Below are 115,343 nucleotides of genomic sequence, written 5' to 3' on the forward strand. Positions count from 1 at the left end.
CAATCCCTCAGCGCGCCCGCCTAAAACTCAACCTCAGATGCCCCCAGTCTATCCTGAGCGTCCCCGCCGCTTCCGCAGCGCCCCAGCGCCTCAGCAGCGCCGGTGAAGGGGGTTCTAAGGTTTAGCGCAGAAGGCCGCAAGCGGAAAAAGCAAAAAAGTGGAGAAAAATTCAGACGCCGCATTTTATCACAAAAAAACATAAACTTAATGAAGTCGAATACCGCGCAGACACCGCCAATTACCGCCCCGACCATCCGGAATCACTGCTACCAAATCATTGTCCACACAGTTACCCACAGACTCGGTCAAAACTTACGCGGAATCGGCTTGCCTCAGCCGAGTCAGCAGGCCTGGTATCGGCAGACGCGCTGGCAGCAGCCCTATGATCGCGGCGAGATAGAGAAGCGGTTCTAGCTGGAAACCCTTCGCCAACATCACATAGTGGATCCCCCCAAGCAGAACGGCCGGATAGACCAGTTTGTGCAGCTTGCGCCAGCGCGGGCCAAGTTTTCGCACCGACCAATTGTTCGATGTCACCGCCAAAGGCAGCAAGAGAATGAACCCCGCCATGCCGACAGTGATATAGGGCCGCTTGAGGATATCAGCCCAAATCTGGCCAAGAAGCTGAACGTCCAGCACCAGCCAGACCAGAAGGTGCAGCGCAACATAGGCAAAAGCCAGCACGCCGATCGCTCGACGGAACTTCATGAGGTTCAAGCCAAGATGCTGGCGCAGAGGGGTCACCGCCAGGCCAAGAATGAGCAACTGAAGGGCCAACTCCCCCAGCTTGTGTTCGAGCGCTGTAATCGGCTCGACCCCGAGACCCCCTGTGAGCGCAAGATACAGGAACCAAGGGGCCGGAAGGGCCCCAGCCAAATAGACTGCCCAGACGGGGATCGTTCGTATGGCCTGGTTCACTGCTTGCATGGCTCAATAATATTCCTTGAGGTCCATACCATCATACAGGCTGGCGACCTCTTGTTCATAGCCGTTGAACATTAGCGTCGGGATACGCTTGGCGAACAGACCGCCGCCGATCTGACGCTCGGACGCCTGAGACCAGCGCGGATGGTCCACATTCGGGTTCACATTACTATAGAAGCCATACTCACGGGGCGCAGACATGTTCCAACTGGTGGGCGGCTCATCCTCGGTCAGAGTGATCTTCACGATCGACTTGATCGACTTGAACCCGTATTTCCAGGGTACCACCAACCGTAGCGGAGCACCATTCTGGTTTGGGATCGGGCGGTCATAGATGCCTGTCGCCATAATGGTCAGCGGGTGCATCGCCTCATCCAGACGCAGACCCTCGCGGTAGGGCCATTCCAGAATCGGGAAGCGCGTGCCGGGCATCTCATCGGGACGGTAGGCGGTTTCAAAGGCCACGTATTTAGCGCCGTCCTGCACACCCGCCATATTCAACAGGTCCGCCAGTTCGAACCCGTTCCACGGAATCACCATCGACCAGGCCTCGACACAGCGGAAGCGGTAAATACGTTCTTCGACTGTCATCTCGGACATGATGTCCTTGAAGTCATAAGTGCCGGGGCGATCCACCAGACCGTCGATCTCAATGCTCCAGGGTTCGGTCACAAGTGTATGGGCATATTTGGCCGGGTCGTCCTTGCCGGTGCCGAACTCGTAGAAGTTATTGTAGCTGGTGATCTCTTCCCAGGTGTTCGGCTCCAGCGCTTCTTGCGCTGTAGCGGGGCGGGCCATCGCGGTCAGCCCGACACCTGCCAGCCCGGCCATAACCTGCCGCCGGTTCAGAAACGCCGCCCTTGGGGTGACGTCGGCATGTGTCAAAGTGTTGGTCCAGCGATGCGCCATTTGGGTCTCCGTAGTGAATCCGCCTCAGAGTGAGGTAGTCCGCTGATAGCACAGAGCCAAGGAAACAAGCGTCACGATTGAGCGAACAGACTGTAACGCAACTGCGTCAGCCCGCGACTAAGGCATTTTTGGCGGCTGGCCCTTGCAGTCTCAATTCGGTATGCGGGAATCATCCAATAGTTGATCAGAGTAGGTCCCGTGCTCGTATTTCAGGCCTTTCCTTTTTCGCTGTCCGTTTTGTGGCGCTATATTATTGTCTTTCCCGTTCTGCTGGTCGCGCTTATCGTCTACGGGTTGATAGGCGGGATACTGAGCGCGCTGATCGGGCTGCTTATTCCGGGCCTTTCCGTTCTAATCTCGTTCTTTGTAGGCGCATCCTCAGGTGTAATCCCAATGCTGGTCGGCAGCCGTTTGGGCCTGCAGGCCTGCGAGGTTTCTCCGAGTAACAGTTACCGCAAGTTTGTCTTTCCAGCGGTCATCTACGGTGCCGTCGAAGCCATTGGGATCAGTGTGGCCGCTGCGCTGATCGCTGCGCTCGCCATCGGTGCCGTCAGCGTAGGGGGCGGCGTTCCCGAGGACCCGGCCGCGTTCTTCGCGACCCTGACGCCCGTGCATATCATGATGTTCTCGGGTGTTGTGATCCTGCTCTTTGCGGCGATCTGCGCGCTAAGGGCTGGGTTTCTGGTGCCCATTGCTGCGGCCTCGATCGGGCGGGACCCCAATGGCCGCCCTTATACCCCGTTCAACCATTTCGGTGCCTTCTTCCTGCAGCTGTTTGCCGTGGTGGCGATCAGCTTTGTCGGCGCGGTCTTTTTCTTTGCGCTGTTTATTGTCGGACTTACCGCAATCTACGGTCCGAGCACCCTGGTCGACGATGTTCAATTAATCGGCGAGATGACGACCGGAGCGGCCCCGTTTTCCGTAACTGCGCCGATGATCGCAACCGTCGTGGCCTATACCCTTCTGGCCAGCTGGGCCTTCAGCTATCAATGCGCTGGCGGGGTTCTGGCTTATCTGCGCCTTAGCGGTGGTGCCGCGCACAAGACCCCAAGCACCGAGACATTGATTCAACCAACGCCGCAGCCCACGACCAGCTCAGGCCCCAAAATGAGTTCGGAAGAGCTGCGCGCCCTGCGTAAAAGCCGTGAGTTCCGCTAGGACGCCCCGTACGCCACAACGGACAGCACCCTTTACACAGAAGGGGTCAGCGCGGCACTCTGCCTGATAGGTGGTACGGTCCGCGACACCGGTCGCCCGACGCTGCCACCCATCAGGGAGGATACCGTATGTGTGATATCTGCGTAATGAATGCCGTCAAAGACAAGATGCTGTCCCGGCGGAGCTTCTTCAAAGCCGCCGCAGCCACTGGCGTGGCCGCTGCCGCAACGAGCGCGAGCGCTCCGGCGGCATTGGCCGCAGGACATGGTGGGGTCGAGGATATGACCCACACCCTCAGCCCCGAGTTTCCGACATGGGGAGGTGAGCCGGGCGTCTCCGCCGAACAGGCGTTCAACTTTGCGGATCACGGGTTCAACCTGTTCAACTTGTCGATCAACGAACATACCGGCACCCATATCGATGCGCCCCTGCATTTCTCGGCCGACGGGACCTCGGTCGATGAGATTCCGGTGACGGATCTGGTTGCGCCGCTCTGCGTCGTGGATATCGCCGCTCGTGCCGCCGAAGACGCCGATACCCGCGTGACGCCCGATGACCTCAAGGCGTGGATCGCGGCAAACGGAGACATCCCCGACGGCGCCTGCGTCGCCATGCACTCCGGCTGGGGTGGAAAAACTGCGACCGACGCGTTTCGCAATTTCGACGGAGAAGCGCAGCACTATCCCGGCTTCCACGTCGAGGCCGCCCAGATGCTGATGGAGGAAACCGGCGCGCGATCCTTGGCGGTCGACACGCTGTCGCTGGATCACGGCATGTCCGCCGATTTCGCCACCCACTACGCCTGGCTGCCCACCGGCCGGTTCGGGATTGAGTGTCTGGCCAATCTCGACCGCGTCCCAGCCGCCGGGGCCACCCTGGTGATAGGAGCGCCCAAGCACAAAGGCGGCACTGGAGGCCCGGCGCGGATTTTCGCGTTGATATAATGAACGACCCGCCAAGTTGGCGGGTCTTAATTTTTGTCGAGCACGATTTTGACGAAAGCAACCGCGACGAGGCTGAAGTGTTTTACGTTCCGCAAAGCGCAATTCCCTGTTTAAGTCGAACCGCCCTTGGCGTTTGTGCTTTTTGCGCTCTTGTGAATCGCAACCCTACATACCGACGCGTATTTTATGATCCTTTTGCCGAACAGCTATTTCGTGACGGAGCTGTCGAAGGCGCCGAAGTCCTGGAACAGGCGACCGATTGGAATGCCGTGCTCAAGTTCGCAGATGATCGCGGCGTCGCTCGGCGGCTGGTCGCGTCGGTTCTTTGGCGCAAGACTTTCATGGAAAGCCGGACACTTTCAGCAATCGCGCATGGCGCACGACAGATCGTCATTCTTGGCGCGGGGCTCGATACGCTGGGCCTGAGACTGTCCAACAGCCATCGCCACATACCAGTGTTTGAAGTCGACCGCCCCGAGACCATCGAAGCCAAGCGATCTTTGGTTTGTTCAAATTTCGGTACACCGCCCAGCATCCACTACACAGCGGTGGATTTTGCACGTGAGACAACGCTCGATAAGTTGCGATCCCTTGGCTATGACCACGAACAAGGCACGATCTTTATCGCCGAGGTATCGCTGGAATACGTCCCGCCGCCAGAAGTTGCTGATGTTTATGCGTTGATCCGCTCTAGCAGCGCGCAAGAAACACGTTTTTTGACGACATACGCATCAACCGCAGCAGCCTCGCAGGCCCAACAGCAGGTGGACAGCATCGGTAATGCCGTAGCCGGGGTTGGCGAACCCTTTCGCTTCAACATTGCTCCTGATGAGGTTGAAGCCTACGCGGCCGAGCAAGGGTTTTCAGTACTGGAGCACATTTTGGGCGCGCAGGGATCGAAGTTTATTTGGCTGAATTGGGGTTGGGTCCAGAGACAATGGATTTCCATTGGACTCTCTAGACGGCTCCTCGTTTTCCCTCGTTCAATTGCAGCCCATCTAAAGGATTGTGACCTCACAAGAAAAAAGGCCCGCAGCAAAGCGGGCCTTTGTTTTCGCATCAATGCACCACGGCATCATCCGGGCGAGGGCGTTCTGACGTACCCAGACGGTCACCGATTATCAGACCATCGGTCCCGGCGGTGACGGGGACGGTTTCGCCATCCTTGATCTCACCGGCCAGCAGCGCCTCAGCCAGCGGGTTCTGCAAAGCACGCTGGATCACACGCTTCAGCGGACGGGCCCCAAAAACAGGGTCATAGCCTTCGTTGGCCAGCCATTCCTTGGCACCTTCGTCCAAGGCCAGCTCGATCTTGCGGGCGGTCAGACGTTTTTGCAGACGTGCCATCTGGATATCGACAATACCATCCATATCGGCCCGCTTGAGCCGATCAAAGATGATGGTCTCGTCCAGACGGTTCAGGAACTCCGGCCGGAAATGGGCCCGGACCGCGTCCATTACATCGCGACGCGCCTGCGCACTGTCCGCACCTTCTGGCAATTGGCTGAGCGCCTGAGACCCAAGGTTCGACGTTAGGATGATCAGCGTCTGCTTGAAGTCCACGGTGCGGCCCTGACCATCGGTCAGCACGCCGTCATCCAGAACCTGAAGCAGCACGTTGAACACATCCGGATGCGCCTTTTCGACCTCGTCAAACAGTACGACCTGATAGGGCCTGCGCCGTACGGCTTCGGTCAGCACGCCGCCCTCGTCATAACCGACATAGCCCGGAGGGGCACCGATCAGACGCGCGACCGCGTGTTTCTCCATGAACTCGGACATGTCGATGCGCACCATCGCGTTGTCGTCATCGAACAGGAAGCTCGCCACGGCCTTGGTCAGTTCCGTCTTGCCCACACCGGTCGGACCGAGGAACAGGAACGAGCCTAGCGGGCGGTTCTCGTCATTCAGACCCGCGCGCGCACGGCGCACGGCGTTGGCGACAGCAGTCACCGCCGCGTCCTGACCAATCACGCGGGAATGCAGATCGTCTTCCATCCGCAACAGCTTCTCGCGCTCGCCTTCCAGCATTTTCGAGGTCGGGATACCCGTCCAACGTTCGACCACCGACGCGATCTGTTCAGGGCGCACCGTTTCCTCGGCCATCATGGCGTTGCTTTCGGCATTTTCGGCCTCGGTCAGCTTTTTCTCAAGCTCCGGGATGACGCCATAGGACAGCTCACCCGCTTTCGCCAGATTGCCTTCCCGCTTGGCGATCTCCAGATCAGCGCGCGCCTTGTCGAGCTGTTCTTTCAGATCACGCGCACCGGCAAGCTTGTCGCGTTCGGCCTGCCACTGGGCAGTCATTTCCGCGGATTTCTCCTGCAGATCGGCCAGATCCTTTTGCAGGGTCTCCAGGCGATCCTTCGAGGCCGCGTCGTCTTCGAGCTTCAGCGCCTCTTCCTCGATCTGCATTTGCAGGATCTGGCGATCCAGCTGATCGAGTTCTTCCGGCTTTGAGTCCACCTCCATCCGCAGACGCGACGCCGCCTCATCGACCAGGTCGATGGCTTTGTCGGGCAGGAAACGGTCGGTGATATAGCGGTGCGACAGGGTCGCCGCCGACACCAGCGCCGAATCCGAAATACGCACGCCATGGTGCAGCTCATACTTCTCCTTTATGCCGCGCAGGATGCTGATCGTGTCCTCGACCGTCGGCTCCTGCACCATCACGGGCTGGAACCGGCGCGCAAGGGCCGCGTCTTTTTCCACGTACTTGCGATACTCATCCAGCGTGGTCGCACCGATACAATGCAGCTCACCCCGAGCAAGCGCAGGCTTGATCAGATTGGCGGCATCCATCGCGCCGTCAGATTTGCCGGCACCGACCAGCGTGTGCATCTCGTCGATGAAAAGGATGATCTCACCAGCGGCCTCGGTCACTTCGGTCAGCACCGCCTTGAGGCGCTCTTCGAACTCACCGCGATACTTCGCACCAGCAATCAGCGCGCCCATGTCAAGCGCCAGCAGCTTCTTATCTTTCAGCGATTCCGGCACGTCACCGTTGATAATGCGCAGGGCCATGCCCTCGGCAATCGCGGTTTTACCAACGCCGGGTTCCCCGATCAGAACAGGGTTGTTCTTAGTACGGCGCGACAGAACCTGCATCGAGCGGCGAATTTCCTCATCCCGCCCGATGATCGGATCGATCTTACCCTCGGCCGCGGCCTCGGTCAGATCGCGCGCGTATTTCTTCAGTGCGTCATAGCCCTCTTCCGCCGAAGCGGTGTCCGCAGTGCGGCCCTTACGGATATCATTGATAGCTTCGTTCAGTTTCTGAGCAGAAACGGCCCCGGCCTCCAAAGCGTCCTTGGCTTTGGATTTGACCATGCAGAGCGCCATCAGCACCCGTTCCACGGGCACAAAGCTATCGCCCGCTTTGGTGGCAATCTTCTCGGCCTCGTCCAAAACCTTGGCGGTCTGGCCATCCATGTAAATCTGGCTAGCATCACCGCTGACCTTCGGGATTTTCCCCATCGCAGCATCCAACGCCTCAACCACGCGGTTCGGCGCTCCGCCCGCGCGGGTGATCAGGTTGCTCGCCAGCCCCTGATCATCGTCCATCAACGCCTTAAGTATGTGTGTAGGCTCCAGCCTCTGGTGCCCCTCGCGCAGCGCAATCGTCTGCGCTGCCTGCACGAAACCCCGTGCCCGCTCGGTGAACTTGTTCAAGTCCATAGCATTCTCCTTTTCTCAAGCGCCCCGTTTTGATGCGCCCGCTTGGCGGCACGCGTCGATTGAGGCCTCACATTCAATTTGGGTAATGTCGGCGTGTATTCAAGATTGTCTTGGCAGAATAACATGATGCATGCTGGGAAGCTGAATGATCTCGGTCAATTGCGAAAAAACCGTATTAGGAGCGCGCTTCCATGATCTCAGCCACTGCGCTACGCAGCTGCATTGCAGAACAATGGTCGCCCACCATTGGCGACCCAAGCGTGATCGGTTGGCTCACGGTTACTGCATACGGTTTCGCCGCACTGCTATGCCTGCGCGCAAGGCGCAATTCCCACGTCCGGTGGTTCTGGCTGATCCTCGCGCTGCTGTTGTTTGCTTTGATGATCAACAAACAACTGGATCTGCAATCCGCGCTTACGGCCAGCGCCCGCTGTCTGTCGCAGATGCAAGGCTGGTACGAGGATCGCAAGTCTGTCCAGATCGGCTTTATCATTGTTGTCGTGTTCAGCGGCTTCTGGATCTCGCTTGTCAGCCTCTGGTTCCTTCGTAAACACTTGCGAGAGGTCGGCATCGCCCTGATCGGCTTTGTCACTCTGATCTGCTTTGTGATGATCCGCGCCGCCGGGTTTCACAACTTCGATGCGTTTTTGGGTGCCGAGATCATGTCGATCCGAATGAACTGGCTTCTGGAACTGTCCGGAATCGCCCTGATTGCGGCGAATGCAGCATGGGTGGGCAGACGCCGTCAGCCGCGCGAAATGGAGTATACCGAATAGCCGCCGGTTTGCGCCACCGGCTCTAACGTATATGTCTCGACCAAGGATTGTTCGGCGCTGCTGCCGGTCGGGCACGAGACAAGATCGGCGGTGTGATCCAGAAATTCGACGGTAAAGGCGCTCTCACCTGTAAGCTGGCACCAATCATCCTCAGATCGGTAGCCCAGGACCAGAGGCAGGTTTTCATTGGTCGGCGCTGGCGCCGCGCCTGTGTCAGATGTGCCTGAGGCGGGTTCGTCGCAGGCGCCCATCATCAGCGCCACTCCCAGCAAGGCAAGCTTTCTCATGTTCTGTCCCTTCATGTGACCTATTGATCGATTTGAGCCACTGTAACACAGATCATCCTCTTTCGATTGGACGGACCTGCATGGACAGTTGCGCCCGAACCCGCTAGGAGGCAGACGTTTGCCAGCAAGGAGACCCAACATGTCCGATGACCGCCTGATCGTAGCCCTTGACGTCCCGAACGCTCTGCAAGGTTTGGCGATGGCCGAACGGTTGGGTGATGCGGTCTCGTTCTACAAGATCGGGCTGGGAATGCTGACGGGCGGCGGTCTAGCTTTGGCCAATGAGCTGAAACAGGACCATGGCAAGCGCATCTTTCTGGACATGAAGCTCTTCGACATCGGCAATACGGTAGAAAACGCTGTCCGTGGTCTGGCGCAGTTCGATCTGGATTTCCTGACCGTTCATGGCGACCCGCATGTGGTACGCGCGGCGAAAGAAGGTGCATCCGGCAAAGACCTGAAGATCCTTGCAGTAACTATCCTCACCTCGCTCAACCGCGATGATTTGGATGCCAGCCTGTTGAAGGCAGGCGATGTGCAGGATCTGGTGGTGGAACGTGCGGCCAAAGCGCTGGATGCCGGGGCCGATGGCGTGATCGCCAGCCCGCAAGAGGCCGCGCTGATCCGCGCCCTGCCCCCGGCCGAGGGCCGCTTGATCGTGACACCGGGCGTGCGCCCTGCCGGGGCTGCTTTGGGGGACCAGAAACGCGTCGCAACGCCTGCCAGTGCGATCGGAGATGGGGCGGATCATATTGTTGTCGGGCGTCCTATCTATCAGGCGGAGGACCCGAAAGCCGCAGCCGAGGCCGTTCTGGCCGAGTTAAAATCATTGACACGCCACTGATCGCGGACGGGGATTCAGCGTCTCAGACGTCCGAAACAGCAGTGATTTCTTTACCTTAGGTCAACAGCGGGAATTTTCCCCTGATTTCCCCCTGTGCCCGAAAACACACAAACCCGGCACAAGTTTTAGGGAATAACGCGGCCACCTATCTAAATATAGCGTTTTGAGCGATTCTGGGGCGGAGTTACTCCCCAACGAACTACCTCTTCCTGTGGTTCGTTACCTTCCCCCCGCCCCAAGCGGGGGGTTTTCTTGACAGTCCAACTCTCTGCTCAAACCGCCAGATTCCTGAAGACTGTCGAAGCCTCTGTTGCGTTCTCACGAAAGCCGATAGACACTATAGCTTCGAACCCCCGGAGCCACCCTTTTCGGGTCGGGAAAAGTAGCCATGCCCACGATCTGCCGCGAATGCCTGACCAGTTTCCCGGACGCGCCGCGCTGCCCGTCCTGTGGTAGCCCGCGACTGAAATCGCACCCCGAGCTGTTTGACCTGTCGATTGCGCATATGGATTGTGATGCGTTCTATGCCTCGGTTGAAAAGCGCGACAATCCTGAATTGGCAGACAAGGCAGTGATTGTGGGCGGTGGGAGACGCGGGGTCGTCTCAACCGCTTGTTACGTGGCGCGTATCCGAGGGGTGCGCTCGGCCATGCCGATGTTCAAAGCGCTGCAACTGTGTCCGGACGCCGTGGTGATCAAACCGCGCATGTCAGTCTACGCCGAGGTATCCCGTCAGATCCGTGCGATGATGGATGAACTGACACCCAAGGTCGAACCCTTGTCGCTGGACGAGGCTTTCCTTGATCTTTCCGGCACCGAACGTCTGCATGGCGCGCCGCCAGCGGTGATGCTGGCGCGTCTGGTCAAGCGCATGAAGGATGAGCTGGGGCTGACCGGCTCCATCGGGTTAAGCCACAACAAGTTTCTGGCCAAGGTCGCCTCGGACCTCGACAAGCCACGGGGGTTTTCCGTGATCGGGAAAGCAGAGACGGCTGACTTCCTGCACGACAAACCCGTCAGGCTGATCTGGGGCATCGGCCCGGCAGCGCAGGAATCGCTGGAGCGCGCAGGGATCCGAACCTTCTCAGACTTGCTGCGCTGGGATCAGGAGGCGCTGACGGCCCGGTTCGGGTCGATGGGGTATCGTCTGTGGCATCTGGCACGCGGCCAGGACAAGCGCCGGGTCTCGACCCATGAACCGATGAAGTCGATCAGCAACGAAACCACGTTTTTCGAAGACACCTCAAACCTAGAGATTCTGGATGGGCATCTGTGGCGCATGGCACTGAAGGTCTCGGACCGGGCCAAGGCCAAGGATCTGGCAGGCCGGGTGGTGACGCTGAAGCTGAAAAAGGCCAATCACAAGATCATCACGCGCCGCGTGTCGCTGCGCGATGCGACTCAGATCGCGGACCGCATCTACAGAACAGCGCGCGGGCTATTCGATCAGGTGGGAGATCAGGGTCCCTATCGCCTGTTGGGATGCGGGTTGTCCGATCTGTGCCCGGCGGATCAGGCTGATATCTCGGGCGACTTGCTGGACCCTAGCGCGACACGCAGGTCTCAGGCCGAGCGCGCCACGGACGAGATTCGCAAACGGTTCGGAAGTGATGCAATCGTGAAAGGCCGCGCGCTACGGTAACGCCTATTCCGCCGCAAGCCGCTGCGGTTCGGAACCGATCTCGGAAATCTCGGCGATCACTTGCCGCAGTATCTTGGAGAACGCCATGAAATTGGCATTGGGCGAGATCGTATCTTCGTTCATGTAGATCGAGCGGTCGATCTCAACCTGAATCGCATGCTGCTGCCGACCGGGGCGGCCGTAGGTTTGGGTCACGTAAGCCCCGGCAAAGGGTGCGTTCCGCGCAACGACCAATCCGGCCGAGGTAAAGGCAGCCTCAATTCGGTCCACGATCTCGGTTGATGCCGATGCACCGAAACGATCGCCCAGAACAATCTCGGGGCGTGTGTTGCGCGCGGTGCTGGCCATGGCCACCGCCTCATGCGGCATCGAATGGCAGTCAACCAGAATCGCCTGCCCGAATTTCGCATGTGACTCCGCCAGCAAAGCCTTGAGGCGGCTGTGATAGGGGCGCCAATAGGTGTCGATGCGCAGGCGCGCCTCATCCATGGTCAGTTTGCCGCGATAAATCGCCCGCCCATTTGCCACCACGCGGGGAATCACCCCCAGCCCCGAGGCCACACGCGGATTGTGCCCTTGCCTCTTTGCACCCTGAATTAAGGCCGGGTCCAGCTCATCCGCGCTGCGGTTAAGGTCCAGATAAGCCCGTGGCATCGCCGCCTTGATCAACGGCGCCCCGAAATCCGAGGCCGAGGCAAAGAGCTGATCCACAAAGGCATCTTCCGAGGATCGAATCACATCAGACCCCAAAACCGAGCGCTTCAGAAACGCCTCTGGATAGTCACGGCCACTATGCGGCGATGAAAAAACAACGCATGAACTGCGGTTTCCGGGCATATCCAGAAAATAGGAAGGGTTCTTCATGGTCTCTCCGTGTTCGGGATTAACATAGACTGGAAAATAGTTCTTCCAAACCCCTTGAACCCCTTTGCGACTCCTTTTATAGACCCCGCTACCGGCGCGGGTATCCGCGCCCCATTTCGTTATGGGGCAGGACACGCAAAGGGACGTGGGCGGTTAGCTCAGCGGTAGAGCACTTCGTTGACATCGAAGGGGTCACAAGTTCGATCCTTGTACCGCCCACCATCTATTCACTGCTTCGGCTTGCCGGGGCACCCGACAAACCCAGGCGCTGGCCACGTCTTTGATGAAGGCGCCGCAGATTGGAGACAGACCCATGAAGGTCAAGAACTCGCTCCGCTCGCTCAAGAACCGGCACCGTGATTGCCGTATTGTGCGTCGCAAAGGCCGCGTCTACGTGATCAACAAGACGCAGCGCAAGTTCAAAGCTCGCCAGGGCTAAGAACTGCACATATCTCTTCGAAAGAACCGCGCCTTTGGGTGCGGTTTTTTTGTGCTTGCTGGCTTGGTTCAGCGTCGCCGTCCAAAGCGCCCGAGATTTCGCACAATTTTTGTCGGGTTTTGCTTGCAAACCAAACCCAATGCGTTAATTGAGTGTTTAACTCGGGTTTACCCCGATGGAATACTCAATGTTGGGAGCAATCATGTTTAAATCCACGACCTGTATCGCGGCTGGCCTTGCAGCCATGGTCGCCACGTCCGCAGCAGCAGAAGGCGAGCTGAATATCTATTCGTCGCGCCACTATGACACCGACGAACGCCTCTATTCGGATTTCGAGGATGCAACCGGCATCACCATCAACCGAATCGAAGGCAAGGCAGATGAGCTAATCGCGCGCATGGAAGCCGAGGGCGTGAACTCCCCCGCTGATATTCTGCTGACCGTCGACACCTCGCGACTTGAGCGCGCGAAGAACGCGGGCGTGCTGCAGACAATCGACAGCGCCGTGTTGGAAGAGCGTATTCCGTCGAACCTTCAGGACAGCGACAACCAGTGGTTCGGTTTCTCGCAGCGGGCGCGCATCATTTTCTACAACAAGAACGCAGTCTCCGAGCCGCCGCAGACCTATGCTGATCTGGCAGACCCCAAATACAAAGGTCAGTTGTGCATCCGCTCCAGCACCAATGTCTACAACCAGACCCTGCTTGCCTCGATCATCGAAAACGCCGGATCCGAAGCCGCCAAAACCTGGGCCGAAGGCGTCGTGGCCAACATGGCGCGTGACCCGCAAGGCGGTGACACCGACCAACTGCGCGGTGTCGTCTCGGGTGAGTGTGATCTTGCCGTGTCCAACACCTACTACTTTTCCCGCGCGATTCGGAAAGACGTCGATGGCGTCTCGGCCGAGCGTGACGTGATCGGCTGGGTTTTCCCGGATCAGGACGGCAATGGCGCGCATGTGAACCTGTCGGGTGGGGGTGTTGCCGCAAACGCGCCGCATAAGGATAACGCCATCAAGTTCCTGGAGTATCTGGCAAGCGATCAGGCGCAGCAGTATTTCTCGGCCGGCAACGATGAATATCCAACCGTTGAGGGCGTCGCCGTTTCCGAGTCCGTGGCCGAGCTGGGCGATTTCAAAGCAGACGATGTTGATCTGTCTGCCGTCGCCAAGAACCTGCCCGAAGCGCAGAAAACCTTTAACGAGGTTGGCTGGAAGTAAGACACCTCCATACTTAGGAAGTATAAAGGGCGCGGTAAATTCTGCGCCCTTTTTCTTTTGCAATACTATATTTTGAATCTATTATTCCCACATACGGAAACCATTCTCATAATTGATCAATGCCGGATTCCCTCACGAACCGCCTTGCCATCCGCCTGAAGGAGCTGCGTCAAAGTCGCGGTTGGTCATTGGATCAACTGGCGGACAACAGCGGTGTCAGCCGGGCAACCCTATCGCGTATGGAAAAGGCTGGGGTCAGCCCGACGGCAGAGACCCTAGGCCGTCTTTGCGCCGCGTATGGTCTGCCCATGTCGCGCCTGTTGATGATGGTCGAGGACAGTTTCGACCCCAAGGTCCCGTTTGAACGGCAACCCGAATGGAGCGATCCGGAAACAGGCTTCACGCGCCGATCCGTCTCGCCCCCTTCCACCGGGTTGAGCGGTGAGGTGCTGGAATGCCACCTGCCGCCGGATACGGTGGTTCGGTACGAAACGCCTCCGAAACCGGGGCAGGAACACCACCTGATCGTTCTGGATGGAAGCCTGACGCTCACCGTGGACGGCACGGCACACGCGCTCGGTGGAGGAGACTGCCTGCGATACCACCTATCCGGCCCGACACAATTTGAAACCGGCGCCACCCGAGGCGCGCGCTACATGCTGGTGCTGATATGATCACAAGACTGACCGATTCCACCTTCGACGCGGCACTGAATGACCTGACCGACATCCTGCATGGTTGCGTGCATGCGGGCGCGAGTATCGGGTTCATCTTGCCGTTCCACCACGCAGATGCCCAGCGCTATTGGGAGACTCGCGTTCGCCCTGAATTGCAAGCAGGGGCGTTGGACCTGTTTGTTGCAGAAAGCGGAGGACGTATCCTTGGGACGGTGCAATTGGTTCCGGCCTCCATGCCCAATCAACCGCACCGCGCCGATGTCGCCAAGCTTTTGGTCCATCCCGACGCCCGACGCCAGGGTCTGGGGCGCAGTTTGATGAACGCACTCTTTGCCCGCTCATCTGAGCTGGGCAGAACAATATTGGTGCTCGACACACGCAGCACCGACCCATCGCGGATTCTCTACCAAGGCCTTGGCTTTCAAACCGCAGGAGAGATTCCGAACTACTGCCGCAATCCATTCGAACCCGCGCTGGAGCCGACAACCTTCATGTTCAAAGACCTCAACCAAGCGCCGAAGCCACAGACCGGAGTCGCATTTTAAGGTGATCTGTCCGGGTCGTCAGGTTTTCGGACGGAAAGCAGGCGACCCTCGCGACGGATCAAACGGGACTATTTGAAAAGAGGCCATGGGTGCCTCGTATCAAGAAATGAGCGAACCGTGCTTGTGTGACGCAATCACCCCGCAGTTCACTTTTCGATCTTGGTGATCTTAGTGCCCTGAAGACCAGCGCCTGCCATAAGCCCTTCTTGCCCAAAGATGATCGGCACGATGTCGCCCTGCAGATCGTTAGTTCCCATCGATGCCGACCAGCCTTCATCACCGCCAACGAGCGTGGGACCACTGCCGACCTCCCACCCATCATTGTTCTGCATATAGGCAAGGGCGTCGGAGTTGAGGAAAAACAGCGCGTAGGAGAAATGCTGAATACCAGCCTGAAAACCATAGGACGCACCGGCAATATTGTAGTACCCGGTCGTGACGCCGTTTTCACGCATCGCACCTTCTCCAAACTGACCTCCAACCATCAGGCCGCCTTTGGTGATCCTGGGGAAAACCAAAACAGCGACTGCCGTGTTGGACAGATCCGCCGCCTCAGGGGAACTCGCGAGAAGTTGCGCCAGTGCTGCATCTACACTGGCGTCGATCTCGGACGCAGTCGCCCCGTCCGTCGCATGCAGTACGGTCTCGCCTGCCGATTCAGCGACATCCCCAACCTTTTTGGCCGCATCAGAAACCCCTTCTGTCACTTTGTCCAAAAAGTTCTGTGCGTTGGCAGCTGAGCTGTTTGAAAGGTGGAAAAAAACCACCATCGCGATGAAAGCCAAAGGCATAGAGCGCAGCATTTCTTCCTCCTCTCGGTTTTGTTTTTTGCAGAAACGTACCTGAGACCCTTCGCAGTGAAAACCCGTTGGCTAGCATGTGGTACGAACGCTTGCTTCGCATGGCTTTAGTGTCCGAAATCGCCAGCCTTCGACCGTTTGTTTTTACAAGTGAATTTTCCCGGCCAGCCTAGTTCAGATACCGGTTGCGGAGGGTTTCAAAATCCGCGTCCGTCAGCCCCAGCCCCTGGCGAAGGTAGTCGTCCACCGAGCCATAGCTTGCCTCAACGCTCTTGTAGAACTCATCAAGATAGGCCTCTCGCACCCCCAACGACGGCCAGACTGCTTCCGGCGTCATATTTGTCCCTTCGGCCGCATTGACCTCGGCCGCAATCTGTTGAGCCTTGTTGTCCGCGTCCTTGAGCGCATTGCTCATCATGAAATCCGATTGGATCTCGTCTTTGGAAACACCAAGCGCTGTCAGGACGAGCGCGGTCGCGACACCGGTACGATCCTTGCCGCCCGAACAATGATACAGAACCGCCTCACCTTCGGGCTGGTTCAACAAGACGTCGAACAGATCGCGATACTCTTCAATGTAGTCAGTTGCGATATAGCCAAAGGCCCCTAAGAACAAACCATCTGTTTCTGCTTCGGTTGCCGTGCCCGCCTTGATGCTGGCACGCATATCGTCAATCATCCGGCTTTCATTCTCCATCACCGGGAAATGATGGCGCGCAGGCCCCTCTCCTTCGGGCCATTGCGCGGGATGCGCCGTTGCCTCGGACGTTGTTCGCAAATCAACGATTGCGCTGACATCCATATCGTCCAGGCGCTGCATGCTGGTTGCGCTGATCTGGTCGATCTCACCGGATCTGATGAGCTGCCCTGCCCGTACGGTGCGACCGTCCTGTGTTTCCAGGCCACCCAGGTCGCGTGTATTTAAGACACTCTCTAGCGGGATGGCACGATCCTCGGTCGCGAGAACTGGATGAAAGGTACCGGCGACAAACAGCAGGGTCGCAGCACCGATAGATCTGAATAGTCTCATGTCTCTCTCCATTGCTGTATCGAGCAGGACTGTGATCGACGTGCCCCGAAGGGCGCGCCGTTGAAGGCTATTCTTGCCAGCTCATGAACACCTCGCGGGCCTCTTGGCTTTCGGGGCGCAGGTTTTCGATGCCGCCATAGGGGATATCCTTGCCGATCTCGGAGTTTGGATACTTGGCGATCATTTTCTGATGGCGCTTGATCATATCCTGGAACGAGGCACCGGCCCAAAGAGAGTATCCAACCAGCGGGTGTTCTTCGCGGGGGTCGCGATAGACGTTATAGGTCGGCGCTGCAGCTCCGGGGGCACCCGGCGCAGGTAGATGCATCTTGAATTCCTGCTTGACAACCGAACGCAGAACCGGCCCCTCGTAGACGTACACGTAGTCGCGGCGGCCATTGCCCTCACCCTCAAGAAGCAGGGCGGTCTGGTCGATACCGTCAATAACTCGGTCGCGCGGGATGAAATCCGTTGCACCTGCGATGCGGGCCATCGTCGTGTAGATATCCGAGACGTGAAAGATATCACCGGCAGCACTATCGGCTTCGATCACTCCGGGCCAGCGAATGAAGGCATCTGTGCGGACGCCGCCCTCAAGATGCTGGGTCTTGCCGCCGCGATAGATCAACTGGTTCAGGCCCGACGTCCCCTCGTAATGATACATCAACCCGTTATCCGCCATGATCATGACGATGGTGTTGTCGGCCTCGCCGGTCTCATCCAGTTTGGCCAGCACCTCTCCGATCCAGCCGTCGAGCAGTTGCAGCTTGTCGGCATGGAAGCCGCCGTTCCGCGACAGCGCCTGATCCGGGTAGGCGAAGTTCAGCGGGTAAAGCGGCCAGTATTGCAGAAAAAACGGCTCATCCTGCGCGGCGACTTGTTCAATCTGCTCCAATGCCTGCGCCTGATAGCGTTCGTTCATCTGTTCGTACTTGGCCTGCGTCCATTCTTCGCCCGCTTCCATGTCAACTTCGCGCGCGGTGCCGCCTGCCTGTGCCTCGACACCGGTGACCAGACCATAGGGCTTGAACCGTTCATCCAGCAGAAACTGGTTGTTCTGCCCCGAGGAGTGATATCCCAGCATGTTGTTGGCCTCCATGGCCTCGCGGGTCATCAGGCTGAGTTGAACCTGCTGGTGCAGCGGAAACACCGCGTAATCAAAGCCCTGATTGTGCGGATAGGCTTCTTCGATATCACCCTGATGCCACTTCCCCACATGCGAGGTGTTGTACCCGGCCTGTTTAAGAATCTCCGGCAGGGTAACCTCGCTCGCGGGCAGTCCCTCGCCGACAAGTGCGACCTTAACTTCCTCTACACCGGCCCGGATCGGGTGCCGACCGGTTAGCATGGCCGTGCGTGTTGGCGTGCAGGAGGGCTCCGTATACATGCGCATCAGCGACATGCCTTCACTGGCGAAGTCGTTGATATTGGGGGTCTCGATCCCCATCACATAGTTCATCTTGCGCTCGCCCATCTGGCCGAAGCTGATGTCGTCGATAAGAATATACAGAAAGTTCGGAGGCTTGCCGTCATTGGCCTCGCGGATCTCGGCCAACTTGGCCTCAATCTCAGCATCCTGCGCGTCCCATTGATCCCCGAACTGGGCCCGCAGGAATTCGAACTCACCATCATGAACGATCGCCTCTTGCTGCGCGATTGCTGGCACGACGCCTAGCATGGCAAACAAACAGGCTGCGACACTGGTCTTACCTAAGGCTCTAGTCACTCTCGGACCTCCTTTTGACACTCGTAGATTCCAACGCCTGAACGATCAGTTCGTGGCATTTTGCGGAAAGGGATTGATTTGACCGTTTTGCCAGCTCTGAAAGCTGGCAATGTTCCGAAGGCGTCAGGAACGTCACCACACGTTCGGATCGGGCATCCCCCTTCGGTAACCGAGGGCGGCCCATTGTCGTATCGCTTGAAGACTCCGGCTTCACTTGACATTCCACCTATCGAATTCGTTACATTACCGGTAAACTGTCAGGATCTGGGGGTGGACCACATCAAGAATTCGCCAAATATGCCAAACGCGGCGCCGTTCGGCTGGGGCGGAGCGTCACCGGCGATGGCCCTATCTCTTGATCATCCAAACAGAATCGGAGAGCTCACGCCTTGGGAGATCGACTTTCGGCAGCTCGATCCCGGGCGGTTGTCCACGGCGATAACCGTGCGTTCAGGACAGGCTGTTTCTGCCCTCAATATCGCGATGAACCAGCGCGTCCACCAGCGTGGTGTTTCGCCTGACGGATGGAAGACGTTTGGCATCCCCACGCGCGGTGCCATCGAAAAGTGGCAGGCCAAAGACGTTACGGACAGCGCCTTTCTGGTCTTCGGCGATCGGGATGGTTTTGATGGCATCACGACCGCAGGATTTTCAGGAAGCGTTGTTTCGTTTGAAACCGAAAAGCTAGAAAAGCTGGCCGAAACCTGCGGGTTTTACATCGAGGGCAACGAACCGGAAGCCCGCAAATTGGGCACCAATGCGGGGTTGGCCAGCATGGCGCGACTGCAGGGGGCTGTCGTCCGGTTGCTGAACGACGCAACTGCCATCTGGTATCAGGACACTGAAGAGGCGCTGATGCTTGAGGCCCTCAAGATCTTGACCGATACGAGCGCGTATTTTGATAAAAGCCAAGCCGAAACCAGGCGGCGCGCCCTGAGCCGCGCAATTGATCTGATGCTGGCCAATCTGGAGGACCCGATCTCAATCGAGGAGATCTGCAAGGAGTGCGCGGCCTCATGGCGCACATTGGACCGCGCCTTCAAGGAAGAGTTCGGTCTTGGTCCAAAGGCGTATTACATGCGGCTCCGACTGAACCGGGTTCGCGAGGACTTGCTGAACAGATCCTTCGATGGCTCAATAGCGGATGCTGCCAACCGCCACGGGTTTTGGCATATGGGCCAGTTTGCGAAAGACTACCGACTGTTTTTCGGCGAGCTGCCTTCGGAAACAAAATAAGGTGCCCGCTGGAGGGTGGGATCAATTACATTGATCATACCTGTAGTCTCCGTACTCCAGCCAGTTTGCCGAGCCCTCGCTAAAAATCAGAAACTCGGATCTGTCTTCCCCAAGCAGGGCAACGACAAATCCGGCGGGCGGCTCATAGTTTCCGAAGTAACTGTAGGCCGTCATGGCTCTGATCGACACGCCGTTGACCGTTACTCGCGCGTCCCATTCTCCCTCCGGGTTGTCCAAAATTACGGGTTCGATGACTCGCTCTACCGCTCCGCCACCACAATAGACGATGCCTGCGGTAGGTTCGTAGGAGGCACCCTGGCTAGCACCTGAATCGCAGGTGGAACGAAGGGACTGAATTGCCGCGCTGGAACCTTTCAAGTCAAAGATTCCGTAGCTGACGTCTTGATCAATCATAGACAGATTAACGGATGCATTGGCCGCAAGCTGGTCCAGTACGAAACCATAATCCTGCTGGCTATTGAAACTAACCTCGACAGGATAATTGTCGACGATCTGCACGTCAGCGTTTTCAGCACCAACCTGAAATGCGCCAATTTCGGTGGTGCCGTTCTTCAAGAATCGAATGGAGAGCCCCTGCTTTTCCACGATGTCCTGGCTATCCTCATATCCAGCCGGAGCAAAGCGGATACGATTACACTGAAGTTCCAGCGTCATGTTTCCGGTCTGAATAAAAGCATTAGGGTTGGGCCCGGAACTGAACGACCACTCCGCTGATGCTGTGGTCGCCATGGCCATCAGTAGCATTCCAATGGAAATCGTTTTGAAACTCATTTTCTCTCTCCATGGTGTTGTGGTTCGTATTGTCATTCAGCCAGAGTTTCCGGCCCGTTACCCGGGCAACAAGGTTAGGAAACAGGTGCGCCGTATTCGTTTGCGCCTTCTTGGGAAGGTCGCGTCAGCCACCAGATCATCAGGATGGACAGAACCAATTGAAGAATTGAGACAACAACAATGCCGGTCACGCCCAGGACGGCCGCAGGTCCTCGCAATGCATCGGGGTTTTCGGTCCCTTGCTCCAATACCGAAAAGAACGCCACCCCACCCAACATAACAAAAAGCGTTGTAATGCTGAGCGCCATCGGCAGCAGCAAGTACCAGCCAGGTCGACCTGTATCATGTAGCCTCCGCCAACCGGCGGCCAGCATTGGTATGAGAACGGCAAGTTGGAAAACAGAGGACAGAACCCGAGCTCCCTGCCCTGTTTCGGGGTCCGTCCCGAATAAGATGGTGTCAAGCACAGCCAAAGCCGCACTCACGAGAACCACAAACAAGAAGAACCACCAGTATTCTGAGCGTATAGCCCGACCGGAGAACTGGAAGTATTTCGAGAAACACGTTTTAACGGCTTCACCAAATCCCATTTTTCAATCCTTTCTTCGTTTCTGTGCGGCCTCAGAACGCCTCGCGGACCCAAAAGTACGCCTTCGCCCTTCTGGGTTTTCCCGCCTTCTATTTTTGTTTGAACGCCAAAAACCTATCTTTCAAAAGGGTAGCGAAATTTACGCGCGGAAAAAATGTTGATTTATGAAAAATAAGATTCAAACATGCGAATTCGACTAGGCTTTATTTGACCCCCGTTGTTACCGGCCCCGGCAATCAACTCAATATCGTTCTCCCGACCAATCCGTTGGCGACAAATCTATGGGAAAGGTGGGCGCCGGATCGAGCTGTGCTCAATTGGCTGAATAGAAGCGGGCGCTTCAAAAAGGAGCATCCAATTTCACTAGATTCGATGGACTCTGATGGAGAAGAAAATGACCAAAAAGACAGTGATGATTGCAGGCACAACTTTGTTCGCATTGCTTGCGGCATGTGACGAAACGAGTACGTCGAGCGCGTCCGCCGAACCCACACCCGCTCAGCAGGCATGTTTGCGAGATGTGGCCAAAACAACGAACAATTCGCAAGTCGTTGTGCTCTCGTCCGCGTTTAGCGAAGCTGGAACACAAGTCACTGTCGGTGTTGGTGAGGATCGCGCTCCTTGGAATTGTATTGCTTACACCGATGGCGCGACGGCTGGTATCGAGTTCCTGGGCGACGAAGGCGCATTGTAGTCTGCTCGCTGTGTATCTCGAAAGCACCAGTCGTGATCAAATTTGAATACCGGTAAGCTCAGACATTCTAACCTCGTAATAGGATTGGGCTTTAACTTGCTCAATCATGCTAAGGTTGTGGAAAATGCCCGTATCAAACTCGGTTGTATTTGCGATCATCTGCACTTTTGTGGCTATTGTATCCGTCCCAAAATACAGCATGGCCCAAACTTGGGACATAGCATCCCAGCACTCTGTCAGCGGCGTAACTGTGTATGATACGGATGAGCTGCTAACGTTTGCCGGTCAGTTGGCCTTTGACCGGTCGGGGCGCATCACAGCGGCGGAGGTCGCATCAACGATCACGCAGATCTACCGAGAAGACGGTTACTTCTTGGCTGAGGCCTGGCCCGGTCCCGATGGGCAGAGCATAATTGTTGATGAAGGGCGTATTCAAACCATCGAAATTGAAGGTGTAGATACACGCACGTTCCAAACCTTGGAAAAGACTTTTCGCCCCCTCACCTTCGCATATCCAATGACTCTCAAACGATTTGAGCGTGCGGTTATGCTCGCCGAGGACATACCCGACTTGGACGTGTCGACCGAACTTGATTACCCGGATCAAGCTGGTGCTCGGCTGAGGGTATTGGGAGAGCCCCTGCGCAAACAAGCCGGCAGTGCGACACTCGACAACCCTCCGCGTGAGCTTGGAGAAGCGCTCAGCTTCTATATCGTACAAGAATTTTATTCGACGCTGACCGTCGGGGATTTGCTTCGATTTGAGGGTTCAGGCAACTACAATTGGGACAAAGACGACGAACACTCTTTGTGGGGCGCTGTTACCTATCGCACGCCGCTGAACAGCAATGGGCTGTACGGTGAGATTTTCTACGGAAACATAAACGCAAAACGTGACCTCTCGGGTGATTTTGCAAGAACAGATGTTGATGGCGAGAACTTCACCGTCGCGTTGGGATATCCCGTGATCCGCGATGTGGCCCGCTATGGGTACCTTCTGCTGGATTATCGCATTTCCGAAGCGGACTCAGTCAGTGGTGGCGTTCCACTATCCAGTGACGCAAGTGTCGTTGGCCTGACATATCTCTACGGCCAAAACTATCCAAAAGGACAAGCTCTGGAAGCGGGGATAACCTTATCTTTTGGTGACAATGACAACGACACGACAGACGCGAATTTTGACGACGGAGACTCTTCGTTCTGGCATCTGCGGGGCGGCATTGGATACGAAAGCCCGCTAACGAGCTTGTCGCCCAATACTGCTTGGCGCACTGAGATTTGGGGGCAGTACACCACCGACCGGCTGCCCTCGGTCGAGGAGTACTTCCTTGGTGATCGTTATGCTTTGCGTGGATATCGGTTTGACGAAGTGGATGGTGATTCCGGGATTTCCGCGATTTTCGAAGTGTCTCACTCCTACTTTCCAAGTTCCCAAAGCATTCATCGCTTAACGCCCTTTGTCTTTTTCGACGTAGGCTACATCTCGAACAATGACCCTGCGAGTTTTGAAGTCGACAATGCTACACTGGCCTCGACAGGTCTGGGTTTGGACATTGAGTTTAAGCAAAACCTATTTCTGTCCGGATATGTCGGTGTCCCTTTGAGAGACGGTCCCTTGACCGACTCTGGTGATCCTGGCGCGTATCTTGCTCTGACAACAAGTTGGTGAGGATGTTATGAAACGGAACCGCATTGCTTTAATTGCCGCAGCTTGTTTGTTTGCAGAACTGGCCGCGACGCAGGTCGCCGCGCAGGGAAATCATTACGGTTGGTGCCGTGGCGTAGGGAATCCGCACCGGTCGAGCCAAGGATGTGGGCAGGCCGGTGGGCAAGGGGTAGGCAATCAAATTACCGGCCCAACGCAACCGGTGGCAAATCAATTGCCGCCTCAGGGAACACAGCAAACACCCACCTCCGTTGCTGTGCCGGTCCTTGCGCCGGGCGCGGTCCCGAACGCAATTCCCGGTCGGGTTCCGATCGCAACGCCAATAGCGGTTCCGGGGCAAGTTCCAACGCCGATCGTAGCGCCGACGCTCGCTCCGCCTTTGGTGCCAAATCCGACACCAAACCGGGTTCCGACAGCCGTTCCCAATCAGGTTCCGCCATTGGCTAATGTGCCGCCGCAAGTTCCGACTGCGACTCCTAATCAAGTTCCGATAGCTGTCCCTGGTCAGGTTCCGCCTCAACCCAATGTGCCGCCCCTTGTGCCAACAGCGACACCCAACCAAATACCAGTCGCCGTTCCTGGTCAGATCCCGCCTCAGCCTACCGGCCAAACTGCTGTGCCACCGCTCGTACCAACTGCGACCCCCAATCAGGTTCCCATCGCGGTTCCTGGCCAGGTTCCACAGTTGACACAAAGACCCACGGCAACTCATGTAGCCGTCCCAGGACATCAGAATCCACAAGGTGTCGTGACAATCATGCGCCCAAGGCCGAGGCCGACAACCGGTACTGTTCAGCAACCTGGCTCAACACAAGTGACCCACCATTTAACCCACCAAAGCAATTCAAAGAAACACGATCACGTCGCAGCAACACCCGGACGGCATGACCCGCACGACCTACCGAGATTCCGCAACGCGGCAGCCAAGGAAAACTGGGAATGCGTTGCCAGCGGATTTGGACAGCGTCGTTATGATGCTGGGCGAGGCGTTTTGTTGAACAGCGGGGCGTTGCGGCATCTCGGAAACGTGGACGCCATGGCACGCGATGTACCAGCGCGGCATCCAAAACACTCTGGCTGCATTATTTCGGTCAAACGAAAGCAGCGTTGACAAGGTTTGTTGGGTTTTCGTGCTCGTATGTCAGGTGACATACCTACAAGAGCTATAGAAGCGCTCGAAAAACTTCGCGTAAAATACTGATTTAATTGAATAAATCTAGAACTTCTCAAACACAACGACGATCAGAGAAACAATCTCATTCCTAACAGAACAGACTTGCAATCACCCGTCTCGGCGTAGTCACCTAGGATATGGGGATGGAGGAAACTGATGACACAATGGAAGTTGGTGGTCTGTATCTTGTGCACGCTGACCCTTGTTGCTTGCGCCCCCAAAACTCGCACATATGAAAAGACGGTATCGGCTTCGCTGCCGGCAGACTCGCGCACAGCTCTCAGTCGGGCGGCCAATCGGCTTGGCGATCCCAAAGACGGTCGGTCGGGCGTAAAGCTGATCAGTGACGGCGAAGAAGCTCTTGTCTCAAGGCTGTTGCTCGCTGCGGCGGCCGAGCAAACGATAGATGCGCAATACTACCTTCTACACGACGACCCAACGGGCCACCTATTCGCCGCCAGTCTTTTGCAGGCAGCCGATCGGGGTGTTCGTGTCCGATTGTTGCTGGATGACATGGATACGTCCAGCTATGATGCGATGACCGCCGCATTGGACAATCACGAAAACATTGAGATCCGGCTGTTCAATCCATTCTGGCGGGAACAAAGCCTTCTGATCGCAGGTTTGACTGATTTCAAACGCATCAATCGCAGAATGCACAACAAATCCATGACCGCAGACAATGTGTTCACGATTGTGGGCGGGAGAAACATCGGCGCCGAGTACTTTCTCGCGCGGGAAGAAATGAACTACGCTGATCTGGATGTGCTGGCCGCAGGCCCCGTTGTACGCGAGGTGTCACAAAGCTTTGACACGTACTGGAACAGCGAATTCGCCGTTCCGGCGCGGGCAGTCGTTGGAGAACCACAGGAATTTGACCTTGTTGATGCGCGAGTCAGGTTGAATGAACTGGTCGAGGAGGCGAAGCAGACGCAGTATGGCGCGGCCCTCAGAAAGTCGGCACAAGAGAACTTCGCAGATGGCGCCCTGTCACTGGATTGGCTGCCTGCGAAGCTCTATGCTGATCCTCCGTCGAAAGCCGCCGGTCTCGAGAACTCAGGTCCCGTTCTGGCATCTCAGTTGCTTCCATACTTTGAAAATGCCAGCAGTGAGGTGAACATCGTCTCCGCCTATTTCGTGCCGCGCAACAACGGTGTGAAATGGCTGACCGAATTGGAAAGCCGCGGCGTTGACGTAAAGGTTGTAACCAATTCACTTGCCTCTAACGACGTCGCACCCGTCTACGCGCACTATGCCAAGAAACGCCGTGCACTTCTACGCGGTGGAGTAGAGCTCTATGAGCTACGACCGGACGCCTATCAGGTCCAACGCCGCGGTATTAACTGGGCTCAATCGAGGTCAGGCCTGCATTCCAAGGCATTTGCAGTTGATGACCGATACTTGTTTGTAGGGTCTTTCAACTGGGACCCGCGATCTGTCAACATCAACACCGAGATGGGAATCCTGATTGACTCGCCAGCATTGGCGACACAGACCATGGGCACCTTGGACGACGCGTTACCCGCATACACATATAACGTAACACTCGAGAAAGCTGGTCAGCTTATTTGGACGACAAGAGGCGATGATGGCAACGTTCTTGAGTACCAATCTGAGCCGACAGGATCGGCCTGGGATCACATTGTTGCCGGATTATTAAGTATTTTACCAATTGGGTCTCAGCTGTAAGTTTTTGGCAAATACCCGACGCTACCAGAGAACTCCGGCCTGCAAAAACGGCTGGATTGGGTTCGAAACGTCCGTTGCTCTTTTACAGCCGGTCGTTTGGTTCATCCGCCCGCCAGAATATGCAAACTTCGCTTTCAGCGCATTGCAGACCTTCGCGAGAATCCAAGCAGAAAAGCCGCATGGAACCCAAGGGACCTTAGAGAGGCCCTTTGTGGGGTTGAGCGCCGCAAAGAACCATGGCCGCAATGACTACGACAAAAACTGATTAAATTCGTCGCTAAGGCAGAGAATCGCGCAGCGCAAGACTACAGGCAAACTACGCAAACTTATGGGGTGCGCGTAGTGTTATCCGCAAACCTAAGCATCAACTAAGCGCGCTCATAACGGTGCGTTCCTGCAATTGATTGCATTGATTAAACTCAAGCGTGCTTGCGAATAACTTTTAACGATTTTCCCAATTGTTTGCACACTCCTCCTATCGGCGTCCGACTACATCCTTCCGAAAGTCTCTTTGAGTTCTGTGACTTGTTCAGCATCCAGTAGGCGGGTTGGCAGACCGCGCAAAGCCACGAGCAGCTTGGCCGTTTCTTCTAGCTCTTCTGCTGCACAGACAGCAGAGAAGAGGTCCTTTCCCGACACGACCGGGCCATGATTAGCCAGCAGAACAGCACTACATTCGCCGCCCAGTTCGCGGATCAAATCACCAGATTTCGGGTCGCCCGGCTTAACGTATGGAACCAGTTTGACCGTGCCGACGCGCATCACCACGTATGGTGTCAGCGGTGGAATACAGTCGTCTGGATCGGTGTCTTCAAGGCAGGACAGAGCAGTGGCCCAGGTCGAATGTAGATGTACCACTGCACCAGCTTGTGGCCTCGTCTCATAGAAGGCTTGATGTAGAAAAACTTCCTTGGTCGGCTTGTCTCCGGAGACATGGTTCCCATCCAAATCAATCTTGGCGATGCGCTCGGGATCGATATTCCCCAAGGTGGAGTTGGTTGGCGTCATGAGAATCCCGTCATGTAAACGCACGGAGACATTGCCAGCAGTGCCAACGGAAAAGCCACGCGCAAACAGCGAGGCGCACAGTTCCGACATCTGCTGTCGTAAAGCCAATTCTTCAGATCTCATTTGCCGACCTCCATCATTCTGAGGGCTTTCGCAAAAAAGTCCGGAGCGCCAAAGTTTCCAGACTTTAGTGCCAGCGCAACGGGTTCAGGTTTTCCCACGCTCAGGACAGGCACGCCCGGGTCGATCTCTGGCCCAATTGACATGGCCGGTGACCCCAGTGCCTCAGATACGGCCTGGGCAACAGCTCCCGACGTCTCTCCTCCTGCCACCACAAGACGCCTGTACCCCGTCTCGGCAAGTTGTCGTGCTGTATCTGCAAAGAGATTGTCCAGTCTGTCCGCTACAGCTTCCTGACCGAATTGACTTTGGATAGCGCGCACATCATCCGGACTTCCCGACGAGTACGCGAGCGGAGCCTGACCCGAATACGCTTCAAAGAAGTCCAGAAGCGTCTGCGTGGTCACATCCCCGGACATGACACTTGGCACATCAATGGCGAAGGACGGATGGGATTGCGAATGAACATCAATCTGCCCACGTGTTGCACCCGAGCACGACCCGGCAAGGATCGCTGCAGGTCCAGCGATACCAGTGAACACACTGCCAGCACTTTTAGATGAAGTTCCTCTCAAGAAGTTTTTGGGTAGCCCTAGTGCAATCCCCGATCCCCCAGTAATGAGCTCCGCATCCTTTAGAGCTTCGCCCCAGGCCAACAAATCTTCATCCGAAATCGCATCACCGATCACAAATCTTTCTTTGGTACGCAGCAAAGCAGTAGCAATCGCCTCTGATCCTTGCTTCACGGCGTCGATCGACACTAACCCAACCGCTTCTTCGGTCTGATGCTGCAACCATCTCCTGATGTTGGCATCCGTCATCGGAGTAAGTGGGTGGTTTTCCATCCCGGACTCGTGCAACAGCTTGCCGAGCACAAAAAGATGACCGTGATAGACCGTGCGCCCCGTTGTCGGAAAGGCCGGACAGAAAACCACCTTTTGCGCATCCAGTTCGTTGGCCAGCGCTTCCGCGACGGGGCCGATGTTTCCCTCCATCGTCGAATCAAAGGTCGAGCAATACTTGAAGATGAACTGCTGGCATCCTTGATCTTTAAGCCAGCGCAGGGCCCGCACGCTGTCCGCAACAGCTTCTTCGACAGATGCGGTGCGGCTTTTGAGCGAGATCACCCCCGCTTCAATCTCTTCGTCGGCTGGCGTATTCGGGATACCCGGGAACTGAGCCGTTCGTAATCTACCTTCCGGCTCAACACCCTTTGCCAAGGTGTTCGCAATATCACTCGCACCGGTAAAATCGTCCGCTATGACGCCGATCTTCATAATTTGATGTCCCTGGTTGGCCCAGGATCCAGCCTATGAATATGCGGTGCCGCTCCGACTGGAAAGATCTCACGCACAAGTGGATCATGGCCGGGCACGATAAGTCGAGGGTGCGAGGCCAACCTCTCGAGCGTCTCGAAACCATCCATCATGTCTTGCAGGTCGACGACGATGGGAAAGGCTTTGCGTGCCATGAAATTCTCGTAGTAATGCGAGGCATCAGAGGCGAGTACCATCCACCCAGCTCCCGTTCTTACGCGAACGCATTGCAATCCGCGCGAGTGTCCACCGATGCAGTGCACCATGACCCCATCTGCAATCTCAGCTTCTCCATCGTAGAACACGACCTTGCCTGAATAGAGACGCTTTACCACCTCGCAGACATGGCCAGCCGTGAAAGGCGCACGCAGGTGGTCATGGCACATGCAAGGACCCGTGGCGAAGGCCATTTCCGCCGACTGCAGGTGCAATTTCGCGTTAGGGAACATATGCAGCCCCCCCGCGTGGTCATAGTGAAGATGGGTCACGATGACCTCAGTCACCGCTTCCGGCGCGATGCCTAGAGGACGCAGAGCCTCGCGAGGGTCCATCGCGATGGGACGACCACGGGCGGCAGCCTCATCGGAGTCGTAGCCAGTATCGACCAGAATGACTTTGTTGCCACGTTTGAGCACCCAAACGAAATAATCCATCGCATGAGGCGCGTCATGATTATCATCGACGATGAAACTATCAGCGCGTGTCCGGGCATTTCGATCCGCGTATTTCACCGCATGGATTTCCCAATCGTTCATCGGATGACCTCGGAATACTGGTGAACCACCTTGGTGGCGATCATATCAGCCACTGCCGTATCGAAGGACTGAAAATGCGCACTTTCTAGGTGGGCAGAAAACGCCACGCTGTCATCATAAAGTTCATAGAGGAAAACTTTCTCGGGATCGTCGCCGAGGCAAACGTCAAACTGCTGGCATCCGGGTTCTTCACGCAAAGAAGTTGAAGCGTTTTCTACCATCAGAGGCAAAAAAGTGTCTCTCGTACCGGGCTTGAGAGTGAAGGTGACAGTAACCGCAAACATCAGACAGAAAGTCCTTTCAGACGTGAGAAAGCGCGCCTTGCGACGGGCAGTTGGCTGAGGATCAGACCAATGTTGAGCACCAGCAGAATGGCCGCACCGGGACGTGAAAAGAAGACCGAAAGATCCCCGTCCGACAAGAACAGCGACCGGCGGAAGGTTTCGTCAAACAGACTGCCCAGAATAACGCCGATAACCAACGGCGCGATTGGGTACTTCATAAGGTTCATGAAGTAGGCAACGGCACCGACACCAAGCATCAGGTAGAGATCATTGATGCCACCGCCGACGCTGAAAGACCCAATCGTTGTCAGAACCATCACGACTGGTAAGAAGATGGTCTGCGGGATGGCGAGTATCTTGATAAAGACGCGAGCCGTGAAAAGCCCCATAAGAAACATAGTCAGCGACGCGAGCACCAAAATCGCAACCACGCGCAGAATGATCTCGGGATCAATCGTCGGCCCGGGGATCACATTGTTAATCTTGAAGGCCCCCATCAAAGCGGCGGCGGGTGGTGAACCGGGGATACCCAACACCAAAAGCGGGATCAGCGCGCCGCCAATACAGGCGTTGTTTGCAGTTTCTGAACACAGCAGACCTTCCAAAGACCCTTTGCCGTACTTGTCGCCCTCGGCGGATACGGTCTTGCCAACACCGTAGCTGACCCAACCGGCTACATCCTCGCCTACTCCGGGAAGTGCTCCGACCCCTGTCCCGATCACTCCTGACCGGCCAATGGTGGGTAGGTAGCGTCGAATAGATCGAAGGTTTGGAAGGATACGACCTTTCAGGGCCAGAACCTTCCCGGCCTCGACGTGCCTCAAACCGTCGATGATTTGGGGAATGGCAAAAGCCCCCATCAAAACTGGCACAACTTGAAACCCGCTCATCAAGTATGACCAGCCGAAGGTATAGCGTGGCTCAGACAACAGAGGGTCGAGCCCCACCATGGACATCGCGAGCCCGATCAGACCGGCGATCCATCCCTTGATCACCAGGTCTTCGCTCATCAAAGTGCCAGAAAGCAGAATGCCGAAAAGGGCCAATAGTGCTTTCTCCGGGCTTGCGATGTTCTTTGAAACCAAAAGCAGCGCCCAGACAAAAATCAAAAGCGTGATGGTCCCGATAACTGTGCCAATGAAACTAGCTGTCGTGGTCAGCCCGAGTGCTTCGCCCCCTCGACCTGCTCTGGCTAGAGGGTAGCCATCCATGGCCGTGGCCGCGCTGGCTGCCGTGCCCGGTATATTCAATAGAATTGAGGGGTAAGAGCCGCCGTAAATCGCGCCAACATAGGCGCCGAGCAACGCGATGAGCGAATAGTCCAGCGGGATTTTGTTGCCGAAGAAACCTGTCAGGATCGTCACCGCCAGGGTTGCCGTAAGGCCGGGCAATGCACCGAACGTGATGCCCAGGAATACGGATGCGATCAAATACAGATAGGTCAGCGGGTCCACTGCCAGGCCCACGAAGGCGGCCCCAAATCCAGCCAGTTGCGAAAGGATAAAGTCCATCCGGTCAATCTTTCCATAGCGGACGAAGCGTCACGTAGTAGTGGTATTCGATTTGCTTGAAGATCAGCCCGCCGCGCGCGGGCACGTTCTGCCTGAAAACAAAGGCCATCGCGCAAACAAGGATGAGCGGGGCAAGTATTGCCACCAAAGGAACGTACCGCAAAACGGGCTCAGAGGCCACTTTGGTCAACACCACGAGTATTAACGCGATCCAAATGGCCAGTGTGAACCAATCATCTCCGTGTGCATTCCAATCCGCCTGAGCAGGAAACGCGGCGAACGCAAACAGTCCAGCAGAGAAAACAGCGATACTGGCCACCAAAGCGCGTCGAGCGTGGCCGCCGTAGTAGCCGTAAGTCAAAGCTGTAATCAGCAAGCCAGAACACAGAATGAAGTCGACCCTTGGAACCAACCCGACGACATATGCAAGAAGGATCAGGCCTATTGTTGAAGCTCGATAGGTTTCCGACTTGTCCCACCCGATCCCCAAAGCACTTAGCGCGTTTTCGGCCCCACCAGAGCGGATCGAAATAGCCAGCAAAACGAAGGACAACGCAAGCAACCCACCGAAGATGAACAACGGTACAATTGCAGCCGAGTTATACCAATCCGACCCACTTACGCCTGCGCGGTTTTCACCCCAAAGGGGGATGTCCAACGTCTTCCAAAGAAAGAAGACGGACATTGTTACCAGAACAATTGCTGCCCAAAAGTCGCGCGTCCGCATGACCAGTGTTTCGTCAGGTTTGTCCATTGCCTGCCTCCTTAGGGAAAAGGCGCGATCAAGCGCGCCCTTTCAAAATTGATCGGATTAGGGCTTCTCGATACCCAGCGAGGCCGGATCGACCGTGGCAGCGCCAAGGTCCTGCAAGGTATAGGCAAAAGTAGCCTCGAGGTTCGCAAACAGCTCTTGAGCCTCTTCGCCGTGCTGACCACCGACGTCGTAATTGTTTGCCGCAGCCCATTCAGCGACAGTGTCAGACGCAATAGCCTGCTCGAACGCATCGCCTAAGGCAGCCTTAACGTCATCCCCGGCCGAGCTGTGAACCGCAAACCCGATGGCCTGTTTGAGCGGCAGATATTGATCAAGACCGTCATAGATGCCAAAGGCAGACGGCACGGTTGCCCCTGCGATCTGCGCGTCCTCGGGCGTCAACATAGCAAGCGGTTTAAGTTGACCGCCTTCGATCAACGGCGCCTGTTCAGCCAGTGACGTCACAACCAACGCAACTTCACCCGCTATCGCTGCCTCCTGCCCAGGCGCGGAGCCTTTGTATGGCACAAACTTGAATTCTGCACCGGACCCTTTTTCGATGGCCAGAAGGTTCAAGTGGTGGATCGAACCTGCGCCGGAAGCCGCGGCTGGAATAGAGCCCGGAGCAGCTTTCGCGGCGTCGACCAGTTCTTCCAGTGTATTGTAAGGGCTGTCCGCCGGAACCGAGATCAGATCAGGTGATCCGCCAACAATGAATGGATACCAAAAGTCAAATTTCTTATCCCAACCACCCTGCACAGCAGCGGTGACATTCGATTCAGACAGACCAACCAGTGTGTAGCCATCGTCTGGTTGGTTCATAACGTAGACCATACCGTTGGAGCCTGCGACACCACCTGTTTGATTGATCACATTGATCGAGACCGGAAGGTGTTTTTCCATCTCGGCCATGATCATACGGTTGATCGTGTCCGTACCGCCACCGGCCCCCCAGACCACAGCTGTGGTGATATCACGATAGGGGTAATCCTGCGCAGCAGCTGCGCCTGCAATACTGGTCGCCATCACAGTTGCGGCCGCCAACCGCCCTAGCATTAGTTTCATTTCCAAGTCCTCCCAAACAACTTCGCGTTTATTATTGCATTTATTTGCGTATACATTAAAGAATGCGTTGTCAACGGACTGTAGTGAAAGCTGCGATCGCGCTATGAATGCGAAACAGGAAGGAAGCGGGGCAAAATGAAAAAGACTTACGATATTGCAGTGTTCCACGGGGACGGGATTGGCCCAGAAATTATGGGCCCCACGCTTGAAATCCTGCGCCAGCTCTCGCTCAGCAATCCCACCTATGAACTGGTGTTTACAGACGCTCCGGCTGGCGCAGGCCACTACGCCAAAACGAGAGAATCGTTTCCGGCAGGATCACTCGAGACTGCACGAAATGCTGACGCGATTCTGCTTTCGGCAATGGGTTTGCCGGATGTTCGATACCCGGACGGAACCGAGATTTCACCGCAGATTGATTTGCGAAAGCAACTGGGACTTTTCGCCGGTGTACGGCCAGTGAAGGTAAGCAGCGGACAAAGGACTCCCTTGGCGCTGCCTCCGGGAAAAGAGATCGACTTTGTGTTGATACGCGAAAGCACAGAAGGGCTGTTCTTCACCCAAGGCGCTGGCGAAGTTTCCGAAGACGAAGCGCGTGAAACTCTGCTGATCACGCGTGAGGTGTCCGAAAAACTGTTCCGTTTCGCGTTTGATCTGGCCCAGAACCGCAAAAGAACCGGGCGCGGCCGAGGGCGAGTTACATGTGTCGACAAGGCCAATGTATTTCGCGCCTTTGCGTTCTTTAGATCAATTTTTGATGCAGAAGCCGCCCTCCATCCCGAATTACAGGCAGACCATGCTTATGTTGATGCCACCGCTCTGTGGATGGTTCAAAAACCTTGGGAATTTGATGTTTTGGTCACTGAGAACATGTTCGGAGACATCCTCTCCGACCTTGGTGCCGGTCTCATGGGTGGTCTTGGGCTGGCTCCCTCAGCGGATATCGGATTGAATCACGCTGTATTCCAACCCTGTCATGGTTCCGCTCCGGACATTGCGGGACAGGGTGTCGCCAACCCTTTTGCAATGATCCTGTCCGCAGCAATGATGCTTGAATGGTTGGGGCTGACCCATGATCACCCAGGCCTGTCCAACGACGGCGAACGATTGCGTGAAGCCGTGGAAAAAGTGACTGCGAACGGACAGAACCTGACGCGTGACCTAGGTGGCACCGCCGGAACGCAGGATGCAGCCGCATCGGTATTAGAAGCAATACGGGCATGAATACTCGACAAACCATCAGGGTCGCTTGTGTGGGCGCGGGATATTTCAGCAGGTTCCACTACGAAAGCTGGTCCCGAATGCCCGGAGCGGTTCCGATTGCGTCCTGCAACCGTGATATCAACAAGGCTAAAGAAACAGGACTTGCCGCTTACGATGATCTGTCACAAATGCTGGAGGCGGAAAAACCAGATCTCGTGGACATCATCCTTCCACCTGTAGCGCAGGCCGAAGCCATCCGAACGGTACTGAACTCTGGTATCAAGTGGCTGATCTGTCAAAAGCCATTCTGCATGTCTCTGGATGAAGCGGAGAAGATCGTCTCCGAGGCTGAAGCAGTAGGCGCAACTATCGTCGTGCACGAGAATTTTCGATTTCAGCCCTGGTATCGTGCGATCAAGGTGGCGATGACCGAGGGTCGAATTGGCACACCTCTTCAAGCGACTTTCCGGCTTCGGCCCGGCGACGGACAGGGACCACGAGCCTACCTTGACCGGCAACCGTATTTTCAGGACATGCCGCGTTTCCTCGTTCATGAAACAGCGGTTCACTGGGTAGACACATTCCGATTTTTGTTCGATGCGCCCAGCGCAGTTTATGCGGACTTGCGCCAAGTTAACCCAGTTATCGCAGGCGAGGATGCAGGTTTCATCCTGTTTGATCACCCCAACGGTTTGAAAGCCCTGTTCGATGGCAACAGGTGCCTTGACCACTGTGCAGAAAACCTGCGTCAAACCATGGGTGAGGCTCTCATCGAAGGAACCGAAGGATCACTTGTTCTTAACGGCGACGGTTCAGTTGACCTCCGCGCTTTTGGAAAACAGGAGCGACAGCAGATTTTACCTCCGAGCGATCATGATGGGTTTGGAGGAGACTGCGTACACGCCTTGCAAAGTCACGTCGTTTCAGGCCTTGTAAAGGGCACGCCGCTGGAAAACACGGCCCGAGACTATTTGGACGTGATCCGCATCGAAGAGAGCATCTATCTCTCGACTGCGGAGGGACGAAAAATCAACCTGGAGACGCCGTGAAGGATCAGGACGCAAAAACTCTTTCCAACACCCAACGCGCAGTTAGGGATTTGCGACAGATGATCCTGTCCGGCGAACTTGCAGCCGGAACTGACCATCTGGAATCAGAACTCGCCGAGACCCTTGGCATGTCCCGCACCCCGATACGGGAAGCTGCGCTGATGTTGGAAAGTAAGGGGTTGCTAGAAATGCGGCCCCGAAAGGGCGTGCGTATACTGCCTGTTTCATCAGATGATATGCGTGAAATTTACGACATACTGACAGAACTAGAGAGTCTCGCGGCACAGCGCGCTGCCGAAGCGGGTCATTCAGAAGATGAACTGTCGGTCCTTGCTGGATCAATTGCAAAGATGGATCAAGCCATCGAAACCGAAGACCTTGAAGCCTGGGCCGAGGCTGACGAGTTGTTTCATCAGGAGCTCGTTCGGTTGGGCGGCAACAAACGGGTCGAAGCGATTGTCGCCATGATGAGCGACCAGGTGCGCCGCGCACGCGCAACGACGTTGTTCATCAGGCCCCTGCCCGTCAAATCCAACGAAGATCACCGGGTTGTTTTTCAAGCGATTAGTGAAGGTCGACCGGATGTTGCCCGTGAACGTCATCGAGAACACAGGCTGCAAGCACAGGCTATGCTTTGCGGGATACTCGAAAAGCATCGACTCAACAGCCTCTGATCTTCTCGTATCCGGTCGTTAATCAACTAAAATAACTGCTTTTTTGGCGACATAAAAGGCGCTCCGAGTACTTGTCGATAGCGGCAGTCCGTGGTTGCGTCCGACTGTTCTGCTTTCCTTTTTTCAAATCACTTAACCAGTCACTGCATCGCTTGGGGTTGAATTAGTACGATTTCGTATTATTTAGTTCGATATCGTACTATTGGAGACTCAAGATGCCAAATCGAAGACGTTTTCTTAAGGTTCTGGGCGGAGGCACAATTCTGGCGGCAACGGGCGCGGTTGGGTTCCTCGCGACACGCACGCCGCATGACGCGTTGGCTCCGTGGACGCCAATACCTTATGACGACCCACGCAAAGCCGCGTTGTCCTACGCAATTCTCGCCCCCAATCCGCACAACTTGCAACCTTGGCTGGTCGAGTTGGTTGGGCAAGACACGGTGCGCATCCACCGTGATCCTGATCGCGAGCTTCCGGAAACCGATCCTTACCACCGCCAGCTCTTTATTGGCCTCGGCGCATTTGTTGAGACTATGATCCTGGCGGCAGGAGCACAGGGATTTGATACCAAGGTCAAACTACTGCCAAATGGAGATGACGGACCTATCGCAGAAGCAGTGTTTGTTCCCGGCGGAGCGCCCGATCCACTCTCAGATCAAATCCTCAACCGACATTCCAACAAAGAACCGTACACTGAACAGCGCCTCTCAGCCGACCAAGTGTCTACGCTTGGCAACTATGCAACCATGATTACCGATGAAGATCTGGTGGCGAGTGTTCGAGACCTCACGAAACGCGCTTTCGAAATCGAAATGCGAACACCGCAGACCCTGAAAGAATCCGTAGACCTCATGCGGATCGGGAAAGCAGAAATCAACGCCAATCCGGACGGGATTGAATTGCGCGATCCCATGCTGGAAACGCTGCGACTTACCGGCCTATTGGACAATGAAACCCTTATGAATGTTGACCACCCAGGCACTCAGTCTCACATGCGAGGCTACTTCGCTATGCTAGACGCGACGCCGCAATACGCAGTCCTCACGACAGCTACAAATACGCGAAGTGATCAACTCGAAGCCGGACGTCAATTGATGCGTTTCTACCTGAAAACAACCGAAATGGGTCTGGGCGTGCATCCGGTCAGTCAGGCCCTTCAGGAATATCCTGAGATGGCCGATGAATACGCTCTGGCGCATGAGCTTCTTGCGCCACCGGGCCACACGGTGCAAATGTTGCTGCGTTTGGGGTATGGGCCTGAACCAATTGCCACACCCCGCTGGCCACTGGAGACACGAATTCTGAATGAAGCCTGAAGAAGAGACCAACGAAGTTTACCGGTTCTTCACCGAGGTCGGGATCATCAACCAGCTGATCTCGACCAAGCTTGAGGAGTTCTTACCTGGCAGAATGACCGCAACCCAATTTGGCATATTGGGCCACCTGGTCCGGCGCCCCGAGGGGGAAACGCCACTACAGCTATCGAACGCTTTTCAAGTGCCCAAGACGTCGATGACGCACATGCTCGCGAGCCTTGAAAATCATGCTCTGATTACCCTTGAAACCAACCCCAATGACAAGCGTTCGAAAATAGCCCGGTCCACGTCGCAAGGAGCGGAGTTTTTGAAAGCTTGTACCGAGCGGATGTCGGAATCCCTGGATCCAGTTTTGTCCGAACTCGGGTCAGGTCCGTTTCACAATTCGCTGCCGAATCTAACGCTCATACGCGAAGCTTTGGACAGCGAACGGGACTAGGCAAAAACCGGTTTTAGCCAGAATACAAAGCCAAATTCTCAGAACATCATACAATCTCCGCCCGGGGGAAGCGGCGGTGATCCTTCAGGTAAGGTGGGCGTGTAGTCAAATGTCACAATCTTCGCGCCGCCGTCGAATGCTACAAACAGTTGGTTAGATCCCGGCCTAATGGCGATGCCTTCAGGGTCAGTTCCGAATTCCAAAAGGCTTTTCTGGGCGAGCAATTGGCCATCTGCCGTGAACTCATACAAGCTGTTTGACCCTTCCCAGTCATCAACAATCAACATGTGACCTGTGCGTGGGTCAATGGCGATGCCCTGCGCCTCGCTCAAGGGAGGAGAGAGCTTCATGGTATCCAACCTCGCCGTCAAAGCACCCTCTGAAGTGAACCAGGACAACCGTTCGGGGTCATCTTCTACGGTCACGATCTGCCCCTTCGCGTTGATCGCGATCCCCTCGGTGTCTGCGAATCCGCCGTCCAGTTTGAAAGGCGCTCCGAGTGGCTCTCCATCTTTGGTGACACGTTGAAGACTGCCGAGACCATCGCCCAGCAACAAGTGATCCCCTTCAATAGCAATTGCTTTGATACGGAAGAGATCGCTGGATATGCGGCGCAACTCATCACCTTGCAATGTAACGAGAATGGCATCGGGCCCCTCGTTCGCAATCCACAACCCACAAAACGTCGGATCGTAGTCAAGACTTGCGGGTTGATTGAGCTCATACCGCCCTGTTTCGCGAAGCTGCAATGCCGTGGCCGGGGTCGACACAGCAAAAAACAACAAGGCGGTGGTCCTCACAAACACTCAGGATGCTCCTAACTGAGTTAAAAAGGTGGGGCGTTGTCGTGACGGGTCAATACAAAGAACGATTGGTCTCCTAACAACAGAGGCCATCACATTGCCTCAACAGAGGAACGGAGAACGCCAAGAATCGGCCCAAGGTTGCGTGAGTTTGAAATATCCATCGACACAAACCAAGGCGATGAACTGGTGCAGTTTCTTGCATCGCAGCGGGACAGGAGGTTCCCTACCACGCAGTACTTATAGACGAGTCTGTCGCGTCACCACTTTCGGCATCGAGTGCTGTTTGGCTTTGGTGCTACCAATTGCAGAATTCGATCTGCTTTAACCAAATTCACAGACAATTTGGTGTCGAACCCCGAAACGCTTATGCTTCGGCGATCAATGTGCCCCAACTGGAAAAGCCACCGTCTGTCTCACAGATGATCGTTTCCATCCCGGTTACCGCATCGTTCCCAAAATAGCATTGCGCAAACGCACCGGTGCCAACAAATGATAGGGTCAGGGCAACAAGGCCCAAAGCTGCAATCCTCTTCATGATACTCACTCCTTTACATGAGCTTCATGTGGGAGTTGTCTTTTGCTTAATGTATTTTGCTTTGATTAAGTTTTTTTAACTGAAGACTGTCTGTAGAGTCGTCTCTTCGGAACGCAGCACGCTCTGAATGTTCGCTCAGAAAAGACAGGTTCAGCATCCAAAATGAAGGAACCGCACATCCGCGTCCAGGCATTGGCACAACTCGATCTCAAGCGGTCTCAGGCAGACCTATCTGAATATCACAGCCCTCTCTTTGGAGATCTTCAATAGAAACCAATCTCACTAACATCTACGCGGGCCTCGTGATCGCGCCCGAAGGCGACAACTCCGACGGAGGTGATTTCGTCAGCAACGGGAATAGCGCGCAACATGGCACCTGAAGCCTTGAAACCTGATAGAGGCAAATAGACTTCGGTCCAGTCTTCAGAAGTCGCGAACGCGGCCTGATAGTATTGCCACGGAAGCACCGTGCCACGTGTTCTGAGGTGAACGAAATATTGCTCACCGTTCCCCCGTACCAATAACCTGACGCCTGATACACCCTCATCTGGTCGATCAGACAACTTGCGTCGGAATTGGATGAAACCGCCGTTGTTTTCCGTACTGACGATTCCGGTCAACCGCGCGAATGTAACATCACCTTCCGAAGGAAACTGCACCTGGCCTGAAGAAGCTCCTCCCATGACGGTGTCGGCTACGTAGTCCCAACGCGTCTCCGGAGACTTGGAAAAGTCTTCAGTCAGTTTTTCATCAGCCTGAGCCATTATGCATCCAATGATAACAAGACCTGAAACAAGCCCAATGAAGTCGGCAAGCATTTTGTTCCTTCTCAGTTCAGTATCGCAATGGAAAGGTTCAGCGCCGTGGCAAATGCGACCCATGCAAAGTACGGCAGGAAGGCCAGCGTAGAAACCCGATCGGAATTCCTGACCTGAACGATGAACATGACGATCACAGCCAACAACGCGACAATGACCACAAAGGCAATCCACGGCCGTTGCAGTACGAAAAAGGCTGGGGACCACAAAAAGTTCAGAACCATCTGCGCCCACCACAGCTTCATGGCGGTCGAGCTTCGGTCTGCTTCGAACTGACGCCAACCTACCATAGCGATCAAGACATATAGCACTGTCCAAACTGGCCCAAAAATCCAATTTGGTGGATTGAAAGCCGGCTTAGAAAGCTGCGCGTACCATTCGCCGGGTGCGGTCAGTGTCCCAATCAGGATGCCGCCTCCCAACATGAGCGCAAGGAATGCTATGCGGATTAACCAGTTCGACATTTTGGGATAGCTTTCAGCAGTCCTGTGTCGCCACGTTCACAAATGCTTCGGAAGAGAAGGTCGCAGTACTGGTCTCATCCGCATCGGTAAATGACACCGTGGCGCCTTCGATCTCCGACCCCGTTACGGTGATTTCGCGTTGCCCGATTGTGTCATCGACATCGATGGTAAAGGCGAGTCTGCCCCCGGCTGCGAGGGAGGCTATCTCAAGTTCAATTGTATCTTGCCCATCCACGACCGCTGGAATTTTACGCAGAGCATCCGCACCCTCAACAAATTCGAGAGGTTGGAAGACCTCTACACCCGCGCCTTTGTCGGTAACGTCGAAAATCAGACGTCCCGCAGATTTCGACAAGTCAATTTTGACTGTCGAAGCTTCTACTTCGCAAGCTCCGACGTTTGTCAGAACAAAACGGTCCTTAGGTGCGCCTTCTATAAAGTGAATTTGTACACCAGCCTGAAGGGACGTGGCTGCAAATAGTCCAACGGTGGCTGTAAGAATACTTTTCGAGAACATATTTATCTCCTAATTAAACGGTTCTTGATAGATACGCCTCGGCGGGTTTCCTGGATCAGACTTATACCCTTTGACTATCGTGGTTTAGCAGACAGCAGCTTTCGAAGTTCTATGCTCTGCAGTTAGAACGGCGAAGTCAAAACATGCCATTGTCGTTCTCGCTGTTTGCTGGAACTTCCTGAAGAACGTCCCAGTGTTCGACAACCTTGCCATCAGCATCCAGGCGAAAAATATCGATCCCTGCGTACTCGAGACCATCGGGCCAGATTTGATGGCAATGCAGAATAACGTGATCGTCTTCAGCAAAGGCACGTTTGATGTCCACGCGCTTTCCCGGGTATTCGGCGGCCATGCGCTCAAAGTAGTCAACAAAAGCTTGCTTGCCGTTGCCAACATGTGGGTTGTGCTGCGTATAGGTTTCCCCAACAAAGGTTGCGATGGCCTCGGCGGGTCGACACGCGTTGAACATCATTTCGTAGAAAGCTATGACGTTTTTCTTGTTTGTTTCGAGGTCCGGCATGCTGATCTCCAAATTGACGTTTGTACCGCCCAAAAATGTTGGTCCGAGTAATTCTTGGAAGCAACCCGGCAAGGATCTCGATCATTGATCGGCAAAGAGTTTCGAGCTTGATTTTGCGTTCCGGCAATTTCGAGGGTTAGCCCTTACTCGGTGTCTTCGAAGTCAATATGAATATGATTTCCATCAGGATCAGCCACATGGATTTGGACCATTCGGGCGCCCGGGACGTCAGTTTTGCGGTACTTGATCTGACTCGAGTTCAGTTTTTCTTCGAATGCGCTCAAGCCCGTGGCTGAGAGCGCAAAATGCTCGAGTTTGAGCTTCACTTCGGAACCGACATTTGGCGTTCCTTCGTGACCCACAAGGTGAACCACGGCATAATCACCCGCATACAACCAAGCTCCGGGAAACGGAAAATCAGGGCGGGCCCCGAGTTTCAAACCCAGGACCTCTTCGTACCAAGTAACCATCTCGGACAGCCTAGTCGTCACGATATTCACATGATCCAACCGCTCAATTCTCATCTAAAACCCCTCAAGCACGAGCTTTCCTTTGGCCTTACCGCTTTCAAGGATAGCATGCGCTTTCATTAAGTTTGCAGCATTGATTATACCAAGTGTATCGGTCGCTGTGGATCTGATCTTTCCATCATCTATCAACCCGGCGACCTGATTCAGGATTTCGCTTTGACGATTCATATCTCCAGTCCCGAAAAGCGACCGAGTGTACATGAACTCCCAATGCAATGAGATCGATTTAGGTTTGAACGGCGCGATGTCGAAGGTCTCAGGATCATCGATCAACCCAAAGCGACCTTGGGGTGTCATCACCTCTCCGGCTTGAGAGGCATAAAGCTGGGAATGGTTTGTGGAATAGATGAAATCCACGCTGTCGATACCGAGAGCCTCGAGTTGTGCGCCAAAAGGTTCCGCGTGGTTGATGACATGGTGCGCGCCTAGCTCTCGAACCCAGTCTTGTGTCTCGGGTCTGGACGCAGTGGCAATCACTGTCAAGTCAGTGAGAGCCCGCGCCAATTGAATCGTGATTGACCCGACACCACCTGCACCGCCAATAACCAGCAACGTATTGGTCCCGCCGGAAACGGCATCCCGGACTCGCAAGCGGTCGAACAGCATCTCAAAAGCAGTAAGCGTCGTGAGCGGCATCGCCGCAGCCGCTTTCGCCGGTATGGATTTTGGCGCGGCTCCGACAATACGTTCATCCACCAGATGAAACTCGGCATTGGTTCCCGGTCGGTTGATCGCCCCGGCATACCAAACTGTGTCTCCCGGACTGAAAGTCTCCACCGCTTCACCAACGGCTTCGACGATCCCTACTGCGTCCCACCCCAGAATATCAGGTGCTGGACCTACAGGAGCACGTTTTTGCCGAATTTTCGTATCGACCGGGTTCACTGACACGGCCTGCACCTTCACTAACAAGTCGCGCCCCTTGGGCGTCGATTTGTCGGCCTCGAAGTCGATTAAGGCGTCCGTCCGATCTATCGACCCTGTCTCACGGTATCCCACGGCCTTCATAACGTGCTCCTTTGTCCGGTTCTGTATCAACCGATGACTGTCATTTCATTCAACGTGAATTCTGCAACAGCGCCCTCTGTAGCTTCCAGGTAAGCCGCAAGGTGCTGAGCACCCATGTGGGTTTGCCAAAGCTCTCGGCTTTCCCAATTTTCGTAGAACACGAAATGAGCTGGGTTATCGTTGTCCTGGTGCAGGTCGTAGTTAATACAACCCTCTTCGGCTCGGGTTGTGTCGATGAGCTTGATCAGCTCACCCTTTACGAGGTCGATCTTGTCGGGGTTGGCTTTGATGTTGGCGAGGATTGTCAGCTTGGCCATTGGAATAGGTCCCTTGTGTTCTCGAGCGATGCGCAAGATTTACGCCGCAGTACTTTCGGGATAAACAGGTCAGGTTCGAACATATAATCCGGAAATTCCGTTTAATGCTTTTAGACAATCTTCGCTTGTTTCTGACCATAGCCGAGAAAGGCAGTCTTGTGGCCGCGGCGCGCGAGACAGGGTTGTCGAGCACGACAGTGTCCGAGCGGCTCGCAGCACTGGAAGGACATTACGGTGTGGTTTTGTTCAACCGCACCACCCGTTCAATTAGCCTGACCGAAGAAGGCCGGACACTAGCTGACGGAGCAAGAAGCGTCCTGAGTGAGGTTGCGGACCTGGATACACTTGTTCGGCACGGCGCCGAAACTCTGTCTGGTCCAATTCGCATAAGCGCACCGATTGACTTGGGACGGAGCATTGTTTCCGAGGTTATCGCCGAATTCACCGAAGAGAACCCTGCAGTCTCAATCGAACTTTCCCTCTCAGACGGTTATGTCGATCTTGTCGGCCAGGGTTTCGACCTCGCCGTTCGCTTCGGCAACATCACAGACAGCTCGCTCAGGTTGCGAAATCTAGGAAGCTACCAACGTTTCGTATGTGCATCCCCAAGTTACCTGGCCTCATTCGGAACGCCTGAAAAACCAGAAGATCTACTGAACCACAACTGCTTGGTCATGAGGTTTGGGGACATGATTGACAACGTTTGGGAGTTTGGGTCAGGACCAAATGCCCAGCGCGTATCGGTAAAGGGAAATCGAATAGTCAATGATGGTTCACTGATCCGCGATTGGGCGATCGCAGGCCATGGGGTCGTATTGAAGTCCGAGCTGGATGTCGGCGACGATGTTCGATCTGGCAGACTTGTTTCTGTCTTGCGCGACTTCCTCCCACCGCCGAAACCTTTGCAAATGATGTTTCCGCCGAGCCGAGCCCAACCACGTCGCATAACGGCCTTGGCCGAGCATTTGCGTCGCAAATTTGGTGTGCGTTAAAGCCGTAGGGGAAATCACTAATCTGGCAGCCGCTATGTTTGCTCAATGAATTTCAAAGTCGCGTGTACCAGCTCTGTACCAGCATCTTCTTGAATGAAATGCCCGGCTTTTGGCACAACGATATGATTTTGACCAACTGCCCCAGGGATCGACCTTTGGAACAGTTTGTCTACGCCCGCCATGACCCTGTCATCTTCTCCAAAAACAGTCAGAAACGGAGTGTTCAGGGTCTTGAGGGTTTCCCATGCGGCTCGGTTGGCTTCTGAAGCTGGATTGTCAGGCGAGTTGGGCACCAACACTGGAAACTCGCGAGCGCCTGCGAGATAGCGCGCATCCGGGAACGGTGCGTTATAGGCTGCGACCTCTTCATCTGAAATCTTGGATGTTGTGCCACCGAATACGATGCGTCCCGAATTAAATTCCGGCACGGATTGCGAGTATTCCCGCCATGAAAGAAATGCCTCACCCAAGGGCACGTCACCGGTAGGTAGGGCCGTGTTCGCCACAACCACACGAGAGAACCGCTCGGGCATACTCGCAACCAGCCGCAAGCCAATGAGTCCGCCCCAGTCTTGGCAAACCAATGTGATGCCCGTCAGGTCAACTTTCCGCAACCACTCGGACATCCAGTCTACATGGCGTTGGTAGGTGTAGTCGGATCGCTCAGTGGGCTTGTCCGACCGGCCAAACCCAATCAAATCAGGAGCCAGAACTCGATGGCCCGCATCTTTGAATAACGGAATCATGTGCCGATACAGGAAGCACCAGGTTGGCTCTCCATGCATCAACAATACCGGCGGTGCCTGCGCCGGTCCCTGGTCCAAATAGTGCAGTCGGAGAAGACCGCCCTCGGTATCATCCACATCAAGATAGTTCGGGCCAAAGTCGAAATCTGGCAATCCGTCAAACCGGTGGTCCGGTGTACGAAGGAACTTCATCGTGAACTCTCCAAAATTGCCGACAGTATTGGTCCAACAACAGTGATCGATAAAACTAAAACGGTCCAGTTCCAGTGTATACCGACTTCAGGTTTGGTTGAGTTGAACGCATTGCTTCGGTCCCTCGCGGAGGAGGCCCTTTTTGCAGACGTCTTGAATCTGCAGCAAAAAAATTGGTCTCAAAAACCTAATATTATGAGTTCATCTGTACGGATCGCCAAGGGGCGGCTCAGAAGAAAATCGCAAGTCCAGTCATCGAAACAACCAAGAAAAGGAGAGTCATGATTCCGCCCGAGCGAACGAAATCGACCACCCGGTAGCCTGCAGGGCCCATGATCAACGCGTTCACCTGGTGGGTTGGGATCAAAAATGAGTTGGACGTTGAAATTGCCACGGTGAGAGCAAATACAGCCGGGTTACCACCCGCCGATACAGCAATAGAAACTGCCAGCGGCACCAGCAAAACAGTTGCACCTACGTTGGACATAACCAGCGTGAATGCCGTCGCTAAAACGGCGATTCCTGCTTGCAACGACCAGATCGGCCACCCCTTCAAAAGGGCCAACACATGCGCTGCAATCCAATCCGCAGTGCCGGTGTTTTGAACCGCCTGCCCCAACGGGATCAGTGAAGCGAGTAGAAAAACTGTGCTCCAACTTATCGACTCGTAGGCCTCATCAATCGATAACACCCGGCTCAAAACCATGCCAACAGCGCCAACTAGCAGGCACAACGACAAGCGCAGGTCAGAAAATAGAATTAAGCTCAACGCTATTAGGAAGAAGGCGAGCGCCCATCCGACCTTGTGTGGCCGCAACTCTTCTTGGGGAAAGTCCGAGGTGACAACGACGAAATCCCTGTCTGACTTCACTCGTGTCAGACGGTCCCACTGCACATGCACCACACACGTGTCGCCGGCTTGCAAAGGAACTTGCCCGATATGCGTGGCTGAATGATCTTCGGTTTCGACGTGGCTTAATGTTTCTTCGCCACGCTGAATGGCCAACAAAGACAAACCATGCGTTTGACGGAGACGTAAATCGATCGGAGTCTGGCCAATCACTGAAGAACCGGGAGGAATAACAACCTCGGCCACTCCCGATTGCGTCGCGGCGAAATCATCCGCAAAGACATCTAGTTGGGGCAGGATCTCCAAGCCGTAAGGCTCAGCAAACTGGTGCTCAACCACCCGACGCAGGCCAAGCACTGCGAGCCGCGCCGGGGCTTCAATCTTAGTATCAGCCATCGGCGCAATGACCTTGTGGCCGCGATAAGATGTGCCCAGAATGTACATATTATGGGCGACCATCAGATCCGCGAGCGTTTGCCCAATGATGATCGAGCCTTCAGGGACACGTATCTCAAACATATCGGCCCTAAGCCCATAGGTGTTTTCGACATAGGCCTGCATGGACCGAGCCGAGCTTGCGTCTTCTCCACGCTCCCGCTGCGCTGGAAGGACCCAACGACCAAAGAGCACAAAGTAAAGAACCCCTGTCAGCACCAGCATCACACCGATAGGCGTGACTGAAAACAACCCAAATGTCTCCATTTGTTGGTCAGCTGGAAGGGATGAGTTTGCCGAAACAATCAAGTCATTCAGCAGGATAAGGGGCGACGACCCAACCAATGTGATCGTACCACCCAGAATCGCGCAAAACCCCATGGGCATCAGCAACCTACTCATCGGGATTTCCGTGCGTGCTGAGATGCGGCTCACAACAGGCAGAAAAAGCGCAGCAGCTCCGACATTCTGCATGAAGGAGCTGATGACACCAACCGTTGTTGATATAATTGGGATGATCCGGGCCTCTGTCGTGCCACCATTCTTAAGGATCAAGGCCGCAACCTTTGACATAAGTCCGGTCTTATCAAGCCCAGTCCCTATTATCATAACTGCGATTATTGACATCACAGCGTTCGAGGAAAAGCCTTCAAAGAGCCTGGAGACATCGGCAAGATTACCTAGCCCCGGTAGATAGCTCAGCGCGCCAAGCAGCACCATTACGAGAATTGCTGCGACATCGATCCGTATAATCTCGGTAACAAAAAGTAAAACAGTAAAAGCCAGTAGACTCAGTACGGCTATCATTTCGTACGTCAGTGCTGGTAATTCCATATCGTACTCCCAACCTGACGTTACCTGATTAGCAGCAAATGCGAAGGACCAACTCTGCGCCGGAGGTAAGGCCAAAAACCATCAGGCCGGCTCAAGAAGCTCGTTTTTTCGGACATCGTGTCTGCTGAAACATGGAATTCGCCAACTCAAAGAGACCCTGATGATAAACTCAAAAGCGTCTCTTAGTCACCGCAATCGGAGGGAAGGTGTCCATTCGCAGACTTGTGATAGATCCCCGCGTCCATAGTAGATATTGCCTTGCCCGCGAAAAGAGCGCGCCCAAACCGGCGCGCTCACTCTATTTGGTCTTGCCTTTCACCAAGGAGTTGAGAGTGATGCATCACTCTGCGACCAACTATGGGTAGAATTCGCAGTTTTATGTGGTGCTCGAAGTGTTTTGCGCGACCCTACACATCTGTGGGACACCGCAAACTCGCTCACGTCGCCTCTCAAAATCATTGAGAAATTTTGTGTTCAGCAGTCCAAAGAGATTCACGCCGATTGCCCAAAACAATTTGCGATTCAACCTCGCTCTTGAACTCCCAAGGAAAAAAAACAAAGTCGTTTGGCGAAATTCACAACCGAACCCATTTCTCTAATTTTTTATCTGAACAGCCTGAACATAGAAAGATGATTTTGCACATTTTTTGAAGCTTCCGGTATCCCAAATGCCTATACAGTGCCGTCATCCCGAGCGTCTGAACGCTCGAGCCCAAAAGCTACGCACCCTCAGTTTCCATGCGCACATGTAGCACCAATTAGTGTCCTGCTTAGACGGAACACGCGTTTCAAGCGAGGCATGGAAGAATGGATCTGTTTGGGAGAACTTCTGGAAGAGGCGCTCGAGGCGCATCTGAAGCTTGAAAAGAGGGTGCCGCCAGAGCAGCCGACGACGCGACCTCTGTTCGAGTCCCGGCTTTTTCTCAAAGAGCTCCTTCATCATCTCATCAGCTGTCTCGGCACCAGAGTAGTATGGATTCACTGATGCAGGAAACGCCTGAGGTCGCGAACCTTGAATCGACGTCTTTGGGTTGAAACCAACAGCGTTGCTACAAGGCCCTGCCGTTTAGGGATAGCTTGGCGAAACTCCATCCTTCTCCATCTTTCGTCATTTACAAATTAAAACATTCATTTTATTGATTGTGTATGGGTAAAAATTCATTTTCTCGACGTACTTTCTTACACAACGCCGCGTGTCTCGCGGCACTTGGCGTTCAATCCAAAACCGCTTGGGCAGAGCTACAACTGGGTTCTTCGGCTCGGATTGCAACTATGTCAGACGGGTACCTGTCATTGCCGCCGGAAATGGTCTTCGGCGCCATGCCGAAGGAAGAACTCAGGCAGCTTCTGGACCGCTACAAGGTGGACGCGAACAAGTACGAGCCAGAGTGCAATGTGGCACTTTATCGAGATGATCAAAACACGGTGCTGTTCGATGTGGGAGCTGGACCCGATTTCATGCCAACATCTGGCAAGCTTCTGGAATCTCTTGAAACTATCGACCTGTCGCCCGAAGACATCTCGCACGTGATCTTCACCCATGCGCACCCGGATCACATCTGGGGCGTTTTGGATGACTTCGATGACCTTCTTTTCCCAAACGCTACGCATCACTTTGGCCGCAATGAGTGGGACTATTGGTGGAACCCCTCGACAGTAGATACCATAGGAGAAGATCGCGCTGCGTTCGCCGTAGGCGCGAAGCGGCGTATGGAGGCAATTGAGGATCAGGTCGCATTCTTTGACGACGGACAAGAGATCCTTCCCGGTATTGCCGCACGCGCAAGCTTTGGACACACACCCGGTCACATGGCGTTTGAAATTCGCAGCGGCAGTGAATCCGTGATGGTTGTGGGCGACGCATTGGGAAATCCACACGTAGCTTTTGAACGCCCCGACTGGTCCAGCGGCACGGATCAGGATCAACAGGCGGCCGCAGCAACTCGGAACTCGCTGCTGGATCAGATTTCCCACGAGCAAATGAAAATAATTGGGTTCCACCTGCCGAATGGTGGGATCGGCCGGGTCGAGAAGACTGGCTCTGCTTATAAGTTCATTGGAGAACCATAATGATGCGATCGCTGGCGATTGTCTTGACCCTGGCCACACCAGCTTGGGCAAGCGAGGATATTGCAGACCAATACCCGCAAAGTGTGCTGTATTCCAAACCGGTCGAATACATCCCCGGCGTCTACTCTGCCATTGGCGCAACCGCCCCGCCGACCTACGAGAACTCTGGTCATAACAACAATCTCAGTTTTATCGTAACCGGGGAGGGCGTGATCGTCATAAACGGCGGCGCGGCCTATGTGCTTGCTGAAGCGCTTCACCAGGAAATTCAGTCGATCACGGATCAGCCGGTTAAGCTTGTCTTCAACGAGAATGGCCAGGGGCACGCGATGCTTGGCAACGCCTACTGGTCAGAGCTCGGCGTTCCAATTATCGCCCATTCGGATGCTGCGGCTGAATTCGAGGAATACGGCCCTCAGATCCTTGAAGGAATGCAACGTTACAATCAGGACAAGGCGGAAAGAACGTTTCTGGCTGGCCCAACCGAGACATTCGAGGATGAATACGTAGTTGAAATGGGTGATTTCCGGATTGAGGCAAAATATCTCGGACCGGCCCATAGTCCCGGCGATATCTCGATTTGGCTGCCGAACCAAAGCCTAGTCATCGCGGGTGACATGGCGTTTCACGAGCGCATGCTGCCTATATTTCAGGAAACCTATACGGCGGATTGGCTTGAGACTTGGGACAACGAGTTCGAAGCCTTGGGAGCCACATATGTCATCCCCGGCCACGGTCATCCGACAAACATGGATCAGGTGCGCCGTTTTACACGCGACTACCTGATCTATCTGCGCGACAAGATCCAAGAGCACATGGATGCCGGCGGCGATCTGGCAGAGGCTTACTACGTCGATCAGTCACCATATGCCCATTTGGACACGTTTGAGGAACTGGCGACAAAAAATGCCGGGCGCGTTTTTGAGCAGATGGAATTCGAATAACTCAGGACGTTTGAGGGACAGGAATTCGGCGCAATAACTTATGCGTGCCGATCGCTCCAACCCACATGAAGAAAACGGCAAGCCATGCCGTCAATGACAGGGCGGACCCTCCGGAAAGCCCTGCTCCCACGGCGCAACCTCCGGCCAGCATCGCTCCAAACCCCATGAGGACAGCTCCAGCAAGGTAGCGCTCCATCGGAGTATCCGGGCCAAACCGTTCGATCTTCCACTCCCCTGCAGTTAAGGCCGCGCCTGCGGCACCAATTGCTACGCCTGGAACGAGGCCGATACCGAAGGACAACACGACGTTCCTCTCGGCAACCAACGCCATTAGTGTATCCGTGGCCGGTCCGGTAAATGTGATTGACGACACGGGCACGACGTCAAAAGATGCTTGCGCGATCGCAAAGGTCATCATCCAGCCAAGCGCCACAGCCACGCCAACGCCTGCCGCTGTTATGATTCTGACAGGCACGACTCTCCGGTGGAATGCGAATGCAATTGCCGACACCAATCCCAACGCTGCAACGGCTGTATAAGCCACTGGCGAATATCCAAGTATTTCCGAAAGATCCCTCGAGGCGCCTCCTGAGACAGTCCAGATCCCGGAAAGCAATTCGCGGGCGGGACTAAGAACGCCCGTGTAAGCAGCCTGAGCCACCAAGGTTAAAACCAATCCTGTAATCAGCGCGCGCAAATTACCGCAGGAGGCCAATACCAATAGGCGAGATGCACACCCACGCGCAAGAACCATGCCAACGCCGAACATCGCCCCGCCAATTATTGCGCCGCTAAGGCTGCCCCTCGACGCGATCGCGCGTGTCTCAGAAAGGTTTAACCACTCAAACGCGACAAAGGCCTGTACTAAGGTGAGCGCGGCGGTGAAGGCGATCAGCCAAACCGCAAGGCGCGGACCAAGCTCGCCTTCGGCGACTTCGATGGTCGACGCTCGCAAGCAAAAGTGAGACTTCTGGGCCGTCACGCCGAACAAGATACCGACAAGCGCACCGGCAAATGCCAAAGCGCCAGGGTCTCCCAACAAATCGATGAGCCTTTCCATCAAGAGAAACTCTCACTTCGTTGCTTGCGCGTCCTCGTTTTCGGTCAAATTGTCATTGTCACTGCGCAGCCATTGGCCTGCGCGCCAATTGGCATTGAGTCCATAACTCACCCAAGGCAGATACCAGTCGATCCACGTCTTCGGTGGAATGCACTGGCGAAGGTGTAATCCGCAGACGTTCCGTTCCCTTGGGGACGGTAGGATAGTTGATCGGCTGGATGTAAATCCCATAGTCACGCATCAGCACGTCAGAGATGAAGCGACACTTGACCGGATCGCCGACCATGACAGGAATGATGTGACTTGGGTTCGGTGTATGCGGAATACCCAGATCGTCCAGCCTGTCTCGCACCTCGCGCACGCGCTGCTGGTGTAGATGTCGTTCCGAATTGCTTTGCTTCAGGTGCCGAACCGACGCAGCAGCTCCTGCGGCCACGGCGGGAGGTAGTGCAGTGGTGAAGATAAACCCACTAGCAAAGGATCGGACAAAGTCGACAAGCTCTGTCGACGCGGCGATGTATCCACCAACCACGCCAAACGCTTTGCCCAATGTCCCCTCGATGACTGTTAGCCGATCCATCAGGCCTTCGCGCTCAGCTATGCCGCCGCCGCGCGGTCCATAAAGTCCTACGGCGTGAACCTCATCCAAATAGGTCATCGCGCCGTAGCGATCGGCCAGATCACAGATCTCGGCAATTGGTGCAATGTCGCCATCCATGGAATAGACGCTCTCAAACGCAATGAGCTTTGGGGCATTGGCAGGCAGTTCAGCAAGGTGCCTTTCAAGGTCCGCCACGTCGTTGTGTTTCCAGATACGCTTCTGACACCGACTGTGGCGAATGCCCTCGATCATCGAGGCATGGTTCAACTCGTCAGACAAGACTGTGATGCCAGGAATGCGAGACGCCAAGGTTCCCAGCGCGGCCCAGTTCGAGACGTACCCGGAGGTAAACAGGAGCGCAGCGTCCTTGCCATGCAAATCAGCAAGCTCTTGCTCCAGCAAAACATGCTGGTGGGTGGTTCCAGAGATATTCCGCGTTCCTCCCGCCCCGGCACCGACCTCATCGATCACCTTGTGCATTGCCGCAATAACACTGGGGTGCTGACCCATCCCCAGATAATCATTTGAGCACCACACAGTGACTTTCTCGGGGCCATTTTCCGCGTAGCTACGTGCTGTCGGGAACGCGCCGCGCTGTCGTTCGAGATCCGCAAAGACCCGGTAGTTCCCTTCCTCCTGAAGCTGGTCGAGTTGACCACGGAAAAACTGCTGATAGTTCATTTCAGTTCCCAACGGCTTCTTCGACGATTCCTGACAACAGAGACTGGACCTTTTGCATTGGCCCGTCAGGGTAGCTTCGGTACCCAACCATCACGCCACTGTCGTCTTCAGCCACAAATATCCCGTAAGGGCAAAAGCCAATATTCATTGGGTCAGCTTCCATGACCTCACGCGAAATTTTTGCCGAGCAGAAAATGAAGATATCTGCGGCCGCAAATATCTGCTTGTCGCTGCCAACATCTGCGCCTGTTCGATTCAGCATTTCCCCAACATGGCTCACATAGTCGATGACCAGCCCCTGTCCCACAATCGCGGACTCGACGGCGAACGTTGCATCATCAAAACTGCCGTCGAAGGGGATAGTGATGATCTCTTCTGCAAGCCCTTGGCTCGCCAGAACAGTGGAAAACGCGGCTGCGGCGATAAAGTGTTTCATGGTTTTAGTCCTCCTCCTGAACCGCATTTTCTCAGATTGATCATCGGGGTCTTTGACACCGGTCAAAGCCCCGATTGCCTCAACCAAACATGTCCGACGTGATACCGGCGTACCAACCAAGAGACTCTTCGTATGTTGCTTTCCTCAGGTCGGCATCCTCTCCGGTCTGGCTGATAAAGCCGTCGACTTTCGCGATCTTTTCAGGCGTCGCCTCGTATGTTGCGCCCACCTTGACACCATCATCCGTGTCAATGAGCGACCAGCATGTGTTCGAGAACTTGGCCGGGAATACTTTTGACCCGGTCAACACACCTCTTACTGCGTTCGCACAGACCTTTGCCTGGCTGTTTGCCGAAAAACCGGATTTCGGCATGTCGCCCTGCTGGCTGGCATCACCAAGAACGTAGATATCCGGATCGGCTTTGGAAGACATGTCCGCAGCGTTTACTGGTGCCCAGTTGCCATCGGTCACTCCCGCCATTTCCGCAATGCGACCGGCTTTCATCGCCGGTATCACATTGCAGACATCAACCTTCGTCTCTTCGCCGTCGATAGTCACCGTCATTGCTTCCGGATTCACGGATACATTGCCGCCGCCGAAATCTTCGCCGATCCAGTCGACCATTCCTTCGTAGTTGTTTCCCCAGCCTTCTTGGAACAAAGCCATTTTCGAGAATTTCGGCTTCGGATCAGCTACAATGATCTTTGCTGTTGGGTTGTTTGCCTTCAGCACGTGCGCCACCATCGAAACCCTTTCATACGGCCCGGGCGGGCAACGGTACGGGTTAGGAGGAGCGACCATCGCGAAGGTACCACCTTCGGGCATCGCCATGATCTGCGCCTTCAAAAGCTCAGTCTGAGATCCAGCCTTGTACGCATGTGGCATCTTGTTTTGGGCCGAGAGGTCCCAGCCCTCGACCGCGCCATCAACAAAGTCGATACCCGGGCTGAGGATCAGTTTGTCATAAGGAACTGACCCGCCACCTGCCAGGGAAACCGTCTTTGCGTCGCGGTCGACCCCAGTGGCCCAATCATGCACGACGTTGATACCGTAGTTCGCGGCAAGCGTGCCGTAGCTGTGGGCGATGTCCGATAGCTCCTGAAAACCTCCCAAATAAAGGTTTGAGAAGAAACAGGTGTAGTAGGTCCGAGACGGCTCGATCAGCGTCACGTCAATCTCACCTTTGCTGTCCTTTGCAATGTACCGCGCGGCAGTTGCACCGCCTGCACCGCCACCAACAACCACTACACGGGGCTTGCCTTGAGCCAGCACCATCGGAGCGGATAGCCCGGCGGCCACTACCCCGGCGGCTCCAAGAAATACTCGTCTATTGAGTGTCATCGCGTTTCCTCCCCTTAGGCACTTTCATTCTGGATTATTGAAGTAGGCGGCCAATGCCGCGATCTCGTCATTGCTCAGCCGTCCGGCAATCATTTGCATGACCGGATGTGGCCGCTGTTTGTCCTTGTAAGCGTGCATGGCGACCACGAAGTCTTCGTCAGGCCAATACACAATCGAAGGAATGCCCTCATCGCCCCCTTCGATCTGGTGGCATGTCGTACATTCGCTGCTGAGGTATGCGCCGTACTCAGGATCTCCTTGTATCGCCAGGATCGCGGGATCGATCGAATGATCCGTGCCTTTCGCGGTTGGGTCCGCTTCCGGGATGTCCTGAGGATTGTCAGAAAACGCCCGCAAATAGGCGATCACGTTGGCGCGGTCTTCCGGGTCTTTCAAACCGGGAAAACTCATCCGCGTGCCTGACGCAAATGCGCGTGGGTTTTCGATGTAGGCGGACAGAGTGTCAGCGTGCCATTCCAGACCCGAGTTGCCCGCACGCTCTAGGCTCTTTGAGTAATTGAAACCATCCAGACCAGCAGCCTTGCGCCCAAAGACACCATTCAAATGCGGCCCTATTTTGTTTTTGGCTTCTTCGCCCACCTGATGGCAGCCTTTGCATTTGGCGAACACTTCTTTCCCGGCTTCGGCGTCGCCGAGGCCTTCTGTTGCGTGGGTCGATGGGGCAACAGCAACCATAACCGCCGCGCAGGTCAAAATGTTCAACCACCGCATGATCAGCTTCCGAACGACTTGAGGTAAACGATCACGGCTTCAATATCGTCTGGTTTCTTAAGCCCAGCAAAGGACATGCGTGTTCCCTTCATGTAGTCCTTGGGTTTTGCCAGGAAGGCCGCCATTTCTTCTTCGGTCCAAACAAGACCAGCCTCGGCAGCTGTTTTCATAGCTTTGGAGTATTTGAACCCTTCAACCGACCCTGCGTTGGCCCCGATAACGCCGTTCAGCGCCGGACCCGTACTGTCCTTTGCGCCGTCACCAACCTGATGGCAGGATTTGCACTTCTTGAAGACCTTCTCACCAGCTGCGAACAGTTCCGTAGTCTGGTCAGCCTCGTCGATTTCCTGAACATCTGGTGTTGCGGCGGCTTCTTCCTCAGGCTTTGGCACTGCGGCTGGAATGAACGAGGGCCCTTCCGCCGTGAACGTCGGTAACCCGTCTGCGCTGGCTTCATTCATGACCGAATTCGAACCGCCTTCTGGTGGTGTCTCAACCAGAAAGACAGAACGCATAGTAACCGCGGCCTCTGTCTTGCAGTTCTCCATGCAAGGCTCTTCTCGCCATTCCGCGTATTCCGTCTCGGGTCGAACATCGACGACAAAACCGTCCATATTGTACATCTCGAAATCGGCAAAGTTTTCGTTGCTGAGAACGAAGTCGTCATCCACCAGATCATTGGAATAAAGGATGTAGGCGACGATTGCGTAGGTCTCATCCGCTGTCAGCGTGCCCGCTTCACCAAACGGCATTGAGCGGGAAATGTAATCCCAAGCAGTCGACAAATGCGGCCAATAGGACCCAACGGTTTTCACAGGATCTTCGTCGGCAAGTGTGTCGAAACCGCCGGCCAGAACAGGCCAATTGTCGGCGCCTTCGGCAAACTCTCCGTGACAGGACGCACAGCGATCGACAAACACTTCTTCTCCGGTCCAAACATCGCCTGATCCAACCGGCAAACCGCGCCCATCGGGCAAGACGTCAACGTCCCAGGCCGCGATTTCTTGCTCCATCGCGGGGCGCCCAACCCCGTATGTGCCCTCGCTGCTGGGCGCAGGCGCGGTCAGGTTCATCCCGTTTGCGATCCGTTCGGCCGCCGCTGTCTGGATTTCTTCGACCTTGGCCGCCAGTTCGGCTGCCCGGTTGGCCTCTGCTTGCGCGGTTTCCTGGGCTGTGGCTGCGTGCGCCTCAACCTGACTGATCCGGGTTTCCAAGGTTTCGATCTGCGATTGGCCGTAGTTCCGGTTCGCAATAGCCAGTGCCGCCGCAAGCACCAACGCCGTGCCGCCGAATACAGGCAGGAAAACATGACTAAGAGACTTCGACATTCTCGGCGATCCCTTCTGCGCTCACGTACCAAGTCTGGATACAGTTGTTGTGGTAGACCGAGTTTTCTCCGCGCTTTTCGCGCAGTTGGTCTTTGGTCGGCTGCACATAGCCGGTCTCATCTATCGCCCGGGCCTGCAAAAGCATTGGTGCTCCGTCCCAGTTTGTATCGAGATAGAACCGCGTCAAAGCCTTGCTGTCGCCCTGCTTGCCAAGGCGCGCCGTCTCCCAGGTAATCCCACCATCCTTGGACACATCGACCCGCGTAATTTGCCCGTGGCCTGACCAGGCAAGTCCGGAAATTACCAAAGGTCCCGGTCCGTGTTTGATCGGCATTTGCGGGCTGGGTGAGGTGATGACGGATTTTGCATCCATCACCCACGTCCATTTCTGGGCCGTGCCATCGGCGTAGACATCAGTGTATTTTGATGTTTCTTCGCGGCTTTCGACCGCCATATCGACGACCTCAATGCGGCGCAGCCACTTGACCCACATGTTGCCTTCCCAGCCAGGAACAACCAGTCGCACGGGGTAACCATGTTCCATGCGCAGTGCTTCACCATTTGCCTTGAAAGCCACCAGTACGTCATCCAGCGCTTTTTCCATCGGGATGGAGCGGCCATTGGATGACGCGTCTGCGCCCTCAACATAGACCCATTTGTCCGGTGAGAAATCGGCGCCTGCTTCCTGCAACAGCGTACGCAGCGGAACACCGGTGTATTCCATGTTGTGAATCATACCATGGGTGAATTGGACACCGTTGAGTTGCGCACCCGCCCACTCCATACCGGTATTCGCCGCACATTCACAGAAATACACATGGTTTTCGCGCGGGAACCGCTCAATGTCGTCGTAAGTAAAAACAAGCGGGCGATCGACCAGCCCGTTGATCATCAGGCGATAGTCCTCTTTGCGCAGCTCAATCGCGCCCGAATGATGACGCTCAAAAGCGCATCCTTGCGGAGTGATCGTGCCATCAAGCGCGTGGATCGGCGTGAAATTGATCGACGAAATCGGAGAGGCGGTCAGCCATTCCACGTTGCGCCGAACGACATGAGATTCGAAGCTGATCGGCATGCCATAAGGTGACTCATCGACACCGGCGCCCGTGTAAGAAGCCCAATCCTGAAGCTCTGTTATAAGTGGGTCGGGCGTGTCTGCCGCTGCCGCACCCGCAACTGATCCTGCGGCGACCGCAGCACTGCCTTTCAGGAAGGCCCGGCGGGACGGTTTGAACGCGTCATCCATATCTCTTAGGTCTCCATCTTTTTCTTAAGCGCCGACAACATCGACACTGGTGTTCTCTTGCACCGTGACGGTGCCAAGGTTGCGAATATGGTTTTCGACGACATCCCAGATTGGAGGACCCTCAGTGCCTTCGTTGACACTGGCCCAACCAGCCACGACGTAGGTTTTCGATGGATCAATCGCTTCACCCGTTTTGAGGAGGGTCATTTCGCTGATCCGCTGCCCTTGTGGTTTGGTCACATCGATGCGGTAGCCAAGACCACCGACGCGGACCATATCGCCGCCCTGCTGGTAGTAAGGGTCGGGATTGAACAGGTTGTCACCGACATCCTCGAGGATTACATGGATGAATTCGCCAGTCATTTCCGTGCGATAGGCATTTGGATACGACATTGATGTGACGTTCCAGATGTCCTCGCGCGTGATATCTTGCCCCGGCAGGATCGAGGGTCCCCAACGGACGCCAGGCGACATCGCGATGTCTGCCTCACGCTCATTGATCAGGGCATCGCAAATCAGGTCATCCCACGTGCCGTTAAAATTGCCGCGGCGGTAGAGCAACGAATCCGTTTTGCCAATCACCTCGCTCAGCGCAGCCTCGTACGGCGCGCGCTGATCATTTATCAGAGCGGTGATCGCAGGATCAGGAACAATGACGTCAGAGAAGATCGGGATCAGCTTGTGCTTCAGCCCCATCATCTGCCGGTCCCTCACGTCGAGATCGACTCGGCTGACGAATTTTCCGTTCGAGCCAGACGCGATGATATGCGTTTGTCCGACCAGAACCGGCTCGGGAAGTGCGTCATGGGTGTGACCGCTGAGGATCACGTCGATCCCTTGCACGCGGCCCGCCATCTTCTTGTCCACGTCAAAGCCGTTATGGCTGAGGACGACAACGACATCGGCACCGGCACCGCGAACCTCGTCGACCATGGCCTGCATGTTTTCATCCCGGATACCGAATGAGTACTCGGGGAACATCCAACCTGGGTTCGCGATTGGCATGTAAGGAAACGCTTGCCCGATCACGGCGACCTTTGCGCCGCCCCGATCAAAGAACTTATAGGGTTGGAACAATTCTGCAGGTTCGTCCCACTCGGCATCAAAGATGTTCTGACCCAAGGCTGCAAAGGGCAAACCTTCGACGAGTTCGTTTACCCTGTCGCTGCCCAACGTGAACTCCCAATGGAAGGTCATGGCATCGGGTTTCAGCGCGTTCATGACATTGACCATGTCCTGACCGGCCGTCTGATAGCAGGTGTAGGAACCGTGCCAGGTATCGCCTCCGTCCAATAGAAGGGCATCAGGACGGTCAGCACGAATGGCGTTGATGACAGTTGAGACGCGGTCCAATCCACCGACCCGACCGTAGGTCTTGGCCAGCGCAGAGAAATCATTGTAGGTCAGCGCATAGGCCGACGGGCTTCCATCTTCGATCCCGTAGGCCTTGCGGAAAGCCGCCCCTGTGACATGCGGCATCTGACCTCGCGCATCGCCAATACCAAGGTTTATCTCAGGTTCGCGGAAATAGATCGGCTTAAGTTGCGCGTGGATGTCGGTGACATGGATCAAGCTGATATTGCCGAAGGTCTCGAACTCCAGCAATTGATCCTGCGTTAGGCTTTGCTGAGCGGCAAGCTTGGCCCATTTGCCAAACCCGGATACCCCGTAGAGAGCCGAGGCTGCCATTGAAACCTGCAAGAAGTCACGTCGAGAAATCATCTATCAGCTTTCTTGTAACACATATAAATGTGTGAATGTTATATGCATGAAAAACCCGCGCAGGACAATGCCCGCGCGGCTCGTTCCTTATTGGCGTACTGCAGGAGTTTCGACTGAAAGCCCGTTGCCACGTGAGGCCACATAGAGCTCAAGCGCACGAAACTCGTCCGATCCTTCGGCAAAAGTTTCCGCCCGCGTATCGCGAATACAGCCGCGGAAACGATTGTGACGCGAGATCAGCTTGGCCTGTTTCAGACGATAAGTCGGGAATCCATTGATCATACCTTGGCTCAGGTGGTCGGCGCGGATCATGTTGCCCCAGTTGTCTTCATGACAATTGGCGCAGCTCAACTCCAACTGACCATAGCGGGTATAATACATCTCTTTGCCCTGCTCCCAGTACGGGGCGGCATCGCCATCAATCGCTACGTTCATAGGCAACCCTCGTGATTGCAGACCGATCAAAGCGACCATACCTTGCATATCGCCCCCGGACCATTTCCAGGCATCCGCTTCCATGCGGTCCGTACGACACTTGTTGATCAGATCTTCCATGACGACCAGCTTGCCGGTTTCGGCATCCACCTTCGGCATGGACGCCTGCAATCCTTTGAAGCTTTCCACCCCATCGTGGCATGAAGCACAGCTCTCGCCTGCGGCGCCATCAACGGTCTCAAAAAGATCGGCGGCTTGATCGACGAAGATCATTGCAGGATTGTCGAAGTCATCAATTTGAAGCGCTTGCGTTTCATCCGTGCGGAAATGCCAACCCGAATAGATCGTGTCCAAATTTTCCAGATGTGCCGGAGCTTCAGTGACCGAGGTCATGTCCAGCTCATCATTGATCGTGAGATTGTCTTCGTCCGGTCCAGCCATCGCTGCAGCCGGGAAAACCAGAATTGCCGCGATCGCCTTAATTGCCTTGATATTCATTGCGTTCCTCCCTTGGTGGATCAGCGCCAATTCCTCGGACCCGCGCTGATCTGCCTTAGTCGTCGAGCCGTCAGGCGATCTCGATCGTTTTCTTCTCATCGTAGACAGAGCCGTCATCATCGTACCAGGTGAAGACAAACTCACCGGAATCGGGCACAGTCGCTTCGAACTGGAAGTACGGGTTGGTCGAAATCGCCGGCTCCATCGTCACATCAACCACCATTTCTCCGTTAAACTCGCAGGTGAAACGGTTGATGATCGAACGCGGGATGACGTTGCCTTCTTTGTCCTTGCGCTGGCCGCTTTCCATCTTGTGGCTGATCAATGTCTTGATCGTAACGGTTTCTCCAGCAGCGGCTGTCTTTGGAACCTTGACGCGGGGTTTAACACCGGATGCCATTGGTTAGTCTCCTGTTCTTCAGGGCGCGTGGCGATCAGCCGCCGCAGCCGCCGATTGTCACTTTTACGGTCGCGGACGCTTTGGCAAAGCTGCCATTTGCCATCTTCGCCACGGCAATGACATCCTGCGTTCCGGCAAGACGAATACGGGTTGATGCGGCTTGTTCAGCAGCCAACGGACCGAAATTGAAAGTTGCAACGCCCGGTTCGGGGTTACCTGCAGCCACGATAAGAATTGCAGTTGCGCCCGGAGCACTGACTTCGATTGGTACGGTATTGCCGTTTTCTGCGATTTCCGGTGCGGTCAATGTAACACCGCCGTCAGCCACATCTGCACCGCCTGTAAATGCCGCGATGGCATCTTCAGCAGCTGCATTTGCCCGAAGCGGCATAATTGTCAGGAACGCGGCGCCCAGCCCAAGGGCCAGTGTCTCGCGGCGAGAGAGTTCCATTTTCAATCTCCTTTGAAACTTCGAAAATTCACGCATCAGAGCGCGACTATTCCTCTTTCAGGGTCGCAAGAAACGCGACCACGTCCTCGATTTCCTGCGCTGTCAGGATCGACGTCAAAGGCGCGGTTGGCGCTTTTCCGGTATAGGCGTCGCCCGGGCGGATATAGCCGTCATCCTTGTAGAAAGCTGGCATCACCGTGCCTTCGAATGTCATCTTTGCGTTTGCGACCAACCCGCGAAGCTCTGCTTCGGTCCAACGATCACCGGCACCATCCAGCATCGGGCCGACTTCACCGTGGAACGGGATGTCTGCCAAAACCGTGACCGCGTGGCACGCGACGCAGTTGCCTTTTGACTTGTCACCAACGATGAGCGCGCCATTAGCCGCGTCGCCAGCAGCACCGGTCAACGAAGCCTCAATGGCACCATAGTCGTCATAGGTTACGTCCTGCGGATCTGTATCTGCCGCATATGCAGCAACGCCCGTCATTGCGCAGACCAATGTTAAGAGTCTCAGCTTCATGATCCCTCCCATTTGCTATCGCGCCGACGGCGCCTTGCGACCCAAAGCCTTTGTGTACCGTAGTCGACGAGGACTGCTTATCGCAACATTAAATTCATAATAATGAATTTTTTTATTTATAACGACGGCGCTCAATCTTGAGAAATATTGTTTCGCTCTTGAATGCGCCGCGCATGATACCGTTGGAAATCTTCACCGTTATCAAGCTCATATCGCTTTTCATCGACCCAGGTGAAAAGGTCTAAGGTTGTTCCCTTTGAGAACGCTCCGGGCATAACAGCGACCGCAGCATCGATGGCTGTCGCGCCCTCCGGCACCTCTTCCGGCAGAAAAACAAGCGTCGGGGTAAACAGAATCCCCCATTTTCGCATCAGCGCTCTTTGCTCATTTTCTTCCCCGTCAAAGTCGGTAGCGGTGGTGCTGCCATGCAAATCCAGTTGGACGACAAAGAAATTCTCTTCGATGAACGCTGCAAGGTCAGGCTGGGGGAACACCTCTTCATGCATTTTTTTGCAGTAGATACAGCCTTGTTGCTCAATAAATAAAACCAACCGCTTGTCCTCGCTTGAGGCCTCTTCAAGATCCTCCCGGAGGTCTTTGAACGTGTCGCGCATCCACGGCGTTTTATGCAAACCGTCGTCGCCCAGCTCAGCGGCGGAAACTGCCCCACCGATCAGACACGCGATCAATACTGACAAAACTCGTTTCATGTCTTCCTCCCGGATTATCCAATGGCTGCGAGCCAAGGCATATGGTCGAGCATCCATTGTGCGATGTAGTTGATGGAATTGGTTGCGATGAGGATTCCGAAGATCACCAGAAAGCCACCCATCGCCTTTTCGATGAAGGGCAAGTGCTTTCTGAACCGCGCCATCCATAGCATGAAGGGGCGGACCAGAAAGGCCGCCAGAACAAACGGTGCGGTCATTCCAACCCCGTAGACGAATAGAAGTACCGCTCCACGCCAAGCCGTCTCGGTTCCGGCCGCTGTAAACAGGATCGCAGCGAGCACTGGCCCGACGCAAGGTGTCCAGCCAAAAGCAAATGCCAAGCCCAGAACATATGCACCAACAAGGCTTATGCTTGATGTTTCACCGACGTCCGCACGAAATTGGCGATACAGGAACCCGATGCGAATGACCCCCAGGAAATGCAGCCCCATCGCAATGATGATCGCCGCTGCAATCCAGCGCAGGATGTCGAAATACTCTCGTACCAGCTGCCCGAAGATCGAAGCTGTCGCCCCCAGCGCCATGAAGATCGTTATGATCCCAGCTGCAAATGCTATCGCAGAAAGCGTTGCCCTGCGACGAACGCCGGCGGAAAGTGTTGAGCCCGCAGATATCTGATCAATCCCGACGCCTGCCAGATAGCTAAGATAAAACGGCACGATAGGTAGGATGCAGGGCGACAGGAAAGACAACAGTCCTGCGACCAAAGCTCCTGCAAATGTAATGTCGAGCATGGTCAAACCTGTTCTGGCACGCTATCATTCACATATTCAAAATAATAAAGATATGTCGCTGCGGTCAATCGGAGCTTAAGATGCGCCAACTAATTCTGCTTTTACTTGCAATCACGTTGCTTGTTTCTCCGGTGATTTCACGGGCAGAAATGACGCTCCTGATGGCCGAAGAAGATGGATGTATGTGGTGTGCACGTTGGGACACTGAAATCTCGGAGATCTATCCCAAGACGCCCGAAGGACATGCCGCGCCACTTCAGCGCGTCGATATTCACGCAGCTATGCCTGAAGGCATCGCATTGGAGCGGCCTCTATATTACACGCCAACCTTTGTTCTGCTGGACAATGGCCAAGAGGTTGGCCGGATCGAAGGCTATCCCGGCGAAGATTTTTTCTGGGGGTTGCTGGGCGTTTTGCTGCGTGACGCTGGGGTGCCGATTGAGACCTCTGGATAAAACGTGGCCAATAAAATAAACTGTTTCGAATGCGTGAAGCTATGAAAGCGAGGCGATCTTGTTGGACAAATCTTCGAAACTGCCTGTGTTCTCCAAGGACATGTGCGCCGAAGACCTGGACAGAATGATGGAAAATGCTCAGACGGCGTCAAATTTCCTCAAGGCAATTAGCCATGAAGGGCGCCTGATGATCTTGTGCTATCTGTCGTCGGGTGAAAAATCTGTCACGCAGATGGAAGAAATGCTCTCGGCGCGCCAAGCCGCCGTGTCTCAGCAACTATCTCGCCTACGCTTCGAGGGCTTGGTCAAAACGCGACGAGAGGGGAAAACGATCTACTACAGATTGGCGGATGATCGATCGACACAGATTCTGGAAGTCGTTTACGATCTATTCTGCAGGGAAAAGTAGAAGCCGCCAAAAATACCCGCCAGCTTTGGGAGGAGACTGGCAATGTTTGAAACATTGGGAGACGCCAACACCGTCGCCCTGATCGGTTTGATCGGTGGCATTGTGTTGGGCTTGGCCGCACGCATTGGCCGTTTTTGCACGCTGGGTGCAATTGAAGACTACCTCTACGCAGATGATGACCGGCGGCTGCGCATGTGGGCAATTGCGATCGGCGTAGCAATTGTCGGCAGCCACTTGGCTATGGCTTTCGGGTGGCTGGACCCTGTTGGAACAAGGTATCTTGCGCAGACTTGGAACCCACTTGGGTCGATCGTAGGTGGCCTCATGTTCGGTTACGGAATGGCCATCAGCGGGAATTGCGGCTATGGCGCGCTGGCAAGGCTTGGGGGCGGCGACCTTCGATCATTCGTCATAGTATTGATCATGGGTTTATCTGCTTACGTTGTCATGTCCGGGCCCCTGGCCTATTTGCGCGTTTGGGTCTTTCCCGAGGAGATGGGTCTTAGTGGCCCCCAAAGCATCAGCTTCCTTGCCGAACAACTTACCTCTATCCCAGCTTGGCTCATTGGCTCCGTTATTGGCGTTGCATTGGTGATTTTCGCCTTGGCAAACCAGCGTTTCCGCCGAACTCCCGCACAGGTGTTCTGGGGATCTGTAGTTGGACTGGCGATCGTATCTGGGTGGCTCGGTACGAATTGGGTGGCGACGCACGGTTTCGACGGTGAGCCAGTTCAAACCCATACCTTCGCTGCGCCCCTTGGCGACACAATATTCTACCTAATGACAGCCTCCGGAAACACTTTGTCCTTTGCGGTCGGATCAGTCTCCGGCGTTCTCATTGGCGCATTCTTGGGGTCCTGGTCCAAAGGTCACTTCAGATGGGAAGCATGCGAGGATCCACGTGAACTCAAGCGTCAGATGCTCGGCGCGGCGATCATGGGGCCAGGCGCGATCATCGCGGTCGGTTGCAGCGTCGGACAAGGTATATCTGCCTTCTCACTTTTGGCCTACAGCGCGCCTGTAACATTCGCTGCCATATTCGCCGGTGCGGCGATTGGGTTGAAACAACTCGTGTCTGGGCTGTCCTTCATAGCTGAGCGTTGACGTCACAGTTCAAACTAGAATTCACGTGTGGAGGACGGTTTCAGTAGTTCGCTCTTGTTGAGAAACCGATCGCTTTTGAAGGCAAATAGTCCGCAAACCATGCCCGTTAGCAGTTCGAAAAGTCAGATGACCATCGCGGTGCAAGCCGCCGGTGTCTAAACGACAGACCCGCAATTCCGGTTTACGCCTCAAAACCTTCCCGTTTGTTTTGCCCATCGCTGCGGTGTGGTTCACCATAGGAGACATCCGCTGCCTTTGAGAGTTGGCATTGAATCCGAATGATCGGATAGTGAAGTCTTTCACACGTGGAGCAAGGCTAACCACGAGAACGAATATGAGCTCGCGTCGATCTTGCTAAAGGTGATCCGTTTGACAGGCCCAACAATCCATTGATTATGTGCGCATGACCAAAGCTCAAAGACCGCCAAAGCCAAAACCAATTCCTTACACCCCGGAGCCGGACCGCTATGAGCGGATGGTGTATCGTCGATGTGGGCGATCCGGAGTGAAGCTTCCTGTTGTCAGCCTAGGGCTGTGGCACAATTTTGGAGCGGACTCGACGCACGAAAACAAGCGAGCAATGTGTCGGGCTGCGTTCGACCATGGGATCACTCACTTTGATCTGGCGAATAACTACGGTCCACCACCCGGATCGGCCGAAGAGGCATTTGGCGAGATCCTCAAAACGGATTTCGCGGGTTACAGGGATGAGCTGATCATTTCCTCCAAAGCAGGCTACGACATGTGGCCGGGACCCTATGGAGAATGGGGGTCACGCAAGTACATGATTGCGTCCTGTGACCAATCACTCGCGCGCATGGGACTTGATTATGTCGACATCTTTTATTCCCACCGCTTTGACCCCGATACCCCGCTCGAAGAAACAATGGGCGCGTTGGATCATATCGTACGATCGGGCCGCGCGCTTTACGTAGGTATCTCGAGCTACAACTCTCAACGCACGCGCGAGGCGGTGAAAATTCTCAACGAACTTGGGACACCTTGTCTGATTCACCAGCCTTCTTACAATCTGCTCAATCGGTGGGTGGAGCGGGATGGTTTGCTCGATACTCTGGATGATCTTGGGGTAGGATCGATTGCATTCACGCCGCTGGCACAAGGCATTCTGACTTCAAAATACCTACGTCATATTCCGGATGGCAGCCGTGCTACACAAGGAAAGTCGCTGCTCGATGGCATGATTAACGAGCGATCTCTGGCAAGTGTACGTGCTCTGAACGACATGGCCGAAGCACGCGGGCAGACTCTGGCGCAAATGGCGTTGGCCTGGGTGCTCAGAGGTGGACGGGTGACGACCGCTCTGATTGGTGCGTCCCGGCCGGAACAGATCGTAGATTGCGCAGGCGCCGTTGATAATCTCGACTTCAGTGCTGACGAGCTAAAAAAGATCGATGAAATCAGTTCTGAGGAAGATATCAATTTGTGGGCGCGGTCCTCAGAAACAGAATGACGATCTTAAAAACGTACGCAAAACCTAGGCCCTTTAAGACTTGCGATCTTTGGCGGATTGAACGTTTTTAGTTCGGCCTACCAGCTAACATGAGCCATCGGCCCAATATGTTCATTGGCCAAAGAACCACTCTTCTGCAGTGAGACCCGCCAAAACCACCATTCGTCGCAGTAGCATGAACTGATAAAGGGCGTGGGTCGGGAGCGCGGACGAGACGGATCTTCATCCGGCTCGACCGCCTTTTGTCACCTATAACTGGAACAGACCCAGGGCATTCACCACATCCCGCCTTGTCGCCTCGGTGCGCTCTCGCGCCCGTTCTGTGCCTTCTTTGATCACATCAAGAATGCAACCCCGGCTCTCGGGGGGTTATGTCCTACGCTCGCGAATTGAGGAGTCCCTTTGCGGGATTGAGCACCGCAAGGGGCCATAGCCGCAACGACGAAGCCAGAAAATGATTGAATTCATCGCTAAGGCAGACAATTTTGTAACGCAAAATTATGGACAAACTACGCAAGCTTACTGGGTGCGCACAACGCTGCGTTTCCTACATTGATTCGATTAAAGAAAACCTTGGATGTGCACCCACAATTCTGCGTGGTATTTGCGCATAACTTTGCACGATTTGCCCAAAGCGTTGCACGAATGGTCATAGCGCATGGATGTCGAACGGATCGGAGAAACCTTTGATCCTAGTGCCGACAAATGTCTCCAGTACATTAACCATTTCCAACAGATCGCAGGTTTCTTGATCAACCAGAATTCGACTTCCAGTTTTCTGCGTTTCTGCTTCCAGGCGAGCAGCAAGGTTTACGGTCGATCCGATACAAGTATACGTCGCCCTGTTGTCTGTACCGGCGTAACCAGCGACGACTTCTCCAGTCGCTATTCCGATACCGATCTTGAGGTCACTTTTCCCTTCTGAGCGCCGTTCGAGATTTAATATCTCAATCATGTTGTGCATTTCATGCCCTGCCGCCACTGCACTTTGCGCGGAGTTGGACAGCGGCTGCGGAACTCCGAAAAGAGCCATCAACCCGTCTCCCAACATCAGGCTGACAATCCCGCCATTGCTGGTAACAGCCTCGAACATCAGCGTGTAGAAAGTGTTGAGCAGGTCGATTGTTTCCTCGGGAGCGAGATCTTCCGATAGGGTCGTGAAGCCGCGAATGTCACAGAAAAGGACCGAAGCGTTGGCACGTTTACCTCCTATCGCAAAACCGGATTCTTGCAGGTCTTGTGCAACCTCCGTTGTTGCAAAGCGCTCTAGCAGTCTTTTTTGTTCGTCCCTGAGCCTTTTCTTTTCAAGGCTGCTGGAGACGCGTGCACTGAGGAGTGTCTTATTGACTGGTTTTGGCAGGTAGTCTTCAGCGCCCAATTCAATGCACCGCACGACATTGTCCAGACCCTCAACAGATGACGTCACAATTACCGGCAGATCGCGTAGGTCGGTGTCCGATTTGACGGCCTCCAGGACCTGGAAACCGTCCATTTCCGGCATTTCGATATCCAGTAAAAGCAAGTCAAACGGCTGGTTAGACAACATCTCCATCGCAACCCGGCCGTTTTCCGCAACAGATGCTTGGTGACCCAATAGCTCTACGCTGCGCGACAAAAGCAAGCGGTTCACCTTGTTGTCGTCGACAATGAGCAAGTGGCCGGGGGCGTCAGTCATCAATCAGACTCCGTAAAGCCGCGGCCGCAGTGGTGAGGGCTATCTCCAGCGCCGTCGCATCTTTTAGGACTCCAGCCTCGGGCAATTCTCCGAGTTCGACTTTCCTGGCCAGTTCGGCAAGAGCCGTCGCACCAAATGTGTTGGCGTTTGACTTGATAGAATGCGCAGCACGCCGGTAACGGTCGACATCGGCCGCAGCCGCAGCCGCTTTCAATTCGACTATCATTCTGGGCGCTTCATCGAGAAAGGTGTTCACAAGCTCCGCTGCAAAGTCTTCGCCTGTGGCGTCTTTAAGCTCCATGAAGATTTCATGATCAATTGGGCTGTCTGTCATGGATCACCTTCTTATTCTTGGGGAATTTAACAGGGCTTCGACAAGGACAGGTACGCGGATCGGTTTGGTGATATAGTCGTCCATCCCTGCATCCAGGCACATCTCACGGTCCCCCTGCATTGCGTTCGCGGTCATCGCGATAATGTGAGGACGACTTCCATCCGAATGCGCTTTGTTGATGCGGCGAGACGCTTCAAGACCATCCATCTCGGGCATTTGCACATCCATGAAAACGACATCGTATGTTTGCCGGTTTACGCTTTCGACCGCCTCAGCACCATTGCTGGCCAAATCCGCGCGGTAACCCATCTGCTCGAGCAGTCGGAGTGCAAGTTTCTGGTTCACCAAATTATCCTCAGCCAGCAAAATGCGCAGCGGATGTCGCGTCGCCATATCCGGATCTGTTTGAGGTTTGTCCTGTGGTTTGGACGGCTTTACTCGCACCTTTTCAGTCGCGAACAGTGTGACCAGGGTGTCGAACAAGTGGGATTGGCGCAAAGGTTTGGCGAGGTTGGCGGCGAAGAGCCCATCTTCCAGGTCTATGTCTCGCGGACCAAGTGAACTGAAAAGGATGAGTGGCAAACCCGGCTTCTTGGCGCGAACCTTTTTGGCAAGCTCTTCTCCATCCATTTCGGGCATATGCATGTCGAGAATAGCCAAATCGAACTCGACGCCTTCTTCTATTATGCTCAGCGCCTCGAACGGAGACGCACAGGTCGTGGTCTGTGTGCCCCATTTCTCGGTTTGAAGAGACAGGATTTTACGATTAGTGGCATTGTCGTCTACCATCAAAATTCGCTTTCCTTCGAGTTCAGGCTGAACGCCGATAAGATTGCGAGAAGACGACTTAACTGGCTTTGCGGGCTTTGCCTGGACCTTGAAAATAAAAGTGGAACCGCTCCCCTCGCCATCGCTTTCAGCCCACATGGTCCCACCCATAAGTTCGGCGAGGCGTTTCGAGATCGCAAGACCCAGACCAGTGCCGCCATATTTCCTGGTCGTTGAACTATCTGCCTGACTGAAAGACTGAAATAGTCGACTCATGCCTTTTTTGGACAGGCCGATTCCGGTGTCTCGGACTTTAAACGTCAGTTCAAGCATTCCCTGTACCTTGGCAGATTGCTCAACAGACAGAACTACTTCGCCGCTTTCGGTAAACTTCACTGCGTTGGAAAGAAGGTTAAGCAGAATTTGCCTTAACCTTGTTAGATCGGCGCTAATAGCCAGCGGTAGCGCGTCATCGAACTCATAGGCCAGATCGAGTTGTTTCTCGGCAGCCTTGCCGCTGATTAAATCAAGCGCGCTTTCTACGCACTCGCGCAGGTCGAACGGATGGTTTTCGATATCCATCTGCCCGGCCTCAATTTTCGAGAAGTCGAGGATCTCGTTTATGATACCCAAAAGCGCATCGCCGCTATCGCGGATCGTATTGGCGTAGTCGCTTTGTTCTGCGTCCAACTCTGTGTCCATCAACAGCCCGCTCATCCCGATTACGGCATTCATGGGGGTTCGAATTTCGTGGGACATCGTCGCCAGGAAAGCGCTTTTTGCTTCGTTTGCTTCCTCAGCAACTTTTCGCGCCTCTTCGGCCTCGCGGAAAAGACGCACATTCTCGATGGCAATTACCGCCTGGTCTGCAAACGAGTAGGCGAGGTCGATCTCATCTTTGGTAAAGGCGCCAGCTGTTTTCCGAGCGAACACCAATACACCCAGACACGCCTTGCCTTTTATTAGTGGCAGCAACAGAGCCGCGCGAACGCCATGCCGGTCATACGTAATCTGTTCAAACGGTGAGAGTTCGAGCGTATCCCAATCCGGAAGGTGGAGCATCTTCTTCTCATGAAGAACCTGAGCGGGAAAGCTGGACATTGGATCAGGGTCGATAGGGAAACTTTGGTTTCCTTCAAGGGTGGCAACACCGTCTGCACTCACCCGCGCAAGCACCTCGAATGTGTTACCTTGAGCGGTCATGGCCGCAACCATATCAGAGGAAACCAACCGCACACCTGCTTCTGCGATTGCTTCGAAGACTGGCTTGATGTCGTCAGGAGACTGGCTGATCACCCGTAGAACGTCCGCACTCGCAGTCTGACGTGCCAGGGAAGCTTGCGTTTCATTAAACAGGCGAACGTTTTCCAGCGCGATGATGGCCTGATCGGCGAAGGACTCGGCAATGGCGACCTCATCTTCGCTGAAAACTTTGGCCGTTTTTCGGATGAACACCAAGGCACCGAAACATTCCGTCCCGCGCATCAGAGGCACTGTCAGCGAAGACTTGAACCCTTTCCGGCGGATGATTTCTTGATCGCGTGGGGGTAGCTCATCGTACCGCCATTCGGGCAAATGCAAGGTCTTGCCGTTCTTGATTGCCTTAGAGGGCAAATTGTCTTCGGGATCAATTGGCAGGCGCTCGGTCCAAGTGATTTCTTCGACGCCATCGGGTGTCGCGGCGGCGATTTGCCAAAGTTCAGTCTTGTTCGCCTGAATGGCAATCGACAGGTCGCAATCTATGAGGGTCGTCGCCAGTCCGACAATCTTTTCAAAAACCGGCTTGGTATCTGTTGGGGATTCAGAGATTACTCTTAAGACGTCCGCGCTTGCGGTTTGGCGCGCGAGTGCGGTCTGCGTTTCGTTGAAGAGTTGCGAGTTCTGAATTGCGATTATTGCCTGGGACGCGAAGGTCTCCATTTGCTTGATTTGTTTTTCGTCAAAAGCGGCCGCTGTTCGGCTCCCCATGCTGATAACACCAATTGTGTCACCATCACGGATCAGTGGCACGGAAAGAACAGATCGATAGCCTTCGAGATTAAACTTGAGCAGCGGATCATAATTGGTGTCGGCTTGAGTGTCCTCAACATAGTCAGCCCTACCATGCAGAAGCGCACGCGATGTGGCTGATGTTTCCCCGGGTTCAAAAGGATGTGCCTTTAAAAAATCCGCGAATTTGGCTGATACATTGTGTCCGGCAAAATAATGGTACTTCCCGTCTTCGGGTGTCTTAAGTGCCACAAAGGCATCCTGTAGGCGGCAAATGCGGGATGAAACGGCCAGCAATGCTTCCAGTACAGGCTCCAATGCGTCGGGAGACCGAGAAATAACTTCGAGTACTTCGTTTGTGGCTTTTTGATACTCTAACGATTCCTCAACTTCCGCCGTTCGGGCTGTCACCTCGTCGAATAGGTGCGCATTTCCAAGTGCAATTACCGCTTGCGAGGCGAATGTTTCAACTAAGGCTATCTGCTTGTCCGAGAACGCCCCAATTTTCGAATGAGCAAGTGAAATCACGCCGAGCGTGACCCCATCCTTGACCAGCGGAACCCCTAAAGCTGAACGAAATCCGGCACCCAGTGCTTCTTCTTTCCAGGCATAGTCCGGGTCGTGCTCAAAATCTTCAATGTACACCGTTTTGCCTGTTAACGCGACGCGTCCCGTGGTTGTGCCCTTGTCTGGAACGAACACCTGACGGTTTATGATGTCGTGGTGAGCTGCGGCGGAATTGTGGGTCGCAGCAACGTCATAAATTCCGGTTTCTTCGTTTAGAAGTGCGACGTAGGACGCTTCGGGTTTGCAGATGCGAACCGCCACCTGCAAAATAGCTTTGAGAACTGGATCAAGTTCATTTGGCGAGCGTGAAATCACTCCCAGCACTTCAGACGTGGCCGTTTGATAGTCAAGCGCTTCTTCAACTTCCGCGGTGCGTGCCTGCACTTCTCTGAACAACCGTGTGTTGTTTATGGCTATCACAGCCTGGGATGCGAATGTCTCCAACAGGTTGACCTGTTTTTGGCTAAACGCCCCGGGCTTCCGGTGCGCCATGACGATAACACCAACGGTCACGCCGTCGCTGACCAAAGGGACGCCAAGAGTGGTGAGGTAGTCGCCGATCTCCGCCGCCACCTTCCATGTGTAAGTTGGATCCTTACTCGTATCTTTTATGTAAACAGTCTTGCCATAAAGAGCCGTGCGACCGATGCACGAGCCTTCCTCTGGGGCAATAGGGTTGTCTGACAAATAGTTAAGAAACGCATCGCTCACGTTGTGGGACATGGCCACACGGTACAACCCATCGTCAGCATCCCGCATTGCGAAGAATGCATATTCTGGGTCGCAGATACGCGAGGAAACTTCCAGGATTGCATCCAGCACTCGTGGAAGATCGTTGGGCGAGCGAGAGATGACATCCAATACTTCTGACGTGGCAGTCTGATATTCTAACGATTGTACGACTTCGGCAGTGCGTTCCTCCACTTCCCGGAAAAGGTTGGCATTCGTAATGGCGATAGTGGCCTGGTCGGCAAAGGTTTCTAACAACTGAATCTGTTTGGCGGAAAATCCCGAAACCTCGGTTGACCCGACCGAAATTACACCCACGACCTCGCCATTCTTGACCAATGGGACCCCGAGCACGGACCGATATTCCCCGACGCCGCTGTCTTCTATCCAGGTATAAGAGGTCTCGGTTTCAATATCTTCGATATAAACAGTGCGTTTCGACAGAATGGCACGCCCGTTGACACCGCTTTCATCAGGCGAAATAGGATGCGCTTTGACATATTCCGCAAAGGTCGTGTCCTGCGTGAGTATCGCATGAACATGAAAAAGCTGATCGTCGGGGTTCAGCATAGCAACATAAGCATCCTGCAATTCGCAGATGCGAGACGCCTCTTTGAGGATAGCGTCGAGAACAGGTGCTAACTCATTTGGTGATGCCGAAATCACCCGCAGCACTTCGGATGTAGAGGTCTGGTATTCCAAAGCCTGCGTCACTTCCGCCGTGCGATCCTGGACTTCGCGGAACTGGCGGACGTTCTCCATTGCGATCACGGCTTGAGCCGCGAAGGTTTGAACCAAAGCGACATCGTCGTCTGAGAAAGGTGCAACTTCACGACGGTAGAGCACGATCACCCCTAGACCGGTGCCATCCTTCATCAACGGAACTGCCAGAACCGAGCGGGCTCCTTCAATCTCAACCATCTGAACCCGTTTCGGGTCACGATCCCTGAAGTACAGGGGGTCGTCCGCGATATCGTCCTGGCGAATGACCTCGCCGTCGATCATTGGTTTGATCGCAATTAATTCCGTGCGTGTCAGCGGCTCGACAAAGTTTTTGAGCGCTTCGTCAAAGTCGGTTCTTGCGCCGATATTGGCCGGGATCGTTGCGAGCCCACGCTCGTTATCAGCGACACATAAAAACGCCAGCGGGGCTTTGCACAAACGGCTGGAGTTTTCGAGAATGCTTTGGAACACAGGTCTTTCGTCGTCGCGGCTACGGCTGATAACTTCGAGGATTTCTCGCGATGCTTTTTCGCGCTCAAGTCGTTCCTGAACCTCTCGAAACTGTCGCGTGTTTTCTATCGCTATGACCGCGTGATTGGCGAACTCTTCGATGAATTGTACGTCGGGATCAGAGAACGGGCGCACTTCGCGGCGGCTAACCGCAATAGCACCTATCGCCTGCTCACCTTGCATCAACGGGACGACAACGCGCGACCTGATACCTTCGACGTCGACAATTTGATGTGCGGTGGCATCGCCTGAGCGGTAGAAATCGGTGTCAGCCATATCCTCGACGCGAACAACTTTGCCAGTTCGGATCGCCGCAGCTGCCGTGATTGAGCTATCAAGAGACCATTCTTCGCCCAATTCAACTTCGGTTCTGTCATGGCCCCATGCTGCTGCCAATCGAATATGGGTTCCAACGGCGTTGACCAACAGAAGCGCGGACTGATCTGCCCCACAAACCTCTGTGGCCTGCTGAAGCACCGCTTCGAAGACACGTGCATCATTGTCGCGGCTTTTGCTGATGACGCTCAGAACTTCTTGCGTCGCGGTTTGTCGCTCCAACTGAATGTGCAGCTCGTTCATTTGACGAGTGTTATCGAGGGCAATGACGGCTTGCGCGGCAAAGCTCTCGACCAAAGAAATCTCGTCATCGGAAAAGGGTCGCACTTCGCGCCGGTAGATCCCGATGACACCTACAGGGTCACCATTTGCTGACATCAAAGGAACCGTCAGAAACGAACGGACACCTTCCTCATCAACCAATTGCCGACGCCAGGGATCACCGTTGATGTAGTGGTCTTTCTCGCGCAAATCGACGTTGTGAATGACGCGCGCTTCCCGCACGGACTCGGCAATTTGTAAATTTGAGTCCAGAGACCAGCGATCCACGCCGACCTTGTATGTAGCCAATTGATCACCAAAATGGGCCGCGTATTCCAAATGAGTTCCCGCCTCATTTAGCAGGCTCAACGTTGCTACATCTGTTTCGCAAAGCCGGGCCGTGTTTTCCAAGATCGTCTGAAATACCGGCGCTTCATCATCCCGAGACCGACTGATCGTCTCCAGAACATCACGCGTGGCACCTTCACGCGCCAGACGCACCTGCAACTCGCTAAACTGACGAACATTTTCAATTGCAATGACCGCTTGTGCGGCGAAAGTTTCAACCAGCTGGACCTGATCGTCGGAATAAGGTCGCACCTCATCCCGTGCCAACATCAGGCACCCGATTGCACTGCCACCCACTTTCAACGGAACAAAAAGATTGCTCCGGCACCCATGCGTGTCGACAATGAGCTTAAAGCGCTCATCGCCCGATTTGTGAAAATCGGTGTCGCCCATATCGACAACACGTTTTGTCTTACCGCTGAGAATAGTGTCAGTCACAATGGAGTTGCCTGGCTCCATCGTGTATTTGCCATCGAGCCAGAGCTGCTGAATATCCGGGTGTAAATTGACGCTTGCAACCAGTTGCTGACGAGCATCCCCTTCTTGCCCGAGCACCAGACCGGCAAAAAAGGCATCACACAGATCTTTTGCCAGCGTTACAATCAGGTCGCATACTGGTTGGATGTCGTCCTTGGTCTCGGAGATCGCTTGCATAACCCGCGCGGTGGCTTCAAACCGAGCCTGCTGATCATCCGCGCTGAGCCCAGAGCGTTGCGAAGATGACGACGCTGAATCAGCAGTCTCTCTTGATGCCTTCTTTCCACCCACCTGCGTTCGTGCCCCTACGCAAACTAATGAAACACACAAGACCAGAGTTTAGAGGGCATACGATAGAAGTCACAGAGTTTCTTTCTGGACAGCATCCGTGACTGAGCAGCCTCTTCTGGCTGGCGCAACTTGGCCGCAAGGCTCGGCAACCATTGATTTCCGTTTGGCTGCGTGATTCACGTTTCGAAAACTAGGCGGAGAACATGTCTGATCTTTTCTTGTTAAGCGACGAGAAAATGGCGCGTCTGGCACCCTTCTTACCAAAGTCCCGCGGCAAACTTCGCGTCAATGGCAGGCGTGTCTTTAGGGGGTTATCTTCATCAACCGCAACGGGTTACGGTGGCACGACGCACCTAGGGAATAAGGACCACACAAGACGCTCTATAAATGTTGGAATCTATGGAGTGACAAAAGTATTTTGCCCAGATGCTTGTCGGTCTGGCCGCTGATCACGGCGAAGAGAAGACTGCGATGATCGACGCCACATACCTCAAAGCCCTCGCACGGCATCCAGCCTAACGGTGAAAAAAGGGGGACTTGGATGTCTGATCGGGCGTACCAATGGCGGCATGAACACAAAGTTGCATGCGGTTTGCGACAGCCAGGGACATTCTTTCAATCTGTTTGTAACCGCAGGGCAAGTTAGCGAATACATCTGCGCACGCGCTTTGGTCGGCAGCCTGCCATAGGCAGATTCGCTATTGGGTGACTGGGGCTATGACGCCGATTGGTTCAGAGAAGCGTTGAAAGACAAAGGTATACGCGCGTGCATTCCAGGCCGCAGACAGCGTAAGTCAGCCATCCGGCACGACAAGCGCCTCTACCAAAGCCGCACTCGGATTGAGATCATGTTTGGCAGATTGGTCGCAGCTTTACTCATCTATTGGCTACGAGTCCTGAGCCTAGGGAAGCTCAAAGCACAAGTACGATTTGCAGGTAACGACATAGGTCGTTCCTTGCGCAATTCATTTAAATCAAAGGTAATTCAGCTTCTTGGTCACCCAGAAAAGAATTTCTGCCAACACCGAAATCGCGCCTGCTTCCTCGGTGATAACCAAGCCCGTACCTGATGCACCCAGTTTGGTCACCCTTGCACCCTGATCTTCAGGGATTTCTGCAACAACGATGAAGTCCGCCGCGCCAATCAACTCACGCAGCGACGGAAGCCCACTTCTGGCGTCCAACGCACCTTCGCTGGTAGCGGGTGGTATGTCCGAAATCGTGGTATCAAACTCCGCTCCAGGCATACTGCGCAGGGCAACACGAATAGTGTCGCCAATGGATATGTTTTGCAGACTACTCAAAGGAAGTGTCGCAACCAGAACCCTGTCGCCCGGTATAACAAAATTGATTGCCCCTTGTAGAGTCGATACCCGGTTTCCAGGGCGCAGGGTCAGGCCTGTCACCATGCCATCTGCAGGTGCGCGCACGACTGTTTGTTCCAATGCCCAACGCGCTTGGATCAGCAAATTCTCTACCTCGGCAACGCCAACATCGACCCCATCCACTTGGGCGGCAATACGCCTTTCAAGACCCGCCTTCCGCGCGTTTGCGGCGCGCAAGCCCGCCTCAAGTTGCTCTATCGTTGAAACGGCTTCCTGAAGCTGGAACTCAGTGGACGCTCCCCGTTCGGTGAGACGGATAATGTCATCGCGACGCGCCACGCCAAAATCCAGTTGCGCGGACAGTGAGGCAATGTCAGCCTCAGCCGCCTCAAGGTCGTGACCCAGTTGATCCGCCTCAGATTGCGCTGAGGCCAGCGACGCTTCAAGTCGAGCGACCTCGGCTGCGAATTCCGTATCATCTATCCGGAAAAGAACATCCCCCTTTGATACCAGCTCATTGGGCTCTGCCGCGACTTCTGTCACTGGTCCTGCAACATTTGGGGCAATGCTGATCACCGCGCCTTGTACCGAAACCGTACCGCTTGGTGTCGTGTGGTTCAGCGCGCCGATAACCACTAATGCAATCACGACACCACCGCCATAGATGAAGGTCTTTGAAACCGCGTTCCAAGGCAGCAGGCGGAGTTTTGAAAACACCAACCATGCCAGGCCAAAATACAGCGCCAGAACGATTAGCATATCAGATACTCCACTGAATTCATTGGGCCAGGAACCGAAGCATCTGAGCTTACTAAAGACGCACAAGACCAGGTTCGGCCGATTGGGCCACTATACAGCCACAAGTAGCGTATCTGAAAGAGTGTGCTCGGAAAGGGCTCCTGGTGCACCAATTGCAACAAGCCTGGTTTCGGGTTTGCGCTCACCCCACACTTCATCCCGCGCGATGTCCATGCGTTTACCGACGACCTGGACAAGAATACGATGATCCGGATCCTCCTCACTGAAGACAAAACCCTTGAGACGATAGACATCACCGGGAAGCGTCCGAATAGCGCTGCGGAGAGAGGACAGGCTTATCGGGCGTTCCGCTTTCATCATGGTTGTCGAAAAGCTGTCTGAATGATTAGCGTGGTGACAGCCGCAGCCGGGGCCATGTTCATGATGGTCAGGTACTTCTGTTTCTAGTTGTTCTGAGGCAAAGCGGCCGACTGAAAGAAGTATGTCCAGAGGGACGTTTGCATTGACAGCTTCGACCAAACGATAACGACGAAAGCGAGACCCGAGCCAATCGTGCACCTTCTGAATAGTGGCCCTATCGACAAGATCAACCTTGTTCAAAATAACCATATCCGAGAACGCGATTTGACGGAGCTTCAGTTCCATTTGTTCCGGCGCAGAAAATAGCTGTTCCGCATCGACAAGACACATAAGACTGTCCAAGCGGATCATGTCCCGAAACTTCTGATCTGTGAATGTCATCGCAATTGATGACGGGTCCGACACTCCACTTGCTTCAAGGACGATGTATTCCGGTTTCTCAGGCCGGGCGAGAACGGCCTCTACCGTTTCGATCAGGTCGTCTCGGATCGAGCAGCACACGCAGCCATTCGCTAGACTCATCACATCATCTTCGAGGCCGACCACCAAGTCGGCGTCGACGTTTATGGATCCAAAGTCATTCACCAGGACTGCCACTCGCAATCCGTGATTGCCGGTGAGGATGCGGTTCAAAAGCGTTGTCTTACCGGCTCCTAGAAAGCCGGTAAGGATCGTTACGGGGATCGCGGAAGTCGAACCGAATTCAATCATTATTGGATCTCCCATCAATCGTCATCACGCGAGCCGATTATATCGGAAACTTTTATTGTAAAGTCCTGCGGCCAGTCCCCGCCGGGTGCTCGGAAGACGTCAGTTGGATAGTACTCGCGAGGATCGATCTCCATATCACGGTACTTCTGATCTTGCTGATCTGCTCGAGTGAGCCTCGGATTAGGTAGTGTGATTTCATCAGGAAGCTCAATACGCCCGGCCTCGGCCGCCGCAGCCAGTTCGCGAAATGGTGGAACAGTGCCGGATTTTCCGGGCAGTGCAGCTTTCCTGTACCAAATCGCATCCTTGGTCACGTTAACAACGGCTACATCGAGACCCCATTGGAACAAACCGTCGTAGTGGGCGCGAATGCCAGCCAGCATTTCAGCGTCGATATCCTCGTCCTGGGTGTAGTGCGTCACCATTCCCAGACGTGGGCGAGTGTCCGCAAAAAGCTTACCTACGGCATAGTGAGAGGTGTGATGCGTATCGATGGTGTAGTTGAAAAGATCCTGTGGGATACCGTATTTGTAGGTCATCAACTGACCAATATCCTGTCCCGACATTTCGGTTACAAAGACATCAACTCCTTCACCGTATTTCCGTGAAAGTTCGTCTGGTCGACCGTCGCCTGTCCATACAAAGCTCAGACCATTCCAATCGAGCCGATACCCAACTGCACCGTCCTTGGCGTGGCTGCGCGGCCAGGACCGAACAGTCACACCGTCTTGGTCATAGACGATGCCGCCTTCTTGGCTGAAATCGAACTCGTTGACCTCGATTTCGTAGCCGTCCCCAATCGGGAACACGTCGAATGCTTCAAGATGCCATTTGAGCATCTGCTGCATGCCTTTGACCATCCCGGCTGTTCCAAGCTCGGGTGTCCGACCGGACGGGCCGTGAATACGAAGTGGAGTGTACCCTCCTGACCAAGCCCGGAATGGGTAGATGTAAGGGATGTCGGCATAGTGGTCGACATGTAGGTGAGAGATGAAGATGTCGTTGATCAGCTGCCCCGGCACCTGCATGGCAATGATGTTGCGGACACAACCGGATCCAAAGTCGAAGAAGAACCGTTTTCCATTTCCCAACTCTACCATGATACAAGTACCCGCCTGATCTTCGCGTGGCGGATATGGTGTCGAGCCACAGAATGAGATGCGCATCTCATCTGGCCCCAACTCCTCACTAAGTGGAAAATAGTTCGCGTTTGAGCCTGTCATGTACTTCGTCGGGCGGAAATACTCTGGCAAAGAGATACCACCTGCGGGTCGCCCACCGTATGGGTTCTTGAGCGTTTCTCCCAGCGGGCCGTCTCCCTCGTGGGCCTCGGCACTTCCTGCCGCAAACCCAGCCGCCCCCGTCGCGGCTGCTCCGGTGGCTAAACCTTTGAGAACATTCCGCCGCGAGGGATCTTCAATTTGGTCTGTTGTCTGAACCTGTTTGTTCTCCAGGTCTTTTCCATTGTCTTCCTTGGTCATGGCCATGCCCTCATTTGGAAATGTTGCGAGGATCGCGCTTCACCATCCGGCGAAGTTCGTTCACGAGTTCAGATTTTATGTGGGCCCATTCCGCGCGCTCTGAGGCTGTGATCGATACATCATCCAGCAACTCGGAAGCTTTCTTCAGGTCTTCGACGACCTCCTTGAGCAACGCATCCGTTTCGATACGCGCTGACAGCGCATCGGACAGTTCTGGAATCTCTTCTTTCAGGTCCACTGCCACTGGATAAATCCCGGCTCCCACTATCTATTCTCACATCGAGATGAGTGTGGTTGACCGTGCAGGCCAAGTGAGTCACCGTGAGTTGGGGGTGAGTTTGCCTTGAACAAAGCTAATGAATTGCCGATAGATCAACATGTTGAGCAGCCGTCGCCGGATCTTGTCCGGGAAGCGCTCGAGCGCGTTGTATCGAGCGACGAGTTCCAAGCTTCACCCCGCCTCCAACAATTTCTTACATACGTAGTCGAGGAAGCTATCGCGGGTCGTGGTCCCCAGATCCGAGGCAAAGCTATTGCCGTAGAGGTCTATGGACGACGCATTGATGGCAGTGGCGGCCAAAACCTCGTTCGCGTCGAAGCCAGGCGGCTGCGTCGGCTATTGCGCGAATTTTACGAAGATCAATGGGACGGCGAAGGGGTTCGCATTTTTGTTGATCCTGGCGGATACAAGCCGCGGTTTTCATACGAGCCTACAATTGAAGACGGCGTATCAAATGCATGGAACGGCGATGAGCCCGGCGGGCGTCGGCGTTCGCTGCGACTGCTGCCAGTTGGATTGGGGGTCCTCGCAGTAGTCGTTGTGCTTGGCATCTGGACGAGCCAAATAAACACAGAAGAACCGCCAACGGCTCAATCCATTGAACAAGCTGAACGTGCAGCACTTGGTGAGCAATCTTTGACAAGACTTCAGGCGGCCAACCTTGCAGATCAAGCCCGAGGCATGTTTTTTCCCGTTTTTGACGTCAAGCGCCAGCAAATCGCACTGGGAATGTTCCAGCATGCAGCCGAGCTCGACCCAGCACTCTCCGATGGCTATGCGGGATCGGCACAGGTTTTGGCGACTCTGGCCATGCTGTCCCCGGATGAATCGCAAAGAGAAGATCTCTTAGGTCAAGCTTCGGAACTATCTGAAAAGGCCCTTGAATTGTCCCCTGCTGATGCGTGGGCAAATGGCGCAAATGGTTGGGTGTTGGCTGTCTATAACCAGCCAAACGAAGCTTTAAAATACGCCCGAATGTCCGTCGAATTGGGGCCGAAGGACGGCCATATTCTCGATCTTGTTGGTATCACTGCCATAGTTGCCAATGCCCCGGAACTTGCTGCCGAAGTCAGCAACCCGGAAAGAACCAGGTCTGGATCGGGTAGGTTTGGTGCGAGAAACATCTGGGGCGTGTCGCAACTTATGCTCGGGAATTACGAGAGTGTTGTCGAAGCCTTTCATGGGGCGCCAGCTGCCGGAGCGCCAGTCAGTGCTCCTTCGCTCTTATTCCAAGCTGTTGCGCAAGATGAGTTGGGAAACACGGAAGACGCACAACGGCTCATTGCAGAAATGCGCAAAACGTGGCCCGAGTTTCCGTCTGAGTTTCTCGCTTACAGGATATTCAACAACGACAACGCTACACGGAATTTGATACTGGAAACACTTAGCAAGTTTTGACAAACGGCCGATTAAAACGACAATGATGTGCGTCTATTGCTGACGCAGAAAATCCACGCAGTTGCGGTGCTTACAATTCGGCACCTCAGCAGTATTCACCGAGCCGTTCATACACCTGTGCGGATCGCGCAGGGTTTTACCATCCTTTCTCTGCGCGCGCGCCGAATTCGAAGATGGCGGCAAACTGGGCTTTTGCTCATGTGGCTATGGATGACCCAGCGCAGACGCGCTAGACCCTTTGCGGGATTGAGCAATGCAAAGGGCCTCCCAAGCCTCTTGGATTAAATGCGGTCTTTTTGCTTGGATTCTCGCGAAGGTCCGTGATGCACAGAAAGCGGACTTTGCATAGTTTTGACGCAAATCTTCCTAAAACTAACCAAAGAAAAATATTAGCGGAAATTCAGCCTCTTGATACGACAACATGACATTTGTCCCGAGATGTCGCATGAAACTCAAACGGGTTTTGGGTCGGTTTTAAGTGGTAGTAGTAGTCAATGCCATGAATGTCTGGAGTGGATAATCTTAAATCGTAGCCGATAATCCCGCCTCTCAATTCACGGACCCACCCACCCGTCCGTACGCGGCTAGCGGAAAAGTTGGCCTCAGATGTGTTCCGTAGTTTCAACGAATTCACGATGACCATGTTGGGGTATGGACTGTTTTCAGGGCAATGCTCGACCAAACGCCATGCGCCGTTTAGAATTTTCGGGTTTTCTGCTCCGCGCACAATTCCTGAACAAACAAAGCTGGGAAGCTCTCGCAACGCGCTTAAAGTATCAATCGAGAAGGTTGTCGAGAACGTTTCCATGGAGCTAAACTGTTTTGTCAACTCCAACAATGCGCCTCTTGTCTTATTCCCAAGCTTTCCATCGGGTTCTCCTGCATCACAACTCAGCCTGTTGAGTTCCACCTGAATGGAGTAAACAACTTGTTCTAGCGACAGTCAACGAGAACCATAGGCGGAAATTCCGAGTGGATCATAGAAGTTAGACTGCGTCGTTTGCGAGTGATCGTGGTAGTGGGCCTTACTTCGCGCGTGGCGTAGTGACGCCATCAGTACACGTTCCGGATTATTGATGAACTGGCTTGCATCGGCTTCGTCATTGTCTTCTCCCGCTGCAGGAGGAGCGGGCTGTAGACGGCCTTCAAGCACAGTGCCCCACACGTTGATATCGGCCAGCGTCAAAGGATCCACCGTTAGCGGATTTTCTTCGAGAATTGTGAAGTTGGCCAGTTTGCCAGGCTCGATGGAACCGATCTCATCCTCCAATTGCAGAGAATAGGCTGCGCCGATGGTGATACCTTCCAAAGCGTCTTCGGCACTGATGCGCTGGTCCGGACCAACGACGCGACCGCTCGTGGCTATCCGATTGACAGCAGCCCACATGTATTTCAACGGCTCCGCAGGAGCCATCGGCATGTCCGAGTGCATCGAGAAGGGGATACCTGCTCGGACGGCATCGCCTAAAGGCACCATGCGCTCTGTGCGCTCGCTACCGACGCTGCCTGCGGCATAGCGATCTGCGAGCGTCGGCGTATAAACGGAATTGCCGCTGACAATCGCGCCAAGACGTTTAATGCGTGCGATCTGATCAGGTTGAGCGTAGCCAAAGTGTACGACGACGGTGCGATGGTCATATCTCGGATTGCGCTGCATGGCAGCTTCGAGGGCATCCAGAAGAATGTCCAGACCGCCGTCTCCCAGATTGTGAACATGGACCTGAAAGCCTGCGTCCCAATAAAGGTCGAACACCTGCTTGAAGAAATCGGGCGTCATAATCCATTCACCTTCATGCCCGTCCAGGTAGCCATCGCGCATGATCATTAATTCACTGAAGATCGCTCCATCCAAAAGCAGCTTGACCTGCTTCGGTAGGAACTGGGTTCGACCTTCGCTCCACGCCAGCATTGCTTCGGTTTCGGACAGTACTTTTTCGGGGCCCTCTGTGTTCAGAAACAAACCACCAAGCGTTCGACCGTCCGGAATAAAGTAAAAGTTGAAAGGTGTGTCGTCTGGTCCGAACGCTTCTGCTACGAGCGCTTGGGCGTTCTGATCCACAGGGCCAGCTGGCTCTGCAAGTGTCGTGATCCCGCTGCGGTGGTAATAGTCCTCTGTGAACTCCAGCGCTTCCATGACCCTGTCGATAGACGCATAGACCGGAGCAAACTTCTCAAAGAACACATGCTCCCAGAATGCAGCTTCAAGGAAGAGGCCTTTTTCAAGATTGGCTTGAGACCGGGCCAACTCGCTCGACCAGCTCGCAATGTATTCTTCGGTGATATCCAGTTGTTTGATGGCCGCCGAGTTGAAGTACATCTCGTGGGTAGAGCGCTGCCATACAGCCAGCGGAATGTCGGGGGCCAGTTCGTCCAAAATCGCACGGCTCATGTCCCCGTGCCACAACGCGTGATACCCCCAGACCATCAACGGCCGCCCGCTGCTAGGATCATATGTATTGATGACCTCGGACAGGCGTTGGCGAAACTCCTCCTCGCTATTGGCAAGAGGCGCAAATCCGGCCGGCGATTGCCAGTCCTCGATGGAAATTATGGCATCCGACATCATGGCAAGTGCGCCCAGAAGCGGGTGTAAATGCTGTTCAATGAACCCAGGCACAATGACTTTGTCTTCAAAACTGCGGTCAATTGCATAGCTACCTTCGGGCAGCCGACCCTCGATACCCTCTAGGGTTCCGACGTCGACAATTCGACCGTTTCTAACTGCCACGGCCTCAGCCAACGGGGCGTCCGGATTCATGGTAAGAACTTCTCCACCGACGTAGACAGTCGTGCCGGGAAACTCAGGAAAACGGTCGAAGGCGTCTTGCAAAGAAGGAGACTGCGCAACGCCGTGAAGCGGCATGAGTGCGAAAGCGAGTATGGTTAGAGACTTAGAGAAACTCATTGATGCCTCCGAATAAGATTGCGGACATTAATAAATTGCTTCGATCAGAGCAGGTTGGTCTGCGATGTGTCAACCTAAGCCGTCAGTCTCAAAACACCGACTGAGCGACATAAATTTGAAAGCCACTTTCGCGGCCCGCTGTGGTCTCGTGGCAGACATTCGCCGAAATTCACAGAATGACTGCAATGCGAACAAAGTGGATATTTCACCAGGTAAGTGAGAGCGGCAGTAATTCTCGAATTCCCTATAAAACGGACTATGCTTTGCCGGGCAAAACTACGGTGTTCAGTTCTTTGAAAATCAGATTTTGATAAGCCGTCTGCGGCCGTACTTCAGTTGCAACTCATTTGGAGCGATACTGCCATGCCAAACACTTCATTACTTTCCAAGTCCAATTTTCCAGTTTTTGCGCTTATTGGAGGTTTGACTATGCAAAGCCTTGGAACATCTCCTGCACATGCTGAAGACGACCCATACGCGACGCCGCGAGAAGAATTTTCCATCCGTGACCTACGGAATGGTTACACGGCCGAGCAAACCTACGACCTGAGTTCTGAATGGAATTTGCAGAAGTTTCTCGACATCACCGAAGCCGGGGCGTTTTCATACATGAACCTCGCCGAGTTCCTGCCGAGTTCGGTTATTCGCCGCGACGGGGCCGTCGCGATGCTTGCGACAAACCTTAACAATGCCATAGGCGCTACGAGTGTTTCAGGCGCTGATGGCAATGCTGTCTCGCTCGACGAGATGATTAATGCCGACGTTTCCACAGTGCAGGGCGTTATGGTTCTTCACAACGGCGAAATAGCTTACGAGGCCTACCCAGGAATGCGCCGGACGGACAACCACGTCTGGATGTCCAATGCAAAGATCCTGTCGAGCTTGCTGATCGGTCAATTGGAAGATGAGGGTAAGATCGACGTCCAGAAAACGGTTGGCGACTATGTCGAGGGCACCAAGGGAACAGCTTGGGAGAACATAAAAGTCATCGACGTCCTGAACATGCAGTCTGGGTTGGATCTGGAAGAGAACCCCCTGTCGCGCAAAGGCGATACTCCATATGGGCGTTTTGTCAGGGCTGAGGTTGGTGTTCCGAACGAAGCAGGCCTCCTGCAAACGCATAACGAAGCCATGTTTGCAATACCCAAGCTGCGGGAACCGGCTAAGGCCTTCGAATACTCCTCTGCAAACACACAAATGCTTGGCCTCGTCATCGAAGCCGTTACGAACCAGCGACTTGGTGAAGCGATCACGGAGCGGGTCTGGAGCAAAGCGGGAATGACTGGCGACGCCACCCTTGCGCTGTCACCTCAAGGAAACGGCATCATACACGGTCTGATCAGCAGCCGATTGATCGACATGGCAAAGATTGGTCTTCTCTACACGCCGAGCTGGGACAAGACAGCGTCAGACCGCATTGTATCTGAAAAGATGATCGGCACGATCCAAACAGCGGGTGTCGCTGAAAACTACATGAAGGGAACGCTTGGGCCGCACCTTTCTGAAGCATTCCGTGAACAGCCGATGGCAAACGCGTACCAATGGGATGCCGTTTTTGCCGATGGCGATTTCTACAAAAGCGGGATGAATGGCCAAGGAATTCATGTCTCACCAGGAAAAGACGCAGTCGTCGTTTGGTACGCAACCGGAGGTGCCAGTATCGACATGGAAGCTTACGCCAGGGCCATTGTGACTTCACTGTAGGTCAGATCACGCACTGGCGTCTCTGGCCGCAGGCCAATGGATTGTTGGTCGTTTGGTGACTAGAGCATCCATTCGACCGGCAGCCACCTGACAACGGCCGTCAGGGCACGCTGTAAACCGGTGGTTTCCGGGTCCGCGGTATGAGTGGTGACTGTCCCATCCTGCTCTTCTTGCAGCCAGATCATCTCGCCGCTGTCGTTAAGTTCGACGCGGTAAGAAAACTCAGGCCTGTTCAATTGCTCCGCAAGCGACGCAGCAATCGTTGGGCTTTCGATCATAAGGCCCATTTCTGTATTAAGCCGCGCGGATCTGGGGTCGAGGTTGTAAGAGCCTATAAAGATCCGTTCTCCATCCGATCCAAAGACTTTTGCGTGTAGGCCAGAAGCCGATCCAGCCAGCATCTCGGGAAGGCTACGCTCGCGATGTTCACGCCGCAAAGCTCGAAGCTCTAGCAACTCTACACCGCTGTTCAGCAAACCTTCCCTGTATCGCATATAGGCCGCGTGCACGGGCATCACATCCGTGGCATCCAGTGAGTTGGTTAAGACGCGGACCTTCACTCCGGACTTTGCCAACCCTTCAAGAACCTCCGCCCCTCGTTCCCCCGGAATGAAATACGCAGAGACCAAGTCCAATGAGGATTGAGAGGTTTTGGCGAACTCGATCAGTTGTTCGACAATCAGGTCTTCACTTTCGACCTCGCCCAACCCTTTTGACGGGTCGTCGACAAAAAGTGTGACTTCGCTCCACTCGAACTTCAGATCATGTGCAGCTATCCGGTCGGCCAGTTCGTTATCCTGAATTGCCCTTTGATAGCCTGCGCCAACCGCAGTCTGGCGCGCGGCGTCTGCCTTTGCTTTCAGACTTTTTTCCGACGGAGGTTCCAAAAAGAGCCCAGCGTCGTACGCGGAGGCACTGTTCCAATATGCGTCGAACGATTGCGACACTTCATCCACAATCGGGCCGATAGCTATCGCGTCTACATCCAGGTAGTGCGTTCCCGCACCGTAGTCGAAATAGATGTTACCAATGTTACGTCCCCCAACTATCGTGGCGACCCCGTCCACAGTCATTGACTTGTTGTGCATCCGCCGGTTCAGGCGACCAAAGTCAAATGCATAGGACAGAAGTTTTGGGTTCCTCAAAGTGAACGGATTGAAGATGCGTACATTTGCATGTGGCAAGGCGTCCAGTTCGGCAAGCAAATCATCCAATCCGGAGATACCGTTATCGTCGACCAGCAATCTGACGCGCACGCCGCGCTCTGCTGCTGCCCTAAGCTCTTCCAGAAGCATCAGGCCGGTAACGTCATCTTGCCAGATGTAGTACTGAGCATCGATTGAGGATGTCGCTTCTCTCGCGAGGATCGCCCGGGCTGCAAAAGCTGCGCGTCCATTTCCCAACGGCCTTACACCGTCGAGCCCGGGGATACGTTCAAGTGCATTTTTTATTGTTGCACCTAGTGGCCCGTCCCAATCGGCTTTTTGCTTAAACGTTGGCTCAGAAAAGTTTTCTTCAGGAAGTGGAAATGTCCACCTTAACCCGACTATGGCCACTGCCATCAGCGCCACCGAAATCAAACATATTCTGATCAGCCGCATTCAGGGTTCCGTAGTTGGCGCGCGGGATTGGCCTTACAGTTGAGATTGGCCTATCGACCGATAATTTTTCAAGAGCTTAGGTCAGAGCAAACAACTGAGCACCGAACTTTGTCCTATTTGGGCTCGAGGCAGACGTTCGCAAAATCGCGATGTATATCCCCTTTGCGGACTTTGCGGCCATCCGCATCTTTGGCCCAGTGGGCCGCTCGCAGCCCGATGAAGACCTTCACTACTTAGCTTTGCATCCTCCTAGATGCGGAGAAAGCTGACTATAGTCACTTAGGGGTTGGCTAGCACAAATAAGGTTTCAATTGCTTGAGCGCCTCTGCCATTAGAAAATTTAAAGCAGTTGCTCCAACGTGCGAGAGCTTTATGCTGGAACCATGGCCAAACGTACCCTGCTAATTCTCAATAGGAAGTCCGCAGCAAGACCCGATCTGCGTTCTGCTGTCCGCCCATTGGAAAAAGATCTTGGCATTAGGGTGTGTATTCCTTGGTCAGGAAAAGACTTGAGGAAGACCCTTCGAGAAGCCGTAAGCGATGGGGTAACCAGGGTGATCGCGGGCGGTGGTGACGGCACTTTGAACTCGGTCGCGAATGCTGTTTTGAAATTGAAGACAAAGTCGCCTGTCTCGCTAGGTCTTGTTCCCTTGGGAACAGCGAACGATTTCGCTCGGTCGTATGGTGATAAGGGGTTGGACTTGGCAACATCAGTTCGAGTTGCCGCATCGGAAGACGCGCGGCCCATCGATGTCGGATACATAAACGGCAGTCCGTTTGTGAATGTTGCCAGCGGCGGTTTTGGAGCGATGATCACCGCAAAGACACCCAAAGAAATGAAGAAAAGACTGGGGGGACTCGCGTACACGCTGTTTGGGCTTGCTCGTTTATCTGATGCAAAATCCGTTCCCGCAAAAATCTCAATTGATGATGAAGACCCGTACGACGTTTCCATTTCCGCTATCGCGATTGCGAACAGCCGCTATGCAGGTGGCGGTTTTGACGTGGCGCCTGAAGCGGAAGTGTCCGACGGGTTGCTCGATTTAAGCGTGCTTTCCGCAGAGCGTTTAATGCCAGAAAATCTGCCCTTTGGCAGATTGCCGGATATCTCGGATCCCAAGGATGGCGTTGTACAGCGCTCTCGTCTGAGATCTATGGTTTTGGAAACCTCCCAACCGTTTCATATGAATTTGGACGGCGAGCCGTTGATCGATCAACGCTTTGAGGTTTCAATTAAACCAAATGCGCTGAACTTCGTTTTCCCAAGCGGTAACTAGCTCGGGTTTCTCTTTAAACTCAAACTTCGCACGCTGTTTCGAAATATGTGCGGGGCTGCTTAATACATTCGATGATATAGTTAGTTAAAAAGCCGCCATCCAGTCGGCGAACGTCTCTCGCTTAGCTGTTCACGGCGTCAGTGTTGTTTATTTTCCCATCACCGGACATCAGTATCGCGATTGGCCGGGTAGATGGGATATTCGATAGTACAATCATTATGCACACGGTGATAGGGACGCTCATCAACGCTCCGGCAATGCCCCAGATCGCAGTCCAAAACGTGAGCGCCAAAATGACCATGAATGGCGACAAATTCAGGCTTTTCCCAAGTAGCATTGGCTCCAGGATATTGCCGATAGAGAATTGAACTGCGCCACAACCAATTAGAACAACAAGAAAGGGCACGACTTCTTCAAACTGTACCAGTGCGACAATGGAAGGAAGCGCGACGCCGACGATAGAGCCGACTGTCGGGATAAAATTCAACAAAAACGCAAGAACCGCCCAGGTTTCAGAGAAGTCTAAGCCGACCGATGCCATTACGGCATAACTGCCCAAGCCAGTTAGTGCACTCACCAGTGTTTTGATGCCAACATATCTTTGAATGCTGTCCGACGTGCTCTCAAGAACGCGACGAACTTTTTCAGCGGCTTCCCTGTCTTTGATTGCGAGCTTGATTTTGGCGCGCATTGGAACACGTTCGACCAACATGAACGGCACATAGAGCAGCACCAGGAAAAAAGCGCTCAGGAAGGCGCCAGCAGAGCCGATCACTCCTGTCGCGAGCCCAGCCAGGTTGATCTGCTCCAAGGCTTTGATCGCGGCTGCATAATTGTCTTGCCCAACCAGTGACACCAGCCTTGCGACTATGCTGGAAAACCGTTCCTCATAGCGCGGAAACGCTTCCGAAACCTCGCCGGCTTGACTGGATAGTATCGACAGCACAAGCGAGAGTCCTATCAACACAATTGAAATTGCGGCCAAATGGGCAAGCCACTTCGGGACGGTACTGCCAAATATCTTGAATCTGCCAATGCGATCCGCAGTCGCGGTGAGAAGAACGAACAGGAGAGCCGCAAAAGACAGGGGAACCAGCACAGACGAAGCGAGGACTAACGACGCTATGGTCAAAAACACAAGGACGACCAACTGATACCAGAACGTGAGTCCCAAGAAACCTGATGAAGGATCTTGTTGATGCATACCCTTTTTCATTTGTAGGCTCCCTACAAAACATCAGAAATCGAGATTCTCGACGCTCAGAGCATTCTGCTGAATGAACTCGCGGCGGGGTTCGACCACGTCTCCCATCAGTTTGGTGAACAGATCGTCGGCCTCGACCATGTCATCCACACGCACCTGCAACAAGGTGCGAGCGTCCGGGTCCAGCGTAGTTTCCCAGAGTTGATCGGGGTTCATCTCGCCCAAGCCCTTGTAGCGCTGAAGCGACAGACCCTTTTCGCCTTCTTCCAGAATGGCGCGCAAAAGGTCTAGCGGGCCGTGTATCGCCTGCATCCGGTCTCGGCGGATCAAGGTAGCCGGGGTGTTATAAACCTCTTGCAGGTTTTGCGTGAAGCTGCCGGTCTTGCGCGCCTCACCCGAGCGCAGCATGGGGCCGTCCAGCGTGCGGACCTCTTCAACGCCGCGCAGGATACGGGCTAGGCGGATGCCGTGATCCTGCGTGATACGGCCCTGCCAGCCGCGTTCATATTCCAGCGCGATCAGGTCGAGACGGGCGGCAACCTTGTCGGCAACGCCTTGCAGGTCGGCATCGACGGCACCGGGGACAAAGGCACCGGCCACGGCGGCCTGTTCCAGAATGTGACGCGGGTAGTGAGTTGGGAAGGCGTCCAGAACGCGTTTCAACTGGCGCGCTTCGTCGACGACGCGGGTCAGGTCCTGGCCGACGATTTCCTCGCCAGAGCCTAGCTTCAGAACAGCACCCTCTACCCCCTGATTGATCAGATAGTCGTCCAGCGCGGCCTGATCCTTCAGGTAAACCTCTGATTTGCCACGCGAAACCTTATAGAGCGGAGGCTGTGCGATGTAGAGGTATCCACCTTCAATCAATTCCGGCATCTGACGGTAGAAGAAGGTCAACAAAAGTGTACGGATGTGCGCGCCATCGACATCCGCATCGGTCATGATGACGATCTTATGGTAGCGCAGCTTTTCGATATTGAACTCATCGCGGCCAATGCCAGTGCCCAGCGCCATGACGAGGTTCCCGATCTCCTGCGACGACAGCATCCGGTCAAACCGCGCACGTTCGACGTTCAGGATTTTCCCGCGCAGGGGCAGAACGGCCTGAGTCAGACGGTCGCGACCGGTCTGCGCAGAACCGCCGGCTGAGTCACCCTCAACGAGGAAGACTTCGGTTTTGGACGGGTCTTTCTCGGAACAATCTTTCAGCTTCCCGGCCAGATAGTTCACATCCATCGCCGTTTTGCGGCGAGTCAGTTCACGCGCCTTACGCGCGGCCTCACGGGCCAATGCGGCCTCGATGATCTTTCCGACGATCCCTTTGGCTTCATTGGGGTTTTCTTCGAACCACTCAGCCAGCTTTTCGTTCATCAAGCCCTCAACCGCAGGTCGTACTTCGGACGACACCAGCTTGTCTTTGGTCTGTGACGAGAATTTCGGGTCCGGCACTTTCACCGACAACACGCAGGTCAGACCTTCGCGCGCATCGTCGCCGGTGAAGCTGACCTTTTCCTTCTTCGCGATCCCGCTGGACTGCGCATAGTTGTTTATAGTCCGGGTCAGAGCGCCGCGGAAACCGGCCACGTGCGTGCCACCGTCCCGCTGTGGGATGTTGTTGGTAAAGGGCAGAACCGTCTCGTGGTAGCTGTCATTCCACCACATGGCGATTTCGACACCGATATCGTCCCGTTCGCCCTTAATATAGATCGGTTCGGGCATCGCAGGCGATTTGGATCGGTCGAGGTATTTGACGAATTCCTTGACGCCGCCCTCGTAGAACAGCTCGGTCTCCAGCCGTTCGGCAGGACGTTCGTCGATCAAGATGATCCGCACGCCCGAGTTCAGGAAGGCCAGCTCACGCAGGCGCTTCTCCAGCGTCTCAAATGAGTATTCGAGGTTCGAGAATGTATCTGTCGAGGCCAGAAAGCGCACCTCGGTCCCGGTGCGATCGCCGCATTCGCCGACGACTTTCAGATGCTCAGCGGTCTCGCCACGCTCAAAACGCGCTACGTGCTCTTTGCCCGCGCGCCAGATGCGCAGTTCCAGCCATTCGGATAGAGCATTCACAACCGAAACGCCCACGCCGTGCAGACCACCCGACACCTTGTACGAGTTGCTGTCAAACTTGCCGCCCGCGTGCAGCTGGGTCATAATAACCTCGGCCGCCGAGACGCCCTCTTCGGGGTGAATATCCACCGGGATACCACGGCCGTTGTCACTGACCGAGACGCTGGAATCCGCGTGAATTTTCACGGTCACATGGTCGGCATGACCGGCCAGAGCCTCATCAATTCCGTTGTCCACGACCTCATACACCATATGGTGCAGACCCGAGCCATCATCCGTATCCCCGATATACATACCGGGACGTTTGCGAACCGCCTCTAAGCCTTTGAGAACTTTGATGGAATCTGCGCCGTATTCCTGGGGTGCCTGTGCGTCTTCGGACATGCCGTTAGTACCTATATTATTTTGGTAACTTATACGTTTTCTGGTGGGGAATGTCACGCGCTCCCCCAAGATTTTGTGGTTGAGATCCGATTTATCTGCGGATCAAAGCCGATCGAGGTCTGCCGCGATATCAGCTGCAATTTCGGCGGCGTTGACGTCGTCCCGTTCGGCCGTCAATCGCAGGCCCAGAAGGTCCGACTGATAGCGCGCAGCAAGGCGTTCGGGATCTTGATCAGGGCTTATCTCTCCGGCCTTTTGGGCGCGGCGAAACAGGTCTGCGAAACAGGATTTCATTGCGATCATATGCGCGCCTGCCTGACCGGCCAGATCGTGATCCTTTGCCTGCAACTCGGCATAGGTCTTGGCCAGCATACAAGCTTTGGTCGGCAGGTCAGAGGCAGCAATCACGCGATAGGGCTGCGCCTTGAGCGCCCCGAGCGGCCCCAGCTCCTCAGCCAAGGCCAGCATACTGGCAACCCCTTCTTGGGCGTAGCGCTCCAGCGCCAGCGCATAGAGAGCATCTTTCGAGCCAAACGCCGCATAGAAACTGCCCGGCTTCAGTTTCAGTTCACGCTCAAGGTCCTTCAGCGACGTCCCCGCCCAGCCGTGACGCCAGAAGATATCACGCGCCTGCGCGATCAGCGCGTCTCGGTCATATGCGGGTTTGCGGGGCATTGGATCACCAATTCTTGAGTGCTTGCTCAAATATATACTTGAGTGATCGCTCAAGAAACCCTAAATACGACTCATCGCGCCAGAAATCAGGAGTTTTGACATGGCTAACTTCCCGTCCCACGACCTCGAATCCGCCCCTGAGGGGTCCAAACCGCTGCTGGAGAAATCGCAAGCCGCCTTTGGCCGCCTGCCCGGTCTGCACAAGGTGATGGCGGAAAGCCCGCAGCATCTTGAGGCCTATCAGGTTCTTCACGGCCTCTTCCTGCAAACCGATTTCGACAATGATGAGAAAACCGTCGTCTGGCAGACCATCAACGTTGAAAACGAATGCCACTACTGTGTCCCCGCCCATACCGGCATCGCCAAAATGATGAAGGTCTCGGACGAAATCACCGAGGCTCTGCGCAACGAAACCCCGCTGCCGACAGCCAAGCTGGAGGCCCTGCGCACTTTCACCCTGCAAGTCATGGAAACCCGCGGCAACCCGACCGAAGAACAGCTGCAGGCGTTCTTTGACGCCGGTTACTCGCACCGCGCAGTTCTGGATGTTGTTCTGGGTCTGGCGCAGAAAACCATGTCGAACTACGTCAACCACATGGCTAAAACTCCGGTCGATCAGGTCATGCGCGGCTTCTTGTGGGAACGCAAAGTCAACGAACCGGCCTAAGCCGACACGACCGAGCCCTCATCGCCTTCAGTAACAACCAGCGTTTGGGCTCGGTCGCCCAATTCCGAAAACAGCTCAGGCCCGGTGCCCGTCATCCAGGCCTGAGCGCCCAGCGCACAGATCTCATCATAGAGCGCCGCGCGTCGCCCGGCATCCAGATGCGCAGCCACCTCATCCAGCAACACAATCGGTGGCGCGCCAACCATTCCCGCCAGCGCCCGTGCGTTCGACAGGATCAGGGACACCAGCAGCGCCTTCTGCTCACCCGTAGAACAATCCTTGGCCGGAACCCCTTTGGCGGCGAAAACGCCGTAAAGGTCCGAGCGATGCGGCCCTACCAGAGTCCGCCCTGCTGCAAGATCGCGGAAACGGCTTTCGCTCAGCGCCTCGCGCAGATCATCGGCCGTCTCGGGCATCGCACCTTCCGTTTGAATCAACTCCAAGTCTGCTGAAGGAAACGCCGTTTCGGCCTGATCCTGCGCGGCACGCAAATGATCCAATGCTGCAAGACGCGCCGCATGGATCCGATACCCAGTCTCAGCCATCTGACATTCCAAGGCTGTGTACCAATGGGCGTCCCGGACCTGATCTTTCAAAAGCCGGTTCCGCTCACGCATAGCCTTTTCGTAGGTCAGCGACGCCTCAGCATGCGCGGGATCAAAGCTCAGCGCGATGCGGTCCAGAAACCGCCGCCGCCCCTCAGCCCCTTCGATCCACAGCCGATCCATCGACGGGATCAACCACACCACGCGCGCGAGCTTGCCCAGATCAATCTGACTGGCGGCCTTGCCATCAATCCGAACCTGACGCGCCGCGCCACCTTCGGACCACGTCTCGATCTCATACCGCCCGCCCTGCGCGCTCAGCAGACCGGACAGTTTCCAGCCCAGGGCTTCGGGCCGCCGGGTCATCTCCGCCGCACTGGCCCGCCGCATCCCACGCCCCGGCGAGAACAGAGACACCGCTTCCAGAATATTGGTCTTCCCGGCTCCGTTCGGCCCATGGATGGCAACCGGACGCCCATCCAAAGACAAACGCGCCAGCTTATGAGACCGAAAATGCGAGACCGTAAGTTCGGTCAGGGCCAATCCCATGACCCCTCCCTTCTTCTGTTCAAAAATACCTCCGCCGGAGGCATCGCGCGCCAGCGCGATCAGACGCGCATCGGCATTACGACGTAAACCGCGCTCAGATCATTGCCTTCGCGCATCAAAGTCGGGTCACCGGCCGAGTTAAACAGGAATACCGCGTTCTCACGATCCACCTGCGATGCAATCTCGAGCAGGTATTTCGCGTTGAACCCAATCTCGAGACGTTCATCGCCATAAGCAACGGCCAACTCTTCCTCAGCGGCACCACTATCCGGCGCGTTGACCGACAGCACCAGCTTATCCGCATCCAGTTGCAGCTTCACGGCGCGCGAACGCTCTGACGAAACCGTCGCAACCCGGTCCACGGCTTGCGCGAACTCGGCCGCATCCACTTCCAGTTGGCGCGTATTGCCCTGCGGAATAACGCGCGTGTAGTCGGGGAAAGTACCGTCAATGACTTTTGAGGTCAGCGTGATATCCGGCGTGGCAAAGCGCACCTTGGTTTCGCTGACAGAAACTGCGATATCCATCTCGTCATCGTCCAGCAGCTTGCGCAGCTCACCCACTGTTTTACGCGGCACGATCACACCGGGCATGTCCGCAGCACCAGCCGGCAGGTCCGCATCAATCCGCGCCAGACGGTGACCATCGGTGGCCACGCAGCGCAGAACCTTGCCGCCTTCGGACCCGTCCGCGACATGCATGTAGACACCGTTCAGATAGTACCGCGTCTCTTCGGTCGAGATGGCGAATTTCGATTTGTCGAACAAGCGACGTAACAACGCCGCCGACGCGGTGAAATTCGACTGATATTCCGAGGACGCCATGACCGGGAAATCCTCTTTCGGCAAGGTCGCCAAAGAAAAGTTCGAACGTCCCGCCTCAACCGTCAGACGGCCAGCGGCGCTGTCGGCTGTCAGGGTGACCAGCGCGCCATCCGGTAGTTTGCGCACAATTTCATGCAGGGTCGTGGCGGCCACGGTCGTCGCACCGGCCTTTTCGACCTGCGCAGGCGCTTTGTCGACAACCTCGATATCCAGATCGGTGGCTCGGAACAGGGCTTGGTCGCCTTCGGCCTCGATCAGCACATTGGCAAGGATCGGGATCGTGTTGCGACGTTCCACAACGGATTGGGCCTGGGAAACGGCCTTGAGAAGGGTGCCGCGTTCGATGCTGATCTTCATACCCTTTGTTCCTCTGACTTGCGTGCCGACATGGGCGGGACTGGCACGTTAGCGTCTCAGCCCTGAGGCACAAGGATTTTTTACCGATTTCTGGGTGGGAATACCCCGGTGGTCAAGAGGCACGCGCGCGAAACGCGTCCATTCCTCCGCAACCGTGGAGATTAGCGCACAAGTAAATGCCCCGGACGCACTGGCGCGGGGCATTTGCCGACAATGGGTGCGGTTCAGGCCTCTAGCGAGCGGCGCAGCATTTCCACGTCTTCTGCGATCTGACCATCAGTTGTCTTCAGCTCTTCGATGCGCTTGACCCCGTGCATGACGGTTGTGTGGTCGCGCCCTCCGAAACGGCGACCGATCTCAGGCAGAGAGCGGCTGGTCAGTTGCTTGCACAGATACATGGCCACCTGACGCGGACGGGCATAAGACCGCAGGCGCTTAGGGCCGATAATGTCCGAAAGGCGAATGTTGTAGTAGTCCGACACTTTGCGCTGGATTTCCTCAACGGTGATCTTGCGCTCGGACGCGCGCAGCACGTCTGCCAGACAGTCCTGTGTCAGCTCCATGTCTATCTCACGCCCCACGAGCGAGGCAAAGGCGAACAGACGGGTCAGAGCGCCTTCAAGAACGCGTACATTGGTCGAAATACGATGCGCCAGAAACTCCAGCACGCCATCGGCGATGACCAGATCGGGATAGGTGGCGATATGCTGCTGGACCTTATTCTGCAGAATGCCCAGACGCAGTTCGTAGTCGGTGGGATGCAGATCAACGACCAGACCGCATTGCAGGCGCGATTTCACGCGATCTTCCAGATCCTTGATCTCACCCGGTGCGCGGTCAGCCGAGATGATGATCTGTTTGTTCTGGTCCACCAGCGCATTGAAGGTGTGAAAGAACTCTTCTTGAGTCGAGTCCTTGCCCGCAATGAACTGCACATCGTCCACCATCAGTACATCGACCGAGCGGAACAGATGTTTGAAATCCATCATCCGGCGTTCGCGCAGAGCCTGAACAAAGCGGTACATGAACTGTTCCGCCGACAGATAGAGCACGTTTAGCTCTGGGCTTTTGGTTTTCAGCTCCCATGCGATGGCGTGCATCAGGTGGGTTTTACCCAGCCCAACACCACCATAGAGAACCAGCGGATTGAACGTGACCGGGCCACCTTCGGCCACACGGCGCGCGGCGGCATGGGCCAGTTCGTTGGGTTTGCCGACAACAAAGCTGTCGAAGGTAAAACGCGTATCCAAGGGTGCGGCCTGTAAATCCTCGAGCGCCGCATTGGCAGATTCCGCAACTGGTGCAGCAGCTGCGGTCAACTTGGGTTCATCCGTGACAACTGCCGGTCGGGTGGTCGAATTGGCTGCCGCCTTGAACGCAAGACGTTGGACGGCCTCACCCGCGGTATTCAGTTCATACAGAATCAAATCTGCGAAATTCTGGCTGACGTAATTCCCCATGAAGTTGGTTGGCACCGAGAACACGGCTACACCATCCTGCAGCTCCTGAAATTCCAGAGGCTCAATCCAGGTGGTGAAGTTGTTCTTACCAACGGCCTTCAGTAGTTTGCTACGCAGTTGTCCCCATTTCTCTTGTGTCATCAAGCGCCTCACGCATCCCATTTTTTTTGACCTGTCGGTCTTATCAATCGTCGCCGGTTTCCCGGTCATTGACGTTCACGCACAAGGGTACCCTGCGCCGGACTGTCCCATCCGGCGGGTAAGTGAACACTCAGCATGCACTAATCGTATCCCGCAGCAGGATCCCGGAAAACCGGGGCACGCGTCGTAACCCAATTGTTTGACAGGGCTGAGATCATCGGAAAACCCGAGACCCAGAGCAGATCGTTTCACCGGCCAAGGCCGATTTTCGAACGCTGGTTCCTGCTGTCTAACTGATGCCCGTCAGTCAGACGTCTGGAACAGCCTGTCCCCCCAAGCGAGTGAATCGCTGACTCAGTGGTAGCAAGATGTTGCCTGTCGCAGCAACGAAACTCTGATATTGACTCGGGGTTCAGGGCGAAAGAATCTCTCGACTTCGTGAGGTCGCGGCTTTCTGGCAACAAACACGAAAGGCGCCGCAATGCGCGACGCCTTTACGTAGGAAAACGCTTGACGCGTCCTAGCGGGAATCAACCCAGCGCTTTAACGCGTGCCGACAGGCGCGACATTTTACGCGATGCGGTGTTCTTGTGGAAAACGCCTTTGGTGACGCCGCGCATCAGTTCAGGCTGAGCTGCGCGCAGAGCTGCAGTAGCAGCGTCTTTGTCGCCGGATGCGATCGCTTCTTCAACTTTGCGCAGGTAGGTGCGGATGCGCGAACGGCGTGCTTTGTTTACGGCGAAACGCTTTTCGTTCTGACGGGCGCGTTTCTTTGCCTGGGGCGAATTTGCCATGTGTCTCTGACCTTTGTTCGGTACGGTTATCTAGGGTTGCGCGCAACGGAAGTATCCGCACCGGATCAGAAATCACGAGTGTGAGTCGGGCCAAGCGGGCCGCACGCGCATGTATGACGGCGGTCTCTACCCAAGTTTTACAGGTTTGCCAAGCCGATTCTTGCCTCATATGTCCAACAAAAAAAGGCAGGCCACAGCCTGCCCTTCCGGAATTCTTTGTCGCGACTTTACTTATCGCGGAATTGCGCGGCGCGTTTTTCCAGAAACGCCGCCATGCCCTCTTTCTGATCTTCGGTCGCGAACATCGAATGAAAGACGCGACGCTCGAACAGAAGACCTTCGCTAAGCGATAGCTCATAGCTGCGATTCACTGCTTCCTTGGCGGCTGCAGCCGTCAGCAGAGATTTCTCAGCGATCTTATGGGCTGCACCCACGGCTTCTTCGATCAGCTTCTTCGCCGGAACCACGCGGCTGACAAGACCCGCGCGCTCGGCTTCTTCGGCGTCCATGAAGCGCCCCGTCAGGTTCATATCCATCGCCTTGGACTTCCCAACAAAGCGCGTCAGGCGCTGGGTGCCGCCGATTCCCGCGATAACGCCCAGATTGATCTCGGGCTGGCCGAACTTGGCGGTGTCTGCGGCGATGATGAAATCGCATATCATGGCCAATTCGCAGCCGCCGCCCAGCGCGTAGCCCGCAACCGCCGCGATTATGGGTTTGCGAATGGCCGAGACACGCTCGTTGACCGAGGCAAACAGGTCGGTGCTGAAAACGTCGACAAAGCTCATCTCGGACATTTCCTTGATGTCCGCACCCGCGGCAAACGCCTTCTCCGAGCCGGTCAGCACGATACAGCGCACCTTGTCGTTCTGATCCGCCTCTTCCAGCGCATCGCAAAGCTCACCCACCAATTGGGTGTTCAGCGCATTCATCGCATCTGGTCTGTCGAGTTTGATAAGGGCGACGTGGTCTTCGATTTCGACGATGATCGTCTCAAAAGCCATGAGGTATAAGCTTCCGGTTGTTCCGTTCAAGTACGATTCCTTAACACGCGATTTCGCTGGATCAAGCTATCTTTGGCATTGCGCACAATAGAAGGATGAGCGACCGGACTGGGTGATTCTCTTGATTTCGGCACAGCATCCCTGGGTTCGGCAGGGTTCGCCTTCGCGGCCATAGACATCAAAGCTGTGCTGAAAATATCCAAGTTCTCCATCGGCTTGACGGAAATCTTTCAGTGACGATCCCCCTGCCTCGATCGCGTCCTGCAACACCTGCCGGATAATCGGCACAAGGGCCGCGACACGTGCCGCAGAAATCTTTCCGGCCTTGCGACGTGGCGACACCTTGCCGCGATAAAGCGCTTCGCAAACGTAAATATTCCCCAACCCGGCAACGATTCCCTGATCCAGAAGTGCCGATTTGACCGGCGTGTTCTTACCCTTGAACGCGTCAATCAGGTGCTGTTCGTGAAAATCATTGCCCAATGGCTCTGGCCCCAGAACGGACAGCAGTTTGTGGTCTTCTGCGGTTACGGTTGGCAGTAAATCCATGGCTCCGAACCGGCGTGGATCATTGAATGTCACGCGGGCACCATTGGCCATGTGGAACACGACATGGTCATGCTTTTCGGGCAATGGATGGTCATTGATGAAATGTCCCAGCGGGTCACCTGATACCGTCATGCGCCCCGACATACCCAAATGAATCAACAACGTCTCGCCACTGCTGAGATCCGCCAGAATGTATTTTGAGCGCCGCCGCAGGCGCTGAACCGCCTGACCCGTCAACCGCTCGGCCATACGCTCCGGAAAGGGCCAGCGCAGATCGGGACGGTTCACATCTGCACGCTCGATTACCACCCCCTCCATCGCAGGGGTCAGGCCGCGTCTTACTGTCTCGACCTCAGGCAATTCGGGCATTAGATGGCTCCTATTCCAAAGGGCCGCATTGTGCCCGCCTCTGATGGCCCTATAACAGAGGCGAAATTCGACAAACGGCAAGGCAAATGTCCGACAACAGCGACAAGACGACTCATTTCGGGTTCGAAACCGTGCGCGAGGCCGACAAGGCCGGGCGCGTACAGGGCGTTTTCAACTCGGTGGCCTCCAAATACGACGTGATGAATGATGTCATGTCGATGGGCATCCACCGGGTCTGGAAAGACGCGATGATGGACTGGCTTGCCCCGCGCCCCGGTCAGCGCCTGCTGGACGTCGCCGGCGGCACCGGAGACATCTCGTTCCGCTTTCTCAAACGCGCAGGCTATGGCCACGCCACTGTGCTGGACCTGACGGAGCCAATGCTGGTCGAGGGCCGCCAACGGGCTGAGGCCGACCAAATGTCGGACAGCCTGAACTGGGTCGTTGGCGATGCAATGTCCCTGCCGTTCGAGGACAACACCTTCGACGTCTACACAATCTCCTTCGGCATTCGGAACGTCACCCGCCCGCAAGAGGCGTTGAACGAAGCCTACCGCGTGCTGAAACCCGGCGGCCGCCTGATGGTGTTGGAGTTCAGCCAGTTGCCCAACGATGGGCTGCAAAAGCTCTATGATCTCTACAGTTTCAACGTCATCCCGCGCATGGGCAAGCTGATCGCCAATGACTACGACAGCTACCAGTACCTCGTGGAATCGATCCGCAAGTTCCCCGATCAGGATACATTCCTGGGTATGGTCCGCGCTGCCGGTTTTGAGAACGCCAAGTACCGTAACCTGAGCATGGGAATCGCCGCGCTGCATTCCGGCTGGAAGATCTAAATGCGCGGCCCTCACAACATCATACGCCTGATCCGCACAGGCGCCACGCTAGAGCGCACGGGCGCGATGAATGTCGTGCTGGACGCGTTCGAAGCCCCCCGCGCGGTCCGCTTTGTCGCCCACGCGCTCGGCAAACCGTTTCAATGGCTTGGGTACAAGGGCGACCCCGAGATGCCCCCTGCCACACGCGCCCTGACGGCGCTGGGTCCGGCGTATATCAAATTCGGACAGGTCCTTTCGACCCGCCCAGACGTGGTCGGCAACGAGCTGGCCGAACAACTGCGCGTATTGCAGGACAAGCTGCCCCCTTTCCCGAAGACCGAAGCCATGGCCGAGGTCGAGAAAGAGCTGGGCCAGCCGATCTCAGAAATGTTCAGCGAGTTCAGCGAACCGATCGCTGCGGCCTCGATCGCTCAGGTTCACAAGGCCAAGCTGACCAGCACAGGCGAGGACGTCGCCGTCAAAGTCCTGCGTCCGGGAATCGAGCGCGCCTTCCGCAAGGATGTCGACGCGTTCTATTTCGCCGCCCGCATGGTACAACTCTGCGCCCCGGGCGCGCGCCGCCTCCGTCCTATGGAAGTAATCGAACATTTCGATGGCGTGGTTCGGGGTGAGCTGGACTTGCGTCTGGAAAGCTCGGCAGCCTCGGAATATGCCGCCAACACCAAGGATGATGCCGGGTTCTGGTTGCCTCCGGTCGTGTGGTCCCTGTCCGCGCGCCGGGTGATGACGCTCAGCTGGGCGGATGGCATCCCACTTGGCGACAACGACGCCCTGGACGCCGCGGGCCATAACCGCCGCGATCTGGGCGAGCGTGTCCTGCGCTTGTTCCTGCTACACGCGCTGCGCGATGGCTACTTCCACGCTGACATGCACCAGGGCAACCTGAAGGTCGCCGCCAACAGCGATATCATCGCCTATGACTACGGCATCATGGGCCATATCGACGAATACACCCGCCGGGTCTATGCCGAGATTCTGTTTGGCTTCATCCGCCGCGACTACAAACGCGTGGCCGAGGTGCATTTCGAGGCCGGATACGTCCCCGCCAATCAAGATGTCGACGAATTCGCCCGCGCCCTGCGCGCCGTGGGCGAGCCCATCTTCGGCATGGACGCCACCCATATCTCGATGGGCCGCCTGCTGAACTACCTCTTCGAAGTCACCGAACGCTTCGGCATGGAAACCCGAACCGAGCTGATCCTGCTACAGCGCACCATGGTTGTGGTCGAAGGCGTTGCGCGATCACTGGACCCGCATATCAATATCTGGGAAGTCGCCCGCCCCGTGGTCGAGGATTACATCAAGAAATCCATCGGCCCCCGCGCAGCGCTCCGCGACTTTGGCAAAACCGCCCTGGTTCTGGCACGGTTCGGCCCACGTCTGCCTGCGCTGGTGGAAGACGCTCTGATCGCACAAACCCAGAAAGACGATCAGTCCAACTCCCGCCTGTGGTCCAAAGCCCTTCCCGCCACGCTCGGAGCCGTGGCAGGCGCTGCTTTGGTCCTGTTGCTAACAGCGCTCAGCTAGGCGCCAGCCGCCTGCTCCATCTGGCTGAAAATATCCTCGGGGGAATTGCGCTTAAGGCGCGATGGGGGGCAGACAGCCCCCCTGCCCAACTCGAGGTCAGAGCCGCTCTATGGCAATCGCAATACCCTGACCACCGCCGATACACATGGTGATCAGACCTTTGGAGCCTCCAGTCCGCTCCAACTCATACAACGCCTTCAGCGTGATGATCGCACCAGTCGCACCCACCGGGTGACCCAATGCAATCGCACCACCGTTCGGGTTCACCTTGCCGGCATCCAGACCCAACTCTTTGTTCACGGCCAGAGCCTGCGAAGCAAAGGCTTCGTTGCTTTCGATCACGTCGAAGTCTTCCACCGTCAGGCCGGTCTTGGCCAGCAGGTTCTGCACAGCAGGCACCGGACCAATGCCCATCACTTCGGGGCGTACACCGGCGTGGCCGTAGCCCAGAATACGCGCTTTCGGCTTCAGGCCAGCCTTCTCGGCCGCGTCTGCCGTGGCAAGAACCATCGCCGCCGCACCGTCATTGATGCCCGAGGCGTTGCCCGCCGTTACCCGGCCATCCTTCTTAAACGCCGGACGCAGACCCGCCAGCGCCTCAATCGAGGTCGCCTTAGGATGTTCATCGACCACGAAATCAACCATGTCGCGCTTAACCTTGACCTGTACCGGCGTGATCTGGCTTTGGAAATATCCGGCCTCAATGGCAGCAGCGGCGCGGGTCTGGCTGGTAAGAGCGAACTCATCCATCTGCTCGCGTGTGACCTGATGTTCATCAGCGACGTTCTCAGCTGTCACACCCATATGGCCGGTGCCAAAGGGGCAGTTCAGCGCACCCAACATCATGTCCAGCGATTTGATATCGCCCATCTTGGCACCCCAGCGCGCCTGCTGCAGGATGTAGGGGCTGCGCGACATGCTCTCGGCCCCACCAGCCACAGCAAAGTCGGCATCGCCCAGCATCAGCGACTGTACCGCCGACACAATCGCCTGCGCCCCCGATCCACACAGACGGTTCACGTTCATCGCGGGGGTTTCGACCGGGATACCTGCCTGTTTGGCCGCCGCACGCGACAGATACATGTCGCGCGGTTCGGTGTTGATCACATGGCCAAACACAACATTGCCAATCTGGCCGCCTTCGACGCCCGACTTCTCCATCGCGGCTTCGGTTACAACGGTCGCCAGATCAATCGGTGCGGTCGAGGCCAGGGCACCCCCAAACGTTCCAACAGCCGTACGGGCCCCATCCAGAATGACGATATCTTTCATGTCTCTACTCCTCTTGGATTTGGCGGCACTATTACGCCCAGTTGGCGCGTTGTCCTATACGACGTACCGTCACAAGCAGAATTGACAACCCACCGTGAAAAGAGCACTAGATTCCGTCATGACGGAAAACACAGACGATATCCTGACCCTTTTGCCCGCCCGCCTGAAAGAGGCGCGTCGCGCCAAGGGCCTGTCGCTGGAAGCTGTTGCCAATCTTAGCGGCGTATCTCGTTCCATGGTCAGTCAGATAGAACGGGGCGAAAGCAGCCCGACCATCTCGACCCTGTGGAACCTGACGCGGGCCTTACAGGTGGATTTCGCAGGGCTGCTGGAAGAGACCAAAACCTCGGACCAGATCGAGGTTCTGCGCCAGGCCGAGGTGCCCAGCATCGACAATATGGGACAGAACTGCCGCATCCGTATCCTGTCGCCCCCGGAAGAGGCCGGAGGACACGAGGTCTACGACATCCGCTTTGACCACGACGGCACACTGAACAGTCAGCCGCATGCCCGCGGCACACGCGAACAGTTGACGGTTTTGGAAGGTGCGGTGCGCGTCACCTCGGGCACTGCGATGTCTGAGATGCAACAGGGCGATACCGCCCGATATGCAGCTGATGTGACCCATTCCATTGCTTCGAAAGGCCCCGCGCGGGTCTTTCTGATCGTCAAAAACGCCTAAATTCCGCCTTCACGGAAATTTTTCCCGTATAGTGTAATTCTCCTATTTGGGAATTGTATCCGCTATGTTAGACATCCGACTCAGATGAACGGAGGTCGCCATGGCAGATGCATTCCTGTCCCATATCACGGACACCCTCGCGCAGATCGAATCCGAAGGTCTGTATAAACGCGAGCGCATGATTACATCGCCTCAGGGCGGCGAAATCACGGTGGGCGACAAACAGGTCATCAATCTGTGCGCCAACAACTACCTTGGTCTTGCCGATCATCCCGCGCTGATCGACGCAGCCACAACAGCGATGGGCCCCAAAGGGTTCGGCATGGCCTCGGTCCGGTTTATCTGCGGCACGCAAGACATTCACCGCGAGTTGGAACAGAAGCTGGCCGAGTTCCTGAACAAGGATGACTCGATCCTGTTCGCCGCCTGTTTCGACGCGAACGGGGGGCTGTTCGAACCCCTTCTCGGCCCCGAGGACGCCATTATCTCGGACAGTCTGAACCACGCCTCGATCATCGACGGGGTTCGGTTGTGCAAGGCCAAGCGCTATCGCTATCTGAACAACGATATGAACGATCTTGAGGCCTGGCTCAAGCAAGCGCGCGAGGACGGGGCGCGGCATATCATGATCGCGACTGATGGCGTGTTTTCAATGGATGGTTACCTCGCCAACCTGCCGAAAATCCGTGAGCTGGCCGATAAATACGACGCCATCGTCATGGTCGATGATTGCCACGCTACCGGGTTTATGGGACCGAACGGCGCGGGCACGCCGGATCATTTCGGTGTCGATGTCGACATCCTGACGGGAACCTTGGGAAAAGCACTTGGGGGGGCAATCGGCGGTTATGTCGCCGGGCCGCAGCCAGTGATCGACCTGCTGCGGCAGCGGGCGCGGCCCTATCTGTTCTCGAACTCGCTGCCGCCATCCATCGTCGCCGCCGGGATTGAGGCCATCCGTCTGGTCCAACAAGGCGACATGCTGCGCGCGCAGTTGTTCGGCAATGCCAAATACTGGCGGGCGGGGTTGGAGAAGCTGGGTTTTGACCTTTTGCCCGGTGAACACCCGATCATTCCCGTCATGCTGGGCGATGCGACATTAGCGCAGGGCATGGCGGCTCGATTGTTTGATGAAGGTGTCTATGTATCGGGCTTTTTCTTCCCTGTAGTTCCGCGCGGGCAGGCCCGGATCAGAACCCAGATGAACGCCGCACTGACACGGCAGGAGCTTGACCAGGCGCTTGCCGCTTTTGAGAAAGTCGGCAAAGAGCTTGGAGTCATCAAATGACCTTTGCCTCTGTCATCGACGCCATCAGCGATACCCCTTTGGTGGACTTGTCGCGCATCTGCCAGCAGGTTCAGCTGGACGGTCGCATTCTGGCCAAGCTGGATTATCTGTTGCCTGGCTTCTCGAAAAAAGACCGCGCGGCCAAATCCATCATCGAAATGGCCCGCACCGACGGAACGCTTACACAGGGCCAAACTGTGGTCGAGCTGACCTCGGGCAATATGGGAACCGGTCTGGCGATTGTCTGCGGGATCATGGGCCATCCCTTTGTCGCAGTGATGAGCGCCGGAAACTCGGTCGAGCGCGCGCGCATGATGCGGGCGCTGGGGGCTGAGGTGATCATCGTGCCTCAGGCCCCTGGCAGCAAACCGGGTGAGGTTTCGGGCGCTGATCTGGCGCTGGTAGATGAGGCGGCGCAGAAAGTCACAGCAGAACGCGGCGCGTTTCGCGCGGATCAGTTTGGTCATTCTGGCAACCCCAAAGCGCATGCAACCGGCACCGGGCCGGAAATCTGGGACCAATCGGGCGGCGCTGTCACGGCCTTCTGTGATTTCGCCGGTTCAGGCGGCACCTTGGCCGGAGCAGCGGCATTCTTCGCGCCGCATGGCGTGCGGTGTTACGCCATCGAACCCGAAGGCGCACGGGCCTTGGCCGGTGAAGTCGTCGACACGCCCGACCATCCGATACAGGGCGGCGGCTATGCCATGGCTGACCTGACCCATATGAACGGCGTCCCCCTCGCTGGGCACCTTTCGGTGTCAGGCAGCGCGGCCCGAGATTGCGCCCGGCTGCTCGCACGCAGCGAAGGGATCTTTGCCGGATACTCAGCCGGCGCGAACCTTGCTGGTGCGATCGAGCTGCTGCGCGGCCCGGAGCGTGGCGGCTGCGTCGCGATCGTCATTTGCGACAGTGGCCTGAAATACCTGTCCACCGATTTATGGGAGTAGTGAAATGCGTCCCAACACAATGAAAGCACTGGAAAAATCCGAACCCAAGGAAGGCCTGAGGATGATCCAGGCACCGGTCCCCGAGATCGGCCCGGATGAGGTGCTGATCCGGATCAACAAGACCGGCATCTGCGGGACCGACATTCATATCTGGAACTGGGACGACTGGGCGGCGGCAACCGTGCCCGTTCCGATGATCACCGGCCATGAGTTCGCGGGTGAGATCGTTGAGGTCGGCCGAAACGTAACCGGGCTTGAGATCGGGCAGCGCTGCTCGGGCGAGGGGCACCTGATCGGAACAGAAAGCCGTCAGAGCCGCGCGGGCAAGTTCCACCTCGACCCCGGAACGCGCGGGATAGGCGTCAACGAACAAGGCGCTTTTGCGCAATATCTTAAACTACCAGCCTTCAACGTCGTCCCCCTGCCCGACGACGTGCCAGACGAAATCGGAGCCATTCTCGACCCCCTTGGAAACGCCGTTCACACCGCGCTCAGCTTTGATCTGCTGGGGGAGGATGTGCTGATCACAGGCGCTGGACCGATTGGCATCATGGCCGCCGCAGTCGCCCGCCACGCAGGCGCTCGCAACGTGGTCATCACCGACATCAACCCTGACCGCCTGAAACTGGCCGAACACGTGGTGCCAACGGTCCGCACAGTCGACGTCTCCAATGAGGACCTGCAGGATGTCATCGCCGAGCTAGGATTGAAGGAAGGTTTCGATGTGGGGCTGGAAATGTCCGGCTCGCAAATCGCGCTGGACCAAATGGTCGAGGCGCTGGTGATGGGCGGAAAGATCGCTCTGCTGGGTATTCCGCCGGGCAAATCCCCGGTCGATTGGTCCCGCATCGTGTTCAAGGCCATCACCATCAAGGGCGTCTACGGGCGTGAGATGTTCGAGACCTGGTACAAGATGATCGCCATGCTGCAAAACGGTCTCGATGTCAGCCGCGTGATCACCCATCAGATGAAGGTCGACGATTTTGCCGAAGGGTTTGCCGCCATGAAATCCGGCCAATCCGGCAAGGTGGTTCTCGACTGGACCTGACCCTCTGGCGCTGCGCGGGTAGACCCCTTACACATCGGGGAACCTCAGGCGTTTGGAGGAGCAAATGAGCGACACTGACAGGTATCTGGAACGCGGGATCGAAGACTCTCTGGTCACCGATTTCACCGAAACCCATCGCAAAAGCTATGGCGATTTTCTGCAACTCAAGACCCTGCTGAACCTGCAGAAGACGTTTCAGGACCCCGCCCAGCCCGATGAGATGTTGTTCATCATCATCCATCAGGTCAGCGAGCTGTGGCTGAAACTGATGCACCATCAACTGGTCGAGGTGCGCCGCTTCCTGCAACAGGACGCGTTTGGTCCCGCGATGAAAAACCTCGACCGCATCAAAGCCATCCAACATCAGCTGATCGCGGCATGGGAAACTCTGCTGACCATGACGCCCGCCGACTACATGACCTTTCGGCAGGCACTTGGCAGTTCCTCCGGGTTCCAAAGCTATGGCTACCGCCTGATCGAGTTCATTCTGGGCAACAAGGACCCCTCGACCCTGAAAGTTCACGCCCATGATCCCGAAGTGATGGAGATGTTGAACGCAGCCCTTACCAAGCCGTCGCTCTATGACGAGGTACTGCACATGCTGGCCCGCCAAGGCTTCGAAGTGCCGCAGGACTTGCTGGAGCGGGACTATGCGCAGCCCTACTCCGGCGATCCTCGGGTGGTCAAAATCTGGGTTCAGGTCTTTCGCGAGACGGAAAAACACTGGGAGCTCTATGCGCTGGCAGAGAAGCTGATGGATGTGGAATGCCTCTTCCAACGGTGGCGGTTCGATCACGCGACCGCCGTGGAACGTGTCATCGGGATGCAGCCGGGAACAGGAGGCTCCAGCGGCGTCGGCTTCTTACGCAAAGCATTGGAATTGCGCTTCTTCCACGATTTGTATGATATGCGCACAGAACTGATCTATGCGGGGGACTGATGCTGTATCGCGGGTTTTCACAGGCTGAACTGGAACAGGAATATTCGCCGAGATCAATGATCGGCGGTGATCTGACGCCTTACATTGCCAGCTATAGCGCCCTCAGTGCTCAGGCGCGGGCCAGTCTGAAAGTTCAGGAAAATCTGATCTATGGTGCAAGCCCGGCACAAGTTCTGGACTATTTCCCAGCGGCCGAGGCAGGCGCGCCGCTGCATGCGTTTATCCATGGTGGCTATTGGCAGGCCCTTAGCCAGCGGGAGTCCGCCATAATGGCGCCAGCGCTGATTGAGGCAGGCCATGCTTTTGCAACACTGAACTACACTCTGGCCCCTGATGCCCGCATCGCGGACATGATCGATGAGTGCCGCGATGCACTGCTCTGGCTGGCGTCGCAGGCTGAGTCCCTGGGATTTGATCCGACCCGGATCACTTTGTCAGGGCACAGCGCCGGGGCACAATTGGCTAGCATGGTTATGGCGCAATCTGCAAACGCTCTGGCCCGCGCCGGGTTGCGGGTGCGCGACGTAATCCTGATCAGCGGGGTTTATGATCTGGAGCCGATCAGCCTGACCTCGGTCAACGATCCGCTGCAACTGACACCGGTTGAGGTCAACGACCTGTCCCCCATACGCCACGTGCCACTACCCGGACCGCGCTACCACGTGACCGTGGCCGAGAGGGACACACCGGAATTCATCCGCCAAAGCCGTGACTACGCCGAGCACCTGCGCAAAGCCGGACATTCTGTCAGCTTCGACCTGAAAAAAGGGATGCAGCATTTTGACATCATCATGCATCCGGGGACGTTCACAGCTTCAAAGCAGTCGGGAACGCCCTAGTCTTCGCAATGCACGGGGCTGGCCCCTGTCAATTCAAACTCGGGTCCTTGATGCCAATCCGTATGTTCAGGGATGACCGCGCCCAAGGGGATTGCACTCCGTCCGTTTCGCCAATCACTTCCGTGCGCACCTGATCAAACATCTGCTCAAGAGTTAAACCTCGGGTCCCGATCGCGCGCGCAATGGCTGCTGTGTAAGGGCTGTTGGTCCCAGTCCCGTCCAGTGCGACGTCGCCGGGTCCGGTGGCATAAGCGATCAGGTTGTTGGTGCGGGCTGTCATACGCGCAAGCCCGTCGCCGACATCCAGTGCACCGTCCGTTTCACTTCCAAAAGGATTGTCGCGGCACGCGTCCAGAATCATGACACTCACAGCCTGAGGTGTGTGAATGCGATCCAGAACCCACTCGGCCGGGACAGCCTGATCTGCAATATCGGCCTCGGACTGGATGTTCACGCCAAGCGGAAGCAGGTAGTTGAACTCATCACTGCGCACGCCGTGCCCGGCAAAATAGAACACCGCCAAAGCCTCGGACCCCGCTGCGCGCACGGTGCTGGCAAAAGCCTCAACCTCCTGCTCCATCTCTGCGCGGCTTGCATCCGTCAGTGTCGTGACCTTAAAACCCACGCCGCGCAGCTCTTCGCTCATCAAGCGCGCGTCGTTCACTGGGTTGTCGAGGGCCGGGACACTTGTGTACCCGGCATTCCCGATCACGAGGGCAAACCGCTCATGCGCCAATGCGGGCCCGGCGATCAGGGTGATGACAAAGCAGAGTGCTGAAAGAATACGCGTCAAATCTATCTCCAAATCCTGTCGAACGAGAGAAGCAGGTCTCTTCGTTTGGCCCTTAAGTGCTGCGGGTCCGTTCAATCACGACCAACAGTAAATCAAGACCGGGCCTCGAAAGTCCATATACGAACTTGTTACAGCCCCCTGCATAGCTTGAATGTAACGAGGAACACGTTGAACCAAAAAATAGACGTAGATCGCGATGTGCCAAAAAAAACAGCGGCCCAAGTTGAGCCGCTGTTTTGAAACTTACTTGCAGAACCGGATCAGTCCAGCGTGCGGGTGACTTCTTCGCGCTCGAAGATCTCGATCACGTCGCCTGCGCGGATATCGTCGTAGTTCTCGAACGCCATACCGCATTCCTGACCCGACTGAACCTCGGCCACTTCGTCCTTGAAGCGCTTCAGCGTCTTCAGCGTGCCTTCGTGGATCACCACGTTGTCGCGCAGCAGACGGACGCCTGCGGAGCGACGGGCAACGCCTTCGGTAACCAGACAGCCCGCAACCTTGCCGACGCCGGTGACCTTGAAGACTTCGCGAATTTCGGCGTAACCGATGAACTTTTCGCGGATCTCGGCGCTCAGCAGGCCGGAGGCAGCTGCTTTCACGTCATCCACGAGGTCATAGATCACCGAGTAATAGCGGATCTCGACACCTTTCTGGTTCGCAGTGTTCCGCGCCGATGCGTTGGCACGGACGTTGAACCCGAAGATCGGTGCGCCGGAGGCTTCGGCCAGACCGACATCCGTCTCGGTGATCGCACCCACGCCCGAGTGCAGAACGCGCACGCGCACTTCGTCGTTGCCGATCTTCTCCATCGCCTGAACGATGGCTTCGGCCGAACCTTGTACGTCCGCCTTCATCAGAATCGGCAGCTCGGTGACGTTTTCGTCTTCCTTGGCTTTCTGCATCAGCTGCTCAAGGGTGGTCGCGGCACCGGCGGCGGCGCGTTTGTCCTTGGCGGCTTGCTCGCGATAGGCAGCAATCTCACGGGCTTGCGCTTCGGTCTCGGTCACGTTCAGAACGTCACCCGCCTCGGGCGTACCGTTGAGACCCAGAACCTCAACCGGAACCGAGGGGCCGGCTTCCTTGACGCGGTCGCCCTTGTCGTTGATCAGCGCACGGACCTTACCGTATTGCTCACCCACAACGAAGATATCGCCCTGACGCAGCGTGCCGTTCTGAACCAGAACGGTGGCCACAGGGCCGCGACCCACATCCAGCTGCGCCTCGATCACAGCGCCTTGGGCGGCGCGGTCGGGGTTGGCTTTCAGTTCCAGAATTTCGGCCTGCAGTGCGATGGCTTCCAGCAGTTCGTCCAGACCCTGACCGGTGATGGCAGAGACTTCAACGTCCTGAACATCACCCGACATTTTCTCGACGATTACTTCATGCTGCAGCAGATCGGTCCGTACCTTGTCCGGGTTTGCATCGGGCTTGTCGACCTTGTTGATCGCCACGATCATCGGCACTCCGGCCGCTTTGGCGTGGTTGATAGCCTCGATCGTCTGCGGCATCACGGCGTCGTCAGCCGCAACAACCAGAACCACGATATCCGTGACCTGAGCACCGCGTGAGCGCATCGACGTAAACGCCGCGTGGCCCGGGGTATCCAGGAAGGTCAGCGTGGTGCCGCCATCGGTTTTCACCTGATAGGCGCCGATGTGCTGGGTGATGCCACCGGCCTCACCTGCCACAACGCGCGCGTCGCGGATTGCATCCAGCAGCGAGGTTTTACCGTGGTCAACGTGACCCATGATGGTGATGACCGGCGGACGCGGCTGCAGATCGTCTTCGCTGTCTTCGACCTCTTTGATGACGTCTTCAACATCCGAATCGGAGACACGAGTGACCTTGTGGCCAAACTCTTCGATGATCAGTTCCGCTGTGTCGGCGTCGATGGTCTGGTTCTGAGTAACCATCATGCCCATCTGCATCAGCGATTTGACAACGTCAGCCACACGCTCGGCCATACGGTTGGCGAGCTCAGAGACCATGATCGCCTCGGGCAGTTGAACGTCACGGATGACCTTTTCGCGTTCGACCGAACCGCCCATGGCTTTCTGACGCGCACGCTCTTGCTTGCGCTTCATCGCAGCCATCGAGCGTTGGCGGTTGCCTTCGCCACCGGTGGCCTGACCCAGTGTCAGCTTGCCCGAACGGCGGTTGTCGTCACGGCCTTTGCCACGACCACGCTGTTCACGCTCACGATCCTGTTTGCGCGGAGCAGCCGCAGGTGCGGGCTTGCTGGCCGGGCTACGGGCCGCTTTGGGCTCTTCCGGGGCCGGGGCGGCAGCCGCGCGTTTGGCAGCTTCTTCCGCCTCTTGGCGCTTACGCTCTTCTTCTTCGGCCTTGGCGCGGGCTTTCTCTTCGGCCTCACGCTGTTCGCGTTCCTTGGCCTCTTGTTCCGCACGGCGACGGGCGCGTTCTTCTTCACGCGCCTTTTCAGCAGCCTCACGGGCGGCGGCCTCTTCGACCTCGCGCGCTTTGGCGGCTTGCAATGCCTTCATCCGGCGGGCCATTTCCGCGTCGGAGATCCCGGCAGGACGGCGCGACGGATCACCCGAGGGCGTTGCTCCGCCGCCCGGCTTTCCGGCACCCGGCTTGGGGACCACCACGCGTTTGCGTTTGGTTTCCACCACGACATTCTTGGTGCGTCCGTGGCTGAAACTCTGTTTCACATTTCCGGGGCGTGCCCCGCCACGAAGACCCAATGTCTTTTTGCCGTCATTATCGCTCATAAAGCTTCTTACCCTTCCGCGCGGCCCCTGCCGCCGTCATCCGTTTCGCGCAAGCCACGCAGGCGCTGCGCTTCCTCTACAACACGTTTGGCGAGTCCGCCAGAGGCCAGCGCCGCATGAATCACGGTTTGGCGCCCAAATGCCGCCCCTAACTCGTCCGCCGTGAGCCATCCGATGTATTTTCCGAAGTGCGGCGTGCTGAGTTTCGACTTGCCGCGCCCCGAACCATCGCTGGCCTGAATCAGTACCTGAGCCTCTTCCCGGTCCAGCCACGTCTTGACCTTTTCATATCCGGCAACCGCATCGCCGGACTTGCGCGCCAGGCTGAGAAGCTCAACCACACGACGCGCGACTTGTTTTTCGACCTCATCGGCCAGGTCCGCTTGGGCCGAGACCTGCGCCTTGAACCCGCGCGAGAACAGCTTTTTGCTGACCGCCTTGTCCAACGCTGCGCGATCTGCCGCCACATAGACCCCGCGCCCCGGCAATTTCGCCGCGACATCAGGATAGACCTGACCATCCGGCCCCGTCACAAAGCGGATAAGCCCGTATTTGGGCTGAACCTCGCCCGTGGCGATGCACTTGCGCTCAGGTCCGTCGGACCGATCCTTATGGACGCCACCGCGACCCATCTCAGCCACCCGAGGCCCTGAGATCAGGCCTCGGCCTCCTCTTCGGCTTCAACGTCTTCTTCTGCCTGCTCCAGCTCGGCCGGATCAACCCAGCCCAACATGATACGAGCAGTCATGACCAGATCCTGCGCCTCTTCCAGCGTTACGCCGAACGGCTCAAGCACACCGTCATCCTTGATACGCTCACCATCGACCGTGGTCCAGCCACCGGCCAGTTCCCAGTCGGCACAGGTTGCGAAGTCTTCCAGCGTCTTCACATCATCCTTGGCCAGCGCTTCTACCATCTGGGGTGTCAGGCCTTCGAATTCAATAAGGCTGTCCTCGGCACCCAGAGCGCGAGCGGCATCCAATGCGGCCTTGGCCTGCGCCTCAAGGAAGTCACGGGCACGGGCCTGCAGTTCCTGCGCGGTGCCTTCGTCGACACCGTCGATGACAAGCAGTTCGTCCAGCTCAACATAGGCAACCTCTTCGAGGTTGGTGAAGCCTTCGGAAACCAGCAGCTGCGCAAAGAACTCGTCCAGATCCAGGCTGTCCATGAACAGCTGGGTGCGGGCTTCGAATTCTTTCTGACGACGCGCCGATTCCTCGGCTTCGGTCATGATGTCGATGTCCAGATTGGTCAGCTGGCTGGCCAGACGTACGTTCTGGCCACGGCGACCGATGGCGA

At 55.5% G+C, this 115,343-nt stretch carries 104 protein-coding genes, 1 tRNA gene and 1 pseudogene (1 of these 106 running past the window's edge); 40 read left to right on the top strand and 66 right to left on the bottom strand.

Translation table 11 applies throughout. The annotated features are described in order from the left end of the window. Positions 1 to 312 precede the first annotated feature (312 nt). Both msrQ and msrP read right to left on the bottom strand, forming a co-directional pair. Positions 313 to 927: a protein-methionine-sulfoxide reductase heme-binding subunit MsrQ gene (gene msrQ / locus ACR0B5_RS18455; protein WP_480542419.1), complete on the bottom strand. Its 615-nt coding sequence runs from the start codon at positions 925 to 927 to the stop codon at positions 313 to 315. A gap of 3 nt (positions 928 to 930) precedes the next feature. Continuing rightward, on the bottom strand, positions 931 to 1,833 hold the full coding sequence (gene msrP, locus ACR0B5_RS18460; protein WP_480542421.1) for a protein-methionine-sulfoxide reductase catalytic subunit MsrP: 903 nt from the start codon (positions 1,831 to 1,833) through the stop codon (positions 931 to 933). A 198-nt stretch (positions 1,834 to 2,031) separates the two neighbouring features. On the opposite strand from msrP, the gene ACR0B5_RS18465 reads away from it, so the two are divergent. The 3 genes from ACR0B5_RS18465 (at position 2,032) to ACR0B5_RS18475 (ending at position 5,080) form a co-directional block, all read left to right on the top strand. Further along, complete coding sequence (locus tag ACR0B5_RS18465) at positions 2,032 to 2,991, top strand: hypothetical protein (RefSeq protein ID WP_480542423.1); 960 nt, start codon at positions 2,032 to 2,034, stop codon at positions 2,989 to 2,991. Positions 2,992 to 3,119: 128 nt separating this feature from the next. After that, positions 3,120 to 3,935, top strand: a complete 816-nt coding sequence (locus ACR0B5_RS18470) for a cyclase family protein (RefSeq protein WP_480542425.1) — start codon at positions 3,120 to 3,122, stop codon at positions 3,933 to 3,935. Next, the gene (locus tag ACR0B5_RS18475) at positions 3,935 to 5,080 is read left to right on the top strand and encodes a class I SAM-dependent methyltransferase (RefSeq protein ID WP_480542427.1); all 1,146 of its coding nucleotides are present in this window, start codon (positions 3,935 to 3,937) and stop codon (positions 5,078 to 5,080) included. Before ACR0B5_RS18470 ends, ACR0B5_RS18475 begins: the two co-directional genes overlap by 1 nt. Here ACR0B5_RS18475 and clpB read toward each other — a convergent pair. Next, positions 4,995 to 7,613: an ATP-dependent chaperone ClpB gene (gene clpB, locus ACR0B5_RS18480; RefSeq protein WP_480542429.1), complete on the bottom strand. Its 2,619-nt coding sequence runs from the start codon at positions 7,611 to 7,613 to the stop codon at positions 4,995 to 4,997. The two genes, ACR0B5_RS18475 and clpB, sit on opposite strands and share 86 nt — an antisense overlap. Positions 7,614 to 7,804: 191 nt before the next feature. Between clpB and ACR0B5_RS18485 the strand changes: the two genes are divergently transcribed. Beyond that, the gene (locus tag ACR0B5_RS18485) at positions 7,805 to 8,389 is read left to right on the top strand and encodes an isopropylmalate isomerase (RefSeq protein ID WP_480542431.1); all 585 of its coding nucleotides are present in this window, start codon (positions 7,805 to 7,807) and stop codon (positions 8,387 to 8,389) included. Here ACR0B5_RS18485 and ACR0B5_RS18490 read toward each other — a convergent pair. Then, entirely contained in the window at positions 8,359 to 8,676 is a 318-nt protein-coding gene (locus tag ACR0B5_RS18490) for a hypothetical protein (protein WP_480542433.1), read from the bottom strand. The genes ACR0B5_RS18485 and ACR0B5_RS18490 overlap by 31 nt on opposite strands. A gap of 139 nt (positions 8,677 to 8,815) precedes the next feature. On the opposite strand from ACR0B5_RS18490, the gene pyrF reads away from it, so the two are divergent. Both pyrF and ACR0B5_RS18500 read left to right on the top strand, forming a co-directional pair. Then, entirely contained in the window at positions 8,816 to 9,520 is a 705-nt protein-coding gene (gene pyrF, locus ACR0B5_RS18495; protein ID WP_480542435.1) for an orotidine-5'-phosphate decarboxylase, read from the top strand. Between the two features lie 388 nt (positions 9,521 to 9,908). Beyond that, positions 9,909 to 11,162, top strand: a complete 1,254-nt coding sequence (locus ACR0B5_RS18500) for a DNA polymerase IV (protein WP_480542437.1) — start codon at positions 9,909 to 9,911, stop codon at positions 11,160 to 11,162. Between the two features lie 3 nt (positions 11,163 to 11,165). Here the strand turns inward: ACR0B5_RS18500 and ACR0B5_RS18505 are convergent, their stop codons facing one another. Beyond that, positions 11,166 to 12,026, bottom strand: coding sequence for an N-formylglutamate amidohydrolase (locus ACR0B5_RS18505; protein ID WP_480542439.1), 861 nt, complete (start codon positions 12,024 to 12,026; stop codon positions 11,166 to 11,168). Between the two features lie 147 nt (positions 12,027 to 12,173). Between ACR0B5_RS18505 and ACR0B5_RS18510 the strand changes: the two genes are divergently transcribed. The 5 genes from ACR0B5_RS18510 (at position 12,174) to ACR0B5_RS18530 (ending at position 14,906) form a co-directional block, all read left to right on the top strand. Further along, positions 12,174 to 12,248 (top strand) — tRNA-Val (locus tag ACR0B5_RS18510). Positions 12,249 to 12,339: 91 nt separating this feature from the next. Continuing rightward, complete coding sequence (gene ykgO, locus ACR0B5_RS18515) at positions 12,340 to 12,465, top strand: type B 50S ribosomal protein L36 (RefSeq protein ID WP_008755722.1); 126 nt, start codon at positions 12,340 to 12,342, stop codon at positions 12,463 to 12,465. A gap of 202 nt (positions 12,466 to 12,667) precedes the next feature. After that, complete coding sequence (locus ACR0B5_RS18520) at positions 12,668 to 13,684, top strand: Fe(3+) ABC transporter substrate-binding protein (protein ID WP_480542441.1); 1,017 nt, start codon at positions 12,668 to 12,670, stop codon at positions 13,682 to 13,684. A gap of 119 nt (positions 13,685 to 13,803) precedes the next feature. Continuing rightward, positions 13,804 to 14,358 carry a helix-turn-helix domain-containing protein gene (locus tag ACR0B5_RS18525; RefSeq protein WP_480542443.1) on the top strand — a complete coding sequence of 185 codons (555 nt, stop codon included), beginning with the start codon at positions 13,804 to 13,806 and terminating at the stop codon, positions 14,356 to 14,358. Next, positions 14,355 to 14,906, top strand: coding sequence for an N-acetyltransferase family protein (locus ACR0B5_RS18530; RefSeq protein ID WP_480542445.1), 552 nt, complete (start codon positions 14,355 to 14,357; stop codon positions 14,904 to 14,906). Before ACR0B5_RS18525 ends, ACR0B5_RS18530 begins: the two co-directional genes overlap by 4 nt. A 146-nt stretch (positions 14,907 to 15,052) precedes the next feature. Here the strand turns inward: ACR0B5_RS18530 and ACR0B5_RS18535 are convergent, their stop codons facing one another. The 3 genes from ACR0B5_RS18535 to ACR0B5_RS18545 form a co-directional block, all read right to left on the bottom strand. Further along, a complete protein-coding gene (locus tag ACR0B5_RS18535; RefSeq protein WP_480542447.1) occupies positions 15,053 to 15,709 on the bottom strand; it encodes a lipid-binding SYLF domain-containing protein in 657 nt (218 codons plus the stop codon). A gap of 166 nt (positions 15,710 to 15,875) precedes the next feature. Continuing rightward, complete coding sequence (locus ACR0B5_RS18540) at positions 15,876 to 16,736, bottom strand: tyrosine-protein phosphatase (RefSeq protein WP_480542449.1); 861 nt, start codon at positions 16,734 to 16,736, stop codon at positions 15,876 to 15,878. 67 nt (positions 16,737 to 16,803) lie between these two features. Beyond that, positions 16,804 to 18,462 (bottom strand): sulfatase-like hydrolase/transferase, encoded by a 1,659-nt coding sequence (locus tag ACR0B5_RS18545; protein ID WP_480542451.1) that lies wholly within the window; start codon positions 18,460 to 18,462, stop codon positions 16,804 to 16,806. Positions 18,463 to 18,804: 342 nt separating this feature from the next. Between ACR0B5_RS18545 and ACR0B5_RS18550 the strand changes: the two genes are divergently transcribed. Then, positions 18,805 to 19,698: a helix-turn-helix domain-containing protein gene (locus ACR0B5_RS18550; protein WP_480542453.1), complete on the top strand. Its 894-nt coding sequence runs from the start codon at positions 18,805 to 18,807 to the stop codon at positions 19,696 to 19,698. A 21-nt stretch (positions 19,699 to 19,719) separates the two neighbouring features. Here the strand turns inward: ACR0B5_RS18550 and ACR0B5_RS18555 are convergent, their stop codons facing one another. Both ACR0B5_RS18555 and ACR0B5_RS18560 read right to left on the bottom strand, forming a co-directional pair. Then, on the bottom strand, positions 19,720 to 20,490 hold the full coding sequence (locus ACR0B5_RS18555; protein ID WP_480542455.1) for a hypothetical protein: 771 nt from the start codon (positions 20,488 to 20,490) through the stop codon (positions 19,720 to 19,722). A 74-nt stretch (positions 20,491 to 20,564) separates the two neighbouring features. After that, positions 20,565 to 21,080 carry a DUF805 domain-containing protein gene (locus tag ACR0B5_RS18560; RefSeq protein ID WP_480542457.1) on the bottom strand — a complete coding sequence of 172 codons (516 nt, stop codon included), beginning with the start codon at positions 21,078 to 21,080 and terminating at the stop codon, positions 20,565 to 20,567. Positions 21,081 to 21,473: 393 nt separating this feature from the next. On the opposite strand from ACR0B5_RS18560, the gene ACR0B5_RS18565 reads away from it, so the two are divergent. From ACR0B5_RS18565 to ACR0B5_RS18575, 3 genes are all read left to right on the top strand, one after another. Beyond that, entirely contained in the window at positions 21,474 to 21,773 is a 300-nt protein-coding gene (locus ACR0B5_RS18565) for a hypothetical protein (RefSeq protein ID WP_170471152.1), read from the top strand. A gap of 124 nt (positions 21,774 to 21,897) precedes the next feature. After that, on the top strand, positions 21,898 to 23,442 hold the full coding sequence (locus ACR0B5_RS18570; RefSeq protein ID WP_480542459.1) for a ShlB/FhaC/HecB family hemolysin secretion/activation protein: 1,545 nt from the start codon (positions 21,898 to 21,900) through the stop codon (positions 23,440 to 23,442). A 1,327-nt stretch (positions 23,443 to 24,769) separates the two neighbouring features. Next, the gene (locus tag ACR0B5_RS18575; RefSeq protein WP_480542461.1) at positions 24,770 to 26,302 is read left to right on the top strand and encodes a phospholipase D family protein; all 1,533 of its coding nucleotides are present in this window, start codon (positions 24,770 to 24,772) and stop codon (positions 26,300 to 26,302) included. Positions 26,303 to 26,791: 489 nt separating this feature from the next. Here ACR0B5_RS18575 and otnC read toward each other — a convergent pair whose 3' ends face one another. From otnC to ACR0B5_RS18610, 7 genes are read right to left on the bottom strand one after another with little or no spacing between them, the layout of a single operon-like run. Then, the gene (gene otnC, locus ACR0B5_RS18580; RefSeq protein ID WP_480542463.1) at positions 26,792 to 27,433 is read right to left on the bottom strand and encodes a 3-oxo-tetronate 4-phosphate decarboxylase; all 642 of its coding nucleotides are present in this window, start codon (positions 27,431 to 27,433) and stop codon (positions 26,792 to 26,794) included. Then, positions 27,430 to 28,707, bottom strand: coding sequence for a 3-oxo-tetronate kinase (otnK, locus tag ACR0B5_RS18585; protein WP_480542465.1), 1,278 nt, complete (start codon positions 28,705 to 28,707; stop codon positions 27,430 to 27,432). The genes otnC and otnK overlap by 4 nt, the downstream gene beginning before the upstream one ends. Beyond that, on the bottom strand, positions 28,704 to 29,501 hold the full coding sequence (locus ACR0B5_RS18590) for an N-acyl homoserine lactonase family protein (protein WP_480542467.1): 798 nt from the start codon (positions 29,499 to 29,501) through the stop codon (positions 28,704 to 28,706). The genes otnK and ACR0B5_RS18590 overlap by 4 nt, the downstream gene beginning before the upstream one ends. After that, the gene (locus ACR0B5_RS18595) at positions 29,498 to 29,785 is read right to left on the bottom strand and encodes a putative quinol monooxygenase (protein ID WP_480542469.1); all 288 of its coding nucleotides are present in this window, start codon (positions 29,783 to 29,785) and stop codon (positions 29,498 to 29,500) included. The genes ACR0B5_RS18590 and ACR0B5_RS18595 overlap by 4 nt, the downstream gene beginning before the upstream one ends. Further along, entirely contained in the window at positions 29,785 to 31,296 is a 1,512-nt protein-coding gene (locus ACR0B5_RS18600) for a tripartite tricarboxylate transporter permease (RefSeq protein ID WP_480542471.1), read from the bottom strand. Before ACR0B5_RS18600 ends, ACR0B5_RS18595 begins: the two co-directional genes overlap by 1 nt. A 4-nt stretch (positions 31,297 to 31,300) precedes the next feature. Continuing rightward, complete coding sequence (locus tag ACR0B5_RS18605) at positions 31,301 to 32,050, bottom strand: hypothetical protein (protein ID WP_480542473.1); 750 nt, start codon at positions 32,048 to 32,050, stop codon at positions 31,301 to 31,303. 57 nt (positions 32,051 to 32,107) lie between these two features. Continuing rightward, positions 32,108 to 33,115 (bottom strand): Bug family tripartite tricarboxylate transporter substrate binding protein, encoded by a 1,008-nt coding sequence (locus ACR0B5_RS18610; RefSeq protein WP_480542475.1) that lies wholly within the window; start codon positions 33,113 to 33,115, stop codon positions 32,108 to 32,110. Between the two features lie 135 nt (positions 33,116 to 33,250). On the opposite strand from ACR0B5_RS18610, the gene ACR0B5_RS18615 reads away from it, so the two are divergent. The 5 genes from ACR0B5_RS18615 to ACR0B5_RS18635 all read left to right on the top strand — a co-directional run bounded on the left by ACR0B5_RS18615 (position 33,251) and on the right by ACR0B5_RS18635 (position 37,796). Continuing rightward, complete coding sequence (locus tag ACR0B5_RS18615) at positions 33,251 to 34,339, top strand: isocitrate/isopropylmalate family dehydrogenase (protein ID WP_170641690.1); 1,089 nt, start codon at positions 33,251 to 33,253, stop codon at positions 34,337 to 34,339. Continuing rightward, the gene (locus ACR0B5_RS18620; protein WP_480542477.1) at positions 34,336 to 35,367 is read left to right on the top strand and encodes a Gfo/Idh/MocA family protein; all 1,032 of its coding nucleotides are present in this window, start codon (positions 34,336 to 34,338) and stop codon (positions 35,365 to 35,367) included. Before ACR0B5_RS18615 ends, ACR0B5_RS18620 begins: the two co-directional genes overlap by 4 nt. After that, positions 35,364 to 36,041, top strand: a complete 678-nt coding sequence (locus ACR0B5_RS18625) for a GntR family transcriptional regulator (RefSeq protein WP_480542479.1) — start codon at positions 35,364 to 35,366, stop codon at positions 36,039 to 36,041. The genes ACR0B5_RS18620 and ACR0B5_RS18625 overlap by 4 nt, the downstream gene beginning before the upstream one ends. A gap of 215 nt (positions 36,042 to 36,256) precedes the next feature. Next, positions 36,257 to 37,357 carry an Acg family FMN-binding oxidoreductase gene (locus tag ACR0B5_RS18630; RefSeq protein WP_480542481.1) on the top strand — a complete coding sequence of 367 codons (1,101 nt, stop codon included), beginning with the start codon at positions 36,257 to 36,259 and terminating at the stop codon, positions 37,355 to 37,357. After that, positions 37,347 to 37,796, top strand: a complete 450-nt coding sequence (locus tag ACR0B5_RS18635) for a MarR family winged helix-turn-helix transcriptional regulator (RefSeq protein ID WP_480542482.1) — start codon at positions 37,347 to 37,349, stop codon at positions 37,794 to 37,796. The genes ACR0B5_RS18630 and ACR0B5_RS18635 overlap by 11 nt, the downstream gene beginning before the upstream one ends. A 38-nt stretch (positions 37,797 to 37,834) precedes the next feature. Here the strand turns inward: ACR0B5_RS18635 and ACR0B5_RS18640 are convergent, their stop codons facing one another. From ACR0B5_RS18640 to ACR0B5_RS18680, 9 genes are all read right to left on the bottom strand, one after another. After that, positions 37,835 to 38,602: a hypothetical protein gene (locus ACR0B5_RS18640; protein WP_480542484.1), complete on the bottom strand. Its 768-nt coding sequence runs from the start codon at positions 38,600 to 38,602 to the stop codon at positions 37,835 to 37,837. A gap of 364 nt (positions 38,603 to 38,966) precedes the next feature. Next, positions 38,967 to 39,137 carry a hypothetical protein gene (locus tag ACR0B5_RS18645; protein ID WP_480542486.1) on the bottom strand — a complete coding sequence of 57 codons (171 nt, stop codon included), beginning with the start codon at positions 39,135 to 39,137 and terminating at the stop codon, positions 38,967 to 38,969. Positions 39,138 to 39,400: 263 nt separating this feature from the next. Next, positions 39,401 to 39,955, bottom strand: coding sequence for a CIA30 family protein (locus ACR0B5_RS18650; RefSeq protein ID WP_480542488.1), 555 nt, complete (start codon positions 39,953 to 39,955; stop codon positions 39,401 to 39,403). Between the two features lie 11 nt (positions 39,956 to 39,966). Beyond that, positions 39,967 to 40,419 carry a TspO/MBR family protein gene (locus ACR0B5_RS18655; protein WP_480542490.1) on the bottom strand — a complete coding sequence of 151 codons (453 nt, stop codon included), beginning with the start codon at positions 40,417 to 40,419 and terminating at the stop codon, positions 39,967 to 39,969. Between the two features lie 13 nt (positions 40,420 to 40,432). Beyond that, positions 40,433 to 40,936 (bottom strand): aggregation factor core, encoded by a 504-nt coding sequence (locus ACR0B5_RS18660; protein ID WP_480542492.1) that lies wholly within the window; start codon positions 40,934 to 40,936, stop codon positions 40,433 to 40,435. A gap of 136 nt (positions 40,937 to 41,072) precedes the next feature. After that, positions 41,073 to 41,456 carry a nuclear transport factor 2 family protein gene (locus tag ACR0B5_RS18665; protein ID WP_480542494.1) on the bottom strand — a complete coding sequence of 128 codons (384 nt, stop codon included), beginning with the start codon at positions 41,454 to 41,456 and terminating at the stop codon, positions 41,073 to 41,075. Between the two features lie 143 nt (positions 41,457 to 41,599). After that, positions 41,600 to 41,980, bottom strand: coding sequence for a VOC family protein (locus ACR0B5_RS18670; protein ID WP_480542496.1), 381 nt, complete (start codon positions 41,978 to 41,980; stop codon positions 41,600 to 41,602). Beyond that, positions 41,981 to 42,994, bottom strand: coding sequence for a zinc-binding alcohol dehydrogenase family protein (locus ACR0B5_RS18675; RefSeq protein ID WP_480542498.1), 1,014 nt, complete (start codon positions 42,992 to 42,994; stop codon positions 41,981 to 41,983). 26 nt (positions 42,995 to 43,020) lie between these two features. Further along, positions 43,021 to 43,311, bottom strand: a complete 291-nt coding sequence (locus ACR0B5_RS18680) for a putative quinol monooxygenase (protein ID WP_170722418.1) — start codon at positions 43,309 to 43,311, stop codon at positions 43,021 to 43,023. A gap of 104 nt (positions 43,312 to 43,415) precedes the next feature. Here ACR0B5_RS18680 and ACR0B5_RS18685 point away from each other — a divergent pair, with 104 nt between their 5' ends. Further along, a complete protein-coding gene (locus tag ACR0B5_RS18685; protein WP_480542500.1) occupies positions 43,416 to 44,303 on the top strand; it encodes a LysR family transcriptional regulator in 888 nt (295 codons plus the stop codon). A 32-nt stretch (positions 44,304 to 44,335) separates the two neighbouring features. Here the strand turns inward: ACR0B5_RS18685 and ACR0B5_RS18690 are convergent, their stop codons facing one another. Both ACR0B5_RS18690 and ACR0B5_RS18695 read right to left on the bottom strand, forming a co-directional pair. Next, on the bottom strand, positions 44,336 to 45,241 hold the full coding sequence (locus ACR0B5_RS18690; protein WP_480542502.1) for a haloalkane dehalogenase: 906 nt from the start codon (positions 45,239 to 45,241) through the stop codon (positions 44,336 to 44,338). Positions 45,242 to 45,470: 229 nt separating this feature from the next. Next, entirely contained in the window at positions 45,471 to 47,360 is a 1,890-nt protein-coding gene (locus ACR0B5_RS18695) for an SLC13 family permease (RefSeq protein ID WP_480542504.1), read from the bottom strand. A 1,272-nt stretch (positions 47,361 to 48,632) separates the two neighbouring features. Here ACR0B5_RS18695 and ACR0B5_RS18700 point away from each other — a divergent pair. Both ACR0B5_RS18700 and ACR0B5_RS18705 read left to right on the top strand, forming a co-directional pair. Continuing rightward, complete coding sequence (locus ACR0B5_RS18700) at positions 48,633 to 49,430, top strand: MBL fold metallo-hydrolase (RefSeq protein ID WP_480542506.1); 798 nt, start codon at positions 48,633 to 48,635, stop codon at positions 49,428 to 49,430. Between the two features lie 2 nt (positions 49,431 to 49,432). Further along, positions 49,433 to 50,374: an MBL fold metallo-hydrolase gene (locus ACR0B5_RS18705; protein WP_480542670.1), complete on the top strand. Its 942-nt coding sequence runs from the start codon at positions 49,433 to 49,435 to the stop codon at positions 50,372 to 50,374. 1 nt (position 50,375) lies between these two features. On the opposite strand, the gene ACR0B5_RS18710 is transcribed toward ACR0B5_RS18705, so the two are convergent. The 14 genes from ACR0B5_RS18710 to ACR0B5_RS18775 form a co-directional block, all read right to left on the bottom strand. Further along, on the bottom strand, positions 50,376 to 51,434 hold the full coding sequence (locus ACR0B5_RS18710; protein ID WP_480542508.1) for a YeeE/YedE family protein: 1,059 nt from the start codon (positions 51,432 to 51,434) through the stop codon (positions 50,376 to 50,378). A gap of 58 nt (positions 51,435 to 51,492) precedes the next feature. Beyond that, positions 51,493 to 52,716, bottom strand: coding sequence for a 5-aminolevulinate synthase (gene hemA / locus ACR0B5_RS18715; protein ID WP_480523966.1), 1,224 nt, complete (start codon positions 52,714 to 52,716; stop codon positions 51,493 to 51,495). 1 nt (position 52,717) lies between these two features. Then, positions 52,718 to 53,152 (bottom strand): DUF302 domain-containing protein, encoded by a 435-nt coding sequence (locus tag ACR0B5_RS18720; RefSeq protein WP_425085469.1) that lies wholly within the window; start codon positions 53,150 to 53,152, stop codon positions 52,718 to 52,720. Positions 53,153 to 53,231: 79 nt separating this feature from the next. After that, entirely contained in the window at positions 53,232 to 54,494 is a 1,263-nt protein-coding gene (locus ACR0B5_RS18725; protein ID WP_480542510.1) for an FCSD flavin-binding domain-containing protein, read from the bottom strand. Between the two features lie 24 nt (positions 54,495 to 54,518). Beyond that, positions 54,519 to 55,190, bottom strand: coding sequence for a c-type cytochrome (locus tag ACR0B5_RS18730; RefSeq protein WP_480542672.1), 672 nt, complete (start codon positions 55,188 to 55,190; stop codon positions 54,519 to 54,521). A gap of 38 nt (positions 55,191 to 55,228) precedes the next feature. Next, positions 55,229 to 56,554 (bottom strand): c-type cytochrome, encoded by a 1,326-nt coding sequence (locus ACR0B5_RS18735; protein WP_480542512.1) that lies wholly within the window; start codon positions 56,552 to 56,554, stop codon positions 55,229 to 55,231. Continuing rightward, entirely contained in the window at positions 56,538 to 57,800 is a 1,263-nt protein-coding gene (gene soxC, locus ACR0B5_RS18740; protein ID WP_480542514.1) for a sulfite dehydrogenase, read from the bottom strand. Before soxC ends, ACR0B5_RS18735 begins: the two co-directional genes overlap by 17 nt. A gap of 24 nt (positions 57,801 to 57,824) precedes the next feature. Beyond that, positions 57,825 to 59,522, bottom strand: a complete 1,698-nt coding sequence (soxB, locus tag ACR0B5_RS18745) for a thiosulfohydrolase SoxB (RefSeq protein WP_480542516.1) — start codon at positions 59,520 to 59,522, stop codon at positions 57,825 to 57,827. Positions 59,523 to 59,609: 87 nt separating this feature from the next. Then, positions 59,610 to 60,455 (bottom strand): sulfur oxidation c-type cytochrome SoxA, encoded by an 846-nt coding sequence (gene soxA, locus ACR0B5_RS18750; protein WP_480542518.1) that lies wholly within the window; start codon positions 60,453 to 60,455, stop codon positions 59,610 to 59,612. A 70-nt stretch (positions 60,456 to 60,525) separates the two neighbouring features. Then, positions 60,526 to 60,855 carry a thiosulfate oxidation carrier complex protein SoxZ gene (gene soxZ / locus ACR0B5_RS18755; RefSeq protein WP_170679142.1) on the bottom strand — a complete coding sequence of 110 codons (330 nt, stop codon included), beginning with the start codon at positions 60,853 to 60,855 and terminating at the stop codon, positions 60,526 to 60,528. 34 nt (positions 60,856 to 60,889) lie between these two features. Further along, complete coding sequence (gene soxY, locus ACR0B5_RS18760) at positions 60,890 to 61,306, bottom strand: thiosulfate oxidation carrier protein SoxY (protein ID WP_170679144.1); 417 nt, start codon at positions 61,304 to 61,306, stop codon at positions 60,890 to 60,892. 46 nt (positions 61,307 to 61,352) lie between these two features. Continuing rightward, positions 61,353 to 61,829, bottom strand: a complete 477-nt coding sequence (soxX, locus tag ACR0B5_RS18765) for a sulfur oxidation c-type cytochrome SoxX (protein WP_170380044.1) — start codon at positions 61,827 to 61,829, stop codon at positions 61,353 to 61,355. A gap of 131 nt (positions 61,830 to 61,960) precedes the next feature. Further along, complete coding sequence (locus ACR0B5_RS18770) at positions 61,961 to 62,539, bottom strand: thioredoxin family protein (protein WP_475217401.1); 579 nt, start codon at positions 62,537 to 62,539, stop codon at positions 61,961 to 61,963. Between the two features lie 14 nt (positions 62,540 to 62,553). Continuing rightward, on the bottom strand, positions 62,554 to 63,294 hold the full coding sequence (locus tag ACR0B5_RS18775; RefSeq protein ID WP_480542521.1) for a cytochrome c biogenesis CcdA family protein: 741 nt from the start codon (positions 63,292 to 63,294) through the stop codon (positions 62,554 to 62,556). 80 nt (positions 63,295 to 63,374) lie between these two features. On the opposite strand from ACR0B5_RS18775, the gene ACR0B5_RS18780 reads away from it, so the two are divergent. From ACR0B5_RS18780 to mgrA, 4 genes are all read left to right on the top strand, one after another. Further along, the gene (locus ACR0B5_RS18780) at positions 63,375 to 63,749 is read left to right on the top strand and encodes a hypothetical protein (RefSeq protein ID WP_480542523.1); all 375 of its coding nucleotides are present in this window, start codon (positions 63,375 to 63,377) and stop codon (positions 63,747 to 63,749) included. Between the two features lie 100 nt (positions 63,750 to 63,849). Further along, on the top strand, positions 63,850 to 64,158 hold the full coding sequence (locus tag ACR0B5_RS18785) for an ArsR/SmtB family transcription factor (RefSeq protein ID WP_170380040.1): 309 nt from the start codon (positions 63,850 to 63,852) through the stop codon (positions 64,156 to 64,158). 42 nt (positions 64,159 to 64,200) lie between these two features. Beyond that, positions 64,201 to 65,262, top strand: a complete 1,062-nt coding sequence (locus ACR0B5_RS18790) for a YeeE/YedE family protein (protein ID WP_480542525.1) — start codon at positions 64,201 to 64,203, stop codon at positions 65,260 to 65,262. Between the two features lie 439 nt (positions 65,263 to 65,701). Next, positions 65,702 to 66,733 carry an L-glyceraldehyde 3-phosphate reductase gene (mgrA, locus tag ACR0B5_RS18795; protein ID WP_480542674.1) on the top strand — a complete coding sequence of 344 codons (1,032 nt, stop codon included), beginning with the start codon at positions 65,702 to 65,704 and terminating at the stop codon, positions 66,731 to 66,733. Positions 66,734 to 67,382: 649 nt separating this feature from the next. Here mgrA and ACR0B5_RS18800 read toward each other — a convergent pair. The 3 genes from ACR0B5_RS18800 to ACR0B5_RS18810 are packed head-to-tail and all read right to left on the bottom strand — an operon-like array spanning position 67,383 to position 75,741. Then, positions 67,383 to 68,408, bottom strand: coding sequence for an adenylate/guanylate cyclase domain-containing protein (locus ACR0B5_RS18800; protein ID WP_480542527.1), 1,026 nt, complete (start codon positions 68,406 to 68,408; stop codon positions 67,383 to 67,385). Further along, on the bottom strand, positions 68,401 to 68,742 hold the full coding sequence (locus ACR0B5_RS18805) for an Hpt domain-containing protein (protein WP_480542529.1): 342 nt from the start codon (positions 68,740 to 68,742) through the stop codon (positions 68,401 to 68,403). The genes ACR0B5_RS18800 and ACR0B5_RS18805 overlap by 8 nt, the downstream gene beginning before the upstream one ends. A 3-nt stretch (positions 68,743 to 68,745) precedes the next feature. Further along, positions 68,746 to 75,741, bottom strand: coding sequence for a GAF domain-containing protein (locus tag ACR0B5_RS18810; protein WP_480542531.1), 6,996 nt, complete (start codon positions 75,739 to 75,741; stop codon positions 68,746 to 68,748). A gap of 203 nt (positions 75,742 to 75,944) precedes the next feature. Between ACR0B5_RS18810 and ACR0B5_RS18815 the strand changes: the two are divergent. Next, positions 75,945 to 76,604: pseudogene (locus ACR0B5_RS18815) on the top strand (IS5 family transposase); the annotation flags it as partial. 111 nt (positions 76,605 to 76,715) lie between these two features. Here the strand turns inward: ACR0B5_RS18815 and ACR0B5_RS18820 are convergent. The 4 genes from ACR0B5_RS18820 to ACR0B5_RS18835 all read right to left on the bottom strand — a co-directional run bounded on the left by ACR0B5_RS18820 (position 76,716) and on the right by ACR0B5_RS18835 (position 80,621). Beyond that, complete coding sequence (locus ACR0B5_RS18820; protein ID WP_480542533.1) at positions 76,716 to 77,825, bottom strand: HlyD family secretion protein; 1,110 nt, start codon at positions 77,823 to 77,825, stop codon at positions 76,716 to 76,718. A gap of 90 nt (positions 77,826 to 77,915) precedes the next feature. Then, entirely contained in the window at positions 77,916 to 78,896 is a 981-nt protein-coding gene (locus tag ACR0B5_RS18825; RefSeq protein WP_480542535.1) for a CobW family GTP-binding protein, read from the bottom strand. Between the two features lie 14 nt (positions 78,897 to 78,910). Then, the gene (gene gntH, locus ACR0B5_RS18830) at positions 78,911 to 80,377 is read right to left on the bottom strand and encodes a guanitoxin biosynthesis MBL fold metallo-hydrolase GntH (RefSeq protein ID WP_480542537.1); all 1,467 of its coding nucleotides are present in this window, start codon (positions 80,375 to 80,377) and stop codon (positions 78,911 to 78,913) included. Between the two features lie 10 nt (positions 80,378 to 80,387). After that, positions 80,388 to 80,621 (bottom strand): hypothetical protein, encoded by a 234-nt coding sequence (locus tag ACR0B5_RS18835; RefSeq protein ID WP_480542539.1) that lies wholly within the window; start codon positions 80,619 to 80,621, stop codon positions 80,388 to 80,390. A 99-nt stretch (positions 80,622 to 80,720) separates the two neighbouring features. Between ACR0B5_RS18835 and ACR0B5_RS18840 the strand changes: the two genes are divergently transcribed. Then, positions 80,721 to 82,055, top strand: coding sequence for a hypothetical protein (locus ACR0B5_RS18840; protein WP_480542541.1), 1,335 nt, complete (start codon positions 80,721 to 80,723; stop codon positions 82,053 to 82,055). A gap of 400 nt (positions 82,056 to 82,455) precedes the next feature. Here ACR0B5_RS18840 and ACR0B5_RS18845 read toward each other — a convergent pair whose 3' ends face one another. After that, positions 82,456 to 82,863: a hypothetical protein gene (locus ACR0B5_RS18845; protein WP_480542543.1), complete on the bottom strand. Its 408-nt coding sequence runs from the start codon at positions 82,861 to 82,863 to the stop codon at positions 82,456 to 82,458. 135 nt (positions 82,864 to 82,998) lie between these two features. Further along, positions 82,999 to 84,960, bottom strand: coding sequence for an amidohydrolase (locus tag ACR0B5_RS18850; protein ID WP_480542545.1), 1,962 nt, complete (start codon positions 84,958 to 84,960; stop codon positions 82,999 to 83,001). Between the two features lie 363 nt (positions 84,961 to 85,323). Here ACR0B5_RS18850 and ACR0B5_RS18855 point away from each other — a divergent pair, with 363 nt between their 5' ends. Further along, positions 85,324 to 86,664, top strand: coding sequence for a serine hydrolase domain-containing protein (locus ACR0B5_RS18855; protein ID WP_480542547.1), 1,341 nt, complete (start codon positions 85,324 to 85,326; stop codon positions 86,662 to 86,664). Positions 86,665 to 86,723: 59 nt separating this feature from the next. Here the strand turns inward: ACR0B5_RS18855 and ACR0B5_RS18860 are convergent, their stop codons facing one another. Then, positions 86,724 to 88,265: a phospholipase D-like domain-containing protein gene (locus ACR0B5_RS18860; RefSeq protein ID WP_480542549.1), complete on the bottom strand. Its 1,542-nt coding sequence runs from the start codon at positions 88,263 to 88,265 to the stop codon at positions 86,724 to 86,726. Between the two features lie 383 nt (positions 88,266 to 88,648). Here ACR0B5_RS18860 and ACR0B5_RS18865 point away from each other — a divergent pair, with 383 nt between their 5' ends. Then, positions 88,649 to 89,542: a YegS/Rv2252/BmrU family lipid kinase gene (locus tag ACR0B5_RS18865; protein ID WP_480542551.1), complete on the top strand. Its 894-nt coding sequence runs from the start codon at positions 88,649 to 88,651 to the stop codon at positions 89,540 to 89,542. A 121-nt stretch (positions 89,543 to 89,663) separates the two neighbouring features. Here the strand turns inward: ACR0B5_RS18865 and ACR0B5_RS18870 are convergent, their stop codons facing one another. The 3 genes from ACR0B5_RS18870 to ACR0B5_RS18880 all read right to left on the bottom strand — a co-directional run bounded on the left by ACR0B5_RS18870 (position 89,664) and on the right by ACR0B5_RS18880 (position 93,872). After that, positions 89,664 to 90,758, bottom strand: a complete 1,095-nt coding sequence (locus ACR0B5_RS18870; RefSeq protein ID WP_480542553.1) for an AI-2E family transporter — start codon at positions 90,756 to 90,758, stop codon at positions 89,664 to 89,666. Positions 90,759 to 90,779: 21 nt separating this feature from the next. Further along, on the bottom strand, positions 90,780 to 93,197 hold the full coding sequence (gyrB, locus tag ACR0B5_RS18875) for a DNA topoisomerase (ATP-hydrolyzing) subunit B (RefSeq protein WP_480542555.1): 2,418 nt from the start codon (positions 93,195 to 93,197) through the stop codon (positions 90,780 to 90,782). A gap of 102 nt (positions 93,198 to 93,299) precedes the next feature. After that, positions 93,300 to 93,872 (bottom strand): TetR/AcrR family transcriptional regulator, encoded by a 573-nt coding sequence (locus tag ACR0B5_RS18880; protein ID WP_480542557.1) that lies wholly within the window; start codon positions 93,870 to 93,872, stop codon positions 93,300 to 93,302. 100 nt (positions 93,873 to 93,972) lie between these two features. Between ACR0B5_RS18880 and ACR0B5_RS18885 the strand changes: the two genes are divergently transcribed. Then, positions 93,973 to 94,539: a carboxymuconolactone decarboxylase family protein gene (locus ACR0B5_RS18885; RefSeq protein WP_475217321.1), complete on the top strand. Its 567-nt coding sequence runs from the start codon at positions 93,973 to 93,975 to the stop codon at positions 94,537 to 94,539. Here ACR0B5_RS18885 and recF read toward each other — a convergent pair. The 6 genes from recF to mutM all read right to left on the bottom strand — a co-directional run bounded on the left by recF (position 94,536) and on the right by mutM (position 101,131). Next, positions 94,536 to 95,633: a DNA replication/repair protein RecF gene (recF, locus tag ACR0B5_RS18890; RefSeq protein ID WP_480542559.1), complete on the bottom strand. Its 1,098-nt coding sequence runs from the start codon at positions 95,631 to 95,633 to the stop codon at positions 94,536 to 94,538. The two genes, ACR0B5_RS18885 and recF, sit on opposite strands and share 4 nt — an antisense overlap. 59 nt (positions 95,634 to 95,692) lie before the next feature. Next, positions 95,693 to 96,814, bottom strand: coding sequence for a DNA polymerase III subunit beta (gene dnaN / locus ACR0B5_RS18895; protein ID WP_480542561.1), 1,122 nt, complete (start codon positions 96,812 to 96,814; stop codon positions 95,693 to 95,695). A 224-nt stretch (positions 96,815 to 97,038) separates the two neighbouring features. Next, on the bottom strand, positions 97,039 to 98,415 hold the full coding sequence (gene dnaA / locus ACR0B5_RS18900) for a chromosomal replication initiator protein DnaA (protein WP_480542563.1): 1,377 nt from the start codon (positions 98,413 to 98,415) through the stop codon (positions 97,039 to 97,041). A gap of 530 nt (positions 98,416 to 98,945) precedes the next feature. Then, positions 98,946 to 99,209 (bottom strand): 30S ribosomal protein S20, encoded by a 264-nt coding sequence (gene rpsT, locus ACR0B5_RS18905; protein WP_142638226.1) that lies wholly within the window; start codon positions 99,207 to 99,209, stop codon positions 98,946 to 98,948. 227 nt (positions 99,210 to 99,436) lie between these two features. Beyond that, positions 99,437 to 100,213, bottom strand: a complete 777-nt coding sequence (locus ACR0B5_RS18910) for an enoyl-CoA hydratase (RefSeq protein WP_480542565.1) — start codon at positions 100,211 to 100,213, stop codon at positions 99,437 to 99,439. Between the two features lie 66 nt (positions 100,214 to 100,279). Next, positions 100,280 to 101,131: a bifunctional DNA-formamidopyrimidine glycosylase/DNA-(apurinic or apyrimidinic site) lyase gene (gene mutM, locus ACR0B5_RS18915; RefSeq protein WP_480542567.1), complete on the bottom strand. Its 852-nt coding sequence runs from the start codon at positions 101,129 to 101,131 to the stop codon at positions 100,280 to 100,282. Between the two features lie 86 nt (positions 101,132 to 101,217). On the opposite strand from mutM, the gene ubiE reads away from it, so the two are divergent. Beyond that, positions 101,218 to 101,970 carry a bifunctional demethylmenaquinone methyltransferase/2-methoxy-6-polyprenyl-1,4-benzoquinol methylase UbiE gene (ubiE, locus tag ACR0B5_RS18920; RefSeq protein WP_480542569.1) on the top strand — a complete coding sequence of 251 codons (753 nt, stop codon included), beginning with the start codon at positions 101,218 to 101,220 and terminating at the stop codon, positions 101,968 to 101,970. Next, positions 101,971 to 103,500 (top strand): 2-polyprenylphenol 6-hydroxylase, encoded by a 1,530-nt coding sequence (ubiB, locus tag ACR0B5_RS18925; protein ID WP_480542571.1) that lies wholly within the window; start codon positions 101,971 to 101,973, stop codon positions 103,498 to 103,500. 96 nt (positions 103,501 to 103,596) lie between these two features. Here ubiB and ACR0B5_RS18930 read toward each other — a convergent pair whose 3' ends face one another. Beyond that, complete coding sequence (locus tag ACR0B5_RS18930) at positions 103,597 to 104,772, bottom strand: acetyl-CoA C-acyltransferase family protein (RefSeq protein ID WP_480542573.1); 1,176 nt, start codon at positions 104,770 to 104,772, stop codon at positions 103,597 to 103,599. A gap of 118 nt (positions 104,773 to 104,890) precedes the next feature. Here ACR0B5_RS18930 and ACR0B5_RS18935 point away from each other — a divergent pair, with 118 nt between their 5' ends. The 6 genes from ACR0B5_RS18935 to ACR0B5_RS18960 all read left to right on the top strand — a co-directional run bounded on the left by ACR0B5_RS18935 (position 104,891) and on the right by ACR0B5_RS18960 (position 110,516). After that, complete coding sequence (locus tag ACR0B5_RS18935; RefSeq protein WP_480542575.1) at positions 104,891 to 105,454, top strand: helix-turn-helix domain-containing protein; 564 nt, start codon at positions 104,891 to 104,893, stop codon at positions 105,452 to 105,454. 100 nt (positions 105,455 to 105,554) lie between these two features. After that, positions 105,555 to 106,742, top strand: coding sequence for a glycine C-acetyltransferase (locus ACR0B5_RS18940; protein ID WP_480542577.1), 1,188 nt, complete (start codon positions 105,555 to 105,557; stop codon positions 106,740 to 106,742). Then, entirely contained in the window at positions 106,739 to 107,689 is a 951-nt protein-coding gene (locus tag ACR0B5_RS18945; protein WP_480542579.1) for a PLP-dependent cysteine synthase family protein, read from the top strand. Before ACR0B5_RS18940 ends, ACR0B5_RS18945 begins: the two co-directional genes overlap by 4 nt. A 19-nt stretch (positions 107,690 to 107,708) precedes the next feature. Further along, the gene (gene tdh / locus ACR0B5_RS18950) at positions 107,709 to 108,737 is read left to right on the top strand and encodes an L-threonine 3-dehydrogenase (protein ID WP_480542676.1); all 1,029 of its coding nucleotides are present in this window, start codon (positions 107,709 to 107,711) and stop codon (positions 108,735 to 108,737) included. A 64-nt stretch (positions 108,738 to 108,801) separates the two neighbouring features. Next, entirely contained in the window at positions 108,802 to 109,677 is an 876-nt protein-coding gene (locus tag ACR0B5_RS18955) for a tryptophan 2,3-dioxygenase (RefSeq protein ID WP_480542581.1), read from the top strand. Further along, the gene (locus ACR0B5_RS18960; RefSeq protein WP_480542583.1) at positions 109,677 to 110,516 is read left to right on the top strand and encodes an alpha/beta hydrolase; all 840 of its coding nucleotides are present in this window, start codon (positions 109,677 to 109,679) and stop codon (positions 110,514 to 110,516) included. The genes ACR0B5_RS18955 and ACR0B5_RS18960 overlap by 1 nt, the downstream gene beginning before the upstream one ends. A 28-nt stretch (positions 110,517 to 110,544) precedes the next feature. Here the strand turns inward: ACR0B5_RS18960 and ACR0B5_RS18965 are convergent, their stop codons facing one another. The 4 genes from ACR0B5_RS18965 to nusA form a co-directional block, all read right to left on the bottom strand. After that, complete coding sequence (locus tag ACR0B5_RS18965; protein WP_480542585.1) at positions 110,545 to 111,309, bottom strand: caspase family protein; 765 nt, start codon at positions 111,307 to 111,309, stop codon at positions 110,545 to 110,547. A 260-nt stretch (positions 111,310 to 111,569) separates the two neighbouring features. Beyond that, a complete protein-coding gene (gene infB, locus ACR0B5_RS18970) occupies positions 111,570 to 114,044 on the bottom strand; it encodes a translation initiation factor IF-2 (RefSeq protein WP_170470980.1) in 2,475 nt (824 codons plus the stop codon). An 8-nt stretch (positions 114,045 to 114,052) separates the two neighbouring features. Next, a complete protein-coding gene (locus tag ACR0B5_RS18975; RefSeq protein ID WP_425084209.1) occupies positions 114,053 to 114,676 on the bottom strand; it encodes an RNA-binding protein in 624 nt (207 codons plus the stop codon). Positions 114,677 to 114,699: 23 nt separating this feature from the next. After that, positions 114,700 to 115,343, bottom strand: the 3' end of a protein-coding gene (gene nusA, locus ACR0B5_RS18980; RefSeq protein ID WP_480542587.1) for a transcription termination factor NusA. Its footprint extends 967 nt past the window's final position; the window shows 644 of its 1,611 coding nt (coding positions 968-1,611); its start codon lies off the right edge, out of view; it ends in the stop codon at positions 114,700 to 114,702.

The sequence above is a fragment of the Ruegeria sp. AG1 genome (assembly GCF_056541705.1).

Coding starts and splice junctions, on each gene's coding strand:
- msrQ (WP_480542419.1), bottom strand. CDS start 927: ATGCAAGCAGTGAACCAGGCCATACGAACGATCCCCGTCTGGGCAGTC.
- msrP (WP_480542421.1), bottom strand. CDS start 1,833: ATGGCGCATCGCTGGACCAACACTTTGACACATGCCGACGTCACCCCA.
- ACR0B5_RS18470 (WP_480542425.1), top strand. CDS start 3,120: ATGTGTGATATCTGCGTAATGAATGCCGTCAAAGACAAGATGCTGTCC.
- ACR0B5_RS18475 (WP_480542427.1), top strand. CDS start 3,935: ATGAACGACCCGCCAAGTTGGCGGGTCTTAATTTTTGTCGAGCACGAT.
- clpB (WP_480542429.1), bottom strand. CDS start 7,613: ATGGACTTGAACAAGTTCACCGAGCGGGCACGGGGTTTCGTGCAGGCA.
- ACR0B5_RS18485 (WP_480542431.1), top strand. CDS start 7,805: ATGATCTCAGCCACTGCGCTACGCAGCTGCATTGCAGAACAATGGTCG.
- ACR0B5_RS18490 (WP_480542433.1), bottom strand. CDS start 8,676: ATGAGAAAGCTTGCCTTGCTGGGAGTGGCGCTGATGATGGGCGCCTGC.
- pyrF (WP_480542435.1), top strand. CDS start 8,816: ATGTCCGATGACCGCCTGATCGTAGCCCTTGACGTCCCGAACGCTCTG.
- ACR0B5_RS18500 (WP_480542437.1), top strand. CDS start 9,909: ATGCCCACGATCTGCCGCGAATGCCTGACCAGTTTCCCGGACGCGCCG.
- ACR0B5_RS18505 (WP_480542439.1), bottom strand. CDS start 12,026: ATGAAGAACCCTTCCTATTTTCTGGATATGCCCGGAAACCGCAGTTCA.
- ykgO (WP_008755722.1), top strand. CDS start 12,340: ATGAAGGTCAAGAACTCGCTCCGCTCGCTCAAGAACCGGCACCGTGAT.
- ACR0B5_RS18520 (WP_480542441.1), top strand. CDS start 12,668: ATGTTTAAATCCACGACCTGTATCGCGGCTGGCCTTGCAGCCATGGTC.
- ACR0B5_RS18525 (WP_480542443.1), top strand. CDS start 13,804: ATGCCGGATTCCCTCACGAACCGCCTTGCCATCCGCCTGAAGGAGCTG.
- ACR0B5_RS18530 (WP_480542445.1), top strand. CDS start 14,355: ATGATCACAAGACTGACCGATTCCACCTTCGACGCGGCACTGAATGAC.
- ACR0B5_RS18535 (WP_480542447.1), bottom strand. CDS start 15,709: ATGCTGCGCTCTATGCCTTTGGCTTTCATCGCGATGGTGGTTTTTTTC.
- ACR0B5_RS18540 (WP_480542449.1), bottom strand. CDS start 16,736: ATGAGACTATTCAGATCTATCGGTGCTGCGACCCTGCTGTTTGTCGCC.
- ACR0B5_RS18550 (WP_480542453.1), top strand. CDS start 18,805: ATGGCCCTATCTCTTGATCATCCAAACAGAATCGGAGAGCTCACGCCT.
- ACR0B5_RS18555 (WP_480542455.1), bottom strand. CDS start 20,490: ATGAGTTTCAAAACGATTTCCATTGGAATGCTACTGATGGCCATGGCG.
- ACR0B5_RS18560 (WP_480542457.1), bottom strand. CDS start 21,080: ATGGGATTTGGTGAAGCCGTTAAAACGTGTTTCTCGAAATACTTCCAG.
- ACR0B5_RS18565 (WP_170471152.1), top strand. CDS start 21,474: ATGACCAAAAAGACAGTGATGATTGCAGGCACAACTTTGTTCGCATTG.
- ACR0B5_RS18570 (WP_480542459.1), top strand. CDS start 21,898: ATGCCCGTATCAAACTCGGTTGTATTTGCGATCATCTGCACTTTTGTG.
- ACR0B5_RS18575 (WP_480542461.1), top strand. CDS start 24,770: ATGACACAATGGAAGTTGGTGGTCTGTATCTTGTGCACGCTGACCCTT.
- otnC (WP_480542463.1), bottom strand. CDS start 27,433: ATGAGATCTGAAGAATTGGCTTTACGACAGCAGATGTCGGAACTGTGC.
- otnK (WP_480542465.1), bottom strand. CDS start 28,707: ATGAAGATCGGCGTCATAGCGGACGATTTTACCGGTGCGAGTGATATT.
- ACR0B5_RS18590 (WP_480542467.1), bottom strand. CDS start 29,501: ATGAACGATTGGGAAATCCATGCGGTGAAATACGCGGATCGAAATGCC.
- ACR0B5_RS18595 (WP_480542469.1), bottom strand. CDS start 29,785: ATGTTTGCGGTTACTGTCACCTTCACTCTCAAGCCCGGTACGAGAGAC.
- ACR0B5_RS18600 (WP_480542471.1), bottom strand. CDS start 31,296: ATGGACTTTATCCTTTCGCAACTGGCTGGATTTGGGGCCGCCTTCGTG.
- ACR0B5_RS18605 (WP_480542473.1), bottom strand. CDS start 32,050: ATGGACAAACCTGACGAAACACTGGTCATGCGGACGCGCGACTTTTGG.
- ACR0B5_RS18610 (WP_480542475.1), bottom strand. CDS start 33,115: ATGAAACTAATGCTAGGGCGGTTGGCGGCCGCAACTGTGATGGCGACC.
- ACR0B5_RS18615 (WP_170641690.1), top strand. CDS start 33,251: ATGAAAAAGACTTACGATATTGCAGTGTTCCACGGGGACGGGATTGGC.
- ACR0B5_RS18620 (WP_480542477.1), top strand. CDS start 34,336: ATGAATACTCGACAAACCATCAGGGTCGCTTGTGTGGGCGCGGGATAT.
- ACR0B5_RS18630 (WP_480542481.1), top strand. CDS start 36,257: ATGCCAAATCGAAGACGTTTTCTTAAGGTTCTGGGCGGAGGCACAATT.
- ACR0B5_RS18635 (WP_480542482.1), top strand. CDS start 37,347: ATGAAGCCTGAAGAAGAGACCAACGAAGTTTACCGGTTCTTCACCGAG.
- ACR0B5_RS18645 (WP_480542486.1), bottom strand. CDS start 39,137: ATGAAGAGGATTGCAGCTTTGGGCCTTGTTGCCCTGACCCTATCATTT.
- ACR0B5_RS18650 (WP_480542488.1), bottom strand. CDS start 39,955: ATGCTTGCCGACTTCATTGGGCTTGTTTCAGGTCTTGTTATCATTGGA.
- ACR0B5_RS18655 (WP_480542490.1), bottom strand. CDS start 40,419: ATGTCGAACTGGTTAATCCGCATAGCATTCCTTGCGCTCATGTTGGGA.
- ACR0B5_RS18660 (WP_480542492.1), bottom strand. CDS start 40,936: ATGTTCTCGAAAAGTATTCTTACAGCCACCGTTGGACTATTTGCAGCC.
- ACR0B5_RS18665 (WP_480542494.1), bottom strand. CDS start 41,456: ATGCCGGACCTCGAAACAAACAAGAAAAACGTCATAGCTTTCTACGAA.
- ACR0B5_RS18670 (WP_480542496.1), bottom strand. CDS start 41,980: ATGAGAATTGAGCGGTTGGATCATGTGAATATCGTGACGACTAGGCTG.
- ACR0B5_RS18675 (WP_480542498.1), bottom strand. CDS start 42,994: ATGAAGGCCGTGGGATACCGTGAGACAGGGTCGATAGATCGGACGGAC.
- ACR0B5_RS18680 (WP_170722418.1), bottom strand. CDS start 43,311: ATGGCCAAGCTGACAATCCTCGCCAACATCAAAGCCAACCCCGACAAG.
- ACR0B5_RS18685 (WP_480542500.1), top strand. CDS start 43,416: ATGCTTTTAGACAATCTTCGCTTGTTTCTGACCATAGCCGAGAAAGGC.
- ACR0B5_RS18690 (WP_480542502.1), bottom strand. CDS start 45,241: ATGAAGTTCCTTCGTACACCGGACCACCGGTTTGACGGATTGCCAGAT.
- ACR0B5_RS18695 (WP_480542504.1), bottom strand. CDS start 47,360: ATGGAATTACCAGCACTGACGTACGAAATGATAGCCGTACTGAGTCTA.
- ACR0B5_RS18700 (WP_480542506.1), top strand. CDS start 48,633: ATGTCAGACGGGTACCTGTCATTGCCGCCGGAAATGGTCTTCGGCGCC.
- ACR0B5_RS18705 (WP_480542670.1), top strand. CDS start 49,433: ATGCGATCGCTGGCGATTGTCTTGACCCTGGCCACACCAGCTTGGGCA.
- ACR0B5_RS18710 (WP_480542508.1), bottom strand. CDS start 51,434: ATGGAAAGGCTCATCGATTTGTTGGGAGACCCTGGCGCTTTGGCATTT.
- hemA (WP_480523966.1), bottom strand. CDS start 52,716: ATGAACTATCAGCAGTTTTTCCGTGGTCAACTCGACCAGCTTCAGGAG.
- ACR0B5_RS18720 (WP_425085469.1), bottom strand. CDS start 53,152: ATGAAACACTTTATCGCCGCAGCCGCGTTTTCCACTGTTCTGGCGAGC.
- ACR0B5_RS18725 (WP_480542510.1), bottom strand. CDS start 54,494: ATGACACTCAATAGACGAGTATTTCTTGGAGCCGCCGGGGTAGTGGCC.
- ACR0B5_RS18730 (WP_480542672.1), bottom strand. CDS start 55,190: ATGGTTGCTGTTGCCCCATCGACCCACGCAACAGAAGGCCTCGGCGAC.
- ACR0B5_RS18735 (WP_480542512.1), bottom strand. CDS start 56,554: ATGTCGAAGTCTCTTAGTCATGTTTTCCTGCCTGTATTCGGCGGCACG.
- soxC (WP_480542514.1), bottom strand. CDS start 57,800: ATGGATGACGCGTTCAAACCGTCCCGCCGGGCCTTCCTGAAAGGCAGT.
- soxB (WP_480542516.1), bottom strand. CDS start 59,522: ATGATTTCTCGACGTGACTTCTTGCAGGTTTCAATGGCAGCCTCGGCT.
- soxA (WP_480542518.1), bottom strand. CDS start 60,455: ATGAATATCAAGGCAATTAAGGCGATCGCGGCAATTCTGGTTTTCCCG.
- soxZ (WP_170679142.1), bottom strand. CDS start 60,855: ATGGCATCCGGTGTTAAACCCCGCGTCAAGGTTCCAAAGACAGCCGCT.
- soxY (WP_170679144.1), bottom strand. CDS start 61,306: ATGGAACTCTCTCGCCGCGAGACACTGGCCCTTGGGCTGGGCGCCGCG.
- soxX (WP_170380044.1), bottom strand. CDS start 61,829: ATGAAGCTGAGACTCTTAACATTGGTCTGCGCAATGACGGGCGTTGCT.
- ACR0B5_RS18770 (WP_475217401.1), bottom strand. CDS start 62,539: ATGAAACGAGTTTTGTCAGTATTGATCGCGTGTCTGATCGGTGGGGCA.
- ACR0B5_RS18775 (WP_480542521.1), bottom strand. CDS start 63,294: ATGCTCGACATTACATTTGCAGGAGCTTTGGTCGCAGGACTGTTGTCT.
- ACR0B5_RS18780 (WP_480542523.1), top strand. CDS start 63,375: ATGCGCCAACTAATTCTGCTTTTACTTGCAATCACGTTGCTTGTTTCT.
- ACR0B5_RS18785 (WP_170380040.1), top strand. CDS start 63,850: ATGTGCGCCGAAGACCTGGACAGAATGATGGAAAATGCTCAGACGGCG.
- ACR0B5_RS18790 (WP_480542525.1), top strand. CDS start 64,201: ATGTTTGAAACATTGGGAGACGCCAACACCGTCGCCCTGATCGGTTTG.
- ACR0B5_RS18800 (WP_480542527.1), bottom strand. CDS start 68,408: ATGACTGACGCCCCCGGCCACTTGCTCATTGTCGACGACAACAAGGTG.
- ACR0B5_RS18805 (WP_480542529.1), bottom strand. CDS start 68,742: ATGACAGACAGCCCAATTGATCATGAAATCTTCATGGAGCTTAAAGAC.
- ACR0B5_RS18820 (WP_480542533.1), bottom strand. CDS start 77,825: ATGCTAATCGTTCTGGCGCTGTATTTTGGCCTGGCATGGTTGGTGTTT.
- ACR0B5_RS18825 (WP_480542535.1), bottom strand. CDS start 78,896: ATGATTGAATTCGGTTCGACTTCCGCGATCCCCGTAACGATCCTTACC.
- gntH (WP_480542537.1), bottom strand. CDS start 80,377: ATGACCAAGGAAGACAATGGAAAAGACCTGGAGAACAAACAGGTTCAG.
- ACR0B5_RS18845 (WP_480542543.1), bottom strand. CDS start 82,863: ATGGAAACGTTCTCGACAACCTTCTCGATTGATACTTTAAGCGCGTTG.
- ACR0B5_RS18850 (WP_480542545.1), bottom strand. CDS start 84,960: ATGAGTTTCTCTAAGTCTCTAACCATACTCGCTTTCGCACTCATGCCG.
- ACR0B5_RS18855 (WP_480542547.1), top strand. CDS start 85,324: ATGCCAAACACTTCATTACTTTCCAAGTCCAATTTTCCAGTTTTTGCG.
- ACR0B5_RS18860 (WP_480542549.1), bottom strand. CDS start 88,265: ATGCGGCTGATCAGAATATGTTTGATTTCGGTGGCGCTGATGGCAGTG.
- ACR0B5_RS18865 (WP_480542551.1), top strand. CDS start 88,649: ATGGCCAAACGTACCCTGCTAATTCTCAATAGGAAGTCCGCAGCAAGA.
- ACR0B5_RS18870 (WP_480542553.1), bottom strand. CDS start 90,758: ATGAAAAAGGGTATGCATCAACAAGATCCTTCATCAGGTTTCTTGGGA.
- gyrB (WP_480542555.1), bottom strand. CDS start 93,197: ATGTCCGAAGACGCACAGGCACCCCAGGAATACGGCGCAGATTCCATC.
- ACR0B5_RS18880 (WP_480542557.1), bottom strand. CDS start 93,872: ATGCCCCGCAAACCCGCATATGACCGAGACGCGCTGATCGCGCAGGCG.
- ACR0B5_RS18885 (WP_475217321.1), top strand. CDS start 93,973: ATGGCTAACTTCCCGTCCCACGACCTCGAATCCGCCCCTGAGGGGTCC.
- recF (WP_480542559.1), bottom strand. CDS start 95,633: ATGGGATTGGCCCTGACCGAACTTACGGTCTCGCATTTTCGGTCTCAT.
- dnaN (WP_480542561.1), bottom strand. CDS start 96,814: ATGAAGATCAGCATCGAACGCGGCACCCTTCTCAAGGCCGTTTCCCAG.
- dnaA (WP_480542563.1), bottom strand. CDS start 98,415: ATGACACAAGAGAAATGGGGACAACTGCGTAGCAAACTACTGAAGGCC.
- rpsT (WP_142638226.1), bottom strand. CDS start 99,209: ATGGCAAATTCGCCCCAGGCAAAGAAACGCGCCCGTCAGAACGAAAAG.
- ACR0B5_RS18910 (WP_480542565.1), bottom strand. CDS start 100,213: ATGGCTTTTGAGACGATCATCGTCGAAATCGAAGACCACGTCGCCCTT.
- mutM (WP_480542567.1), bottom strand. CDS start 101,131: ATGCCCGAATTGCCTGAGGTCGAGACAGTAAGACGCGGCCTGACCCCT.
- ubiE (WP_480542569.1), top strand. CDS start 101,218: ATGTCCGACAACAGCGACAAGACGACTCATTTCGGGTTCGAAACCGTG.
- ubiB (WP_480542571.1), top strand. CDS start 101,971: ATGCGCGGCCCTCACAACATCATACGCCTGATCCGCACAGGCGCCACG.
- ACR0B5_RS18930 (WP_480542573.1), bottom strand. CDS start 104,772: ATGAAAGATATCGTCATTCTGGATGGGGCCCGTACGGCTGTTGGAACG.
- ACR0B5_RS18935 (WP_480542575.1), top strand. CDS start 104,891: ATGACGGAAAACACAGACGATATCCTGACCCTTTTGCCCGCCCGCCTG.
- ACR0B5_RS18940 (WP_480542577.1), top strand. CDS start 105,555: ATGGCAGATGCATTCCTGTCCCATATCACGGACACCCTCGCGCAGATC.
- ACR0B5_RS18945 (WP_480542579.1), top strand. CDS start 106,739: ATGACCTTTGCCTCTGTCATCGACGCCATCAGCGATACCCCTTTGGTG.
- tdh (WP_480542676.1), top strand. CDS start 107,709: ATGAAAGCACTGGAAAAATCCGAACCCAAGGAAGGCCTGAGGATGATC.
- ACR0B5_RS18955 (WP_480542581.1), top strand. CDS start 108,802: ATGAGCGACACTGACAGGTATCTGGAACGCGGGATCGAAGACTCTCTG.
- ACR0B5_RS18960 (WP_480542583.1), top strand. CDS start 109,677: ATGCTGTATCGCGGGTTTTCACAGGCTGAACTGGAACAGGAATATTCG.
- infB (WP_170470980.1), bottom strand. CDS start 114,044: ATGAGCGATAATGACGGCAAAAAGACATTGGGTCTTCGTGGCGGGGCA.
- ACR0B5_RS18975 (WP_425084209.1), bottom strand. CDS start 114,676: ATGGGTCGCGGTGGCGTCCATAAGGATCGGTCCGACGGACCTGAGCGC.